The 92054-nt window shown below is 71.5% G+C and carries 87 protein-coding genes and 3 pseudogenes; 49 read left to right on the forward strand and 41 right to left on the reverse strand.

All coding sequences use genetic code 11. The annotated features are described in order from the left end of the window. The 3 genes and pseudogenes from ACZ573_RS31820 to ACZ573_RS31830 form a co-directional block, all read left to right on the forward strand. On the forward strand, positions 1 to 528 hold a 528-nt coding region (locus tag ACZ573_RS31820), incomplete at its 5' end, for an RlpA-like double-psi beta-barrel domain-containing protein (protein WP_471310917.1). A 208-nt stretch (positions 529 to 736) separates the two neighbouring features. Beyond that, positions 737 to 1111 (forward strand): annotated as a pseudogene (locus ACZ573_RS31825) (MFS transporter); the annotation flags it as partial. Positions 1112 to 1259: 148 nt separating this feature from the next. Next, positions 1260 to 1532, forward strand: coding sequence for a hypothetical protein (locus tag ACZ573_RS31830; protein WP_471310920.1), 273 nt, complete (start codon positions 1260 to 1262; stop codon positions 1530 to 1532). Between the two features lie 19 nt (positions 1533 to 1551). On the opposite strand, the gene ACZ573_RS31835 is transcribed toward ACZ573_RS31830, so the two are convergent. Next, positions 1552 to 2157: a hypothetical protein gene (locus tag ACZ573_RS31835; protein WP_471310923.1), complete on the reverse strand. Its 606-nt coding sequence runs from the start codon at positions 2155 to 2157 to the stop codon at positions 1552 to 1554. A 246-nt stretch (positions 2158 to 2403) separates the two neighbouring features. Next, positions 2404 to 3669 carry a DUF6348 family protein gene (locus ACZ573_RS31840; protein WP_471310927.1) on the reverse strand — a complete coding sequence of 422 codons (1266 nt, stop codon included), beginning with the start codon at positions 3667 to 3669 and terminating at the stop codon, positions 2404 to 2406. 238 nt (positions 3670 to 3907) lie between these two features. Here ACZ573_RS31840 and ACZ573_RS31845 point away from each other — a divergent pair, with 238 nt between their 5' ends. The 6 genes and pseudogenes from ACZ573_RS31845 to ACZ573_RS31870 all read left to right on the forward strand — a co-directional run bounded on the left by ACZ573_RS31845 (position 3908) and on the right by ACZ573_RS31870 (position 8565). Next, a complete protein-coding gene (locus ACZ573_RS31845) occupies positions 3908 to 4198 on the forward strand; it encodes a hypothetical protein (RefSeq protein WP_471310930.1) in 291 nt (96 codons plus the stop codon). Next, positions 4191 to 4487, forward strand: coding sequence for a hypothetical protein (locus tag ACZ573_RS31850; protein WP_471310932.1), 297 nt, complete (start codon positions 4191 to 4193; stop codon positions 4485 to 4487). The genes ACZ573_RS31845 and ACZ573_RS31850 overlap by 8 nt, the downstream gene beginning before the upstream one ends. 509 nt (positions 4488 to 4996) lie before the next feature. Continuing rightward, complete coding sequence (locus tag ACZ573_RS31855; protein WP_471310935.1) at positions 4997 to 5290, forward strand: hypothetical protein; 294 nt, start codon at positions 4997 to 4999, stop codon at positions 5288 to 5290. A 145-nt stretch (positions 5291 to 5435) separates the two neighbouring features. Continuing rightward, the gene (locus ACZ573_RS31860) at positions 5436 to 6086 is read left to right on the forward strand and encodes a helix-turn-helix domain-containing protein (RefSeq protein WP_471310938.1); all 651 of its coding nucleotides are present in this window, start codon (positions 5436 to 5438) and stop codon (positions 6084 to 6086) included. Beyond that, positions 6083 to 7443, forward strand: a pseudogene (locus ACZ573_RS31865) (MFS transporter). The gene ACZ573_RS31860 and the pseudogene ACZ573_RS31865 overlap by 4 nt, the downstream one beginning before the upstream one ends. A gap of 159 nt (positions 7444 to 7602) precedes the next feature. Beyond that, the gene (locus ACZ573_RS31870) at positions 7603 to 8565 is read left to right on the forward strand and encodes a nucleoside hydrolase (RefSeq protein ID WP_471310940.1); all 963 of its coding nucleotides are present in this window, start codon (positions 7603 to 7605) and stop codon (positions 8563 to 8565) included. Between the two features lie 64 nt (positions 8566 to 8629). On the opposite strand, the gene ACZ573_RS31875 is transcribed toward ACZ573_RS31870, so the two are convergent. After that, positions 8630 to 10126 carry a hypothetical protein gene (locus tag ACZ573_RS31875; RefSeq protein ID WP_471310942.1) on the reverse strand — a complete coding sequence of 499 codons (1497 nt, stop codon included), beginning with the start codon at positions 10124 to 10126 and terminating at the stop codon, positions 8630 to 8632. Positions 10127 to 10202: 76 nt separating this feature from the next. Between ACZ573_RS31875 and ACZ573_RS31880 the strand changes: the two genes are divergently transcribed. Both ACZ573_RS31880 and ACZ573_RS31885 read left to right on the forward strand, forming a co-directional pair. Continuing rightward, positions 10203 to 10976, forward strand: coding sequence for an SDR family NAD(P)-dependent oxidoreductase (locus ACZ573_RS31880; protein ID WP_471310944.1), 774 nt, complete (start codon positions 10203 to 10205; stop codon positions 10974 to 10976). A gap of 27 nt (positions 10977 to 11003) precedes the next feature. Further along, positions 11004 to 11375 (forward strand): MerR family transcriptional regulator, encoded by a 372-nt coding sequence (locus tag ACZ573_RS31885; protein ID WP_471310947.1) that lies wholly within the window; start codon positions 11004 to 11006, stop codon positions 11373 to 11375. Between the two features lie 72 nt (positions 11376 to 11447). Here ACZ573_RS31885 and ACZ573_RS31890 read toward each other — a convergent pair whose 3' ends face one another. Continuing rightward, entirely contained in the window at positions 11448 to 11819 is a 372-nt protein-coding gene (locus ACZ573_RS31890) for a hypothetical protein (RefSeq protein WP_471310949.1), read from the reverse strand. Between the two features lie 196 nt (positions 11820 to 12015). Here ACZ573_RS31890 and ACZ573_RS31895 point away from each other — a divergent pair, with 196 nt between their 5' ends. The 3 genes from ACZ573_RS31895 (at position 12016) to ACZ573_RS31905 (ending at position 13534) form a co-directional block, all read left to right on the forward strand. Next, positions 12016 to 12288 carry a hypothetical protein gene (locus ACZ573_RS31895; protein ID WP_471310952.1) on the forward strand — a complete coding sequence of 91 codons (273 nt, stop codon included), beginning with the start codon at positions 12016 to 12018 and terminating at the stop codon, positions 12286 to 12288. 143 nt (positions 12289 to 12431) lie between these two features. After that, a complete protein-coding gene (locus ACZ573_RS31900; RefSeq protein ID WP_471310955.1) occupies positions 12432 to 12866 on the forward strand; it encodes a hypothetical protein in 435 nt (144 codons plus the stop codon). Continuing rightward, a complete protein-coding gene (locus ACZ573_RS31905) occupies positions 12785 to 13534 on the forward strand; it encodes a HEAT repeat domain-containing protein (protein ID WP_471310957.1) in 750 nt (249 codons plus the stop codon). Before ACZ573_RS31900 ends, ACZ573_RS31905 begins: the two co-directional genes overlap by 82 nt. Positions 13535 to 13729: 195 nt before the next feature. Here ACZ573_RS31905 and ACZ573_RS31910 read toward each other — a convergent pair whose 3' ends face one another. Both ACZ573_RS31910 and ACZ573_RS31915 read right to left on the reverse strand, forming a co-directional pair. After that, entirely contained in the window at positions 13730 to 14062 is a 333-nt protein-coding gene (locus ACZ573_RS31910) for a hypothetical protein (RefSeq protein WP_471310960.1), read from the reverse strand. A 703-nt stretch (positions 14063 to 14765) separates the two neighbouring features. After that, the gene (locus tag ACZ573_RS31915) at positions 14766 to 15428 is read right to left on the reverse strand and encodes a deoxynucleoside kinase (protein ID WP_471310963.1); all 663 of its coding nucleotides are present in this window, start codon (positions 15426 to 15428) and stop codon (positions 14766 to 14768) included. 402 nt (positions 15429 to 15830) lie between these two features. Between ACZ573_RS31915 and ACZ573_RS31920 the strand changes: the two genes are divergently transcribed. After that, complete coding sequence (locus ACZ573_RS31920; RefSeq protein ID WP_471310966.1) at positions 15831 to 16481, forward strand: GNAT family N-acetyltransferase; 651 nt, start codon at positions 15831 to 15833, stop codon at positions 16479 to 16481. Positions 16482 to 16566: 85 nt separating this feature from the next. Here ACZ573_RS31920 and ACZ573_RS31925 read toward each other — a convergent pair. From ACZ573_RS31925 to ACZ573_RS31945, 5 genes and pseudogenes are all read right to left on the reverse strand, one after another. Further along, positions 16567 to 16673: pseudogene (locus ACZ573_RS31925) on the reverse strand (transposase); the annotation flags it as partial. A 396-nt stretch (positions 16674 to 17069) separates the two neighbouring features. Beyond that, positions 17070 to 17534, reverse strand: coding sequence for an Imm49 family immunity protein (locus tag ACZ573_RS31930; RefSeq protein WP_471310969.1), 465 nt, complete (start codon positions 17532 to 17534; stop codon positions 17070 to 17072). 27 nt (positions 17535 to 17561) lie between these two features. Then, positions 17562 to 19412 (reverse strand): serine/threonine-protein kinase, encoded by a 1851-nt coding sequence (locus ACZ573_RS31935; RefSeq protein ID WP_471310972.1) that lies wholly within the window; start codon positions 19410 to 19412, stop codon positions 17562 to 17564. A 192-nt stretch (positions 19413 to 19604) separates the two neighbouring features. Further along, positions 19605 to 19856, reverse strand: a complete 252-nt coding sequence (locus tag ACZ573_RS31940; protein WP_471310975.1) for an EF-hand domain-containing protein — start codon at positions 19854 to 19856, stop codon at positions 19605 to 19607. A gap of 345 nt (positions 19857 to 20201) precedes the next feature. Next, positions 20202 to 21428 (reverse strand): cytochrome P450, encoded by a 1227-nt coding sequence (locus ACZ573_RS31945; RefSeq protein WP_471310978.1) that lies wholly within the window; start codon positions 21426 to 21428, stop codon positions 20202 to 20204. Between the two features lie 255 nt (positions 21429 to 21683). On the opposite strand from ACZ573_RS31945, the gene ACZ573_RS31950 reads away from it, so the two are divergent. The 8 genes from ACZ573_RS31950 to ACZ573_RS31985 all read left to right on the forward strand — a co-directional run bounded on the left by ACZ573_RS31950 (position 21684) and on the right by ACZ573_RS31985 (position 29964). Beyond that, positions 21684 to 22349 carry a molybdopterin-dependent oxidoreductase gene (locus ACZ573_RS31950; RefSeq protein WP_471311123.1) on the forward strand — a complete coding sequence of 222 codons (666 nt, stop codon included), beginning with the start codon at positions 21684 to 21686 and terminating at the stop codon, positions 22347 to 22349. Then, positions 22291 to 23001: a cytochrome b/b6 domain-containing protein gene (locus ACZ573_RS31955; RefSeq protein ID WP_471310981.1), complete on the forward strand. Its 711-nt coding sequence runs from the start codon at positions 22291 to 22293 to the stop codon at positions 22999 to 23001. The genes ACZ573_RS31950 and ACZ573_RS31955 overlap by 59 nt, the downstream gene beginning before the upstream one ends. Before the next feature lie 61 nt (positions 23002 to 23062). Further along, positions 23063 to 23206: a hypothetical protein gene (locus tag ACZ573_RS31960; protein ID WP_471310984.1), complete on the forward strand. Its 144-nt coding sequence runs from the start codon at positions 23063 to 23065 to the stop codon at positions 23204 to 23206. Positions 23207 to 23283: 77 nt separating this feature from the next. Then, complete coding sequence (locus ACZ573_RS31965; protein WP_471310986.1) at positions 23284 to 24636, forward strand: MFS transporter; 1353 nt, start codon at positions 23284 to 23286, stop codon at positions 24634 to 24636. 5 nt (positions 24637 to 24641) lie between these two features. Then, positions 24642 to 25931, forward strand: coding sequence for an anhydro-N-acetylmuramic acid kinase (locus ACZ573_RS31970; RefSeq protein WP_471311126.1), 1290 nt, complete (start codon positions 24642 to 24644; stop codon positions 25929 to 25931). A gap of 581 nt (positions 25932 to 26512) precedes the next feature. After that, the gene (locus ACZ573_RS31975; protein ID WP_471310989.1) at positions 26513 to 27727 is read left to right on the forward strand and encodes a serine hydrolase domain-containing protein; all 1215 of its coding nucleotides are present in this window, start codon (positions 26513 to 26515) and stop codon (positions 27725 to 27727) included. A 164-nt stretch (positions 27728 to 27891) separates the two neighbouring features. Further along, positions 27892 to 28878, forward strand: a complete 987-nt coding sequence (locus ACZ573_RS31980; RefSeq protein ID WP_471311128.1) for an MsnO8 family LLM class oxidoreductase — start codon at positions 27892 to 27894, stop codon at positions 28876 to 28878. A gap of 252 nt (positions 28879 to 29130) precedes the next feature. Further along, complete coding sequence (locus ACZ573_RS31985; RefSeq protein WP_471310992.1) at positions 29131 to 29964, forward strand: polysaccharide deacetylase family protein; 834 nt, start codon at positions 29131 to 29133, stop codon at positions 29962 to 29964. Positions 29965 to 29993: 29 nt separating this feature from the next. On the opposite strand, the gene ACZ573_RS31990 is transcribed toward ACZ573_RS31985, so the two are convergent. The 3 genes from ACZ573_RS31990 to ACZ573_RS32000 form a co-directional block, all read right to left on the reverse strand. Next, positions 29994 to 31202 (reverse strand): FAD-dependent oxidoreductase, encoded by a 1209-nt coding sequence (locus ACZ573_RS31990; protein ID WP_471310995.1) that lies wholly within the window; start codon positions 31200 to 31202, stop codon positions 29994 to 29996. 95 nt (positions 31203 to 31297) lie between these two features. Further along, a complete protein-coding gene (locus tag ACZ573_RS31995; protein WP_471310997.1) occupies positions 31298 to 31801 on the reverse strand; it encodes a F0F1 ATP synthase subunit B family protein in 504 nt (167 codons plus the stop codon). A 39-nt stretch (positions 31802 to 31840) separates the two neighbouring features. Then, entirely contained in the window at positions 31841 to 32776 is a 936-nt protein-coding gene (locus tag ACZ573_RS32000) for an EamA family transporter (protein WP_471311131.1), read from the reverse strand. A 31-nt stretch (positions 32777 to 32807) separates the two neighbouring features. Between ACZ573_RS32000 and ACZ573_RS32005 the strand changes: the two genes are divergently transcribed. Both ACZ573_RS32005 and ACZ573_RS32010 read left to right on the forward strand, forming a co-directional pair. Next, on the forward strand, positions 32808 to 33338 hold the full coding sequence (locus ACZ573_RS32005) for a MarR family winged helix-turn-helix transcriptional regulator (RefSeq protein WP_471310999.1): 531 nt from the start codon (positions 32808 to 32810) through the stop codon (positions 33336 to 33338). Positions 33339 to 33459: 121 nt separating this feature from the next. Next, on the forward strand, positions 33460 to 34152 hold the full coding sequence (locus ACZ573_RS32010) for a rhomboid-like protein (RefSeq protein ID WP_471311001.1): 693 nt from the start codon (positions 33460 to 33462) through the stop codon (positions 34150 to 34152). Positions 34153 to 34922: 770 nt separating this feature from the next. Here ACZ573_RS32010 and ACZ573_RS32015 read toward each other — a convergent pair. After that, positions 34923 to 35363 (reverse strand): P-loop nucleotide/nucleoside kinase family protein, encoded by a 441-nt coding sequence (locus ACZ573_RS32015; RefSeq protein ID WP_471311004.1) that lies wholly within the window; start codon positions 35361 to 35363, stop codon positions 34923 to 34925. Between the two features lie 158 nt (positions 35364 to 35521). On the opposite strand from ACZ573_RS32015, the gene ACZ573_RS32020 reads away from it, so the two are divergent. Continuing rightward, positions 35522 to 36169, forward strand: coding sequence for a hypothetical protein (locus ACZ573_RS32020; protein WP_471311007.1), 648 nt, complete (start codon positions 35522 to 35524; stop codon positions 36167 to 36169). Between the two features lie 55 nt (positions 36170 to 36224). Continuing rightward, positions 36225 to 36476 (forward strand): hypothetical protein, encoded by a 252-nt coding sequence (locus ACZ573_RS32025; RefSeq protein ID WP_471311010.1) that lies wholly within the window; start codon positions 36225 to 36227, stop codon positions 36474 to 36476. Positions 36477 to 37111: 635 nt separating this feature from the next. Here the strand turns inward: ACZ573_RS32025 and ACZ573_RS32030 are convergent. Continuing rightward, entirely contained in the window at positions 37112 to 37675 is a 564-nt protein-coding gene (locus ACZ573_RS32030; RefSeq protein WP_471311012.1) for a ribosome-inactivating family protein, read from the reverse strand. A gap of 483 nt (positions 37676 to 38158) precedes the next feature. Here ACZ573_RS32030 and ACZ573_RS32035 point away from each other — a divergent pair, with 483 nt between their 5' ends. Next, positions 38159 to 38602, forward strand: a complete 444-nt coding sequence (locus ACZ573_RS32035; RefSeq protein WP_471311014.1) for a hypothetical protein — start codon at positions 38159 to 38161, stop codon at positions 38600 to 38602. Positions 38603 to 38806: 204 nt separating this feature from the next. Here the strand turns inward: ACZ573_RS32035 and ACZ573_RS32040 are convergent, their stop codons facing one another. Both ACZ573_RS32040 and ACZ573_RS32045 read right to left on the reverse strand, forming a co-directional pair. Then, positions 38807 to 38980 (reverse strand): hypothetical protein, encoded by a 174-nt coding sequence (locus ACZ573_RS32040; protein ID WP_471311016.1) that lies wholly within the window; start codon positions 38978 to 38980, stop codon positions 38807 to 38809. A 282-nt stretch (positions 38981 to 39262) separates the two neighbouring features. After that, positions 39263 to 40210: a LysR family transcriptional regulator gene (locus tag ACZ573_RS32045; RefSeq protein ID WP_471311018.1), complete on the reverse strand. Its 948-nt coding sequence runs from the start codon at positions 40208 to 40210 to the stop codon at positions 39263 to 39265. Between the two features lie 109 nt (positions 40211 to 40319). Here ACZ573_RS32045 and ACZ573_RS32050 point away from each other — a divergent pair, with 109 nt between their 5' ends. From ACZ573_RS32050 to ACZ573_RS32070, 5 genes are all read left to right on the forward strand, one after another. Continuing rightward, positions 40320 to 41237, forward strand: a complete 918-nt coding sequence (locus tag ACZ573_RS32050) for an NAD(P)H-binding protein (protein ID WP_471311021.1) — start codon at positions 40320 to 40322, stop codon at positions 41235 to 41237. Between the two features lie 28 nt (positions 41238 to 41265). Further along, positions 41266 to 41592, forward strand: coding sequence for a darcynin family protein (locus tag ACZ573_RS32055; RefSeq protein WP_471311133.1), 327 nt, complete (start codon positions 41266 to 41268; stop codon positions 41590 to 41592). Positions 41593 to 41759: 167 nt separating this feature from the next. Beyond that, on the forward strand, positions 41760 to 41945 hold the full coding sequence (locus tag ACZ573_RS32060; protein ID WP_471311023.1) for a hypothetical protein: 186 nt from the start codon (positions 41760 to 41762) through the stop codon (positions 41943 to 41945). Positions 41946 to 42155: 210 nt separating this feature from the next. Next, positions 42156 to 43022, forward strand: a complete 867-nt coding sequence (locus ACZ573_RS32065) for a C40 family peptidase (RefSeq protein WP_471311025.1) — start codon at positions 42156 to 42158, stop codon at positions 43020 to 43022. A 98-nt stretch (positions 43023 to 43120) separates the two neighbouring features. Further along, positions 43121 to 43504 carry a hypothetical protein gene (locus ACZ573_RS32070; protein WP_471311028.1) on the forward strand — a complete coding sequence of 128 codons (384 nt, stop codon included), beginning with the start codon at positions 43121 to 43123 and terminating at the stop codon, positions 43502 to 43504. 100 nt (positions 43505 to 43604) lie between these two features. On the opposite strand, the gene ACZ573_RS32075 is transcribed toward ACZ573_RS32070, so the two are convergent. After that, a complete protein-coding gene (locus tag ACZ573_RS32075) occupies positions 43605 to 46346 on the reverse strand; it encodes a M4 family metallopeptidase (protein WP_471311030.1) in 2742 nt (913 codons plus the stop codon). 257 nt (positions 46347 to 46603) lie between these two features. Here ACZ573_RS32075 and ACZ573_RS32080 point away from each other — a divergent pair, with 257 nt between their 5' ends. The 3 genes from ACZ573_RS32080 to ACZ573_RS32090 all read left to right on the forward strand — a co-directional run bounded on the left by ACZ573_RS32080 (position 46604) and on the right by ACZ573_RS32090 (position 49407). Next, positions 46604 to 47650, forward strand: a complete 1047-nt coding sequence (locus tag ACZ573_RS32080; protein WP_471311033.1) for a helix-turn-helix transcriptional regulator — start codon at positions 46604 to 46606, stop codon at positions 47648 to 47650. Between the two features lie 95 nt (positions 47651 to 47745). Continuing rightward, positions 47746 to 48426: a DUF6308 family protein gene (locus ACZ573_RS32085; protein ID WP_471311036.1), complete on the forward strand. Its 681-nt coding sequence runs from the start codon at positions 47746 to 47748 to the stop codon at positions 48424 to 48426. A 291-nt stretch (positions 48427 to 48717) separates the two neighbouring features. Continuing rightward, positions 48718 to 49407, forward strand: coding sequence for an N-acetylmuramoyl-L-alanine amidase (locus ACZ573_RS32090; RefSeq protein WP_471311135.1), 690 nt, complete (start codon positions 48718 to 48720; stop codon positions 49405 to 49407). A gap of 16 nt (positions 49408 to 49423) precedes the next feature. On the opposite strand, the gene ACZ573_RS32095 is transcribed toward ACZ573_RS32090, so the two are convergent. From ACZ573_RS32095 to ACZ573_RS32115, 5 genes are all read right to left on the reverse strand, one after another. Next, on the reverse strand, positions 49424 to 50926 hold the full coding sequence (locus ACZ573_RS32095) for a M1 family metallopeptidase (protein ID WP_471311039.1): 1503 nt from the start codon (positions 50924 to 50926) through the stop codon (positions 49424 to 49426). An 89-nt stretch (positions 50927 to 51015) separates the two neighbouring features. Then, a complete protein-coding gene (locus tag ACZ573_RS32100; RefSeq protein ID WP_471311042.1) occupies positions 51016 to 51678 on the reverse strand; it encodes a methionine ABC transporter permease in 663 nt (220 codons plus the stop codon). Continuing rightward, positions 51675 to 52691 (reverse strand): methionine ABC transporter ATP-binding protein, encoded by a 1017-nt coding sequence (locus ACZ573_RS32105; RefSeq protein WP_471311045.1) that lies wholly within the window; start codon positions 52689 to 52691, stop codon positions 51675 to 51677. The genes ACZ573_RS32100 and ACZ573_RS32105 overlap by 4 nt, the downstream gene beginning before the upstream one ends. Then, positions 52688 to 53566 (reverse strand): MetQ/NlpA family ABC transporter substrate-binding protein, encoded by an 879-nt coding sequence (locus ACZ573_RS32110; protein ID WP_471311048.1) that lies wholly within the window; start codon positions 53564 to 53566, stop codon positions 52688 to 52690. The genes ACZ573_RS32105 and ACZ573_RS32110 overlap by 4 nt, the downstream gene beginning before the upstream one ends. Positions 53567 to 53766: 200 nt before the next feature. Further along, entirely contained in the window at positions 53767 to 54840 is a 1074-nt protein-coding gene (locus ACZ573_RS32115; protein ID WP_471311051.1) for an amidase domain-containing protein, read from the reverse strand. Positions 54841 to 55177: 337 nt separating this feature from the next. Here ACZ573_RS32115 and ACZ573_RS32120 point away from each other — a divergent pair, with 337 nt between their 5' ends. Further along, a complete protein-coding gene (locus ACZ573_RS32120; protein WP_471311053.1) occupies positions 55178 to 57304 on the forward strand; it encodes a transglycosylase domain-containing protein in 2127 nt (708 codons plus the stop codon). A gap of 27 nt (positions 57305 to 57331) precedes the next feature. On the opposite strand, the gene ACZ573_RS32125 is transcribed toward ACZ573_RS32120, so the two are convergent. The 3 genes from ACZ573_RS32125 to ACZ573_RS32135 form a co-directional block, all read right to left on the reverse strand. Beyond that, a complete protein-coding gene (locus tag ACZ573_RS32125; protein ID WP_471311137.1) occupies positions 57332 to 58567 on the reverse strand; it encodes a polysaccharide deacetylase family protein in 1236 nt (411 codons plus the stop codon). Positions 58568 to 58810: 243 nt separating this feature from the next. Continuing rightward, entirely contained in the window at positions 58811 to 59209 is a 399-nt protein-coding gene (locus ACZ573_RS32130) for an STAS domain-containing protein (protein ID WP_471311056.1), read from the reverse strand. Between the two features lie 77 nt (positions 59210 to 59286). Further along, positions 59287 to 59952, reverse strand: a complete 666-nt coding sequence (locus tag ACZ573_RS32135; protein WP_471311059.1) for an HSP18 transcriptional regulator — start codon at positions 59950 to 59952, stop codon at positions 59287 to 59289. Positions 59953 to 60078: 126 nt separating this feature from the next. Between ACZ573_RS32135 and ACZ573_RS32140 the strand changes: the two genes are divergently transcribed. Continuing rightward, complete coding sequence (locus ACZ573_RS32140; RefSeq protein WP_471307544.1) at positions 60079 to 60513, forward strand: Hsp20/alpha crystallin family protein; 435 nt, start codon at positions 60079 to 60081, stop codon at positions 60511 to 60513. A 106-nt stretch (positions 60514 to 60619) separates the two neighbouring features. Here ACZ573_RS32140 and ACZ573_RS32145 read toward each other — a convergent pair whose 3' ends face one another. The 3 genes from ACZ573_RS32145 to ACZ573_RS32155 all read right to left on the reverse strand — a co-directional run bounded on the left by ACZ573_RS32145 (position 60620) and on the right by ACZ573_RS32155 (position 64822). Further along, complete coding sequence (locus tag ACZ573_RS32145; protein WP_471311061.1) at positions 60620 to 62332, reverse strand: glycerol-3-phosphate dehydrogenase/oxidase; 1713 nt, start codon at positions 62330 to 62332, stop codon at positions 60620 to 60622. A gap of 39 nt (positions 62333 to 62371) precedes the next feature. Further along, positions 62372 to 63889, reverse strand: a complete 1518-nt coding sequence (gene glpK / locus ACZ573_RS32150; protein ID WP_471311064.1) for a glycerol kinase GlpK — start codon at positions 63887 to 63889, stop codon at positions 62372 to 62374. A gap of 84 nt (positions 63890 to 63973) precedes the next feature. Beyond that, positions 63974 to 64822, reverse strand: a complete 849-nt coding sequence (locus tag ACZ573_RS32155) for an MIP/aquaporin family protein (protein WP_471311066.1) — start codon at positions 64820 to 64822, stop codon at positions 63974 to 63976. A gap of 306 nt (positions 64823 to 65128) precedes the next feature. Here ACZ573_RS32155 and dhaK point away from each other — a divergent pair, with 306 nt between their 5' ends. Both dhaK and ACZ573_RS32165 read left to right on the forward strand, forming a co-directional pair. Further along, positions 65129 to 66136: a dihydroxyacetone kinase subunit DhaK gene (gene dhaK, locus ACZ573_RS32160; protein WP_471311069.1), complete on the forward strand. Its 1008-nt coding sequence runs from the start codon at positions 65129 to 65131 to the stop codon at positions 66134 to 66136. Between the two features lie 272 nt (positions 66137 to 66408). Beyond that, positions 66409 to 67011 carry a DUF6000 family protein gene (locus tag ACZ573_RS32165; RefSeq protein WP_471311072.1) on the forward strand — a complete coding sequence of 201 codons (603 nt, stop codon included), beginning with the start codon at positions 66409 to 66411 and terminating at the stop codon, positions 67009 to 67011. On the opposite strand, the gene ACZ573_RS32170 is transcribed toward ACZ573_RS32165, so the two are convergent. Genes ACZ573_RS32170 through ACZ573_RS32180 form a run of 3 tightly spaced genes read right to left on the reverse strand, consistent with a single transcriptional unit; the run spans position 66954 to position 73291 of the window. After that, positions 66954 to 67670 carry a transposase gene (locus tag ACZ573_RS32170; RefSeq protein ID WP_471311074.1) on the reverse strand — a complete coding sequence of 239 codons (717 nt, stop codon included), beginning with the start codon at positions 67668 to 67670 and terminating at the stop codon, positions 66954 to 66956. The two genes, ACZ573_RS32165 and ACZ573_RS32170, sit on opposite strands and share 58 nt — an antisense overlap. Positions 67671 to 67686: 16 nt before the next feature. Further along, a complete protein-coding gene (locus ACZ573_RS32175; protein WP_471311077.1) occupies positions 67687 to 72939 on the reverse strand; it encodes a wHTH domain-containing protein in 5253 nt (1750 codons plus the stop codon). A gap of 4 nt (positions 72940 to 72943) precedes the next feature. After that, positions 72944 to 73291 carry a Pepco domain-containing protein gene (locus tag ACZ573_RS32180; RefSeq protein WP_471311079.1) on the reverse strand — a complete coding sequence of 116 codons (348 nt, stop codon included), beginning with the start codon at positions 73289 to 73291 and terminating at the stop codon, positions 72944 to 72946. 507 nt (positions 73292 to 73798) lie between these two features. Between ACZ573_RS32180 and ACZ573_RS32185 the strand changes: the two genes are divergently transcribed. From ACZ573_RS32185 to ACZ573_RS32210, 6 genes are all read left to right on the forward strand, one after another. Further along, positions 73799 to 75190, forward strand: coding sequence for an MFS transporter (locus ACZ573_RS32185; RefSeq protein WP_471311082.1), 1392 nt, complete (start codon positions 73799 to 73801; stop codon positions 75188 to 75190). Positions 75191 to 75281: 91 nt separating this feature from the next. Next, positions 75282 to 77249 carry a helix-turn-helix domain-containing protein gene (locus tag ACZ573_RS32190; RefSeq protein WP_471311085.1) on the forward strand — a complete coding sequence of 656 codons (1968 nt, stop codon included), beginning with the start codon at positions 75282 to 75284 and terminating at the stop codon, positions 77247 to 77249. A 37-nt stretch (positions 77250 to 77286) separates the two neighbouring features. Further along, complete coding sequence (locus ACZ573_RS32195) at positions 77287 to 78030, forward strand: SOS response-associated peptidase (RefSeq protein WP_471311088.1); 744 nt, start codon at positions 77287 to 77289, stop codon at positions 78028 to 78030. Positions 78031 to 78198: 168 nt separating this feature from the next. Next, positions 78199 to 78597, forward strand: coding sequence for a hypothetical protein (locus ACZ573_RS32200; protein ID WP_471311091.1), 399 nt, complete (start codon positions 78199 to 78201; stop codon positions 78595 to 78597). Next, positions 78591 to 78824 carry a helix-turn-helix transcriptional regulator gene (locus tag ACZ573_RS32205; protein ID WP_468121262.1) on the forward strand — a complete coding sequence of 78 codons (234 nt, stop codon included), beginning with the start codon at positions 78591 to 78593 and terminating at the stop codon, positions 78822 to 78824. The genes ACZ573_RS32200 and ACZ573_RS32205 overlap by 7 nt, the downstream gene beginning before the upstream one ends. After that, complete coding sequence (locus tag ACZ573_RS32210) at positions 78821 to 79789, forward strand: NAD(P)-dependent alcohol dehydrogenase (protein WP_471311094.1); 969 nt, start codon at positions 78821 to 78823, stop codon at positions 79787 to 79789. Before ACZ573_RS32205 ends, ACZ573_RS32210 begins: the two co-directional genes overlap by 4 nt. Here ACZ573_RS32210 and ACZ573_RS32215 read toward each other — a convergent pair. Then, positions 79784 to 80671: an endonuclease/exonuclease/phosphatase family protein gene (locus ACZ573_RS32215; protein WP_471311139.1), complete on the reverse strand. Its 888-nt coding sequence runs from the start codon at positions 80669 to 80671 to the stop codon at positions 79784 to 79786. The genes ACZ573_RS32210 and ACZ573_RS32215 overlap by 6 nt on opposite strands. 269 nt (positions 80672 to 80940) lie before the next feature. On the opposite strand from ACZ573_RS32215, the gene ACZ573_RS32220 reads away from it, so the two are divergent. Beyond that, positions 80941 to 81825, forward strand: coding sequence for an ATP-grasp domain-containing protein (locus ACZ573_RS32220; RefSeq protein WP_471311097.1), 885 nt, complete (start codon positions 80941 to 80943; stop codon positions 81823 to 81825). A gap of 109 nt (positions 81826 to 81934) precedes the next feature. Here ACZ573_RS32220 and ACZ573_RS32225 read toward each other — a convergent pair whose 3' ends face one another. From ACZ573_RS32225 to ACZ573_RS32255, 7 genes are all read right to left on the reverse strand, one after another. Then, complete coding sequence (locus ACZ573_RS32225; protein WP_471311099.1) at positions 81935 to 82570, reverse strand: hypothetical protein; 636 nt, start codon at positions 82568 to 82570, stop codon at positions 81935 to 81937. 115 nt (positions 82571 to 82685) lie between these two features. After that, a complete protein-coding gene (locus ACZ573_RS32230) occupies positions 82686 to 84752 on the reverse strand; it encodes an RICIN domain-containing protein (RefSeq protein ID WP_471311101.1) in 2067 nt (688 codons plus the stop codon). A gap of 449 nt (positions 84753 to 85201) precedes the next feature. Continuing rightward, the gene (locus ACZ573_RS32235; RefSeq protein ID WP_471311104.1) at positions 85202 to 86407 is read right to left on the reverse strand and encodes an NAD(P)/FAD-dependent oxidoreductase; all 1206 of its coding nucleotides are present in this window, start codon (positions 86405 to 86407) and stop codon (positions 85202 to 85204) included. 105 nt (positions 86408 to 86512) lie between these two features. Then, complete coding sequence (locus ACZ573_RS32240; protein WP_471311106.1) at positions 86513 to 87406, reverse strand: sigma-70 family RNA polymerase sigma factor; 894 nt, start codon at positions 87404 to 87406, stop codon at positions 86513 to 86515. A 122-nt stretch (positions 87407 to 87528) separates the two neighbouring features. Further along, a complete protein-coding gene (locus ACZ573_RS32245) occupies positions 87529 to 88236 on the reverse strand; it encodes a DsbA family protein (protein ID WP_471311109.1) in 708 nt (235 codons plus the stop codon). 85 nt (positions 88237 to 88321) lie between these two features. Further along, a complete protein-coding gene (locus ACZ573_RS32250; protein ID WP_471311112.1) occupies positions 88322 to 89128 on the reverse strand; it encodes a polysaccharide deacetylase family protein in 807 nt (268 codons plus the stop codon). 130 nt (positions 89129 to 89258) lie between these two features. After that, on the reverse strand, positions 89259 to 89801 hold the full coding sequence (locus ACZ573_RS32255; RefSeq protein ID WP_471311115.1) for a heme-binding beta-barrel domain-containing protein: 543 nt from the start codon (positions 89799 to 89801) through the stop codon (positions 89259 to 89261). Between the two features lie 369 nt (positions 89802 to 90170). On the opposite strand from ACZ573_RS32255, the gene ACZ573_RS32260 reads away from it, so the two are divergent. Then, complete coding sequence (locus ACZ573_RS32260; RefSeq protein WP_471311117.1) at positions 90171 to 90899, forward strand: DUF4328 domain-containing protein; 729 nt, start codon at positions 90171 to 90173, stop codon at positions 90897 to 90899. Positions 90900 to 91239: 340 nt separating this feature from the next. Next, on the forward strand, positions 91240 to 92054 hold an 815-nt coding region (locus tag ACZ573_RS32265), incomplete at its 3' end, for a hemerythrin domain-containing protein (RefSeq protein ID WP_471311120.1).

Here is a 92054-nt window from a genome sequence, read left to right on the forward strand (position 1 = left end):
AGTGGGACGTTCCCGGTGGGGACGAAGTTGAAGGTGACGAATCTGGACAACGGTCAGTCGACGACGGTGGCGGTGAACGGTCCGTCGGGTAGTTGTGTGCTGCTGAACAATGCGGCGTTCGAGAAGGTGCGGGAGCCGGGCAAGAACCTGATCCGGCGGGCGCGTATCGAGCGGGTGGGTGGTGGCGGTGACGCGGCGGCTCCTGCGGCCCCCGCGGCTCCTGCGGCTCCTGCGGCGGGTGCGTCCGGTGGGGCGGGTGCGCAGGTGCCGCCGGCGACCGGTGAGGTGGTGTGCCCGGGGTCGACGGTGACGTTGTCGGGTGAGGGTGGTGCGCCGGCGGCGTCGAGTGGGACGTTCCCGGTGGGGACGAAGTTGAAGGTGACGAATCTGGACAACGGTCAGTCGACGACGGTGGCGGTGAACGGTCCGTCGGGTAGTTGTGTCCTGCTGAACAACGCCGCGTTCGAGAAGGTGCGGGAGCCGGGCAAGAACCTGATCCGGCGGGCGCGCATCGAACGCGTGGGCTGAGCGACCGGAGCCCGTCCGGGCCTCCGAGGTCACGGCGGGGCACGGCGCGCGCCGTCCCCGCCGTAGCACGCGTAGCACCGGCGGCCGACTCCACCGATCACGAGCCCGAGGCGGAGTCGGCCGAGTGGACAGGGGCGGACAGCACTGAACCGTGATCGCCCCCGCCGGCCCTGGATAGTGGACACCGTCCGCATCGAGTCTGGGCGCCATGAACCTTGGACGCACGAAGGACGGGCCCGGCGCCCCACCCCGCCAGGGGGCAGCACTCGCGGCCCTGGCCGCAGCGCAGTTCACCGTCATGCTGGCCACCTCGATCGTGAACGTGGCGCTCCCGCAGATCCGCTCCGGAGTGGGCCTGTCGGACGGCGGCACGACCTGGGTGGTCAACGCCTACGGCCTGGCGTTCGGCGCGCTGCTGCTGGCCGGGGGCCGGGCAGGTGACCTCTTCGGCCGTCGCCGGGTGCTGCTCGCCGGCCTCGCGGTGTTCGCGGGGGCCTCCCTGGCGGCGGGGCTGGCCGGCTCTCCGGGCCTGCTGATCGCCGCCCGCGCCGTGCAGGGCGTCGGAGCCGCGGCCGTCGCCCCCGCCGCTCTCGCCCGTCCTGACCACCGCCGCCGCCCTGCGGGCGCAACGAGGTGCCACCCCACCGGAGATCCTGTCCGGCAAGCTGCTCGGCGCCGCATGGATCGCCGCCTTCACCGCCCTGTTCCTCGCCATCACCGGCCTCACATCCGTGCTCGACCAGCCGCAACTCCAGTCCGTCCTCTGGCCCGCCGGCTCCGGCCTGATCGTCGGCCTGCTCTATCTCGCCGAGGGCGCCGTACGACGCAACCTGCTGCACTACGGCCTCGGCATCTGGCTCGCCCTGACCTCCACCGCGGCCCTCTCGCTCACCGCTCCCAGCCTCTACTGGCTCCTCGCTGTCGCGGGCGGCGGGGCCTACGCCCTCGCCGCAGCCCTCGAACACCGCCGCCTCCACTCCCTCCCGGGCCACCCGCGCGCCTGACGTTCGGCTTCTTCGCCCGTCAGGGCCGCAAGCCGGCCCGCCTGAGGGCGATCTCGGAGAGGTCGGCGATGACTTGCCGGTCCCCGCGCCGCCAAGCGTCCGCGAGACCGCCTGGAGGCGTGGGGAGCGCCGCGAGGTCGCCCAGCCGTCCGGTGAGGGCGCGCAGGGCGAGCAGGTCGGCGCCTCCGGGTGCGTCGAGGAGGCGCCGCATGGTGATGCTGCGCCGGATCCAGCGCAGGCGCGCGGGGAGCCACAGCAGCAGTACGACGGCCACCGGGGCAACGATCAGAGCCAGTGTGGTCAGGTTGGCCACCTGGCTGACGGCGTCCTGGAGCGACTGTCCGGCGTCGGCGATCCCGGAACTGGCGTCGGCAGCGGACCGGAGCGGCTTCTTCAGGAGGTCGCCGACGAACGGCACGTTCGAGGCCGCGTCGCCGGCGTTGCCGAGCTCGGTGGCGAGGCTGTCGCCCGAGCTTTCGACCCTCCGGCCGGGCTCAGCCAGCAGCATGATGGCATCGTGGACGGCCAGGGCGAACCACACGGCCGCGGCCATCAGGACCACCGCGATCAGGTCCGCGAGAATCTGGCGGTTCCGACGTGCTGGAGTCTGTGCGTACAGGCGCATCGGCGGGCTCCCGTTCGGGTCGGACGTCGAGGAGGACCGGCCCCGCCGGGCGAGGCTCGGCCGCTCTGTCGACCGTACGCCGGGCTCGGCCGTCCCACCGGTCCCTGTGGACGAACGTCCGCTATGCGACGCCTGGTCGGCGCACGTACTCGCCGAGCGGGACGGGCCGAGCCAGGGCGGCGCCGACGGCCGATGCCCCGCAAGTCCGCCGCACTACGGGGCACCGAGTGCGCAACTGGCGGGTGCTCAGGAGCGGGCCGGCCTGGGGGCGCCGTCGCCGAGTACGAACTCGGCCGGCCAGCTCTCGCGCAGGATCCGGGCCAGCAGCGGGTGCTCGGAGTCGAGAACCTCGCTGGGCCGGATCGAGCCGTCCGCCGCCTCCCGCTGCCCGCCGAGAAGGACGGGTGCCTGGAGCAGCTCCTCGCCCCACGGCTCGATGGCGTTGGCGAACAGGCCCTCGAAGCGGTGCCCCTCCAAGGTGCCGTCGTGCACCCGGCGGGTGTAGTCCTCGATCGCCTCGGCGGCCAGGCGCACCCAGGCCAGGTGGACCACGGTGCGGCCGTCGTCGAGGCGGATCGGCAGCCGGACCTTGAGGAAGTTGCCAATGCCTCGGGCGACCATCACCGCGCCGGTGTCGGCGGTGACCCGCTCCGCCCGCTCGGCCGGGGAGAGTGCGGCGATCAGGTGGGGGAGGGGGTGGGCGAAGCCGGGATGCTCCGGGTCCAACGTGCCGCCGCAGTCGCACCCGCACCGGCCGGCCGCGTTGCCGTGCCCCTCCTCGCCGGAGCCGACGGGCAGCACCAGGGTGAAGGAGCGGGCGACGGTGAAGACGGTCGGCTCGGGCAGGCCGAGCGCGGCCAGCGCGGCGGACGCGGCCTCGTGCCGCTCGCCGTTGACCCGGACCTCGGCCTCCACGGCGCCTGGGGCGCCGCCGTAGAAGACCCGCACACCGTTGAACCAGGGTGACTCCAGGTCGGCCGTGAAGGTGTCGGCGATTTCGCGGAGTACGTCCGCCTCCACCAGTGCCTTCTGGAGGCGGAGGTTCTCCCGGTCGGACAGCCCGTAGGCCAGCACGCCCGAGGTGATGGACCGCCACCCCGGCACGCCGTGCTCGTCATCGGGACCCCGATGCCCGGCGAGCTCCTCACGCCCGTCGAGCAGCTCGAGCAGCTCGAGCAGGCAGACGCCGGCGGAACGGGCCCAGAGGCCGGCCGCTTCGCGCTCCGTGGTGACCACTACGACGCAGTCCACGAAGCAGGGCACGTCGGGCTGGATGCTCACGTCCGGGAAGGCGATCAGGTCGTAGTGCCGGTCGTCCCCGTGCCCCGCCGGTCCGACAGCGACGGCCCAACCCTGCTGGCTGAGCAGCGAGTTGCCCTTGAGCTCGGCGCCCGCCGTACAGCCGGGGGCGACCTCCTCCAAGGCGTCGCGGACCAGGGCGAGGAAGTCGAGATCGGGCAGTCGGCCCGCGCGGGGCTCGGTGCGGCGCAGGCGGCGGCGTATCCAGGACATGCGGAGGATCATACGGAGGTGGTGGTGGCCGTGGACTACATACATTTCCGTGGTCAGCGTGTGATGCCGGCGCCGTGGTGCGCCGACGCCGTGGTGCGCCGACATCGTGGTGCCGGCCCGGCCGGCCGCGCAGAGCCGTCGGTGACCCGGATCTGCCGGAAGGCGCCGATCCGGCCCCGGTGGTCGACCGTGAGGGTGCCGGCAGGGCAGACTCTGAGCAGAAGGAAAGGGGCGGCCGATGACCGCACAGCCGATTCACCGGCACGAGCCGGAGCGAGTCCCGCGCAATGCGAGGGGCATCGCCGACGCGCTGACGCCGGAGGCCGCGAAGGAATTCTACGCCGAACTCCTGGCCGCCCGGCCGGAAGAGGCGAAGGGCGTACTGCTGCGCTGGTGGGGACGCGCGATGCTCGAATCCGATCCGGGCCGGCAGCGCCGGGTCGAGGCCGCACTCGCGGGAACGACACCGACGATCGCGGTGCAGGACATGCTCGACCGGCGACGGGCGGCGGGACTGCCCGTTGAGTGAGACCTTCGACGACGGCTCCGAGGGCCTGCCGTGCGTACTGTCCGAGGACGTCACCTCCTTCATGATCGACCCTGCGCTGCCGCCCTGGGCGATGGGCCCGATCGTGGCCGCGATGGTCGAGATCGGCGAGACCCGAGGACTCGTCGCCGGCAGCACAGCGGCGGAAGACTGGCCGGAGTGCCGGCTTCTGCCGCTCGGTGAGGACGGGGCGCTGGGCGTCGTCGAGTACGTGATCGCCAAGGAAGCGGTCCCGCCACAGGTGATCGTGACCCGCATCCTGCTGTACTGAGGACCCGCGAATGGCCCGGCCGACGATGCGCCGGTACGCACGAACGGCCACGACAGAAGCGGTCCCCTCTGCCGTCGGCTTCCCGTCCAGCTCCCTGCGGAAGCACAGGTCCTTGAGGAGATAGCCGGGAGTGGTCTTCGGCTGCGGCCCGGTGGCCTTCCAGCCCGCGGCCGGAGCCGCGGCCCAATAGTGGTCGATCACGGCTTGCGGACCGCCGTCGTGCGTGTAGTACGTGTCGGCGGTCAGCCACACCTCGGGTCCGCTGTCGTCCAGGCACTCGGCGCCGCTCGCGCCCGGCACCGGGTTCGCCCCTGCCGGCGTCGGCGCCGGCGGAACGGCAACGGCCGATAGCTCAGCCGGGCGTTGCACGCGAGCGTCACCGGACAGGACCGGCGCGCTGTCGGCGATGATCATATCGGCGTGCTCCCTCGGTGCGATCATGTGCTCAGCCGTTCGCCCGACCGAGACTCTCAACCTCCGGCAGCGTCGTCCCCTACAGTTCGGAAGCCATGACGGCACTTTCATCCTTCACCTTCGTGCGCCACATCGACGGGCTCCGCCACCACTTCGAGCGCGACGGCGAGCGCAACGGCCGCCCCGCCTTCCGCCGGACGGACGGGCACGTGTGGTGTGTCTGGTCGCCGTCCGACGGCTGGCATTGCGAGATCGCCGACGGCCTCGTCACCGCCCATCCGCTCAACGGCCGCGGAGACGAACCCGACCCCCCGGCCACCGTCTGGCGCAGCTTCAAGGACGACCGCTCCTACCTCTACGACCTCCGGACCCTCGACCCCGAAGCCTGATCGATCCACCGGACCGCGCCTGATGCGCCGCGCGGCGCGACGTCCCGCGAACGGCCGCCACCTCCCGGGCGGGGTGGCGGCCCTTCCCCAAAGAAATTCTGCAAAAATACTTCTGGAAAGCTTCCGAGGGCTCTAGCCTCCCTGCATGGTCAGCGAAGAACAGAGACGCGTACTCGATCCTGAGCGGGACGCCGCAGCCCTGAAGGCCCTCACGCACCCGTTGCGCATCCGGCTGCTCGGGCTGCTGCGGCAGGACGGCCCGGCCACCGCGAGTGAGCTCGGGGTCAGGACCGGGGAGTCGTCCGCTTCCACCAGCTATCACCTGCGCGTCCTGGCGAAGTACGCGTTCGTCGCCGAGGCAGAGCACCGGGACGGCCGGGAGCGGCGGTGGCAGGCGGTGCACTCCGTGACCGCCTGGAGCAACAAGTCGATGGAATCCTCACCGGGCAGCCGCGCCTTGCTCAGCCTGTCTCGCAGGGCCCAGATCGAGCACCTGGAAGCGTCTCTCGTCCGGCACGAGGCCGATATCGCCGACGGACGGCTGCCGCCGGAGTGGGTGGAGCCCGCCGGGATCAGCGACTTGATGCCCCGTCTGACGCCCGAATCGCTCACCGAACTCCGGGAGGCGTTCGCCCGGAAGCTCGGGGAACTGACCGCTCGTGATGCAGGGGATCCTCGCGCGGCGCAGGTCGTACTCCTCACCGCAGCACTGCCCCTCGCGCCACGCGACTCCGCCGCGGAGCCGGACGTCTCGGGCCCGGCGGCGACGGCGACGGACGCCGAGAACGCGTCATGACCAGGCCGCTGGACATATCCACCGCACGCCGCCGCTACATCACGGTCTGCGCGCTCTTCTGGTTGCCGCTGGGCCTGAGCCTCGCCCCGCTGATCCTGCTGCTCACCGAGCGCGGCATGACGGCGGCGACGATCGCGGGCCTGTTCGCGGCGCACTCGCTGACGGCGGCCGCACTGGAACTGCCCACCGGAGGACTGGCCGACGTCCTGGGACGCCGCGCCGTCCTGTTCACCGCCGGCCTGCTGAACCTGACCGCCCTGGTCCTCCTGGGTCTGTGCTCCGCTCCCTGGCCGCTCGCCCTGGGCATGGTGCTGATGGGTGCGGGCCGTGCCCTGTCCAGCGGGCCGGCCGAAGCCTGGTACGTCGACACCGTCCACGCGGACGCGGGGCCCGGCGCCGATCTGCGCCCCGGCCTGGCCGGCGGCTCCTCCGCGACCTCCGCCGCGCTCGCCGCGGGAACCCTGCTCGGCGGCGCCCTTCCCTGGCTGCTCGGAGTCGGCCCGGACCTTGGCGCCGGGCTGCGCGAAGCCTCCTCCGGGCTGGTACTGCCCTGTCCGTACCGCTGTTGCTGGGCGCCGCGGTCGAGATCGCCTTCCTGCTGTACGTCGTGACCGCTCTGCCCGAGCCGCCCCGGCCGGCGGCCGCCCTGCGCGACGTACTCCGGGGCGTCCCGGCCACCGTCGTGGGCGGACTGCGTCTGGGCGGTCGGGACACGCTGGTCCGCCGGGTGTTCCTCGGCGCGGGTGCGGCCGGCAGTGCGCTGGTCACGATCGAACTGCTCATGCCGGGACGCGCTGCGGCCGTCACCGGCGCGTCGGAGTCGGGGGCGGTCCTCTTCGCCGTACTGGCCTGCGCCGGATTCATCTGCTCCGGCTTCGGCAGCCACCTCGCGCCGCTGACCGCCCGACTGGTCGGCAGCGGCGAGCGCGCGGTCATGGTGGGCCTCGGCGCCGGCGCGAGCGGGCTGCTTCTGCTCGCCGCCACCGCGGCGTCCACCGGAGCGGGCGCCCTGGCGCTCTCGGCCACCGGCTACGGCCTGCTCTACCTCGGACTCGGCACGGCGGGACCCAATCAGAACGACATCCTGCACCGCCGCGTCACCCGTGCGGGCCGGGCCACCGCGCTGTCGGTCCAGTCCCTCGCCCTGCAACTGGCGGGAGCACTCACCGGCCTGGTCGTCGGGGTCCTCCCGCCAGGCCCGGTGCCGTGGCTGCTGGGAGGCACCGCGCTGCTGGCGGGATGCCTCCTGTGGGTTCGTCGGAGCGGTCTCGCACCGTCGGTTCCGGAGGCGACGAAGCGTCAGCCGCCCGCAGTTTCCCTCTCCGTGCCCGAAGAAGCTGCGCCCTTCGAGGTCTGACCCTCTCAGGGCCGGTTCGGGGGTGTGAGGGGTCTCCCGCACTCCTGTCCGGTGGGCAGGCGGTGGACCGACCGCACCGCGGTCCGGGCGAGGCGGTGTGGTCAGGGCACCGGCCCGGCGGCACACTGGAGTTCCACGCCCCGCAGCGCCAGGAGTGACGTGCCCGTCCCGATGATCATCGACTGCGATCCCGGCCATGACGACGCCCTCGCGATCATGCTGGCCGCCGGGGACCCGGCGGTGGACCTGCTGGCCGTCACCACGGTCGCGGGCAATCAGACCCTCGACAAGACCACGCTCAACGCCCGCCGGGTCTGCACGGTCGCCGGGATCACGGACGTCCCCATCGCGGCCGGCTGCGACCGGCCGCTCGTCCAGCCGCTCGGCGTGGCCGCCGACGTGCATGGGGTCACCGGACTGGACGGGCCGATGTTCCCGCCGCCCACGGTGGACGTGGTCCCGGAGCACGCCGTGGACCTCATCCACCGGCTGCTGGCCGAGCATCCCGAGCCCGTCACCCTCGTCCCGACCGCGCCCCTGACCAACATCGCCCTGCTGCTGACGCGGTACCCGCAGGACGCCTCCCGTATCCGCGAGATCGTCCTGATGGGCGGTTCGACGGAGCGCGGCAACCGGACCCCGGCCGCCGAGTTCAACATCCTCACCGACCCGGAGGCCGCCGACATCGTCTTCCGTTCGGGGGTGCCGGTCACCATGTGCGGGCTCAACGTCACGCACCAGGCACTGGCCACCCCCGAAGTGGTGGCCCGCTTCGTGGCCCTGGGTACGCCTCTCGGGCGGACCTGCGCCGACCTGCTGACCTTCTTCGGGTCCACGTACCGCGAGCTGTGGGGGTTCCCCAGCCCACCCCTGCACGACCCCGTGGCGGTGGCCCGGGTCATCGATCCCGGGCTGGTGCGCTGCGTGGACGCCCACGTCGCCGTGGAGCTGTACGGCCGGTACACGCGCGGCGCCACCGTGGTGGACCTGCACCGCTCCATGGGGCGCCCGGACAACGCGCGCGTGGCCGTGACCCTGGAGACCGGCCGGTTCTGGGACCGCGTGGTCGCCGCCGTCGCGGTGCTCGGCGGCGCGCCGGCCCACGGGCCGGCGCCCTCCTGACAGCGGACGAACGGACGAACGGAGGCACGGAGGCACGGACGGACGTCCACCGCCGTCGTGCCCGTCAGCGCGGCAGACGGGCCGAGTCCAGCAGGGCGTGCAACCGTACGGCCGGCAGCCCGGGGTTGGCCGCCGCTCCTTCGGCGGTTGCCGGGTCCTGGAGCAGGGTCTCCACGGTGTCCCGGGAGAAGAGCGGGTTGGCGGCGGCCGCCCGGCGGACGTGCTCGTCCGGATCCGTCAGCAGTTCCACCGGCGCCCGCCCGGTCGGATCGGCGGCCGCGAGCGCCCGTACCTCCGGGTCCTCGTGCCCCAGCAGGTGGGCCAGGCCGGTCCGCGGCAACCGGGACTGCATGAGCAGGTGGGGGCGTTGCTCGGGGCGGGCGACGAAGGCCGCGAGGACGATCGCGGGCGGGGCCAGGGGGTGCCAGGAGGCCAGCCGGTGACGTACGTCCTCGTCCGGGTCCTCCGCCAGCCGGCGCACCAGGTCGGCGGGGAGCGTCGCGCATTTGGCGGCGGCCCGGCGCAGCATCACTTGCTCGGACACCGCGCACTCCCGGTACCACTCCAGGTCCGGCTCGCCGTACGGTTCCAGGATCGGGCAGCTGCAGTCGTCCGCGCCCGCGCTCATCTCGTGGTCGACGGCCTCGCACTGTGCCTTGGTGCGGGGGAGCGGCTGTACCCGGGCACGGGTACGTACCCGCTCGTCGGGGTCCTCGGCGAGCTCCGCCCACAGCGCGGCATCGAGGTCGGCCCGGGCGGCGACGCGTTCGCGGACCCGGGGGTCGACGTCACGGGCGAGCCGGGCGCAGGCGTCGCGGGGCGTGTACGGGTTGCAGGCGAGGGCCCACCGGCACTCCGGATCGGCCAGGGACGCCTCGACGACGGCCTCCGACAGCGCGTAGTTGATGAGGATCGACCACCGGTGATGGCAGGCATGCTCCGGAAGGTCTGCCTCCATGGCCGCGGGGTCCTCCGTCCGCGCGCCACGTTCGGCGGACGCCCGGACGTCCGGATGCGGGTCCGCCAGCAGGACCTTTCGCTGCTCGGGGGTGAGCCAGGACCACGGCCCCGACGCGTAGATCCGCAGTGCGGGCAGTTCGTGCCTGAGCATCCTGCGCATGAAGGAACTGGGTATCTGACACGAGGACACCAGCTCGGACGCGATCTCGTTCGCCGTGAGCAGTCCGGTCTCGCCGGCTTCCTCGGCGGTCAGCAGGAATATGAGGGCGTCGTCGGGCAGCGGCCGGGGTTGCCGTAGGCGCGGGCGGGGTCCACCGGCGACACTCGCGCGGACGAGGCAGTGGGGGTCCTTGACCAGACGGGCGCGCTGGGCCGGCGGGACGTGGGGGTTGCGGGCGAAGGCCCGGCGCACCTTGTGGTCCGAGTGCGCGACCACCACGTCCATGACCTCCTGGGGAAGCGGGCGCTTCTCGCACAGGATCTGCCGGGCCTCCCCGGCGGCCGGGTCCAGCAGTCGCAGCAGGACGCCGGCCGGGGCTCCCGTGTTGGCCGCGACCCCGCGCAACCACAGATCTGTAAGGGCAGAGGGCGAAGTGGGCATCCGGCCATCATGTCAGTTGCCGTGGGGCGTTGGCCGACCGGCAGTTTGACCTTGCCACTGGCGGCAAGGTTGAACGATGACGGGCATGGACAACAACGCCGAACGGCAGCACAACAGGATCGTCGTCGTCACCGGGGCCGGCACCGGGATCGGCCGGGCCACCGCTCGCGCCTTCGCAGCCGAGGGTGCCCACGTGATCGCGGTCGGACGTCGGGCCGAACCGCTCGGCGAGACCGCCGCCGCCGACCGGGCCCGGATCACCCCGCTGGCCGCCGACATCACGGGCGAGGGCGAGCCCGAGCGGATCGTCAGGAGGGTGCTGGAGACGCACGGCCGGCTGGACGTGCTGGTCAATAACGCGGGCATCGTGCGCAGCGGCGCGCTCGGCGCGCTCACGCCCGAAATGATCGCGCCTCAGATCGCCACCAACCTGGTCGCGCCCATCCTGCTGGCGCAAGCCGCACTGCCCGCTCTGGAGACCACCGGGGGCGTGATCGTCAACGTCAGCACCTCGGTGGGCCAGCGGGCCTGGCCGGGCAGTTCGGTCTACGCGGCGACCAAGACCGCTCTGGAACTGCTGACCCGGAGCTGGGCGGTGGAGCTGGCGCCCCGGGGGATACGGGTGGTCGCGGTCGCCCCCGGTGCGGTCGACACCCCGATCGGCGAGCATCAGGGCCTGGCACCGGAGCAGATGGCGGCGGTGCGCACCTGGCAGCTGGCGCACACCCCGATGGGCCGGATCGGCCGACCGGAGGAGGTCTCCTGGGCGATCACCCGGCTTGCCGCGCCCGGGGCGTCGTTCGTCACCGGAGTGGTACTCCCGGTCGACGGCGGGGCTGTGGTGGCGTGATAGGAGTGGCCACCGGAGGTGGCAGAGGTGCGGACAGGCGAGTTGGCGAAGGTGACCGGGACGACGGCCCGTGCGGTGCGGCACTACGAACAGGCGGGGCTGATCTCCTCGGAGCGGGCGGCCAACGGCTACCGGGTCTACGACGAACGGGCGGCGGTGCGCGTGCGCAACATCCGCTACCTGCTGGCCGCCGGGCTCACGCTGGAGGACGTACGGGTGTTCGCCCCGTGTCTGGACGGAAACGTAGCGGCGGCGGAGCCTTCGGTCACAGGTCTGCGCGTCGCGGTGGAACGGCTCGTGGTCCTCGACGAACGCATCGCTGCCCAGACCGAGGCCCGCGACCGACTGGCCGCGGCGCTGCGGCAGGTGTCCGGCGGCCTCGTCCGGCCGGTGTCCTGACGGATCGACGGGAACGGTACGACACGACCAGGGGTCCGACGGCCACGGACGGTCCTGCCAAGGACCGTTCGTTCAGCCGAGGTTGAGGGTGCGGGCCACGAACGCCAGCGACAGCGGAGTCCCACCCGGTTCCGCGGTGGTCGTGGCCTCGGGAGGCGAGCAGCGATCCTCGTCCGCGGGCTGCTCGACCGCGAAGAGGGGATCCGTTCCGGCCAGTTCGTAGAGCCTGACCAGCTTCATGGCCGCCTCGACGGAGGCCTGCTGCTGTCCCTCGTGCCGGTGGCACGGGCCGCCGCCCGTCGCGATCACGCACGGCTTGCCCTTGGCGTTCGGTACCCGGCACCGCACCACGGGATCATGTGTGTGGCACAGTCCCGACGGTCGCGCGTCGACCCGGCACCGTTCGCCCTTCTTCGTCGCCGCACGGCACTGATTCGCGATCATGACCGCCAAGGCTACTCGGCGCGCGCCGGCTCCTCACCAAGCGCCCCGGTCGCCCGGGGGCGGGCGCTGCGGACCTGGGCCGGTGAGGTGAACCTGTACGTCGGATGGCGGCGGGGCGGGTGGCAGCAGTGGCAGCCCGCCGGGGCGGGCCCGAGGCTCGTTCCCGGGGACGACCACGAGGAAGGGACAGCAGTCCATGCAGCATGCCGAAGAAGAGAGCGTCGCCGCGTGCCCGATCGGTACGGTGGGCCGGCATCGGAGCCGAGCCGGACACCTGCGGACCGCCATCAGGCGGACCAACCTGCTCCCGGCGTTCCTGGTGCTCACGGTCATGATGGTGGCCCTGTGGCTGACGGGCATGCCGTTCCTCCAGGCCCTGACGATTTCCACCGCAGTGAAGATCGCGATGGTTCTGCTCGAACTCCGTCGGCTGCCCGGCCCCGGCGGTCCGACCGGGCCGTCCGCCTGAGGGATCGCCTGGCCGCATGCTCGCCCGCACTGGCAGGATTCCCCGGACGGGGGACGGACGTTCGGGAGCGGGCCGCAGAGGGCCCCACGGAGCCGAAGAACGCCGGGGACCCCACGGGGCCGAAGAACGCCGGGGTACGGGCCGTGCTGGACGGTCTCCTGCACGGCGAGGATCCGGTGCTGCGGGTGGCGGCCGTGATCGCCGCCGCACCTCTGGACCCGCGGGTGGCGCTGCGCGCCCACCCCATGCTGCTGGAGATCCTCGCAGATCCCGCGCTCGCCCCGGAGTTCGGGAAGGTCTGGTACACCTTCGACCGCGAAAGCCCGTACGAGCGCAATGACGTCGCGGCCCGGGTCGTGGAACTGCTGGAGCTCGACATGGCGGTGGCGACCTCGTTCGTGACCGCCCTGGCCGGGACCGGGAGCCGGATCGGCGATGCGGAGCTGCGCCGGTGCGCGCTGGACGAGGCGTGGCGCCTGCTGGTGCCCGGCCCTCCGTGGAAGCGGCCGTGCTGCCGCTGGCGGCCGGGCTGCTGGCCGACCCGGACGACGACGTGCGCCACCAGGCCGCGCATCTGATGGCGGTGCTCGGCCCCAGGGCGGCACCGCACGCCGACCGGCTCGCGGCGCTCCTCGACGACCCCGGAGAATCGAAGTTCTTCGACGGCACCGTCGGTGACCACGCGCGGTGGGCCCTGACCCGGATCGGGGACCCTCGCGCACTGCCCGGGCTCGTCGAGCGCCTCGTCGCGCCCTACCGGGAGGTGCAGGGCTACGGCTTCTTCCCGGGCGAACCGCGGCTGCCGGAGGTCGCCGACGTCCTCCGGCCGCTGCGCGCACACGCCGCAGTGCTTCTGCCCGCCGTACGGGAAGCCCTTCGGGACGAGGTCTCCCGCGCGGGGTGGCTGGTCGAGGACCTCCGCAAGGTGCTCCGCGCGTGGGGGGAGAACCCGCTGCTGCCCGGTGAGCCCGCGCCGTACCCGCAGCCGTGGGAACCGCCGTTGCCGGAGCCGGCGCGGGCAGAGGCGATGGTCCTGGCATTCGCCGCCGCCGGGCAGTGGCACTGGACGTTCCCCACCGCCCTCGACGCGCTCACGCACCACGGAACCCTCACCCCACCGGTCCGGGAAGCCCTCACGGCACTGGCGGCCGCGGACCGCCGGTTCTCGGAGTACGGCGACTACCGGGCGGTCCTCCAGGACGAGGAGATCCGCGCACGGATCGACAGGTTGCTCGCGCAGCCGTAGCCGCTTCCCAGGCCGTGTCCGCAAAGCCCCGCCTGCCCCGCGGCGCCTGGCACCGCACCTCGTCCCCCAGACTCCGTCCGGGGGACCCCCAGGTTGTCGGGCGCGCCCGAGTACGTCCAGTACAGGGGCGGCCCTCCGCCTTGCGAGGCAGGGCGCCAGACGCTGCGGGGCCCGCCCTCCGGGCGGCCGGCGCTACTAGGCGGACCTGCGGCGCAGAGCCCGGCGGACCACGTACAGGACGACGAGCAGCAGGATGACGACGACCACGACGATCAAGAGCTTTTTGAACAGCCCGCTCTTCTTCTTGGTCTTCTTGCCCTTCTTGCTCCCGGTGGTGGCCTTGACCTGGGACGACGTCGGTGCGTGGACACCGGTTGCCACGCCGGCGCCGGCGCGCAGGCCACTGTGCGCAAGCGCTGCGGCGGCAGGAGCCTGCCGGGCCGCCGGAGCGGCCGCCGAGGCGGTTGCCGCCGGGCCCAGCAGCAGCCCTGCGAGCACGAAGAGCGGGATGAGTGCCGCTGCGGCCATCGGGCGCTTCTTCGGATTGCTGTTCGTTGTCACTGTTTCCCCTGTTCTCCCCTGCCCCGGCCGGGCCCGGTGGGATCCGGAAGGCCGTGGCTTGGAAGCATCGTCGACGAGTTCGACCGCCCGGGCAAGGACTTGGAGGCAGCGGGCGCCCTCACAGCGTACGTGCGCCCGTCAGCGGACCCCGGGCGAGGGCCGGGACTCCGGCAGTCTGGGCGCGCGGGGACGGGCGACGACCAGGTGCGGGGTGCGGGGTGTGGGGCGGGAGTTGGGGCCGGGGTTCGGGGTGGGGGAGGGGTACGCGTGGTACCGGGGCGGTGTTTTCCGGAGGGTTCCGTTCACCGGCACGCAGGGCGGCCACGGGGTCGTAGAAACCGGTGGGGGCGAAGCGGCCCGCGGCCGGTGTGAACGGTCGGGCAGGGTGCGCGGCGTCGCGGGGCCGGGACCCGGAGAGCACGGCAGCCGCGGAGGCCGCAGAAGCCTGACGGCGAGGACCGGGGGTTTCGCTGGACGGGGTCATGACGGCACTGTCGGCGCCCGGGCGGCACCGGTCGTGTACGAACCGCTCGCCCGGAGGCCGCCGCCGAGGGCCGCCGGCCGGGGCCCGCCGCAGGGCCTGCGCCCGGACGGTGCCCCGCCCGTCCGGCCACAGCCTCGCCTCCGGGCCGCAGCGACCCTGGCCGGCAGGATCAGGAACCGGGGAGGCTCAGACCCGGTGCGCGACCGTCGCCAGGGCGTCCTTGACTTCCTGCACCACGCGGGCCGCGTCCTCGGGGTTGTTCACCACGTCCGTGTGGTTCATGTCGATGACGAGGACCTCGCTGGCCGAGTAGTGCTTGTGCACCCAGTCGTCGTAGCCGGACCACAGCGTCCGGTAGTACTCGACGAGGCTCTCGTCCTGTTCGAAACCGCGGCCCCGCAGTCCGATCCGGTGCAGCACCGTCTCGAAGTCCGCCTTGAGGTAGACCATGAGATCGGGTGCCTTGCGGTACGGCAGGCCGTCGATCTCGCGCATCATCTCGTTCAGCAGCCCCTCGTACACCTGCATCTCGAGGGAGCTGATCCGGCCCAGGTCGTGATTGACCTTGGCGAAGTACCAGTCCTCGTAGATGGACCGGTCGAGGACGTTGTCCCCCTGCTTGTACGCCTCCTTGATCGAGGCGAACCGGGTCTGCAGGAAGTAGAGCTGCAGCAGGAAGGGGTAGCGCTTCGCCTGGATCTCTTCGGGGCTCGCCGTGTAGAAGAGCGGAAGGATCGGGTTGTCTTCCACGCTCTCGTAGAAGACGTCGCTGCCCAGCTCCTTGGCGAGCAGCTCGGCCACACTCGTCTTGCCGATGCCGATCATGCCTCCGACGCAGATCACTGGCATACCTCACTTCTCCCTGGGGGTCTTCTGTTCGTGGGCGGGTGGGCTGGGCGCCCCACACCACTGAGACGCACGCCGGCGCTCACGCGATTCCCCGGGATCTTCATGATCAGCGTCATGTGGTCGCCGTCCGGACCAGGGCCTTGACTCAGGCTGCTCTCCTCGACCGGTCGGCCTGACCGTTCCGCAGCCGCCGCGCAGAGCGACGAGCCGCAGCCCGACGGCCGCCTTGAATCTTAAATGACGATCAGCTCCTCCTCGTCCAGGGCGCCCGGCACCCTCCACGGCCCGGCCCCCTCCGGAGCTCCTTCTGGAGGTGCCTATAGTTAGGGCAGCCTAACTTTGGGCCGTGCGAGCGCCCTCCACCCCCGCCGGTCCTTGCCGACCGAGCAGAACGGAACCTTTATGAGACCCGAGTCCACTCCCCTCGTCTCCCCGCGCGCGGACGTCCTGACCGAGACCGTCGAAGGCTTCGGCACGGTCCGCTTCACCCCGGTCGACCCCGTCGCGGACTCCGCCGTGCTGCACGCCTGGGTCGTCGAGGAGCGGGCGCGGTTCTGGGGCATGAACGGCGTCAGCCGGGAACTGGTCCAGGAGATCTACGAGGACGTGGACCGCCGCGACACGCACCACGCGTTCATGGTCCGGCTGGACGACGAGCCCGTGGCGCTCTTCCAGACGTACGAGCCCACCGAGGACCGGGTCAGCGAGTGCTACGCGGTGCGGGAGGGCGACATCGGCGTCCACCTGATGCTGGCACCGGTGACCGGCCGCCCCCGGCCCGGATTCAGCAGGACCCTGATCGGGTCGCTCATCCGGTTCACCTTCCGCGACCCGGCCGTCCTGCGCGCGGTGGCCGAGCCCGACGCCTCCAACGACAAGGCCCTCGCCCTGCTGAACCGGCTCGGCTTCGTCCGGCAGGGCGAGATCACCCTCCCGGAGATCGACCTGCCCGAGGTGTACCTCCCGCAGAAGCGGGCCGTGCTCGCATTCCTCGACCGCCCCGCCGTCCTCCCGGCCGCCGTGGCCGCCGTGGCCGCCGTCAGCCAAGCCTGACGGCTGATCCGCAGACGATTTGCAGGCCCCCTCGCAGGGTTGGTCGTGGATCCGGCGAGGGCGAGGCTGCGCATCCGGGCGCTGCCCCGTCCGCCTCCCAGCGAGCGACCCGCTCAAGATCGTCTGCCACGGGCCGTACCGCTCCGGGAGATCACGCCACGGCGCCCCGGTCCGCAGCCGCCGCAGCACACCCTCGGCCCGCCACAGCATCAATGGCCAGAAGGCTCGCGGTCCGACTCGCGCGCCGCGTCTGCCACGAACCGGCTCAGCCGGTAGGTGCTCTGTTCCACAGGGCGCCGACACAGCGTGTCGATCCGGACGGGCGATTCGTCGGTCCCCGTCTCCCGAAGACGGCGCAAATGCGCGCGCAGCTCCGCCGGGTCCCTTGTCTCAAGGACCACTTCCCACTGGCCTGCGTCCGGCGCAGTGCGAGCAGCCGGCCGCTGCCTCCCAGCCTCTTGCCGCCGCTTCCGCTTCCCCTGTCCTGGCATCGACCCAGATTCGCCGGCCGGCGCCGGCGCGACAAGTGATTGCGCCAAGCACCCAAGACACACGCGGTGATCGTTTGTCACACACACCCCAGCAGCCCTACCGGCCCGGGGCGCGCAGGAGGCCCGTCGGCAGGTAACCGGAGCGCACGTTCAGCTCCCGGCCGTGTGCCTGTACGGCGAGGGCCGCCAGGGCGACGGCCATGACCGGCAGCAGCGTCCGCGGCGCGGCATCCGGACCGGCGCCGTCGCGGTGTTCCAGGAGACGGCCGGTCAGGGCCTGCTCGAACGCGGGCTGGTCGTCGTCGAGGAGTACGCGCAGCAGCCGCTGGTCGGCGGTCGGCGCGCCCGCCGCATCGAGCCGCGCGGCGGCCGCGGCGCGCTCCTCCGCGTCCGGTTTGCGCAGGGGCGGCACCGCGGACGCGACCCAAGGAGAACTGGGCGTCTCCACCACGTGGAGGTAGGCGCAGAGCGCGTCCATCTCCGCGAGCTCGGCGGGCTCGGAGACCGACCTCAGGGACGAGGCGTTCCCGCTCCACGAAGGCCTCCTCGGGATCGAAGGCACCGAAGGGGAGCGACTCGGATGCCCGTCCTAGTCCTTCGCCGCGGCCTCGGCATTGCGCCAGACCGTCAGGTCGACGGTGATGAACCTGGTCTCTTCCTTCACACCCGACCTGCCGCGGAAGGTCGCCAGCGTGATGTGGCCGGCCTTGCTCAGCACACAGACCTGCGAGCCGTCCGTGAGCTGGTCGAGGCCGATCTTCTCCGTGAAGCGGGTCACGGCGCGGCAGGTCTCCAAGGAGCCCTTCTCGGAGTTGTTCAGCAGGACGAGCTTGCCGTTCGCGGTGCCGAACTTCTCGTCCCCGAACAAAGTGTCCCGGTAGTAGAAGAGGTCTCCGTGGCCGTAGAGCACCCCGGCACCGGTCGGCTCCTCGGCCGGGCGCGGCGGGTTGTCGGCGAACATCAGCTGGTGGTTCTGCGGCACCTCGATGCCCTGGTACGAGACCGGCTGCGGGTCGGGCCGCTTCTGCGCGGCACCCGAAGAGGCACCGCCGCCGGACGCCTTGTCGCCGCCGCCCTTCTCGGAGCCGTCGGGCAGCAGGGACCCGATGACCGCGAGCCCGATGACCGCCGCCGCGACCGCCCCGATGACGATCAGCCCCGTCCGCTTGGGGCGTGGCGGAGCGGGCGGACCGGGAACGAAGCCCTGGGCGTGGAACGGCGGCGGCGTGCTGTGGCCCGGGGCGTACGAGGGCTGGGTGTACGGGGGCTGCTGCTGCGGCGGCTGCTGGTACGAAGGCTGCGGGTACGAGGGCTGCGGGTACGGGGGCGGCGTCCGGTATCCCGGCGGTACGGCCCCGGGAGCCCCCGGCGCCGGAGCCGTCTGCGTCGGCGCCGCGGCGGCCACATCGGTCGGCATGTGCCCGGGCGCGGCGGGTACCGCCGGGGCCGGGGGCTGCGGCGCCGCGACCTCGGTCGGAGTCGGAGCAGGTGCCGGAGCCGGAGCCGGTGCCGGAGCGGGAGTCGGCGCCGGAGCGGGCAGCCGTAGCCGCTCGGTGATGGAACCGGCGACGGCCTGCGGCAGCCAGTCCTCGCCCTGGCGCAGCGGTGCCTCCGAGGCCGCGTTGCACAGCTCGATGACCTCGGTCAGGGTCGGGCGGTCGGCCGGGTCGCGGCTGAGGCAGCGGGTCACCACCGGTCGCAGTTCCTCGGGCAGGGCGCTGAGGTCGGGGTCCTCGTGCACGATCCGGTAGAGCACCGCGTGCGAGGGCCCGTCGCCGAAGACGGACGCCCCGATCGCGGTGAAGGCCGCGATCTGCCCGAGGGCGAAGACGTCGGTGGCCGGGGTGACCGTCCCGGCCGAGGCCTGTTCGGGAGCCATGAACGCCGGCGTGCCGACGCTGACGCCGGTACTCGTCAGGGCGGTGGAGTCGGCGGCCCGGGCGATGCCGAAGTCGATGACGCGCGGGCCGTCGGAGGCGAGCAGCACGTTGGCGGGCTTCAGGTCCCGGTGGACGATGCCCGCGCCGTGGATGACGTGCAGCGCCTCGGCGACCCCGACCGTCAGCAGCAGCACGCTGCGCACCGGCAGCGCGCCGTGCCGGGCCACGGCGTGGGCGAGCGAGGGGCCCGGCACGTAGGCCGTGGCCAGCCAGGGCTGGGCGCCCTCGGTGTCCGAATCGATGACCGGTGCGGTGTAGAGCCCCTGGACCCGCTCCGCGGCCCGCACCTCCTGCTGGAAGCGCCGCCGGAACTCGGGGTCCTCGCTGAACTCGGGCCGGATCACCTTGATGGCGATGGGCCGGCCGCCCGGTGTGTAGGAGAGGTAGACCTTGCCCATGCCGCCCGCGCCCAGCACGGCTGCCAGGCGGTAGCCGCCCACGACGGCCGGGTCGTCCGCCTTGAGCGGCTGGAAAAAATCGGCGGAAGGTGCGCTGCCCATGGGGACCCATCTCTGATTGCGGCGATCCAGCACACCTGCCGGCGCCCCGAAGTCAACCGAGAGCGTACCCAATGACCGGACCGGACCGGACCGGCCCCGCCTCACCCGGTCCCGGACCGCCGCGCCGACCCGGGGAGTTGGCGGCGCAGGCCGCGGTCGTCGAACGGCGGGGCCTGCTCGGCGGGTCCGCCGTTACCAGCCGAAGCGCCGGTCGACCACGGCCGCGAACTCCTCGAACGTCAGCACGCGGTCGCCGTTCTGGTCGGCCGCGTCGAAGAGCGCCGAGGAGTCGTCGCTGTCCCCGACGCCCCAGACGGGGATGGCTCCCTGCGCCGCGAGGGTCGGACCTTTGGAGCGCAGGGCACCGATGACCTCGGCGCGGGTCAGCGTGCCGTCCTGGTCGAGGTCGAGGGCGTCGAACAGGCGCCGGGCCTTCTCACTCATCACGTGGTCCTCTCAGCGGTACACGCGCCGCCCCGTGGGCGGCGCGTCCTGTACGTGAGGACGTCATGGATCCCTGCGGGGTTGCCCTGCCCGTGCCGGTTTCGGCGGGGCCGGGCGTGCTCACGGGTGAATCCCGGCTCCCCGGCGGTTGAAGGGAAGCCTGCCGAGTACGAGCGCCATCACGAGACCGCCACATGCCGGCAACAACCGGCGGCAACCGGCGGCAACCGGCGGCGGGGCGAGCGGGAGACAAGGGCGGGCAGGCCGCGGCCCGGCCGGCGCCACATCCACATCCACATCCACACCCGCACCCCGCGCAGCTCGGACGAGTGAATGGCCGCCGTGTCACCAGGTGACGTACAGGGCCTGCGGTGAGCGGTGGATCAGCGTCGGCCGCATCTGCGGCCGGGGACGGTCGCGGTCCAGTCGCAGCTCCGGCATGCGACGGATGAACAGCTCGAGGGTCAGACGGAGCTGATCGCGGGCCAGCTGCGAACCGGGGCAGCCGTGGGTCCCGTACCCGAAGGCCAGGTGCTGCCGGTTCGCGGGCCGGGTGATGTCGAACTCGCCCGCTCGCTCGTACCGTTGCTCGTCGCGGTTGGCCGAGCCGTACGCCACCAGCACCGTGGCTCCCGCGGGCAGCTTCACCCCGGCGAGCGTCACCGGCCGGGTGGTGGTCCGCCGGAACGCCTGGATGGCGGTGTCGTGGCGGACGGCCTCCTCCACCGCCGCCGGGATCAGGGTGGGATCGGCGCGGAGCATCCGCCACTGCCGCCGGTCGCCGAGCAGGTGCAGCAGCATGGTGCCGATGAGGGCGCTCGTGGTGAGGAATCCGGCGATCAGCAGGTTCTGCAGGCTCGTCACCAGTTCGTGGCGCTGTTCGAGGGTGAGCTCGCTGTCACCGGGGGCCAGGGCGGCCACCATGGTCGAGCACATGTCGTCCCGGGGCCGCTCGCGCCGGTCGCGGACGTACCCGTCCAGCAGGTGCTGGAGCGCGACCACGTCCTCGGCGGCGGCCACCTGCCTCTCCGGCGACAGCGGGCGGAACAGCAGTTCCTCGGCCCGGTAGCCGCCGTGCACGGCCGCGGGCACGTCCGCCGGGTCCAGGCCGATCAGCCGTCCGACCACCATCCCGGGCAGCCGCCGGGCGTACGCCTCCACCAGCTCCGCCGACCCGTCCGCCGCGAAGCCGTCCACCAGCTCGCTCGCGCACGTCCGGGCGTACGGCAGCAGCGCTGCCACCCGGGCGGCGGACAGCCCCCGGTTCAGCGGAGCCCGGTGCCGCCGGTGGGCCGCGCCGTCACTGGACACGACGGTGGGCCGGGGGCCGAACCCTCGCGGCAGGACGCCGAGCGCCGCTTCCGAGAGCGGTATGTCCGGCAGGAGCGCATGGGCCGAGGAGAAGTCCTCCGCGCGCAGCAGCACCTCCCGTACGTCCCGGTCGCGCGCCACCAGCCACGCGTCGAACTCGGGCACGTACGTCAGCCCCTCGGCCCGGCGGGCCCGCTCGTAGAGCGGATAGGGATCGCGGTACAGCTCGTCGCGCCGCGCCTGGTCGTCGTGCCGAGCCACTGGGACCTCCGGATCGCGGGCGGGACCGGGCCGGGGCCACCGCCGCGGGTGACCTCCGGTGCGCCGGGTCATCCTGCCCGAAATGCGCCCGGCCCGGTAGGGCGCCTGCCGGGAGACCGGAAGGATCTGTGACGGAAGTCTGACGTCGCACCGTTCTCCCTGGCCTCCAGCACCCCGGGGTGCTGGAATCGAGGGGTGACGACAGACCACCCCGACTTCGAGGGAACCCCCGTCGGTCGCCGTCTCGTGCTCGGCATGCTCGGGCTCGGCGCCGGGGGCCTCGCTGCCGCTCCGTACGTGCAGCGCGGGATCGAGGCCTTCCTCGGGGCCGCCTCGGACAAGGACCCGACCGGGCTCACCGGGCTGCTTCCCAACGGGGGCGGCTTCCGCTACTACTCCGTCGCCACCTCCGTACCGCGCAAGGACGAGCAGAACTACCGGCTCACCGTGGACGGCCTGGTCGAGCGCCCTGCGACGTACACCCTCGACGCCCTGCGCGCGCTGCCGCAGAACCGTGTGGTGAGGGACGTGCAGTGCGTCACGGGCTGGCGGGTCCCTGAGACCCCCTTCGCCGGCGTCAGGCTGTCCCTGTTGCTGGACGCCGCAGGTGTCCGCCCCGAGGCCAAGGCGATCCGCTTCACCTGCTTCGACGGCACGTACAGCGAGAGCCTCACGCTTGCGCAGGCCCGGCGGGACGACGTGTTGGTCTGTCTGCAGATGCAGGACGAGCCGGTCAGCCACACGCACGGCGGCCCGGTCCGGCTCTACGTCGCGCCGATGTACTTCTACAAGTCGGCGAAATGGCTCTCCGGGATCACCGTCACGTCCGAGGTGCGACCCGGCTACTGGGAGGAGCGGGGCTATGACGTCGACGCCTGGGTCGGCGGGTCCAACGGGCGCAGTGACACCCCGACCGTCTGAACCGGCCCGACGGGTCGCCAGGTTCACCCGTGCCGAGCGCTGGGTCCACCGCACGACCGCCGCGCTGACCCTGCTGTGCGTGGCGACCGCGGCCGCTCTGTACGTACCGCAGCTCGCCGAACTGGTCGGCCGCAGAGATCTCGTGGTGACGGTCCACGAATGGGCCGGGATCCTGCTGCCCGCGCCGTTCCTTGCCGGTCTCGCCTCTGCTGCCTTCCGGGCCGATCTGCGCAGGCTGAACCGCTTCGGACCGCACGACAGGAGGTGGCTGCGCGCCGTGCGGCGACGGGACCGACGGCGCGCGTCGCGGCCCGCGGGGAAGTTCAACGCCGGCCAGAAGATCTACGCGTCGTGGATCGCGGGCGCTGTCCTGGTGATGCTGGCGACCGGTCTGCTGATGTGGTTCACCCACCTGACACCGCTGGTGTGGCGCACCAGTGCCACCTTCGTGCACGACTGGCTGGCCCTGGCCATCGGGGTGGTGCTGGCCGGGCACATCAGGATGGCGCTCGCCGACCCGGAGGCACGCAGAGGGATGCGCACCGGGTCCGTCGAGCGCCCCTGGGCGGAGCGGGAGCACCCGCTGTGGCTGAGGGACGAGCCGAAGGACAAGCACGCCGAACGGCCGGAGGAGGATACGGAGGCCGGCTGAGCGAAGCCCGGCGTACGCCTGCTTCGAGCGGACCCATGACCTGCGCGTCTGCCCGGCGGACATGGACGTCACCGGCTGGTACGCGGAGTTCCACCCGGTCTCGCACTACTGGCCGACGCAGCTCGTCGAGAGCTCGCCGGTCCTGGTCCTGGGCGGTGTCGCCCTGTACGCCGCCTTCCGGCTGGTGGGCACCCGGCGCGCCTGACCCCCCCCGCAGGAGCGGCGTACGGCAGATGGCGGACGGCACTTGTGGAGCCGCCCGCGGGTCAGCACGCTTGATCCATGACCACACCCGTCCCCGGTCCGGTGCGGCCTCCTGCGACGGTCCGGCCGGACGACGCGCGCCGGGCACTGGCGGCGGGATCCGTCGGCAACTTCATCGAGTGGTACGAGTTCGGGATCTACGGCTGCTTCGCCACCGTCATCGCGGCGCAGTTCTTCACCCCGGCGGGCGGCAGCGAGGTGGAGGGCCTCGTCAAGGCGTACGCGTCGTTCGCCCTGGCGTTCTTCTTCCGCCCGGTCGGGGCCGCGGTGTTCGGGCGGTTCGGTGACCGGGCGGGACGGCGGCCCGCGCTCGTCCTGGTCGTCTGCCTGATGACCGGTGCCACGGCCATGATCGGCCTGTTGCCCACGTACGCCTCGATCGGCGCGGCCGCGCCCTGGCTCCTGACCCTGCTGCGGATCCTGCAAGGACTGTCGGCGGGCGGAGAGTTCGGCGGGGCGGTCTCGGTCATGACGGAATGCGCGCCACCGGGCCGCCGGGGCCTGTACGGGGCCTGGCAGTCGTTCACGGTCGCGCTCGGCCTGCTCGCGGGCGCCTGCGTGGCAGTGGCCCTGGCGAGCGTACTGACCACGTCGCAGCTGTACGGGTGGGGCTGGCGGGTGCCGTTCCTGCTGACCCTGCCGCTGGGGCTCGTCGCGCTGCGGCTGCGGTTGCGGCTGCCCCCGGACGCGCCACCCGCCGTCGCGCCGGGCGGTCGCGCGCCGGGCGGTCGCGCACCGGGAGGCGCCGGGACCCGAGGCGGGCCCCGGCCGCGTCCCGGGGAGACGGTCCGGGTCGTGGTGCTGGCGGTCGGCCGGATGATGGGCTGGTCGGCGGCCGGCTACACCTTCCTGGTGGTCATGCCCTCCTACCTGCAGAGCACGCTCGGCACCAGCTTCCAGCGGGCCCTGCTCGGCACCGTCCTGGCGAACCTGGGGTTCGCCGCGTCGATCCTGCCCGCCGGCAGGCTGAGCGACCGGATCGGGCGGCGGACGGTGATGGTGGCGGGGGCCCTGCTGGTCGCCGTGCTCGCGCTCCCGCTGCTGCACCTGGTGCGGGACCCCGGCGGACCGGCGTACGCGAAGGGGGCGGCGCTGTTCGCCGCGGGCGCCGGCGTCGGCCTGATGGCGGGTCCGGGGCCCGCGATGCTGGCCGAGATGTTCCCGGCCAGGGTGCGCTGCACCGGGCTCGGGCTGGCGTACGCACTGTCCACCGCCGTGTTCTCGGGCTGTGCGGGACTGATCATCACCGAGGTGGTCGAGCGGACCGGGAACCTCGACGTCCCCGGGTACTACGCGGCGGCGACCTGCGCGGTGAGCGTCGCCGCGCTCCTGACGCTGCGCGGCGACGACCACGAGAGGGCGCTGCGGTGAGCGCCCTGCGCGTGGTCGGGCTGATGTCCGGCACGTCCTACGACGCGATCGACGCGGCCGCCGCCGACCTCTGCCTCGACGGCGACACGCTGGTGCTCACGCCCCTGGGGATGGTCAGCACGGCCTACGACGACGATCTGCGGGCGGACCTGGCCGGGGCCCTGCCGCCCGCCCGGGCGGACCTCGCCACGGTGTGCCGGCTCGACACCCGCATCGGACGGGCCTTCGCCGCGGCGGCGGTGCGGGCGGACGAGGAGCTGTGCGGCGGCCGGGCCGACCTGGTGGCGTCGCACGGGCAGACGGTCTTCCACTGGGCCGAGGACGGCCGGGTGCACGGCACGCTCCAGATCGGCGAGGCGGCCTGGATCGCCGAGGCGACCGGCCGGCCCGTCGTCTCCGGCTTCCGGACCCGTGACGTGGCGGCCGGGGGACAGGGGGCGCCGCTGGTCAGCATCGTCGACGTGATGTGGCTGCGGGGCCGGCCCGGGGTGCCGGTCGCACTCAACCTGGGCGGGATCGGGAACGTGACGGTCGTACCGGGCGGGGCGCAGGGGACCGGGGGCGAACCGCTGGCCTTCGACACCGGCCCCGGCAACGCGCTGATCGACGCGGCGGTGGGCGCGCTGGCGGGGCGCGACGCCTCGGGCGAGCCGTACACGATGGACTCGGACGGAGCTCTCGCGGCGCGCGGCGCGGTCCACCCGCCGCTGCTGCGAAGGCTGCTGGACGACCCGTACTACGCCCGTCCCGCGCCGAAGACGACGGGCAAGGAACTCTTCCACCTGCCCTATCTGCGCGCGGCGCTGGGCCCGTGCGGGCCGCTGCCCGCCGAGGACGTCGTCGCCACGCTGACCCGGCTCACGGCCCGGACCGTCGCCGACGCGATCCGGCCCTTCGGGGCGACCGAGGTGATCGCATCGGGCGGGGGGACGCGCAACCCGGTGCTGATGGACTGGCTGCGGGAGGAACTGGGCGGGGTCGGCCGGGCCGGCGGAGCCGGCGCGGCGGGCGGGTGCGTGGTGCGCTCCTCGGACGAACTCGGGCTGCCCGCCGGGGCGAAGGAGGCGTACGCCTTCGCCGTACTGGGCTGGCTCACCGCACACGGTCTGCCGGGAACCGTCCCCTCGTGCACGGGCGCCCGGCGCGCGAGCGTCCTCGGCTCGATCACGCCCGGCGGCCTTGGCCTGCGCCTGCCACGGCCGCCGGAGACGGCGCCGGTCCGGCTGATCGTCGGCGGTGGGCGAGGTCGTGCAGAGCCTCGACGGGGGCGTGCGTCATGGGACGAGCACGCATGAGAGCACTGACAGGACGGTCCCTGTCCCTTCCGGAGGCAACCTCCGTGCCGGGGCGGGTCCCGGCCGGGCAGGTGGCTGCGACCTGCTCGAACGCGTTCGGCTCGACGACCGCTCCTGCCTGGCGCACGACCTCGTAGCCGGAGATGCCGGATCCGCCCTTGTCACCGTGCTGTACGGGAACCGAGGGCACCGGGCCGTCCGGGCCGGTCATTCCCTCCGCGTGTGCGCCGGCGACAGCGAGCAGCACGGTGATGGCCGTGGAGGCGAGGACCTTGACCGATCGGCGTGCGTGCATGTTCTCCCCGTCGCTCGGAAGGATGGCATCTCGCTCCCGTGACTACCAGGACCAGGGGCGTGGCCAGGCGAGCAGGCTGTGCGGTACGGACGGCAGAAGCCCGCCCGGCTCTGCGGCGACCTGGATCCGACGGCGGCTGTCCGACGGCGACTTGCGCGGCCAACCGGGGGGTCACGGCGCGCGCCGCGGACCCGGCGGGTCGCCCGGGCTGCTACTGCTGGGCCGGGCCGGGCGCCACCCGCCCCGGTCCTCCCGGCCGTTCCCGAGCACATCAGGAGCCACGTACATGCCGTCCCGTGCCCACGCCCGAGCCCGCGCCCGCCGAAACCGCCTCCGCACCGGGCTGTCCGCCACCGCCTTGACCGCCGCCGCGCTCGGAGGGCTGCTGCAGCCCGCGCAGGCGGCCGGTGACCCGGGCCCGGGCGACGGCCGCCCGCACCACGACAAGCGCCTCCAGCGGCAGCTCGACGGGCTGGTCGCCCTGGAGGACGGCCCTCCCGGGGCCATCGCCATGCTCACCCGGGGCGACCGTACCGAGGTGTACACGGCCGGCGTCGGCGACGTCGCGACCGGTCGCCCACCGCACCCCGACGACCACATGCGCATCGCCAGCATCGCCAAGGCGTTCAGCGGGGCCGTGGCCCTCCGGCTCGTCGACCAGGGCGCGCTCTCCCTCGACGACACCATCGGCGAGCGCCTGCCCGGCCAGCCCGAGGCCTGGCACGCGGTGACGCTGCGCCAGCTCCTCCAGCACACGAGCGGCCTGCCGGACTACTCGGCCGACCCCGGGTTCCTGGAGATCCTCACCGCCGACCCGCGCCACGTGTTCGACCCGCGCACCCTCCTCGACTTCGTGGCCGACGAGCCGCTGCGCTTCGCCCCCGGCTCCCTGTACGAATATTCCAACTCGGACAACATCGCCGTCGCGCTCATGGCCGAGGCCGTCACCGACCGCCGCTACGAGGACCTCCTCAAGGAGCTCGTGTACCGCCCGCTGGGGCTGCGCCGCACCAGCCTGCCCCTGGGCTACCGCCTCCCGCAGCCGTACCTGCACGGCTACGACGTCGAGCCGCCGGCCGAACCGGAGGACATCAGCGAGGCCGTGGGCGCCTCCGGTGTCTGGGCCTCCGGCGGCATCGTCTCCACCCCCAGGGAACTGGGCACCTTCATCCGCGCCTACGGCGGTCCCGAGCTGCTGTCGCCGCAGACCCGCAAGGAGCAGCTGACCTTCCGCCCCGGCGACTCCTCGGAGCCGGCCGGCCCCGGCACCAACGCCGCCGGACTGGCGATCTTCCAGTACACCACCCGCTGCGGAGTGCTCTACGGCCACACCGGGAACTTCCCCGGATACACCCAGCTCGCCGCCACCACACCCGACGGCACCCGGTCGCTGACCTTCTCGATCAACACCCAGACCAGCAAGGGCAACAAGCCCGCGCTGCTGGCCCGACTGCGCACCGTGCAGGAGAACTTCGTCTGCGCCCTGCTCAAGGAGCACTGAGCCGCAACGACGACTCCGGCTGTCGCGAAGCCGGTTGCAGCGGGGAGGCGGGGCAGCGGGGCAGCGGGGCGGGGAGGCGTGGCAGTGGGGCGGCGTGGCGGCGTGGCGCGAAAACGATCACGCTCGTCCGCGCCGCCACCCGCGATCCCTATGCTGACGCCATGCTGCTCGACATACCTCTTTCAGCGCTGGAAGTCGCCATGGTGCAAACGGGCACCCGAGCCGCGGACACCCTGCGGGACACCATGGCCTTCGCCCAAGAACTGGAGAACCTCGGCTACCACCGCATCTGGTATGCGGAGCACCACCACTCTCCCGCCATCGGCGCGTTCCCACCCGTCGTACTGACGGCGCACGCGGCCGCGTCGACCTCGGCCATCCGTCTCGGTTCGGGCGGGGTGCTCGCCCCCAACCACGCCCCGATCACGCTGGCGGAGCAGTTCGGCACGCTGGCCGCCCTGCACGAGGACCGCATCGACCTGGGCATCGGCCGCGGTCCCGGCACGTTCGACGAGGCCACCGCGCGGGCGCTGCGCCGCGGCGCCGGCCCCGCGACGGATGCCGAGTACCGGGACGACGTGGCCGCGATCCTGTCGTTCCTGGTGGACGAGGTGGCACTGGGCCCGCTGCCGGAGCCGTGGCTGCTCGCCTCCAGCCCCGCTGGGGCCGCGCTCGCCGCGGAACTCGGCCTGCCGGTCGCGGTCGCGCACCACATCCGGCCGGACAACACCCTTGCGGTTCTGGAACGTTACCGGTCGGCGTTCACCCCGTCCCGCTGGTGCGAGCGGCCCCGGGTGCTGCTGTGCGTGGAGGCGGTGTGCGCCGAGACGGAGGAGGAAGCCGTCCGGCGTGCGGGGCCGATGAACGTCGTCAAGGCCGGCCTCCTGAAGGGGGAGAGCCAGGCCCCCTTCCCGACCCCGGCGCAGGCGGCCGGCCACCCCTTCACGGAGCAGGAGCGGCAGGCGCTGGCGGGCTTCCGTGCCCAGCAGGCCGTCGGCACGCCCGAGACCGTTGTGCGGCGGCTCGCACAGCTGGCCGCCGAGACCGGGGCGGACGAGCTGATGCTGGCCACCCCCGTCTACGACCTCGGTGACCGCATCGCCTCGTACGCGCTCATCAGGAAGCACTGGGTAGCCGCGACGGCACCGTAGGCCGGCCGACCGGGAGACGCTCCCCGCGGCCCCGCGGCGTCGACGGGTCGTGACACTGCTCACAGGCGTCACGGCACCCCGGTCGCGGCCACAACCGTTGGTGCTCCGAGGTTGTCGGGCTCCGGTCGAGGGGCTGGTGTGCACTGAACCACACAAAACGGGCCATTTGGTGGGGGAAGGGGTCCGAACGGATGACCTAGCCTGGACCGACCAGCGAGATCCGGGGGCTGAGGGCAAAGGAAGAGCACGTCCATGCGCATCACCACCACTTCCGCACGTCGTCGACGGGCGGGCTACGTCGCTGCGGCCGCCCTCCTCGGCCTCCTGGCGGCAGCCGGCACTCCCGCGTACGCCGCCACGGACGGCTCGGTGGACCACGCCCCGGACGCGCCCCCCGGCGGCCACTCCGCACCGGCCGGAACCGAGGGTGCCGCCCAGGGCGCCGCCCACGGGACCGTCCGGAGCGCCTCCGGGGTCCCGCTGGGGATCTCCCGGCTGGCGCAGGGCGCGGGCCGCCAGGTCGCGATCACCATCGACGACGGCCCGGACCCCCGCTGGACGCCCCAGGTCCTGGAAACGCTGAGGAAGAACCACGTCAAGGCCACTTTCTGCATGATCGGCACCAAGGCGCAGAAGTACCCGGAGCTGGCACGTGCGGTCGCCGCCGACGGGCACCGGCTGTGCGACCACTCCGTCGACCACGACGTCACGATGGACCACAAGCCTGTCGCCTACCAGCGGCAGCAGATCCTCGACGGCAAGGCCATGATCGAGAAGGCCGTTCCCGGGGTCCCCGTCGCGTACTACCGCGCGCCGGGCGGAGCCTTCACCCCTGACAGCCGCGCCATCGCCGCCGCGAGCGGCATGCGCCCGCTGGGCTGGAGCGTCGATCCCCAGGACTGGAGCCGCCCGGGTCTGGAAGCCATCCTGGCCACCGTGGAGGGCAAGCTCCCCCAGCAGCCGACGGTCCTCTTCCACGACGGGGGTGGCGACCGCAGCGAGACCGTCGCCGCACTGAAGGAGTACCTGCCCTGGCTCAAGAAGCAGGGCTACGGCTTCTCCTTCCCGGTCAGCACCACTCCCTGAGGGGCACCCGGTCCCGGCCGGCCTGTCCGCTACGCGGCGGGGAGGCGGAAACCGTCGAAGAGGTCGTCCATGCCGCGCAGGGCCAGACGGGCCGGGGTGACACGGACCGCGAGATCACGGACGGCCACCACGACCGGATTGCGTACGACGCCCAGACGCCCGACCCGGCGAGCCCGAAGACGCACGGCGTCGGTGCGGCCGCGGCGGGCGGCGGTGTAGGCGGCGAGGGCGGCCGGAACGGCGGTGTCCTCGCCGTCGGGGCCGCCGCCGACGGCGTCGCGCTCTCCGGTGGGCAGCAGGCGGGCGAGGATCACCGCGTCCTCGATGGCCTGGCAGCCGCCCTGGCCGAGGTTCGGGGCCATGGCGTGGGCCGCGTCGCCCAGCCAGGCGATCCGGCCCTGGTGCAGGTACGGGAGCGGGGCGGCCAGGTCGTAGAGGTCGTTCCGCAGGACATCGGCGGCGTCCAGGCGCCCGACGCGGTCCAGCAGCGCCGGAACGGGGTCGTGCCACGAGCCGAAGCGCTGCCGCAGCTCGGTGCGCGGGTCGGCGAAGCGGGTGTCGCGCGGGACGACCGCGGTGGCGTAGAGGTAGTAGCGGCCGTCCACGAGCGGGGTCACGCCGAACCGCCGCCCCCGCCCCCACGTCTCGCTCATGGCCGGTATTCGCAGGTCCGGCGCGTCCACGATGGTCCGCCAGGCCGTCTCACCGAGGTAGTGCAGTCCGGGGTGCGCGGGGAAGTGTGCGCGGCGCAGCGGACTGTGGATCCCGTCGGCCGCGACGACCAGATCGGCGGGAAGGTCCGGGCCCGCCGCCGTGCGAACGGCCGGACAGCAGCCCTCGGCATCGTCGATGCCGGTCACCTCGGTGCCGTAACGAAGGGCCGAGGGTGGCAGAGCGGCGGCGAGGGTGGCGGTCAGGGCCGGGCGCGGGACGGCGAGGGGCGCCATGCCGTAGCGGGCCGCCATGTCCGCCGTGCCCGCCCGGGTGAGCCACCGGCCGTCGGGGCGGCGCACGCCCATCGCCGCGGGTACGGCGCCGCCGATCGCCCGGGAGACATCGACGCCGACGGCCTCGAGCGCGCGCAGGGCGTTGGGGGCGAGGCCGATTCCGGCGCCGGTGACGGGGGGTTCGGGGGCGCGCTCGCAGACGGTGACGCGCCAGCCCCGGCGGTGCAGGGCGACGGCGGTCGTGAGGCCGCCGATTCCGGCTCCGACCACCACCGCATGACGGTTCGTCATGGCCGACCTCTCCGTCCGGGGCCCGGTGGCACCCCACTCTAGGGCGGTGGGGGACGGAGTACGCACCCGTCCCGGACGCGGCAGCCGCCTTGAGCTCAGCTCGTGGTGTCGGCCTCCGCGTCGGCGAAGAACGCGTCGGCGACGGCGCAGGCGCGGTCCATGTCGGTGAGCGGCTCACCGAGGATGCGTCCGGCCAGCTCGGCCGCCAGCCCGAGGACGTGCTCGCGGAGCTCTGCCTCGGCGATCACTCGGTCGGCCTCCAGTTGCACGGTGGCCGCGGCGATCATGTCCTCGCGTGCCTTTTGCCCCTCCGAGCGAACGGCGGCGACGAGGGCGAGGCCCTCCTCGTGTGCGGCCTGGCGGATCTGAGCGGCCTCGTGACGGGCGGCGCTCAACTCTGCCTGGTACTCGGCCCGCACGCGCTCCGCCTCCGCCTGGACGGCCTCGGCCCGCTCGAACCTGCCCGCAGTGACCTCTTCCCGCTCGGCGAGGGTCTTGTCGATCCGCGGAAGGAGGACCTTGGCCAGAACGGCGAAGACGGCGAAGAAGGTGATGAGCCCGACTATGAGCTCGATGAGATTCGGTTTCAGGGGTCCCATGATCGAATCGTAGCGGCGCGCATTATGTCTCGCTTCGAATTACGATGACCCCATGGCCCGAAATCGCCTGTCTCGTAGCCGGTGTGAGTCGACGTCAGGTGCAGGCTGAGGCGACGCCGGCCCTTTGCCCGGGGGCCGGCCCAGAGCGACTCCTCCCAGCACGAGTGCCAGTCCGCACAGCTGCCGGCCCGTCAGTACCTCCCCGGCGACCGCCGTCCCGAGCAGTACACCGGTGACCGGATTGAGCAGCCCTATCAGGCCGACCGTCCCGGCGGGCAGACGGCGAAGCCCGGCGAACCAGACCGCGAAGGCCAGCGCGGTGGCGACCAGGCCGACGTAGCAGAACGCGAGGAGAGCCGACGGGGACAGCGGTGGCGGGGAGCCCTCCACGGCTACGGCCACCGGCAGCAGGAGCAGGCCTCCGGCGGTGAGCTGCCACGCGGTCGAGGCGAGCACTCCGGTGCCGGCGGTGCCGGCGGTGCGGGTGTTCCACCGCTTGGCCAGGACATGGCCGACGGACGACACCAGCACCGCTGCGGCCGAGGCCAGAACGCCCGGCGTGCTGATCCGGCCCGCGCCCCCGAGCAGCATGAGGCACACCCCGCCCAGCCCGATCACGGCGCCCGCCAGGTGAGCGACGCTGGGCCGCTCGGCGACCAGGGGCCAGGCGGCGAGCATCATGATCAAGGGGGAGACCGCCATGACGGTCGAGGCCACGCTCGTCGGCAGCAGCTGGGAGGCGGTGAAGACCAGGAAGAAGAACACGCTCACGTTGAGCAGCCCGAGCACGGCGGACCGTCCCCACCATGCGCCGCGCGGCCGTTGCCGGCACAGCGCCAGCAGCACCAGGCCGGCCGGCAGCGCTCGCAGGGCGGCCCCGTACAGCGGGCGGTCCGCCGGCAGGAACTCGTGGGTGACGAAGTAGTTGGCCCCCCAGGCCACCGGCGCCACGGCCGTCAGCGCCACCCAGCGCATATTCGCTTCCATGGAAGGTAATATAGCTTCCATGGAAGCAAACGTCTCGTCCGAGGGGCACGGCCCACCCCCGGACCTGGACCGGGTGGCTCGGATCCAGGCCGACTGGCGCCGCGAAAGGCCCGACCTCGATGTCGCCCCACAGGGCGTGATCGGCCGACTGCACCGCCTCGCCGACCGGCTCGGGGCAGAACTCCGCCTCGTCTACGACCGCTACGGCCTCAGCGAGGGGGAGTTCGACGTCCTGTGCGCACTGCGCCGCGCGGGTGAGCCCTTCGAACGGGCGCCGGGCGAGCTCGCCGCGCACACCATGGTCACCACCGGTGCGATGACGAAGCGGATCGACCGCCTGGAACGGTCCGGGCTCGTCACCCGGCGGCGCTCGGCCGACGACCAGCGCGGCCGGATCGTCGCCCTCACCTCGGCCGGGCGTGACCTCGTGGACCGGGCGTTCACCGAGCACATGCGCAACGAACGCCGTCTGCTGGACCTCGTGACGGCGGAGGAGGCCGCGCTGCTCGAAACGCTGCTCGGCACCTGGCTGTCCCGCCTGGAGGACTGACGCGGAGGAGGGCTCCCCTCGTGCTCTCACCCGCCGGTTCCCGTCCTCGGCTCGGCCTGGAGAATGCCACGGTATGAACTCTCAGTCACCGCAGCGCCCTTGGGGCGGGCCACTCCGCATCGTGCGGGGGTACCCGCGCCGTGCGCCGCTGACCCTCGCCTATGTCTGCCTGCTCCTGGCGAGCCATGCATGGGTCATCTACGGGTTGTCCGCCGATCGGGCGGACAGCGTGTTGGGCTACCTCAGCACCAACCTGGACAACCTGCAGGAGCATCCTCTGCCCGCGCTGCTCGGCAGCGCGCTGTTCTTCGACGGTACGCTCACGGATGTCACCTCGACCGACTTCGTCGGAACCTTGATCACCTTGGGTCTCGGCGTCTGCTGCTTCCTGGCCTGGGCGGAGCACCGGTGGGGGAAGCGGCGCGCCGCAGCCGTGTTCCTCGGCGGGCATGTCGCAGCCACCCTGCTCACCGCTGCCGTCATCACCGTCGCGCTGCGGCACGATTGGTATCCGGCCGCCGCGCGGCAGGCCTTGGACTACGGGGTCAGTTACGGAGCCCAGACCGTGCTGGCGATCGGCACGCTCGCCCTGCCGCGCTGGGGCCGCCTCCCCTGGGCCGCATTCGTTCTCGCATGGCCCCTCGGCGGTGCCGACTGGACGACCGGGCCGCTGCCGGACTTCACCACGGTCGGCCATCTCATAGCGGCGGCCCTCGGCTTCGGGCTGTTGGGCGTCCCGGCCTTCCGGCGGCGACGCCGTTCCCGTGCGGACTCGAGCGGTGACCACCAGGTTTCCTGCTCGCCGGGCACCTGATCGTGTCAGGGGACGGTTCGGCCTGCCGAAGGCGGTGGCGCCGCACGGGCCCCCCTCTCCGGGGGTCCGTCAGACAGGCTGCGAGACTTGGGTGATGAGCACAAGGCGCCGCCCTCTCGGGCAAGGACCGGTTCCCCTCCGCGAGGATCAGGAGCAGCGCGTCGTACGCGGCCGCACGGCTGCCGAGCGGGCCATCGAGGACCCGACCCCGGCCGAACCGTCCGGGGCGGAGCCCGTAACGGCCCGGCGAACACTGGGGTTCGGGCTCGGCACCGGTACCTGAGGCGGCACCCTGCGGTGCGGGCCGGACGCAGCCGGGACCCTCAGGCCTTGCCCGTTCGATCACGACCGCCGTCGTCGGCGGCCACGAGGACCGGGCCGCCTGGTCCGTGGGCCACCAGGTGGACCTCACCCGCCCCGACCGGCGGGCCGTCCCGGCCCGTTCCCTGCGACACGAGGGCCCGGCGGGGCATTCCTCCGGGTCGCCCTGACCGACGGCTCCGAGCTCGAACGTGCGCGTCGTCCCCGTCGTCCCCACCGCCCTGACCGTCACCGGCCCCGGACGGCTTCTCCTGGGTACCGGCGACGCCCGCGTACTGGCCTGACACCGGGCTGACGTGTGAGCACGGCCGCGTCGTGGCCCGACGATTCGGAGGTCAGCGCGCTCGGACGAAGGCTCCGATCTCGGCCACGCCAGGACGGTAGCCGTCGGACGTGTCCACGAGCAGGGCAGGCGCGTCGAGGGAGATGTCGACGAACGCCTCGGGACTCTAGGCGCCGGTGGCGATGTCGTCGAGGAGCTGCCGGTCGCGGTGCGCGGCGCGGTGCCTGTCGGACCCGGCACGCTCGGCGATGCGTGCGACGAGAGTCGTGGTCGGGGCGGTGCAGCGGACGACCCTGAGGTCGGCGATCTCGATGAGGGGTTCGAGGCCGGGGCGCCAGAGCCGGTCCTGGTAGGCGGCCTCGGCGACGACGGTGACGCCGGCTCGGAGGAGCACGCCGAGGGTGTCGAAGAAGGCGTGCATGGCCGGGATGTCGAGGGGGTCCGCACGGTCGGCCCGGTGGGCCGCGGCGTTCGTGACCAGGCCCTGTTTGATCTCGTCGCGGATGATCGCGGGGCAGCCGATTTCACGGGCGAGGCTATGGGCGAGGGTGGTCTTGCCGGTGGCGGGCGGTCCGCTGACCACCGCGAGGGTCGGCCGCGCCGGCATTCGCTGAGCTCCCGAGGTGTGTGCGAGTGGGTCGGCCCTGCCTGGTCCGGCGAGTGACCGCGCAGGGCTCGTGCCGAGTGGGAAGACGATGATTCCGGGCTGTCGGCTCAGTGTCTCGTATACGACGAGCCGTGCGGGTGTTTCCTATGCTGACGCCCATGGGTCTGGATCTCACGCTGTTCATGGTCGATTGGGAGCAGCTGAGCAGCATCCCCGTCGAGGAACGGCTCGAAGCGCTGGAGGACATGGCCTGGCCGGGGGAGCACGACGACACGTACGACGCCGGGCACGGACGGTCCTGCGGCCGGCTCCGGCCCCCGGATGCGGACCCGGATCCGGACCCGGATCCGGGGTCGGCCTGGTGTGCCGAGTACCGCTTCTTCACCACCACCGGCGCCTATGGCCCGCATCCGCGCGCGGGTTCCGCATGGGAAGACATCCGGCTGCTCGTCGACGCGTCCGTACGGGAGGCGATGGATGCCTTCCTCGACGGTCTGCTCGGGGACGCGGGTCCGGCCGACGATCCGGCCATGCCCGACGGCGAGGAGTTCTTCCCGCCCGCCGCCGACCAGTGGCATCCGCGCGTCCTGCTCGTATGCCCGCCGGAGGCGGTACGGGGCAAGGCCCATGCCTGGGAGCGGGCGGAGCCGCGCCTGGAGGAGTTGCGCGGGCCGTTCTCCGCGGAGTGCGAGGGCTGGGCAGGCCGCCCGGACTCCTTCGAGGACTTCATCGCGCTCCTGCGCGAATGGGGCGACGTGACGACAGCGGCTGCCCGCCGCGGATGGGGCCTGGTGGGTCTGCCGTAGCCGTCGGCGAGTGCTTCGGAACCGGCGCCTCGGCGAACATGAGTACGCTCGGCCCGTGGAAGACCGCGGTCCCGTCAAGGTGCGGTTGCCCCGGTCCGTGGCCGAGTCGGCGGTCGCTGCCTGGGAGCGAGAGGAGCTGGGCCGGGTCGGCGAGGAGAGCCGTGAGGAGTACGAGCTGCGTCATGACGCTGCTGAACTGGCTTTCATCGGCCTGGCGATCTCCTCGTCCGGTGTGTGGGACGGCGAGGAGGTCGTCGTCGACCTGGATGTCGTCCAGATCGCGTCGGCCTTGCGGGCCGCGTGGTAGGTCGTGCGCCAGTGCTCCACCGAGCAGGAGGACGGTGCGGTCAGGGCCCGGTGGGCTCCGTAGAGCGCGGCGGACAGCAAGGACCCGTAGAAGCGGCCCCTGATGCGCCGGCGCGGGTCGCCGTGGAAGCCGTACCCGGTCTGGTGGCGGCTGTGGGAGGCCGCGTCGTCCACGAGGGTGCGTACGTTCTCGGCGGGGGTGTCGGTCCCGCACCGGCGTAGAGGGCGGGTCCCGGGTCCTGGGACTGGGCGCGGTCTTCAGGCAGAGCGTGTGCTGCTGGTCGCTGGCCAATAGCGCACGAACTTGACCCTGCGCCAACTGGCGCCGCTGTTCGGAGTGTCCAAGTCCCGCATGCACAACCTCACCCTTGCCGGACAGGCGAGCGGGTCCCGCAGGGAACGGCCGCGTCCGCACTCGCTCAGAGAGCACTTACGGGACAGGTCTTGGACGGCAAGGCCACCCCGCCCCAGCACGTGGGAACGTGCTGGGGCATATGGGGATGCCGCACTGCCGGGCCGGAATCGCGGATCTTATGGGGTTTTCTCATGAGCCCTTCAACCGATGCTCGCCCCTATTCGGTGCCCCAACACCTTTGGATGGGCGACGTGCGCGAATTTCAAGCGACCGCTACGGACTTACAGTCGCCCTCCGGTCATCCAGATCCGCGACATCGCATCGGCCAGGGCGGGGTATCGGGCGGCCTCGCAGAGCATTTCCGACAGCACGAGCATTCCGTGAGCGGTGCTCCGCGGATCGCGGTTCTGGTGCAACCGGATGACCGCGTCGCTCAAGGGCCGGCGCCCGAGCAGGATCCCCGAACGCCGGACGGCGGCGGCCCTCTCCAGGTCGGCGCGGCCTCCACCGAACGGCAGGGCTTCCGTCCGGCGGAGGCCCGGTGGCGCGACCGAGTCCCGCACGTGGCGTACGTACGCTTCAGGCGGGGCCTGGCCGTTCTCGAAGATGTTCCGGAAGCCGGCGATCCGGAGGCTCGTATTGCGTGGGCGGAGCTCGATGTAGAGCTCGATGAACAGACCACGCAGCTGGACGTGGAGGGGAAGATAGGGCATCTCGCCCTGCTTGCGCCCGGCTCCGCCGAAGAATCCCTGTGCATCTTGCGCCTTTCGCCGGATGGTCGACGTCAGGGTTCGATACTCGTCGGCAGAGGCGAGCGCCGGGGAAAACAGCATCGGTATCAGCATGGCCGGCCTATCGGGGGAGAGGTCCGGAACTCGGACTTCCCGTGAGCGATCTGACCGCAATCGCTTGGATCCTGCTGCACTCACGCATGCACATCACCACCTTCGCCATAATCCGACGACGGGTTCATCACCCCGTCGGTGCCGGGTTCGGTCCGATGCGGTCCTTTCTAGCCGTCCGGGCAGCGATCAAGAGATTTATTGGCCCCTGTTGCTAAGAAATCAGCGCGTGATCCCGGAGGCCCGGACGAGCGGCTGGACGACGCAACGGAGCCTGGCGAAGCCCGGGTTGAGGGCAAGCGGACCGCCACGAGACGGCCGCCACCACCCGAGGGCCGACGGTTGCGGCCTGTACGCTCAACCACCTGCAGGGTGCTCTGACTTCTGCGGCAGATACGGCTCAGGCGGTCGCATCCTTGCAGATCAGCGGCACCTTTTGGCTTTCCTGGCGTCAGCCGCAGAGTTGGACGAAGAGAAGGTGACACAGTGCTGGTGCCGTTGATGGGCTTGCTGCTGCTCCTCAGTGTGGCTACGGCGGGAGCGGGCATCGTGATCGTCGTTCTCCTGCTGAAGAACCCACCCCTGGCTCTGACCAGAACCTGTGCGGTTCTCCTACTGACCTTCTCCTCTTCGGCAGCAGCGGTGTACTGCTACGGCTGGTTTTCCGTCATCCTGGGCGGTCCGTTCCCGGAGTTGTGCGAGGACCGGAACGCCTCCGGCGCGCCACTGGCCAGCCTGAAACAGGAGTACTGGCCTCTGCGCAACGCCTGCGTCCACTCCGATGGATCGACGGTGGAGTACGTCCCCATGTCGATCAACGTGCTCGTCTGCGTGCTGGCAGGCCTTGCCGTCGTCCTGACGGGTGCCGCCGCCCTCCTGCGCCGGCGGGCCCGGCGATCTCCTGAAAGCACCGCCGTTCACCTCGCCTGACCGTGCCGGGCGGCCCACCGCCTGCCGTCCCGTCGGCCCTCTCGGACCGCGTGGACGACCCGCCGGGCAGGGTCTGGCCGACCCGGGTACCGCGGCCGGGCGGCGGTCACCCGCGCACCCGGCCCGTCTTCCACGGCACCGTCACCCACTGCGATCCGGCTCCTGCTCCGGCTCCGGCTGCGTTCCTGAGTGCCGGGCGGCCCCTCACTCGTCGCGGCGGCTGTGCTGCCCGAGCAGGCCGAGTGCCGTCAGCACAGCGATGGAGAGCGTCATCCAGCCGATGAACGCGCCGCCGCCGTACAGCACCGCACCGGCTGCCGGCGCCCCGGCCTCACGCGAAAGTACCCCCGCCACCACCGCTACCAGCAGCGACGACACGAAGGACAGGAGTGCGAGAAGTACCTGAACGGGAAATGTCAGCCTCAACGGTCGATCCCTTCATGAAGGTGATCGACCAGTCGGCGGGCAGCCTCAGCTCGACCACCGCTTACGGATGGCCTGCTGAGGCTCTGCGACGATCGGAGACTCATCGTGCTCATTGCCTGTCGAGACGGAAGCACTGTCCCCCATCGGACACGTCGCCAGTGCTTGTGGCTCTCGAATGAGCAACACGGAGCCTACCGGCAGGCGTTGAAGATCGCCAGGATTCCAGCCCGGCCGTCAGCGCTCCCGGGAGGGACGGAGGACCCGGCGTACGGCGTCGCGCAACCACTGGTGGGCTCCGTCGGCGCTGTGACGCGGGTGCCAGGCCATGCCGATCGTCAGGGGTGGCAGCGGCAACGGGATGTCCAGCAGGCGCAGTCCCATCGCGTGTGCCGCGTCGCTGAGCGGGGAGGGGGGCTCGCCCGGCAGTGCGGTCGGTACCAGGCAGACCGCATCTCCCGCCGCGGCCAGCGCCATCGCCGCCAGATGCCCGGGCAGAACGGCGCTGACCTGCCGGCTGAGTCCTCGCTCGGCGAGGGCCGAGTCCAGCGGGCCGGCGAAGCGGCCCCGGCGGCTGACCGCCACGTGCTCGGCCGCCGCCAGCCTCGCGGGGGTCAGGGTTCCCCCGGCGAGCGGGTGCCCGGCCCTGACGCCGGCCGACAACCGCAGCGTGACCAGCTCTTCGACCCGGGTTTCCGGGTCGACGTGGTCGATGGCCCCGATCTCCAGGTCGACCCGGCCCTCGCGGAGCGCGGGGCCGTCCTCCCACTCCTCGGCCAGCACCCGCAGCGATACGCCCGGCGCCCGGCGCCGGGCCAGCCCGAGCAGCCCCGGCGCCAGTGCCGCGCCGACCAGGTCCGAGGCCTGGACGGTGAAGGTGCGCCGCAGAGCGGCGGGGTCGACCCCGCCGCTCGGGGTGAGCAGTGCCTCCAACTGCCGCACCACCGTGGCGGCCTCGTCCCGCAGCGCCTCGGCGCGGGGCGTGGGCACCATCGCCTGCCCCGCCCGTACCAGCAGCGGATCCTGGAGCACCCGGCGCAGCCGGGCCAGGGTGCGGCTCATCGCCGCGGGGGAAGTGCGCATCCGCGCGGCGGCACGGGTGACGCTCTGCTCGGTCAGCAAGACGTCGAGGGCGACGGCGAGATTGGCGTCGAGGTTCGGAACTGGGCTGCTGCTCACCGGCATTATTCCGTTTCAGGCAATGATTGGATGCTGAAGTTCCCATTGTGGCAATGCGGCTGGCGTTCGCACGATGAGGGGGTCTCACCGATCCGACACAGACCCCGAGGTTTTCATGATCGTCATCACCGCCCCCACCGGGAACATCGGCCGCCGGCTGCTGTCCCTGCTGGTCGAGGCCGCGCCCGTACACGGAGAGGAGTTGCGCGTCGTGGTCCGTGATCCCGCCCGGATCCCCGATACCGTGCGCGCAGCGGTCGAGGTGGTCACCGGCTCGCACGGCGACGCCGCGACCGTCGAGCGCGCCTTCACCGGGGCCGACGCCGTCTTCTGGCTGGTCCCGCCGGACGCCTCGCTCACGCCCGAGGAGGCGTACAGCGGCTTCACCCGCCCGGCCGCGCGGGCGTTCGCCGCCCGTGGCGTCGGCCGCGTCGTCGGCGTCTCGGCCCTCGGCCGCGGCACCCCCCAGGCCGGCCGGGCCGGGCTGGTCACCGCCTCCCTGGCCATGGACGACCTGATCGCCGATTCCGGGGTCGCCTACCGCGCCCTGGCCAATCCGTCCTTCTTCGAGAACCTGCTGGAGGAGGCCGGCTCGATCCGCGAGAACGGTGTCTTCACCGACACCATCGCCGCGGACCGTCCGGCCCCGCTGGTGGCCGTCGCCGACATCGCCGCGACGGCGGCCGCGCTGCTGCTGGACCGCTCCTGGACCGGCGTCGGCAGTGTGCCGGTGCTCGGCCCTCAGGACCTCTCGCCCAACGACATGGCCCGCATCATGAGCGAAGAACTGGGCCGTCCGGTCCGCTACGAGCGCGAGTCGCTCGACCGGATGCGGTCCACCATGCTCGCCTACGGCCTCAACGAGGCGTTCGTCGAGGGCATGGTCGACATGAAGCGCGCCAAGGACCTGGGCCTCGACTCGGGCGTGGCCCGCTCGCCACACGCGGGCCCGGCCACCGGCTTCGCCCAGTGGTGCGCGCAGACCCTCAAGCCCGCCGTCCTCGCCACCCCGGAGGCAGCCGGTGCCCACTGACCGAACCGAGCCGCCGGTCACCGCGTTCATGCTGGTCAAGACCACGCCCGAGTGGCTGGCGATGACCGTGGCCGAACGCGTCCACGCCTTCACCACCCAGGTCGTTCCGGTGGTCGAGGCCCGTACCCGCGGGGTCCGCTCACGCTTCTACGACACGGAGTTCTACTCGGCGCGCGTGACCGACATCTGGGTCTGGGAGGCGGACGACCATGACGCCTACCGGCTGCTGATCGACGCGCTGCGCGAAACCCCCTTCTGGGACCGCTACTTCGAGGTCGTGGACCTGCTCGTGGGCACCGAGAACGGCTACGCCCGCACCTACGGCCTGGAGCCGGTGGCCACCTTCGCCACCTGACGCCCCGCCCCACCTGACGCCCCGCCCCGGCCGGCGCCACCGCCCTGCGGGGGCGCCGGCCGGGACTCCCCGCAGCCGGTGGCCGTGGTCACTTCAGCGACGTGACCTGCGCCTCCAGTCCGGCTGTATCCCGCAGCATCCGGTCTCCCGGCTCCTCGAACTCGGCCATGCCGACGAGGCGGAGCTCCGGGCTGCTGGCCGCCTGCGACCGGGTCGAGGAGGCGGTGGAGCAGGGCCGGGCTCACCCCGAGGGCGGCGCCGGATACGCGGCGTCGGACATCGCCGCACTCCTGGCCGAAGCCGGACGCACCGAAGAGGCCGTGGCCGCCCTTCATGTGGACAGGCCCAGGTGAGCCGACACCCCCGGCGGCGTGTTGACGGATGCTCAAAGGGCCTGCTGGGAGGGGGTTTCCCCAGGGTTTCCCGTTTCCCGTTGGGGTGGGCGACCCGCGCCTCCTCGACAGGGAGGGGTGGCGGGGCACAGTCTCGGAGTGCCCGGCGGACGGCCGGTCCGTGCTCCGTATGACGAGCACGAGGCGAACACCACCACAGGGGGACCGGACATGGCGATGCGGAGAACGGCGGTGGCGGCGGTGGGGCTGCTCACCCTCCTGGCCACATGGGGAGGGGCCCACGGCGCCACGGCGGACGCGGCCCCGAAGGCCGCAGAGACGGCGAAGACGGCGCAGGCGTGCGGCGTGCTCGCCCCCGGGGCCTCCGCGGCGGCCGAGAAGGCCGTAGGAGCGGCGTGTGAACAGATCGGGGTCTGGTACACCTGGGGCGGCGGTCACGGGCAACAGCCGGGGCCGACGTACGGTCAGGTCGACCCGAGCGACCCGGACAGCGCACACGACCCGGAGCGGCTGGGCTTCGACTGCTCGGGACTGGTCCGGTACGCCTACCACCGTGCGGTCGGGGGCGATCCGCTCCCCGGCAACGCCTACCACCAGTTCCACTCACCGCAGGTGCAACAGCGTTTCACAGCAGCCGAGGGAACCGCGCCGCTGCTCCCGGGGGACCTCCTGGCCTGGGGTTCAGGGGGCTCCATCCACCACATCGCGATCTACCTGGGCGCGGGGAAGATGGTCGAGGCCCGGGAATCGGGCACCCGGATCACCGTCAGCGACGTACGGCTGGGTGGGGACTATGCGGGAGCGGTCCGCGTCGCGCCGTCCACCGCACCCGGCACGTTCAGCACCTGGGGCACGGACGTGTGGACCCACAAGGAACCGTCCACCGGCAGCCCACGGGTACACCGGTTCCCCGGCCCGACCACCGTGCGCATCGAGTGCCAGAAGCACGCCCAACCGGTGACGGCGGAGGGCTACACCAACGACGCCTGGTCCTACCTGCCCGAGTACGGGTCCTGGATCACCAACATCTACATCAAGGGCGCCGCCTGGCTGGACGGCGTACCCACCTGCCCCTGAGCCGCGCCCACACGACCGATCGCGATCCACCGATCACGCACGACCGATCACACACCACCGTCACCCGGCTCCCGAGGGAGCCCTTCCGAGGAGGAAGCATGAACGCAGGCAGGAAGATCGCCCTGGGCTTCGCCACCGTCGCACTGGCGGCAGGCACGGCCACCGTGACCGGCCCCGCCCAGGCGACGCCCGCCACCGGGAAGAGCGCGGCCGCCGAATGCGGCGTGCGCGCCGACGGCAAACTGTGGTGCGGCAACCGGGTCGGCGCCAAGGGCTACGAGCACCGCCGCTACAACTCCGCGGTGCGGGGGCCGCTGAACACGAGCCCCAGCTGGTTCCAGTGCTGGGGCCGCGGTGACCAGCACGCCGGCGGCAACAACGTCTGGTACTGGACCCAGCTGGACAACGGCCAGTGGGGCAACGTCGCGGCCGTGGACGTCCACACCTCCGTCGACCCCGCCCCGGGCCTGCGCGAGTGCTGACACCCTGAGGGCCGTGCCGCCACCTCCCCGCCAGGAGGCGGCGGCACGCGGACGGGGCCGACGGCACAGCCGCCGGCCCCGCCTCACTCATGGGCAGCGATCAGCAGGTCCCGGCCGGCCGCTCCCGGACCACCAGATCGGTGGAGCCGGTGGTCGCGTCCAGCCAGGCGACCTGACGGCCCGCGCCGGCCGCCGGGTAGCTCTGCTCACCGCGGTTGCAGGAGACCCGCTCGCGACGGGAGCCGTCGGTAGTCAGCTGCCACAGCTTGGGCAGCGACTCGTTGCGGTACCGCGTGTCGGGCGTCTGCGCGACCAGCGTCAGCGCGTCCTGCGAGACCGTCAGGTCGGAGGCGATGAACGCGCCCGGCTTGTGCTCGCTGCTGACGATGAACGAGCCGCGGCCGTCCAGGCCGGAGCTGATCACCGACGTCAGACCGCCGTCACTCTTGTCGGTGTCGGCCAGCCAGAACACGTTCTTGCCGTTGATGCCGGTCTGGCCGAGGCTCACCGGCTCGTCGAGCTGCTCGGTCATGACCGCCTTGCCGCTGGCGAGGTCGACGACCTCCACACCCAGCCGGTAGGCACCGTTCTGCGGGTACAGCTTCGCGTAGGCGATCTTGTTGTCGCTGATGGAGGGGAGGGCGGTCAGGGTGTTCCACTTCCGCCCGTCGGTGAAGACCGGAGCCTTGTCGGTGGGCCGCATGTAGCCGACGTGCCGCCCGCCGAGGATGTCGTACTCCTCGAACACGACGGTGTTCTTCTCCACCCGCAGGCCCGCGACGCCGGTCACCGAGCTGTAGAGGGTCTTGATCGGGCCGCCCGCCACGGGACGGGTGAGGACGTCGACCGAGGTCGGGCCGTACGCCGTCCACACCACGGTCTTGCCGTCGGTCGCCGGGGCGGTGTGGTAGCGGCCGTCGTTGGGGCTGATCACCTTCGGGGCACCCTTGCCGTCCAGCCGGCCGGCGTAGACCGAGTACGGCTCGGAGCCGTCATCGTTGGACTTGGAGGCCGTCCACCAGCCGCCGCCCGCACCCACTGCGGAATCGGTGGTGTTCAGCTTCCCGAAGAGGGTGTCGGTGTCGATGCCGAGGGCCAGCTCCCAGTCAGGGACGATGCCGTGGGCGTTGAACGACCGCTTGACCACGTTCTGCTGGGCCGAGGTCACGCCCAGCGCCTTGGCCGCCGCGAGGACCGCGCCCCGGGCCTCGGTGAACCCGTCGATCGGCGTCATGTACTCGGTGACGGCCTTGTACACGATCTTGTCGGCCAGGGCGCCGCCCAGGTCCTCGCGCATGTCCCACAGCGCGCCGGAGAAGATCGTCGAGTTCAGGTGCACGCCGCCGTTGTCGGTGGCGAACGACACGCCCAGGAAGCTCTTCGAGGTGGTGGCCCCGTCGTTGAGGTCGCGCAGGGCGCAGTCCGCGGCCGCCTTCGTGCGGCACAGGTTCTCGCCGATCAGGCCGGCGGCCGGATCGTTCATCGGCGTCCCGCTCGCGGTGACGTCGATCGCGTTGCCGAAGTAGTCCGCCAGGGCCTCGTTCAGGGCGCCGGACTGGCCCGCGTAGACCAGGTTCGCCGTGTGCTCGATGACCCCGTGGGTCATCTCGTGGCCGACGACGTCCGTGTCGGCGGACATCGGCTTGAACTCCGTGTCCCCGTTGCCGTAGACCATCTTGGTGCCGTCCCAGAACGCGTTGGCGTAGGGCATGCCGTAGTACGTCACGCCGACCAGGGAGTTGACGGCGCCGCCGTTCCCGTCGAGGCTGTCGCGCCCGAAGTTCTTCTTGTAGAAGTCGTAGACCTGCCCCGCGTTCCAGTGGGCGTCCACGGCCCCCGAATCCGTCGCCTCAGCGCCGAAAGAGGTGTTCGGGGAGGAGAACACGGTGATGCCGGAGGGCCATGTTCCCGAGGTTTCCGACACCGACTTGCCACGGGCGTCCCACGTGGCCAGCAGGCTCTTGCTGGTGGCGCGCATGCGGCCCGCGTCCGCGAGGAGGTAGCTGCCGGCCGCCGGGTCGTAGGCGATGTCCAGCGAGGCCGCGGCGCCGCCCAGCCGAGCCCCGGACCCGGTCTCGGGGACCAGGTTCGGCGGAGTGGCCGGCGGGCCGCCCGCCGTCGGGGCATCGGCGGCCTCACCGGCCGTCCGGGCCGCGGGGGCCGCCATCGTCTTCAACGCACTGTACTGCAGCGCCGGATAGCCCGAGCGGGCGTCCACGTACACCTCGTCCACGACCGGCGCCCCGGTGCCGGGCGCGGTACCCCGTACGGTGACGCGGTACGCGAGGACACCGCCGCCCTTGGGCAGGACGACGAGCCCCTTGACGTCACCGGTCATACCGGTGGCCGCCGGATCACCGGACTCGGACCGCGGTGCCCGGTTCTTGTCGAGGGCCGCTCCCAGCCGGCGGGCCGTGGCGGCCACCGCACGCCGCACCGCGACGTCCTCGCCGACCTGGGGGGTGACATCGGTGCTCAGGGCGGTGAAGTAGTGCCCCGAGGTGCCGGTGACCACGCGCTTGCCGTCCTGCTTCTGCATGCGCACGACGTACTGGCCGCCCAGGACGTCGACGCCGCGGTGCTTCTGCTGCAGCCGGACCGTCTCGTCCTTGGACCCGGTGGCCGTCGCCGCCAGGGGGACGAGGTCGCTGCCCGCCCGCGGGATCTTGTAGCGGCTCTTGTTCGCGGCGAGGTGCTGCCGTGCCGCGTCGGCCGGGGCGGCCTTGGCGTCGACGGGCTCCCGGATGCCCTCGACGAGCACCGGGGTCGCGGTGTCCTGGCCGGGAACGGCGTTCGAGGGGCCGGGGTCCGCGGCCCATGCCGGCGATGCCTGCAAGGTCATTGCGGCGGCCAGCAGAACCGCTATTCCTCCGGCGGAGCGGAGGTCTTTCCGCCATATCCGTCGTGCGGTGGGGGTGGGCGCCGACGAACCTGCGCTGAACTTGGGCAAGGGGTCTCCTCAACCATGAGTGCCTGATGTGTTGCTGTGAGTCGTCGCCATGCAAGCGCCGCGGGCGGCTCCCGACCAGAGCCGAGCCCCCCTCAGAAGTGGCCATGCACACTTGTGGGGGCCGTGTGAAGGCGGTCAAAATCCCCCGCATGATCGAAACCGACCCGCACGACCGGACTCCGGCCCGCACGCAGGACGACACCAGGGCGGTGATCCATACGGCTGCCGACCCGGCCGCCGTGCTGCACGGACTCATCCAGCGCCGCCAGGCCCTCCTGCACCAGGAGTCGGCCGACCTGAAGTCCCTGCGCTCCTACGCCGAGCGGCTGTCCCACCGGCTTCCCCCGCAGCCCGCGAGAACTCCAGGACCCCCGGCCGGCATCGAGACCATCGCCGGCACCGAAGCGGCCGACGCCCGCCTCGACACCATGCTCGAAGCCGCCGAGACGGAGGTCCTGATCCTCGACCGCGCGACGCGGACAGCCGGGGCACCCGGCAGCACGGGGGAGGCCTGCGGCACGGGGGAGGCCTGCGGCACCGGGGCGCCCGGCGCGGACTCCATCCGCCGTCTGCTGGCGCGCGGTGTCGCCGTACGGACCGTCACGGACCGGCGTGGCACCGACTTCCCCGACCGGGCGCAGGAGCTGATCGCCCTCACCGGACTCGGCCTCCAGGCCCGTATCGGACAGAGCCTGCCGACCGCGCTGGTGCTCGTGGACCGGCATACCTGCCTGCTGCCCCCGCTGCCCGGCAACGACGAAGGAGGCGACGGAGCGGCCCTGGTGTTCGGCGACCGCCTGCTGCACCGGGCCGCCCTGCCGCTGTTCGAGTCCCTGTGGGCGCGCGCCACCCCCCTCGGCAGCCCCGGCGGCCCCCTCACCGCGGATCAACGGGAACTGCTCGGGCTGCTCGCCTCCGGCCTGAAGGACGAAACCATCGCACGCCGGCTCGGTGTGCACGTGCACACCGTCCGCCGGCGGATCACCCGCATGCTGGAGGAGCTCGATGCCGACACCCGCTTCCAGGCCGGCGTCCAGGCCGCCATCCGCGGCTGGCTCCGCCCGCAACCCGACCCGGCCGGCGAGCACTTCACCACATCCGGTGGCCCCGGGGCCACCGCGATGGCGAACGGCCGACCCACGAGGACGCCAACGGGACAGGCCCGGGACCGCTCCGCACATCCAGCCCTTTCCTAGTGCTGTGACCTCCTGCATCATCTGTACGAACAGCCATCCCACTGCCGCGGCCCGCACTCAGCCACCGGACCAGCCCCTGTCAGCACGGAGCACGGATGCCTTCTCCGGCCGTTCTCATGCAGCCCTTCGCCCAACGGCTGCATACCTTTGTCACCGCCCCGCGGGCCCGTGCGGATCTCCAGCACTACTTCGGGATCAGCCGGCCCTCCGGCACGCCTGCGTACACCGGCGGACGGTTCGAGCACCTGGCGGGCGGGGGAGACCGCCCGGACATCGCCGACCGGATCACTGCGGAGGACCTCGTCGCGGTGCAGACCCTGTCGGTGACCGTTCCGGCGCCCGTCGCACTGGACATACTGGAGGGCGGCCTCGGAGCGCGGCTGTCCGATCTGCTGCAGGCTGTTCCCCGCGGCATCGACATGGCCGATGCCGCAGCCACCGTCCTGTCCGACGGCTCGCCGGCGGACCAGGCCTGGCACCTCCTTCGTGAACAGCGCGATGTCGGCCGGGTGATCGCGGGCAAGCTTCTTGCCCGCAAACGCCCACAGCTGCTGCCGGTCTACGACAAGGTGGTGCGCTGCGCTCTGGGGCGCCCGCGCCCCTCGTTCTGGCTCACGCTGCATGCCGCGCTGCGTGCGGACAACCGGGCCCTGCACCGCCAGTTGCTCGGGCTGCGCGAAGCCGCGGGGGTGGCGGAGACGGTGAGTGCGCTGCGGGTGTGTGATGTGGTGGTGTGGATGGGACACCGGGCGGAACGCCACGCCTGCCCTCGCTGACCCGCCAGCAAGGCGCACGGATGGAAGGGCTGACCCGGATCCGCCCCGACGTCTCCTCCGCGGACGAGGAGCTGTTCCGGGCGCTTTTCCCTCCACTCACTGCCGACGTGCTCAGCCACTACCTCCCGTACTCGGGGGTGAGGGTGTGCGCCGAGTGGTGGAGGACCGGCTTGCCGAGGTGCGGGCACTGGTGAAGCATCAGATTACGTGATGTGCCGCCTATGTACCGTGATGCCACGATTCGCGGCGCGTCGTCCTCTGCCTGCCTGCTCGACCTCTTGAGGAGTGGCCATGGAAGACAGCCCGCTCAGCCGTAGGCGGCTGTTGTGGGGTGCTGCAGGCGCGGCGGGTACGGCTCTGGCCGCCGTCGGGCTGCCCCGCCTGATGGAGCCCGAGGAGAAGGCCGCGCTGCCGCGTCCCGCGCGCAAGGCCCCCGTCGCCGCCGCCGGGCCGCCTGCGATCCTGCGAGCGGACCCCTCGGTGGACTACGCCCCCGCCGTCTGGATCGAAGCCTCCGAGTCCAACTACACGGCCTCCGACCGTCCCGAGGCGTATCCCATCGAATACGTCGTCATTCACCTGACAACGGACATCTTGCCGGTCATGTTCACCAAGTTCAAGGACCCCGCCGAGAGGGTGTCCGCGCACTACATGATCAGCGCAACCGGCACGCAGATCGCCCAGTGCGTGCGCGAGCGCGACGTGGCCTGGCATTCCGGCAGCGTTTGGTACAACCACCGGAGCATCGGCATCGAACACGAAGGCTGGACCGATCAGCCTGTTTACACCGGCAAGATGTACGAGGCATCCGCCGTGCTCACGGCCACGATCTGCGCGAAGTACGACGTGCCGGTCGACCGGGACCACATTCTGGGCCACGTCGAGGTCCCGCTGTCCACTCACGACGACCCCGGGACCGCGTGGAACTGGGACAAGTACATGAAGCTCGTCGAGACCGCCCGCCGGCGCATCAGGACCTGACACCGCGTCGACGCCGTCATGCGGGCTTGCCGTCGCCGTAGAGCCACGAGTCCCAGATCGAGTCGAGGTCCCGGCCGGCCCTGGCCTCCACGTACGCGGTGAAGTCTTTCGTGGAGGCGTGCCCGTGGCGGTGGCGCAGCGTCCAGCCCCGCACCAGGGCACGGAAGGCCTCGTCGCCCACGGCCTGGCGGATCTTGTGGATCACCATCGCGCCGCGCACGTACACCGGCTGGCCGGAGATGTCCGAGGCGCTCGGCGGCTCGGCGGGCGGGAAGTCCCACTCGTCGTCGTCCGCGGCCTTGGCGTGGTTGCGGTCGAAGTGATCCTGGGCGCTGGCTCCGCCGTGGTCCTCGGTCCACAGCCACTCCGCATAGGTCGCGAAGCCCTCGTTGAGCCACATGTCCTGCCACGTCCGCGGGGTGACGGAGTTGCCGAACCACTGGTGGGCCAGTTCGTGGACCACGTTGGTGGTGTGGAAGATGGCGGCCGGAATGGTCGGCCTGGTCTGGGTCTCCAGGGCGTAGGGCACATCGGCCGCCTGATCGACGATCACCCCGGCGGCGGAGAAGGGGTAGGGACCGAACCTCCCCTCGGCCCATTCCATGATCTCGGGGAACCGGCCGAGGACCGCTCCGTCCTCGTCCACGCCCGCGGTCGTGTCGATCGCCGACACGACCGGGATGCCCGATCGGGTCCGGGAGGTCCTGATGTCGTAGCTGCCGATGGCCACGGTCGCCACGTGGCTGGCCATGGGTTCGGCCTGATGCCAGTGGAAGGTGGCGCGGTCGCCGCTGGTGTGCTGGGCGCGAAGCGTCCCGTTGGAGATCGCCTGCACTCCCTTGGGGACCGTGACGGTGATGTCGTACGAGGCCTTGTCCGAGGGGTGATGGTTGCCCGGGAACCAGGACATCGAGCCCGTCGGCTCACCGAACGCGACCGCGCCGTTGCCGGTCCTCAGCCAGCCTTCGCGCCACCCGTGGTCATGGGTGATCGACTCCGGCGTGCCCGCGTACCGCACGACGCTGCGGAAGGCGGTGCCCTTCCTGAGATGACCGCTCGGCTGCAGGGTCAGCTCCTGCCCTTCCTGCCGGACCCGCGCCGTGCGGCCGTCGACGGTGGCGCCCAGCACCTCCATGCCGAGGAGGTCGAAATTGACGGCGCTGAGGTCCGCGGTGGCCTTCGCGGTGATATCCGCAGTGCCCTCGAGACGGCCGCTGCCGGGGTCGTAGGCCAGGGTCAGGGCGTAGTGGGTGACGTCATAGCCGCCGTTGCCGAGCTTGGGGAAGTAGGGGTCACCGGCGCCTGCGGCACCCGGGTGTCCGCCCCGGAAGGCCGTGCCAGGGGCCTGCGTCCGAGCGGTGTCCGCGCCTGTACGAGCACCCGCACCCGCGTCTGCGCCGGTACGGGCCCCCGCCCCGCCGCCGCGGCCGTCGGGCCCCGAGCACGCGGGGAGTGCGGCGAGCAGGCCCGCGACCACGAAGGCGGCCAGACGTCCGGAAGTCTTCACGCAGCCGATCATGACCCAGCCCCCGATCACCCCGACCTCGCCACGCCGTGCCCATGGCCCGGCCGGCGGGCACGGCCCCGTGCGCCGCCGGCCGGGTCGCGTCAGCGGCGGAGCACCTTGCGGGACACCACGTTGCCGAGCAGTTGCGCCGACTGCACGAGGGCGATCAGGACGAGCACCGTCACCACCATCACGGACGTGTCGAAGCGCAGGTAGCCGTAGGTCATCGCCAGGTTGCCGACGCCTCCTCCGCCGACCGTACCGGCCACCGCCGAGAAGTCGATCAGCGCGACGAGCATGAAGGTCAGGCCGAGGACGAGGGGGCCGAGCGCCTCCGGGACGAGGACCGTGAGCAGGATCCGCAGCGGACTCGCGCCCATGGAGCGTGCCGCCTCGATCACGCCGGGTTCGACGGAGAGCAGGTTGGACTCCACGATGCGGGCGACCCCGAACGTCGCGACGACCGTCATCGGGAAGATCGCGGCGTTCGTGCCGATCATCGTGCCGACCACCCCGCGCGTGACCGGGGCGAGCGCGACGATCGCGATGATGAACGGAACGGGCCGGATGATGTTGATGAGGACGCCCAGGACCGTGTGGACGATGCGGTTCGGCAGGACGCCGCCCTTGCGCGTGGCGTACAGGGTGAGTCCCACCGCCAGTCCGCTGACGGTCGAGAGCGCCAGGGTGATCAGCACCATGTAGACGGTCTCACCGGTGGCGTCGACGACCTTGGGCCAGAAGGTGCTCCAGTCCGCCTTCACCGGGCACCCGTTTCCGCGCGGTCGGGAACGCCGAGTGCGGCGACGACCGCCTCGATCGCGGCGGCTTGGCCGCGCAGTTCCAGCGTCACGCTGCCCAGGGGGCGTCCGCGTACTTCGGCGACGCCTCCATGGACGAAGGTGAAGTCGACGCCGTGGGCGCGCAGGAGCTCCGAGAGGCCGTCCAGGGCGGGGCTGCCGTCGACGACGGGCAGCGTGACCAGGCGGCCCGGGTGGCGGGCGCGCAGTTGTTCCAGGAGTCCGGTGTCCGGCGCGCTGTGCTGCGCGGAGCGGACGAAGGCGGCGGTGGTCGCGTGGCGGGGCCGCGCGAAGACCTCGTACACCTCGCCGTTCTCGACCACCTTGCCGTCCTCCATGACCGCGACGCGGTCGCACAGGGTCCGTACGACCTCCATCTCGTGGGTGATGAGGAGGATCGTGACGCCCAGCTCGCGGTTGACGCGGCGCAGCAGGGCCAGTACCTCGCCGGTGGTCTGCGGGTCGAGGGCGGAGGTCGCCTCGTCGCACAGGAGGACCTTCGGGCGGGTGGCGAGTGCGCGGGCGATACCGACGCGCTGGCGCTGGCCGCCCGAGAGCTGTTCGGGGTAGCGCTTTCCGTGTCCGGCGAGGCCGACGAAGTCCAGTGTCTCCTCGGCGCGGGCCCGGGCCGCCGCGCGGTCCATCCCGGCGAGCCGCAGCGGGTAGAGCACGTTCCCGAGGACGGTGCGCGAACGGAAGAGGTTGAACTGCTGGAAGATCATGCCGATTTCGCGGCGGATGGGGCGCAGCCGGCGCTCGTCGAGGGACGAGAGGTCGTGGCCGTCGAGCAGGACGCTGCCCGAGGTCGGCTCCTCCAGGCCGTTGACCAGGCGCAACAAGGTGGACTTGCCCGCACCGCTGTGCCCGACGACGCCGAAGACGGTGCCCGCTTCGACGGAGAGGGTGACGCCGTCGACGGCGCGGGCTCCGCCCGGGAACTGCTTCTCGACGTCGCGCAGTTCCACGGCGGCGGTCATCGCTTCAGCTGCTTCTGGATGCGGGCGACCTCGGCCTGCAGGTCGGCGGCGGGCAGCTCGATGTGGTGGGCGGTGCCGTTGCTGGTGCGGCGAACCTCGTCCTGTACGGCCTGGGATGCGTAGAGCTTGACGATCTTCTGATAGTCCGCGTCGTCCTTCCGGTCCGCGCGGGCGGCGATGACGTTGAGGTAGGGCACGGACTGGGGGCCGGCGGGGTCGTCCTTGAAGAGCGCGGTGTCGGCCTTGATGCCGGCGAGCTCGGCGACGCCGTCGTTGATGATGGCGGCGTCCGCGTCCTTGAGGGTCCGGGGGGTCTGCTGGGCGTTGACCGGAGTGAGCTTGACGTGCTTGGGGTTGGCGGTGATGTCGTCCGCGGTGGCGAAGAGTCCGGCGTCCTTCCGCAGCTCGATGATCTTCGCCTGTTCCAGCACGCGGAGCCCGCGTCCCTGGTTGGCGGGGTCGTTGGGCAGGGTGATCTCGGCCCGGTCGGGGAGGTCCGCGAGCTGCTTGTGCTTGCCGGAGTAGAGGCCGAGAGGGACCACGGTGGTTGCGGCGATGGGGGCGATGTCGGTCTTGTTCTCGGTGTTCGACTGCGCCAGGAAGACCAGGTGCTGGAAGGCGTTGAGCTCGATGTCGCCCGCGTTCAGCGCCTTGTTGGGCAGCGAGTAGTCGTCGAACACGACCGTCTCCACGGTGAGGCCCTCCTTCTTGGCCTCCTTGGCGAGGACGTCCCATTCCGGGGAGTCGCCGGAGACGCCGACCCTGATGCGGTGGGCGTCTGCGCCTCCGACGCCGCAGCCGGACACGAGGAGCGCGAGGACGGTGGCGGTGGATGCGGCGAAGAGGGTACGTCGACGCGGCAGTGCAGAAATCATTGTGTGATCCATGTGCAGAGGAAGAGTCAACGAAGGGATATGTGGATCGTAGATCGAATTGATCTAATGACCTTTGAATCCGAGGTTCTCTTCATAAATCTGCAATGAACAAAAGGGCGGAAGATGCGCCCGGTCTCCTGCGTCCAAGCCCGGTTCTCCTGCCGCGGAGGTTACGCGGCAGGAGAACCGGAGGGCACCCGTCAGGTGCGGTACGCGTAGTAGTTCGCGTTCGGGTAGGACGCGATGATGCTCGCGAGCGACTTACGGTACGTGTTGGTGGAGTGATACGTGAGGTACGGCATCCCGGCGCTGCTGCGGTAGGTCACCATCATGGAATGGTCCTTGGACCCGTCCCGGTTGAAGTCCACCTGCAGGATGTCTCCCACGTCCGCCTGGTAGACGTTGGCCAGGTTGGCGGCCCGCTGGTTGGACAGCGTGAACCAGGCCCACTCGTTCACGCCGACCCAGGAGTCGCTCTGGCGGGAGCCGTCGTACCACCAGTTCCGGTAGTCCGACGTGGATCCCGGAACGGCCTTCCAGCCGCCCGCCTTCAACGCCTGGCTGATGAAGTTGGTGCAGTCACCCCCGGCCCCGTTGTACTTCCGGTACGCCGGGTTGTAGTTGCTCCAGTACTTCTCCGCGTACTTCGCCATCGCGGCGTAGTCGTAGGCTCCACCCGTCTTCGCCTTGGGCTTCGGCGTCGCGGGGTACTTCGTGGACGCGGGCGTGCCGTCCGGGTATTGCTTCCCGTCGTCCTTGACGGCGTTCACCTTGGCCGCCACGGGCTCGTTGACCGCGACGGGGCCGTTCTCCTGGGACGTGATCGAGGTCAGCTCCCAGTCGCCCTTTCGCTTGCTGGTGAGCGTCAGCTGGTAGCGCGTCCCGATGTCGGTCGTCGCCGGCTCGTCCCCGCGGAGTTTCTTGTACGTGAGCGTGGTCTGCTCGGTGACCTGGACGACGGCCTTGCCGCCGGTCACCGTGGCCCGGTCCACGACGACGCGGGTGGCGGCGTCCGTGTAGGCCTCACCGAGCTCCGCCAGGCGCGTCTTTCGGGACCGCAGCGACTGGAGAGCGGCGTCCTCGTCCTTCTTCAGCTGGGCCGACATCCGGGTCTTCGAGACGGCCTGCCCGGAGCCGTGACGCCCGGGCTGGTCCTCGACCAAGGCCTGCGTGCGCTCGGAGAGCACGTCGCCGGCCATGCGGGCGAAGGTGTCGGCGGTGGCACGGTCGGCGTCGCGGGGTCCGGGAACCGCGGTCGCGGAATAGGCGAGCATGCTTCCGGACGCCAGGGCCACGGTCAGGGCCGCAATGGCGGCGGGCCTGAACCTCTTAGGTATCACTCTGTTTCCCCTTGTCACCCGGTCCACACGAACCGGGGGACGGAATCTTCGCACAACTACCTGACTGTTTCGTCACGTTCCGCTTCGTCTCCGGACGGCCCGGTGGGAGTAGCCCCTTCCGCCGCGCGGCTTGCCTCCGCTTGATCACCGGGGGTCGTCCCCGGCGTGCACGGAGTGATCCGGCCGACCACCGGTCCGGCGTCACAGCAAGTGCCTTTAGGGTGTGCGGGAAAGCACAGCAGAGGGGGCATTCGGAGTGGGCGGGAAGGATATGGCAGGTAGGGGGCGAACCCCGGAGGGGCGGGCGGCTTCGGAGGACAGCGGCGGAGCCCTCCCGGGCCGCCGGGGGAAGCCGGGTTCGCGCGCCAAGCCACGGGCGCGTTCCGGCCGGCTCGATGCCTTCGTACAGGCCCTCGCCCCAGCCGCCGCCCTGGCGCGCACGCAACTGCGGCGCCTGCGACCCGACTTCCCGCGGCCGGGCCGCACCGGCTGGCGCCGATGGGTGCCTTCGTGGCGCCAGTGGCTCGGTGCCTGCCTGTACGCGTTCCTGGGCATGGTGAGCTTCGTCACGATCGCGTACGCAACCACCGACATACCCGACGACCTCAACTCCTTCGCCACACAACAGGACAACGTCTACTACTGGGCCGACGGCTCCACGATGGCCCGGACGGGCTGGGTCAGCCGCCAGGAGATGCCGCTGGACACGGTGCCCGCCAAGGTCCAGGGGGCCGTGCTCGCGGCCGAGAACTCGAGCTTCTACTCGGATCCCGGAGTCTCGCCGTCCGGAGTCCTGCGCGCCGTGGGCGCCGCGGTGACGGGGGGCGAGACCCAGGGCGGGTCCACCATCACGCAGCAGTACGTGAAGAACGCCTATCTGAACCAGGACCGCACCGTCTCCCGGAAATTCACCGAGCTCCTGCTCGCCGTGAAGCTGGACGACCAGAAGGGCAAGGACCAGATCCTTCAGGACTACCTCAACACCAGCTGGTTCGGGCGCGGAACCTACGGCATCCAGCGCGCCTCCCAGGCCTACTACGGCAAGGACGTCTCGCAGCTCAATCCCAGCGAGGGCGCTTTCCTGGCCTCGCTCCTCAAGGGTGCGGCCCTCTACGACCCCACTCTCGGCAAGGAGAACCACGAGCGGGCCGTCGAACGCTGGAGCTGGATCCTGGACCGCATGGTCGAGACCGGCCGTCTCTCGCGCGCCGAGCGCGCCACCTACACGACGTTCCCCGAGCCCTCGGCCGCCTCGCTCGTCGGAATACCCGGCGCGCAGACCGGCTACCTGGTCGAGATGGCCAAGGCCTACACCATCAAGGCCGGCCACATCGAGGAGTCCGAGTTCGACCTCGGCGGCTACCAGATCTACACGACCTTCGACCGGGCCCGGATGACCGCACTGACCGCCGCCGTCCAGGAGACCCAGAAGGGCTTCGACGCAGAGCGGCGTCCCGATACCGACAAGTACGCCAAGATCGGTGCGGCGAGCGTCGCCCCCGACGGGCGGCTGCTCGCCGTGTACGGAGGCCCCGACTACCTGAAGCAGGGCTTCAACGAGTCGAACGCGACGACGATCCCGGTCGGCACGGCTTTCACACCGATCGTCTACGCCGCCGCGCTCGACGAAGGGGTGCTGCGGGCGCGCGGCAAGGCCCGTACGCCGGTTTCCCCCTCCAACACCTACGACGGCAACGACCAGGTCACCGTGCAGACGCCCGAGGGACCGTACTGGGACCGCAGCGGCAAGGTGGTGAAGGGGCACAACGACGGCGGCCGCAACTGGGGACAGGTGACCCTGCGGCAGGCCGTGGCCCAATCCGTCAACACGCCCATGCTCCAGCTCGGCCTCGATGTCGGCCTCGACCGGGTGCAGGACTTCGCCCAGCGCTCGGGGCTGCTCGAATCGAGCCTCGGTCCACGGATCCCCGCCTTCAGCCTCGGGGAGAATTCGACGCCCAGCGCGATCCGGATGGCCGGCGCCTACCAGACCTTCGCCGCCGAGGGCATGCACACCGACCCGTACTCGGTGCGCTCGGTCACCCGCAACGGCGCCGCAGTGCCGCTCGACGCGCCGAAGCCGACCCGGGCCGTGACGGCCAAGACCGCCCGCGCGGTGACGGATGCCCTGCGGGACGCCGTCACCGAGGGGTCGGCGAAGACGGTGGGCAAAGCCCACGCCGGTACGGCGGGCAAGACCGGTACGACGGCCGCGAACACGGCGGGCTGGTTCGTGGCCAGCACCGAGCAGGAGTCCACGGCGGTCGTGGTCTACCGGATGTCGCTCACCGACCTGGTTCCCCTGCCGCTCACGGGGCTGGGGGGCGACGCCCCGGGCACGCCGGGCAGCGAGCGGGCGGTGCGCCTGTGGGGCGACTACATCAAGGCGGTGAAGTAGGCCGGGCGGCCGGTGCCGCCCGGCCGTCTACTTGACCAGATGGGTCCAGTCCGGTGCCTGCGCGGGGTCGAGCGCGCGCAGTTGGGCCAGAACCTTGGGGTCCTGGGCGTCGAGCCAGTCCGCCAGTTCCCGGAACGACACGCAGCGGACGTCCTGGCGCGGGCAGACGTCCTTCATCACGTCCTCGACGGCCTTCATGTAGATGCCGCCGTTCCAGTCCTCGAAGTGGTTGCCGATGAACATGGGAGCCCGGCTGCCGTTGTAGACCCGGTTGAAGCCGTTCATGTACGAGCCCCGGGTCTGCGCCTGCCAAGCGGCGAACTTCGTGGGGTCGCCCTGGGTGCTGTCGCCCGACTGGTTGAAGAGGAAGTTGAAGTCCATGGAGAGGACCTGCTTTTCCTTGCCCTGCAGGGGCATGAGCTGGAGGGGAAAGTTCCATATGTCGTCCTGCTTGGACGGCCACAGCTGGAAGTCTCCCGAGGAGCTCGCGTCATAGCGCCAGCCGTACGGCTTGATCGCGGTCAGGAGGTTCTTCTGGCCCTCCAGGCAGGGCGCGCGGCCGCCGACCACTTCCCGGTCCGGGTCGAAGGGCAGCGGCGCCTCCTTCGTGAAACCGGTGTTCGTCTTCCAGTTCTTGATGAACGAGTACGTCTGGTCTATCTCGCTCTTCCATTCGGCCGGGCTCCAGTCCCCGCCGCCCTTGGGCCCGCAGAAGTGCCCGTTGAAGTGCGAACCGATCTCGTTGCCGTCGGTCCAGGCGCCGCGCAGCTGCCCCAGCGTGCTTCGCACGTGCGGGACGGTCGGGTACGAGATCGCGGCCGCTCCCTGACTGTGCTGCGGCGGGCGGTAGAGCGCCTTCTTGCCCTCGGGCAGCAGGTAGATGCCCGTGAGGAAGAAGGTCATGTGGGCCTTGTTCTCCTTGGCCACCTGACGGAAGTGCGAGAAGAGGTGGTCGTCGCCTTCCAGTGCGCCGTCCCAGGAGAACACCACGAACTGCGGCGGTTTCTCGCCGGGCTTCAGCCGCTCGGGCTTGAGCTGTCCCGCCTGTGGACCGGTGTAGGAGGTGGAGCCGTCTCCCAGCACCTTGGTCTTGCCGTCCCAGGTCTCCTCCGAGCCCTTCGCGGCGGCGGCCTCCTCGGCCGCACCGCCGGGGGTCGTGAACTTCGCGTCGCGCGAGGCGGTGTCGGAGGAGTCGCCCAGCGTGAAGACGCCCGCGGTCGCAGCGGCCCCGCCCAGAGCGAGCACGGCCACGCCCACGCCCAGGCGTCTGCGGTACTGCGCCTTCCTACGGACCTTGCGGATACTCCGGGACTCCGTGCGGGTGCTCGGAGCGGTGTCGGCGTCGACCAACTCAGTCGTCCCCCCTCATCACCGCAGACGGGTCGCGTGCGGATGGGTCATACGAATATAGAACTTGTCTGCACTCCTCCTGCACTCCGGCTCCCTCATACACGTCGATTCACAGCCACCCCACAGCCGGCGCCGACAGGGACACCACCGGCCTGCCTACCAAGGCAGCCCGTCCGGGAATCCCTTCGAGGAGCGGTCGCCGGGCGGCGGGTCGTGGTCCACGGGGAAGAGGGACAGGGCGCCGGTCATCTCCAGGAGGCTCTGGAGCTGGTGGTTGGGGGCTGCCAGGCGGACGACGGTTCCGGTCTCCTGCGCTGTGAGCCGCGCGGCGAGGAGTGCGTTGAGCGCGGAGGAGTCGCAGAAGGAGACGCGGCTGCAGTCGACCGTCACGGGCTTGGCCGGTGAGGCGTGGGCGAGGGCTTGGGCGAGGGCGAACCGCAGGGCGGGGGCCGTCTCGATGTCGATCTCGCCCGAGGGCCTGATGGCGACCGCGTGATCCAGGACTTCCACGGCGATGGCGTTGCCGCCGGCCTCCGGGGAAGGGCGTTCGGCCATGGTGGGTCACTCCTCGGTTCGTGGCGTGGCCCCCGAAGCCCGTGGTCGGGTCGAGGGTTCGGGGGAGGGGGGACGGGTCAGCTGCTGCGCTGGTCGTGGGTGTCCTGACGGAGCTGGTCGGTGTGTCGGGTCAGGGCGTCGATGCGTTCGGCGAGCTCGGCGTCCTCGGGCCGCAGGTGGTCGCGGGTATTGGCCAGGGGACGGACGAGGCGGGCTGCGTCGTTGTCGGCGAGGGCCAGGTTCAGGTCGTCGACGGCGCCCTCGGCACCGGCGGGGAGACCGGTCAGTGCGGTGACCTGGCCGGCGAGACGGCGCAGGTCTGCCGCGTGGTCACGGGCCCAGGCGGTGACGGTGCGGTCGGCGGCGCGCGTGTCGCGCGTGGCCTGGACGCGCTGCTCGCCGGTGCTCCCGGCCGCTCCCGGGCGCAGGCGCAGGTAGCGGCGTTCGGCGGCCTGCCGGCTGGCGACCCCGAGGGGCCCGGCGAGGTCGGCCCAGCTCGCGCCCTGCACACGGGCGGTCTCGATCAGGCCGCTCTCCCAGCCGGCGAGCTGCTCACGGACCTCGCGCAGCATCACCAGCGCGGCCAGAGCGGTGTCGGCATCCGCTGTGGTCGCCGCCGCTTCGGCCGCCGTCGGGCGCGCGGAGGGCTGCCGCGCGTCCCTCACGGCCCGGTTGATGGCCTCCAGTGCTGCTGCGGCGGCCAGGAAAGGGATCGGCTCGGGCGGTTCGAGGGCCTCGTTCATCACGGTCTCCAGTCCGTCATCTTCCAGATGACTCCTTGCTTGTCATCGTTTCGATGACATGTTACAACGGAAGCACGTTGAAGCGCATGGGCAGTTCCTGCCTGAACCAACTGGAGGTGTTTCGCGATGTTGATGCGCACTGACCCGTTCCGCGAGATGGACCGGATCGTTCAGCAGCTCTCGGGTGCGTCAGGCACGTGGTCGAAGCCGTCCGTGATGCCGATGGACGCCTACCGCCAGGGCGACGTGTACGTGATCGCCTTCGACCTCCCCGGAGTGAGCACCGAGGCGATCGACATCGACGTCGAGCGGAACATGCTGACGGTGAAGGCCGAGCGCAGGCCCGCGGAGAAGTCCGACGGTGTGCAGATGGAGCTCTCCGAACGGCCCCTCGGTGTCTTCTCCCGCCAGGTCATGCTGGCCGACACCCTTGACACCGAGCGCATCGAAGCCGACTACGACGCAGGTGTCCTGACCCTGCGGATCCCGATCGCCGAGCGCGCCAAGCCCCGCAAGATCAGCATCAGCGGCGAGTCGGGCCGCAAGCAGATCTCCGGCTGACCGGCCCGGCACCAGCGGCGGAGGACCCCCGGCCGGCGAGCCTGCCGATCATGCGGATCGCTTCACGCCGGCCGGGGACGTGGCGAAGCTCCCCACGTGCGGCCGTTCAGTTCACCGGGATGATGTCGGGGGCGCCGAGCCGCACCGCGTCGGCGGTCAGGTCGTCTGGCTGCTCCTGGGCCTCGCGCTCGGCGGCGACGCGCTTGAGGTAGTGGTCGATCTCGCGGTCCTGGTGTGCCCGGTCCCATCCCAGGTGGGGCGCCATCAGACGGGCCACGGTCGGTGCCGCGTCCACCCCGCGGTCCCAGGACTCGATGGAGATCCGGGTGCGCCGGGCGAGGACGTCCTCCAGGTGGCGGGCTCCCTCGTGGGTGACCGCGTACACGGCCTCGACCCTGAGGTAGTCGTCCGAGCTCGGCAGGGCTTCGCCGAGCGCGGGGTCGGCCGCCACCAGGGCGAGGAGTTCGGGCGCCAGGGAGCCGTAGCGGTTCAGGAGGTGCTCGATGCGGGCGACATGGAGCCCGGAGTGCTCGGCGAGCCGGCGCCGGGAGTTCCACAGCGCCGGGTAGCCGTCGGCGCCCAGCAGCGGGACGCGGTGTGTGACGCAGTCGGGAACCCTCTCGTCCAGGCCCCGTACGGCCTCGTCGACCGCGTCCTTGGCCATCACCCGGTACGTGGTGTACTTGCCGCCGGCCACCACGACGAGTCCGGGCACTGGATGGGCGACGAGGTGCTCCCGGGACAGCTTGCTGGTTTCCGCCGCCTCGCCGGACAGCAGGGGGCGCAGGCCGGCGTAGACGCCCTCGACGTCTTCGGGAGCCAGGGGGGTGGTCAGGACGCTGTTGACGTGTTCCAGCAGATAGGTGACGTCCTTGGAGCTGAGGGCGGGGTGGGCTTTGTCGAGTGTCCAGTCGGTGTCGGTGGTCCCGATGATCCAGTGCCGGCCCCAGGGGATGACGAACAGCACGCTCTTCTCGGTGCGCAGGATCAGCCCGGTGCGGGAGTTGATCCGGTCACGGGGGACGAGCAGGTGGACGCCCTTGGAGGCGCGGACGTGGAACTGGCCGCGGGTGCCGGCCATGGCCTGGGTGTCGTCCGTCCACACCCCGGTCGCGTTGATGACCTGCCTGGCGCGCACCTCCGTCTCGTCGCCGCTCTCCAGATCGGTGACGACGGCGCCGACGACCCGCTCGCCCTGTCGCAGGAAGCGGCTGACGCGGGCCCGGTTGGCCGCCAGTGCCCCGTACGAGGCGGCCGTACGGGCGAGGAAGAGGGTGTGCCGGGCGTCGTCGACCTGGGCGTCCCAGTACTGGATGGCTCCCACCAGCGCGTCGGAGCGCAGTGCGGGCGCCTCGCGCAGGGCCCGGTGCTTGCCGAGGTGGCGGTGGTGGGGCAGGCCGCCGGAGGTGCCGGAGGCCCTGGCCATCGCGTCGTACAGCAGCACGCCGCTGCCGACGTACGGGCGCTCGGTGATGCGGTGTTGCAGGGGGTAGAGGAACGGCACCGGACGCACCAGGTGGGGGGCGAGGGACCGGAGCAGGAGGCCTCGTTCCTTGAGTGCCTCGGCGACGAGGCGGAAGTCGAGCATCTCCAGGTAGCGCAGGCCGCCGTGGATGAGTTTGCTGGAGCGGCTGGACGTACCCGAGGCCCAGTCGCGGGCTTCGACGAGTCCGACGCTCAGGCCGCGGGTGGCGGCGTCCAGGGCGGACCCGCTGCCGACGACGCCGCCTCCGACGACGAGGACGTCGAGTTCGCCCTGTCCCATGTCGGCGAGGGCCTGCGTGCGGCCTTGGGGTGAGAGGGCCACCGGATCGACCATGGTCTGCTCCTCAATGCTGCGGTCGCGGGCGGCCGGGACCTATTCGACCTTGGCCCAGTCGAGCGTGCGCTCCACCGCCCGCTTCCAGCCCTCGTACCCTTCCGCGCGCCGTTCCTCCGACCACTCGGGGTTCCAGCGCTTGGACTCCTGCCAGTGGGTGCGCAGCTCGTCGGTGTCCCGCCAGAAACCGGTGGCGAGCCCGGCCGCGTAGGCGGCGCCGAGCGCGGTCGTCTCGGCGACGACGGGACGGCTCACCGGTACGCCGAGAATGTCGGACTGCGTCTGCATGCACAGGTCGTTGGCCGTGACTCCCCCATCGACCTTGAGCACGTCGAGGTGTACGCCCGAATCCTGCTCCATGGCTTCCACGACGTCCCGGCTCTGGTAGCAGATGGCTTCGAGGGTGGCGCGCGCCAGGTGGCCGTTGTCGTGGTAGCGGGCGAGGCCGACGATGGCGCCGCGGGCGTCGGAGCGCCAGTACGGGGCGAACAGGCCGGAGAAGGCGGGGACGAAGTAGATGCCGCCGCTGTCCTCCACGGTGCGGGCCAGCCGCTCGCTCTCGGCGGCGTCGCCGATGATCTTCAGCTGGTCGCGCAGCCACTGCACGGCCGAGCCGGTGACCGCGATGGATCCTTCGAGTGCGTAGATCGCGGGGCTGTCGCCGAACTGGTACGCCACGGTGGTCAGGAGGCCGTGTTGCGAGCGGACCAGTTCCGTGCCGGTGTTGAGCACCAGGAAGTTGCCGGTTCCGTACGTGTTCTTGGCCTCGCCGGGCGCGTAGCAGACCTGCCCGACGGTGGCCGCCTGCTGGTCGCCGAGGACACCGGTGATGGGGATGGCCTCGCGCAGCGGCCTGGAGGTGCGGGTATGTCCGTACGCCTCAGGGTGGGAGGACGGGTTGATGGTGGGCAGCATGGAGCGGGGGATGTTGAAGAAGCCCAGCAGTTCGTCGTCCCAGTCGAGGGTCTCCAGGTCCATGAGCATGGTGCGGCTGGCGTTGGTGACGTCGGTGGCGTGGATGCCGCCGTCGGGGCCTCCGGTGAGGTTCCACAGCACCCAGCAGTCGGTGTTGCCGAAGAGGGCGTGGCCCTGCTCGGCGGCCTCCCGCACGCCGTCGACGTTCTCCAGGATCCATTGGATCTTGCCGCCGGAGAAGTAGGTGGCCGGTGGCAGCCCCGCTTTGCGGCGGATGACGTCGCCCTGGCCGCCGCGCTCCAGTGCGGAGGCGATGGTGTCGGTACGGGTGTCCTGCCAGACGATGGCGTTGTAGTACGGGCGCCCGGTGCGGGGGTCCCAGACGACGGTCGTCTCGCGCTGGTTGGTGATGCCGACGGCCGCCAGGTCGGAGGCGTCGAGGTTTCCGTGCCGGAGGGCGTTCTGGATCACCGAGTTGGTGCGTTCCCAGATCTCCACCGGGTCGTGTTCGACCCACCCCGAGCGCGGGAGGATCTGGTTGTGCTCCAGCTGGTGCCGCGCCACCTCGTTGCCGGCGTGGTCGAAGATCATGAAACGGGTGCTCGTGGTCCCCTGGTCCACTGCGCCGACGAAGTCAGCCATGGGGTGCCGCCTTCCTTTGGGATGCCGTGTGTAGGGGCTGCCGTCCGGTACGGGACGGGCGGTGTCCGCCCGCCCCGGATCAGGTCAGCTCTCGTCCGGTGCCGGGACGCGTCCGGGAGGCTCCGGTTCGGCGGTCGGCAGGAACCTGCCGATGAGCAGCTTGTAGATACCCGCTCCCAGCACACCGCCGATGAACGGGCCGATGATCGGCACCCAGAAGTAGAGGTTGCCGTACTGATCCCTCCATGCGGTGCCGTACCCGGTGAAGAAGCTGGCCAGACGTGGGCCGAGGTCACGGGCCGGGTTGATCGCATACCCGGCGTTGGTGCCCCAGGCCATGCCGATCGCCACGACGATCAGGCCGACGATGAACGGGGCGAGGTTGGCGCCGGGAGGTGTGCCCAGCAGGTCCGTGACCGCGAAGATCAGCAGCAGCAGGATCGCGGTGCCGATGATCTGGTCGCGCAGTGCGCCCCACTCGTGCACCGGCAGGTTCGGGTTGCCGTTGGCCGGGAGCGTGGAGAAGACACCCTGCGTCTTGATCGTGTGGCCGGGGTCGGCCTTGGCCAACGCTTCGGTGTAGTTCCAGCGGACGATCAGGGCCGCGACGAAGGCTCCGGCGAGCTGGGCCAGCGCGTAGGGGGCCACCTTGCTCCACGGGAAGCCCTTGAAAGTGGCCAGGGCGACGGTCACCGCGGGATTGAGGTGGGCGCCGCTCAGCCGTGCCGCGACGTAGACGCCCAGGGTCACGCCGAGACCCCAGGCCCAGGCGATGCTGTCGTGGTTTCCGAGGCCGCCTGCCGGGTCCGTCAGGGCTCCGCCGGCCACCACCTGGGCCACGACACCACAGCCGAAGAGGATGAGAATCATGGTGCCTGCGAATTCTGCCGAGAGTTCGCCGACCAGCCCTGATGCTTTGAGGCGCTCCTTCATGGGTGCCCGCTTCCCGCCGGTCCGAAGACCGGCATTCGACTGCCCCGAGCCCCCCGGTTCAGCGTAAGTCGGGTCGCCCGTACCGGAAAGGCGAGGGCGGTCCGTCCTGCGGAGGGGCCGCTGCCCGCTCCGGATTCCCCGATCCTTCTCCGAGGCCGGTCGTCCCAGTTCTCGCGGATGTGCCCGGCATGGCAGCACACTGTTCGTAGGGCGTGCCCTCGCGGACGCGCCTGCCCGGCGCTCGGTGATCGGTGCTCCGTGACGGCGTCGGTCGCTCACCCGTCGGCTCCGACCGGGAGGCACACGATGAAGATGTTGATCAACAGTCCGCAGACCGTGGTCGCGGACGCCCTGCGCGGGCTGGCCGCGGCCCACCCGGAACTGGACGTGGACGCCGACGCCCGGGTCGTCGTACGGCGGGACGCGCGGCAGGGCGGGCGGGTCGGTCTCGTCTCCGGCGGCGGCTCCGGTCACGAGCCCTTGCACGCCGGATTCGTCGGATACGGAATGTTGTCCGCCGCCTGTCCGGGCGAGGTGTTCACTTCCCCCGTGCCCGACCAGATGGTGCGGGCGGCCAAGGCCGTGGACTCCGGTCAGGGGGTGCTGTTCGTCGTCAAGAATTACACCGGGGACGTATTGAACTTCGACATGGCCGCCGAGCTCGTCGAGGAGGACGGCATCCGGGTCGAGCGGGTGCTGGTCAACGACGACGTCGCCGTGATCGACAGCCTCTACACCGCCGGGCGTCGCGGCACCGGGGCCACGCTCTTCGTCGAGAAGATCGCCGGGGCGGCGGCGGAGGAGGGCGCGCCGCTGGAGCAGGTCGCCGCGCTCGCCCGGCGGGTCAACGAGGCCTCGGGCAGTTTCGGCGTGGCGCTGAGTGCCTGCACCACTCCTGCCAAGGGAAGTCCCACCTTCGACCTGCCGGACGGCGAGCTGGAGCTGGGCATCGGGATCCACGGCGAGCCGGGCCGGGAGCGGCGCCCGATGATGCCGGCGGGGGAGATCGCGGAGGTCGCGGTGGGCTCCGTGCTGGACGACATGGCGAACGCGACCCCGGCCGCCGACGGGCCGGTACTGGCCCTGGTGAACGGGATGGGCGCGACGCCGCTGCTGGAGCTGTACGGCTTCCACGCGGAGGTGGCCCGGGTACTGGCGGCCCGGGGCGTTCCGGTGGCCCGGACCCTCGTGGGGAACTACGTCACCTCGCTGGACATGGCGGGGTGCTCGGTGACGCTGTGCCGCGCCGACGAGGAAATGCTGCGGCTGTGGGATGCGCCGGTGCAGACGGCAGCGCTGCGCTGGGGCCGCTGACCCCCTCGTCTGCCATCGGCGTCTGCGACGGGTGAGCCGGTTCATGCGACTCCGAGGGAGCCCGGGTCGGTGCCGTCGAACTGAAGGCACGAGTCGCGCTTCAGGCACCGCGCGACGGCTGGCCGCTGACCGATCTTGGCGGCCTTCGGCCGACCACAATGCTGCTGAGTGCCTCCCGAAGTGGGGTTCTGGCTCATCTTCTGTGGAGCAATAACGCTGCGTGCTGTCGAAACCCTGCCCATCCGACCTGCTCGTCGCGAGAGGATGGGGTGGTGATCCGCTACGACCCCGAGATACAGGCTCTGTACCGCCGCTACTGCCTCCCGGCACGCCGCTACCTGAAGCTTGGCGGAGCAGTACTTCGCATGTGGCGCGAGGAGTACGAGCCGTTCGTTCATGCCCTGGCCGCTGATGCGAAGGCTGTTTCCGACGCCGAGCTCACCATCCTCTTTGAGGGCAGCTGGCGCGAGCGGCGGACCGCGGCATGGCTCGCCGCTGTTTCGCGCCGTGACCACTTCCGCGAGCGTCTGGGAGCGCTGCTGCTGGAGAGCGAGGTCTGCTGCGCGGGTGGGGCATACTGCGTGGCTCTGGCGAGTTTCGGCACCACACGGGACGCCGACCTGCTTGCCGCTTACCTGGATCGCTACCTGCGTCGGCCCGACCTTGCCTACGACCAGCCGACGGCCATGGGCGCCCTGGCATACACCGACTCCGTCCTGCACGGCGACCTGGCCGACCCCCTCCTTGAGGAGGGCGGCCTGTGGCGGCAGTGGTTCCAGGACGCGCCCCACATGCAGGGCGATGACGGCATCTCCACCTATCTGGGCGGCATCCGCCTCGCCTGCGCCGTCATTGACGATTGCGCCAACACCTGACCTGCATTTGTTTTGTTCGCTTTCACAGGCTCTGGCTCGACGTCCGTGCCGCGGCCGCTCTCCGTCGAGCTCCAGGACAGGGTCAATCCGGCGGTGACGGCGTCGAGGTCGCGGTCGATGCCGGCAGCGAGGGTGTGGAGGCTGGGCAGGTCGTCCTGGCGGACGGCGTCGAGCCAGTCCGGGAGGCGCTCGCCCTGTCGATCGATGAGCATGATGGCGAAGGATCGGACGTGGCGGGTGAGGGCGTCGAGTTCGGGGCAGTGCATGCGGACGATCTTGAGGTGGAGTTGTTCGGGCTCGGTGAGGGTTTCCGGGCGTCTGAGGATCCATCCGGCAACCATCCGGGGCGAGGGCGGCTGGGCGGTCACCGGCCGTGGCGAGGTCCGTTTCTTGTGCAGGTAGGCGCGGACGCGCTGGTAGCTGCCTTTGTAGCCGAGCGGCACGATCTCTTCCCACAGCCTCCAGGCGTTGGTGAAGCCCTCGTTCCAGCGATCGTCTAGGTAGGGCGTGTAGTCGTCGAGGACCGATGGGCGGTTCTGCCACTGGCCGGTGAACAGTCCCTCCGGCGCCGCAGCGTCGGCTAGCTGCTTGACAGTCCGCTCGACACGCCACGCACACGACGGCGTGACAGCGCTGCGAGACTGCTCCGTACACAGCACGAGCGTGGCGCCACGTTCAGTCGGATTCCTTCGGAACCCTCGCCCACGCGTCTGCGACCAGTCGGCCGACGTCCGGCACGTTCACACCGAGGGCCGCGAGGCGTTCGGCGACATCGGTCACGGTCATGCTGAGCAGGTGGGCGGTTACCAGCAGATGCTCCAGCGGGACCGGCGTGTACGGATCCAGCCACGGGCTCATGTGGGACGCGTTCAGCCGCAAGAGTCTCAGTTCATTGAGATTGGGCGCACGGTCGGGGTAGTCGTATTCCTGAACGGGAATCCCGGCTGCCAGGAGTCGCTTCTGGGTGGTGAGGAGGCTGCCGTGTTTCACGGAAGCGAGGACGTAGACATGGGCCGCGGGCAGCGCGATGACGGGTTCTTCGGGGAGCAGGGGAAACTTCCCGGTCCTGAAGAAAGACGCTTCATCGGGATGGATCGTCCTGCTCTCCTCTGGGGCGGGTGGAAGTGCCGATGAACCGAGACTGCCGCGCTTCGGCGCGGTGTACGTCTTGGGAGCACGGCCTGTCCCGTGGGGCAGCGCGGGCACGGGCACCCCCAATTCGACCAGGAGGGAGCGTATTTCGGTGATCGGGCGGCTCGCCGCGTCGGCCAGTCGCACCACTCGCTCGGTCTGCCAAGTGACGTCAAGCGGCACGAACGGCGATGCTCCGCCTCCCGCCCCGCTCAGAAGCGCACCGTATTCGAGAACGGAGGACTCCTTCTCGGTGTGCGGCCCCTCCTGAACGGTGAGGCCGCGGAGCGTGAACTCCTTGTGTGTCTCCTCCTGCGTCCATCCGTGCATGGCCATCACGGAGATGAAGTGGCCGGCCGGAACCGGTTCGACAGCATCCCGCGCGTAGGGAATCCACCGGCCGACCAGGGTCTCCTCGTCGGCACCGGTCATTTCTCGCCGGTCTGCCGTACCGTCCAGCGACTCGGTCGTCATCCCCAGGTGCCGAAGGCGACCGGCGCACGTTTCGACGGGAACCGCAAGGACGGCGGCCGCGAGCAGGATGTGGGCGACGGGAACCGGGACGTCAGGGGCCAGCCAGTCGGTCCACTGCGCACCGTCCTGCCGCGCGTACTTGCTGAGCAGCCGGACGTCCTGTGGGGTGAGAGAGTCAGGAATCTGACGGAACGGCACCTGAAGCCCCAGCGCCCCCAGATGGTCGGCCACCTCCTTCATCGGCCGTTCTGTGCGCTCGCTGAGCACATGCAGCGCCGGCAAGGGCACGACTCCGTCAAGTTTGAGGATCTGCGCGGCGGCTGTCAGCACACCGGCAAGCTCGTCAGGGATGCCAGGAAGGGCGGCAGTCAGGTCCTTGGGCACGGTGTAGCCGAGAGCCTGGAGACGGCGAACCGTCGCTTCGGCCGTTCTGCGTTCCTCCAGGGCGATGCAGTGAACGTGAGCGGGGACGAATACGGCGCGAGAGGGGTCGGGGTCGTCACTCACCGCGTACTTTCGATGCACCAGTTCGCAGGTGCCTTCGTCGTCGCTCAGCACACGTTCCGGGTGTGAGACTTGGACGCCGACCTCAAGAAGGACGGCGCGTGCCTGGCTGGGAGACATGTCCATCACCTGTGCGAACTGGAGGATCCGCTCGGCGTTGGCGCGAGGCGCCCAGGGGCCTCTGCCGTTGAAATGCTGGCTGACTGCGACGTGGGCCAGCGCGAACAGACGCGAACCAGGGTCTCGTAGGTACTCGCAGTGCCGGGTCGAGTAACCCAGTCGGTCCATGAGGTCGAGCAGTTGCCCTACGGGACGATTCGTGTTCTCCGCGGCGTTCAGGAGGCTGTGCACGGCCACCGGATCGCCCTGCTCCAGCCAGGGGTCGCGGCCGTCACCGTCCCAGCTGAGCAGGGCGAGGAACTCCGCCAAGGGCAGGTCCGGCTGGAGGTCGGGCCCCTCCCAGACCATGTTCAGGGGTCGAAGGCTCTTGATCGTATCGGTGATTCCGAGACTGGCGCGTTCTGCGTGCCTCGCGATGTCGGCAAGTCGCAGAGCGGAGTGCCACAGGGTTGTACCGGAGTGCCACAGGGTCGTCTCGCCGCGATCCGAGCCGGAGTAGCCCACCGCGTAAGCGTGGGAAGGCAGCGCGTGCCGCAGCGGAGCCGTGAGGAAATCGTCAGGGCGGTGTTCCGCGAGAACATGGGCGACTTCGTCCGGGAAGTGTGCCGAATACCGCCACAGTGCCAGGTGGTCGGGCAGCCACAAGGTGTTGAGGGTCGGGTCGAAAATGAAGCGGTCGGGCCGGGCTTGGCCGGCCCAACTGGCCCGTAGGTCGTGGTCGCCCGGAAAATAGCCCGTGCGCCGGAGCGCATACGATCCGTGGCTGTCCGTGACTGTGGCCGGGGTGGAGGTCAGTGCGGCCACCACGGCATCGGCGATCCGCAGGTCCTGCTCTGCCATGCTCCCGAGCCACTCCTCCGTGAGCAGCCCGGACTCGTGCAGGGTGTCGACAGCCCGCCGCAGTCTCTCGACGACGGGCTCGCTCACGTCGTCGAGGACCGAGTTGCGGTCGACGGACAAGCGTGGGACGGCATGGTTCCCCCGGCCGGGAAATCCGATGCGGCCTCGTAGGTTGACCACCGCTCCCTCGAAGGTCATCTTCCCTGCAAGGGGCACCGTCGCGTCCTGGGGCCACATGGCCTCTGCCACGACGCCGTCGACGAGGAGGGCGCCTCCCCGCTCGCACCAGAAAACGTCCCCGTACCCGCCGGGGACGACCCGTCCACCGGCGTCGATCCTGCTCCCCGCGCGGGGCCGGAACTCGTTGGGTACCCACTCCTCCGACTCGCCCCTCTCCTCGTGGGTCACCAGGGTGGGGAATCGGGCGATCGCCAGAACGTTGCGCAGCGACTGCACACAGGAGACGTCGGCGGCGCGCCGTGGATTGAGACAGAGCCTGACCCGGGTACCGCAGGCGTCGCCGTTGAAGTGATCGTCGTCGACCTGGTGGTCCTTGACCTCGAACAGGTCGTCGGGGCCGAACACCGTGACGCGCAGCGTCTGGCCGTGCGTACGGTTACGCTCGAATTTGCGGGTGACGACCTGAATCTCGTCCGCCAGCATGAAGTAGCTCAGGACGCCGATGCCGAACCTGCTGTTGCGGTGGAAGTCGATCCCTCGGCTCTCCCACTCCGCCTGCTCCTGCTGGAAGGAGGCGAGGTGGGAAAGCCGTGCTCCACCCTGGGCGAAGGCCTCGACCAGTTCGTAGCGGTCCATCCCCGAGCCGCTGTCGACGCACTCGATGTACACGCGGTTGCCGTCGCTCTTCTGGTAGATCTTGATGCTGGGCTCCCACGGCGGCCCTCCCGCTTCCCTGGGCGGATTCGACTGCTCGCGCGCCTGGCGGACCGCGCACGCGTCCATGGCGTTCTGGTAGAGCTCCCGGACGGCGAGGGAGCGGTCCTTGTACAACTGCTCACCGGTCAGGAGGTCACGTACGCGCGCGCCGTCGAGGCCGAAGCGGGTGGCGACGGAGAGGAATTTGAGACCCCGTTCGTCCTTCTCGGGCAGGACGTGGTCGCTGGAGGCCCGAACGGGGAGACGGACGAGTTCCGGCGCGCTTCCGCTGTCGGAGGGGACGCGGTGGCTCGCGTGGTAGAGCAGCCCGTCGACGGAAGCGGCGTGCTCCTGCAAGGCGGCCATCACGGCCTGATGCGGGCATTCGGCCTCGAGCGCCAGGCTGCTGTCCCCGGTCGTCCACACCGCCTTCTCGATGGCCTTCTTGGCCTGCCGGAAGGTCAGTCCGTCGTCGCTGCGGAGGTGGTCCACCAGGACGCGCGGCATATCGGCCAGGTCCAGTGCCATGGCCTGCGCAAGGGTGAGGAGGTAGCCGATCAGCCTGCGGCGGACCGTACCCGCGGCCGGGCTCGCCTCGGTCGGCGGAGAGGCCAGGATGCTGCCGCCGTGCTGCATCGCCTGGAACAGCCACGAAAGCAGCTTCACATCGAACAACTCGGTCAGGAGCGACCAGGGCGATGACTTCGACAGCTGCCGCCAAGCCTCCAGAGTGCCGTCGGACACGCGGTCGCTGGCGACGCTCAGCCGGGACCTGCGCTGCTGCAGGAGCCAGAGACGAACAGTCCGGATGTCCCTCTCCCGGGGCGCCGGCTCGCGCCCGAGGGCGACGCGCTGCAGCAGCGACGAGTAGTCGGCCCACTCATCGTCCTCGTCGTTGAAACGCGGAAGCTCCCTCTCCGTCTGCTGGGCGTTGTGGACACACTGGACGTGGTAGAGCAAAGGTGCCAAGGTGAGGAGGGCGACTTCCGCCTCGCTGAACTGGCTGTCGGTGAAGTACGACTTGACGAGCAGGCTCAGCCAGCGGCTTGCCCTCTCGTCCGCTTCCCAGTCGATCCAGGGATGGTTCGCGAGGGTCCGGCGTTCTTCCTCCAGCTGGTCGCTGACCGTCTTCACCACGGCCTGCACCGTCTGCTTCAGCCGCTTGCCCCGTGCGTCCGTGTGGTCCCACACGGCGTGCTCCGCCAGCAGGCGGAGACGCTCCTGACCAGGGCGCTCCCTGCTCGGGAGGAACGGGAACTGCCTCTCCCCGTGCTCGCCGCTCAGCCTCGGCCGTTGGTCGAGCCGGGCGGGCAGGTGGCCCCGGTACCTCTCCTGCAGATCGGCCATCTCGGCGGTCAGCAACTCATGAAGCCGGCCTGCGGGGAGTTCGTCGTGCCCGTCGCTCAAGACGTTCAGGAGTGCCTTGGTGAAGAGGCTGGCCCTCTCGTCACCGTTTCCGGAGTATGCCGCCACTTCTGCCGGAGCGCAGGCCAGCAGGTAGGTGAGCCTGTCGTGGCCGACCAGCGGCTGTACGGGCGACAAGCGCTCGTGCCGGTCCGTGGGCAGTCGCTCCCGGCACGCGTCGACGACGAAGAGTACGTTCTCCACCGGCGCAGCGTGTTCGACGGTCTCGGCCCAGCGGCCGTCCAGCGGCAGGTTGGAGCTGTCTATGAGATCCTCGCTGACGCCCGAATCCGAACCGACGAACCACAGAGTCCGGTTGTGGTAAAAGCCATGACCACTGAGATACACCACGAGGTGGTCACCACGGCGTCCGCTCCGGAGAAAGCTATGGACCCTTTCGGTCAGCCCCCGGCGCGTCAGTTCCTTGTCGTCACAGCTGCTGTTGTCCGCGATCTCGTACCCGCACTCGGCAAGTGCCGTCCAGACATTGCGGAATTCGCCTTCAAGGTAGCCGAGGTCCTGCCACTCGGCTGACTGGAAGCGGGGAACAAACAGCAGCAGTGCACGATGGCGACTCATGGACTTACCGGTTGCTCTCACCGGCACCGAAGACCATGGTGATTCCGCCCTTCCCCTCGACCTCGCTGGTGCCGATCAACCGGATGCCGCCCTTGGCGGACACCTCGAAGGAAACCTGCACCTCCCGGAGCGGGAACCGGCCGCCGGCGTCGGCGATCCGGCCGAACACCTCACGCAACGCATCGACGGTGCTTTCGAGGTTGGCACGCAGCTGCTCGACCCTGACCGGCACCGCAGCGACTTCACCGTTGGCGGTTCGCCGCAGTCCCTTAGTGCCTCCGCGGGCCTCCGCCACGTCGTCGAATTCCTCGTCGTTCGCGTTGACAAGGATCTGCAGGCCGGCCTCTGTCACGGTCTCCCCCTCACAGGCGCGTGCGCCTCATGGCACGTCTGGCCGCGGCGCAGGTGCGGTGTAACGGCTGCGGCAGCAAGAGCATAGGTGGGCCCACGCCAAGTGCGTTGGCCGTAGCGGAAATTGAGCCCGGATGATTCGCCGGGGACCGCGCCGGCACCTGCCGGTGCCAGTGGCGTCGGCAGGGTTCGGGCACCGGACCAGCACTGGAATGGTTGTCGCATCGCCCCTCACGCGCGGTGGTGGGTCCGGACGTCGCAGCGGAAGAGGGCCCGGGAGGCGGCGTCGATGAGCGAAGCCGTACCAGGCCGTACTGCCCGGCGACGTCCTCCGCGCCTGCTGCGGCCAGCTGGAGGCGCCAGCAGGGTCGGTCGGATGGCGGCATGGGTGCGGTCCACATCCGCGGGGTGGGAAGTGTAGCGACGGGCACCATGTGCCGTTGACATGCGCGTTCCTATGGTGTGGCGACACGGATTCGTCCTCGCCCCCAGCCCGGAAGTGGTACTCATGGCCGCCTCTGCCACACCGTCAGCGAGCCCCGGCAACATCCGGAGAATCGTCGCCGCCAGCCTCATCGGAACCACCATCGAGTGGTACGACTTCTTCCTCTACGGATCGGCCGCCGCACTGGTCTTCAACGAGCTGTTCTTCCCCGGCAGCGAGCCCCTGGTCGGTACCCTCCTCGCCTTCCTGACCTATGCGATCGGCTTCGCCGCCCGCCCGCTGGGTGGGCTGGTCTTCGGCCACTACGGGGACAAGATCGGCCGCAAACAGCTGCTCGTCCTCAGCCTGCTCCTCATGGGCGGGGCCACCTTCGCCATGGGCCTGCTCCCCACCCACGCGAGCATCGGCGTCGGCGCCCCGATCCTCCTGACCCTCCTGCGCCTGATCCAGGGGTTCGCGCTCGGCGGCGAGTGGGGCGGGGCGGTGCTGCTCGTCTCCGAGCACGGGGACGACGAACGCCGCGGCTTCTGGGCCTCCTGGCCGCAGGCCGGCGCGCCCGGAGGCAATCTGCTGGCCACCGGGGTACTCGCCGTCCTGGCCGCCGTACAGTCCGACGCGGCCTTCCTCGCCTGGGGCTGGCGGATCCCTTTCCTGCTCTCCGGGGTGCTGGTGATGATCGGCCTGTGGATCCGGATGTCCGTCTCGGAGTCCCCGGTCTTCCTGGAGGCACAGGCCAGGGCCGCGGAGCGGGCCGCCGCCGGGGCCAAGGCCGAGCCGCCCGTGGCCGAGGTGTTCCGCACGAACTGGCGCGGGGTCCTGACCGCGATCGGCACCCGCCTCGGCGAGAACATCTCGTACTACGTCATCACCGCCTTCCTCCTCGTCTACGTCACCAGCCACCTCGGGCTGCCCAAGAGCGACGGCCTGAACGCCGTACTCATCGGCTCCGCCGTCCACTTCGTGGCCATCCCGGCCTGGGGCGCGCTGTCCGACCGCATCGGGCGCCGCGCCGTCACCCTCTTCGGCTCGGTGGGCATGATCGGCTGGGCGTTCGCGTTCTTCGCGCTGCTGGACTCCAAGTCCTTCCCGGTGATCGCCGCGGCCGTGACCGTCGGACTGCTCCTGCACGGAGCGATGTACGGACCGCAGGCGGCGTTCATCTCCGAGATGTTCGACACCGAGGTCCGCTACTCCGGCGCATCGATGGGGTCCCAGCTGGCCTCCATCATCGGCGGCGCGCTCGCACCGATCATCGCCGTGGCCCTGCTGCGCGACTACGACTCGTCCCTGCCCGTCTCCGTCTATCTCGCCACGGCGGCGGCGGTCACCACACTGACCGTCCTGGTGGCCAAGGAGACCCGCGGGCGTAGCCTGGCCCGGGAACACACCCCGGTACGCGCACCGGTCCCGGCCGCCCGCCAGGGCGGGCACGGCCCGGTGCCCGCCGACAACTGACCTTACGAGCCTTGCGGGCCTGCTGAGCGCGGGCGGCACCGGATCGAGCGGTGCCGCCCCCGTCCGCGTCGAGCACCACGGAGAGCACCCGATGCCCACCACCCAAGACAGCGGGAGCACCGGCTCCGGCACCGGCACCGGTGCGCTGCTGCGGCTGCGCAACCTCCTGGACCTGCTGGACCAGGGCGCACCCGCCGAGGCGTTCCAGGCCGGTGAACTTCCCGACGCGGAAGCCGGTTCGGAGGCGGCCGCGGACGCGGCGGTGATCGCGGACGCGACCCGCGTCGCACTCCGCATCCGCCGCACCCTCGGCCAGCACCGCCGCCGCGAGGCCGAACTCGCCGCCCTCTTCGACACCGCCGGCGACCTCGCCCGGCTCAGGGAACCGGACGCCGTACTGAAGGCGATCGTCCACCGGGCCAAGCTGCTCCTCGGCACGGACGTGACGTACCTGTCCCTCAACGACGAGGAAGCGGGCGACACCTACATGAGGGTGACGGACGGTTCGGTCTCCGCCGCCTTCCAGCGCGTGCGCCTCGGGATGGGGGAGGGGCTGGGCGGACTGGTCGCGAAGACGTCCCGCCCGTACTCCACCGGCGACTACCGCGACGACCAGCGCTTCAGGCACACCGCGACGATCGACAGCGCCGTCGCCGAGGAGGGCCTGCGGGCCATCCTCGGCGTACCGCTGCGCCTGGGCACCCAGGTGATCGGCGTTCTCTACGCGGCCGACCGCACCGCCCGTACCTTCACGCCCGACGAGGTCGCCCTGCTGTCCTCCCTGGCCGACCACGCCGCCATCGCCATCGACGGCGCCCGCCTGCTGGACGAGACGCGCACCGCACTGGTCGACCTCAACGCGGCCTCGCGGACCATCGAGGCGCACAGCGAGGCCATGCGCCGGGCCGAGGACGCCCACGACCGGCTCACCGACCTGGTGCTGCGCGGTGGCGACGTCACCGACGTGGCCGCCGCCATCGGCACCGTCCTGCAGGGCGGCACCCTCGTCCACGACGCCGAGGGGGCCGAGCTCGCCCGGGCGGGCACCGGCCCGCAGCCCCCGTCCGCCGAGGCCGTCGCCGCCTCGCGGGCCGGCGGACGCGCCGTATTCGTCCACGGAACCTGGGTGTGCGCGGTCCTCGCCGGGCAGGAACTGCTCGGCAGCATCGCCCTGACCGGCCGCGCCGACCTCGACGCCGCCGACCGCCGCCTCTTCGAGCGCGCCAGCCTGGTCACCGCCCTGCTGCTGCTCCTGCGCCGTTCGGTCGCCGAGACCGAGGACCGGATACGGGGCGAACTGCTGGGCGACCTGCTCACCCGGGCCGCGGACCCGGCCGGACTGTCGGCGCGGGCCCGCCGGCTCGGTATGAACCTGGGCCACCCGCACGCGGTGTTCGTCCTGCACACCGGGGCCGTGCCCCGGCCCCGCCTGCTGGCGGCCGCCGCCCGCATCGCCCAGGCCCGCAAGGGGCTCGCCGGACTGCACCACGAGGATGTGGTCCTGGTCTGCCCCGCCGGGGATCCCGCCCCCGGACCGGGCCCCGGCCCCGCCGCCGCGAGCCTCGCGAACGAGCTGCGCCAGGTCCTCGCCGGTCCCGTCACCGTCGGAGCCGCCGGTCCGGTCACCGGTCCCGCGGAGTACGCCGACGCCTACGCCGAGGCACGCCGCTGCCGGACCGCGCTGCGCGCCCTGGGCCGCGAAGGCACCGGCGCCGCCCTCCACGACCTGGGCTTCCTCGGCGTACTGCTCGGCGACCGGACGGATCTGGGCGGCTACGTACGGCAGACGCTGGGCCCCGTGCTCGCGTACGACGCGAAGCGCGGCACCGACCTCACCCACACCCTGCGGGCCTACTTCGACACGGGGGCGAGCCAGTCCCGGGCCGCCGAGGCCCTCCACGTGCACGTCAACACCGTCGTGCAGCGCCTGGACCGCATCGGCAGCCTGCTCGGCCGTGACTGGCAGCGCCCGGAGCGGGCGCTGGAGCTCCAACTCGCGCTGCGCATCCATCAGGTGAACCGCCACGACGGCCCCGGCCCGGGCGACTTCGCGGCGTAGCCTGCGCGGACCCGGTTCAGCTGGCAGGGTGGACGGTATGTGCGGCCGTTACGCTTCCACCCGCAGTCCCGAGGACCTGTCCGGCCTCTTCCGGGCCACGCCCCCGGATCCGGGGCACGTGCTGGAGCCGAGCTGGAACGTCGCCCCCACCGATGCCGTGTGGGCGGTGCTGGAGCGCGCCGACCGGGAGAGCGGGGTACTGGAGCGGCAACTGCGCCCCCTGCGGTGGGGGCTGGTGCCCTCGTGGTCGAAGAGCCTGGCCGGCGGCGCGAAGATGATCAATGCGCGGGTGGAGACGGTGCACGAGAAGCCGGCCTACCGGCGCGCCTTCGCCAAGCGCCGGTGCCTGCTGCCCGCCGACGGGTTCTACGAGTGGGAGCCCGTGCCCGCCTCCGGCTCCGTGAAGGCCTACAAGCAGCCGTACTTCATCCGTCCCGAGGACGGCGACGTGATGGCGATGGCCGGGCTGTACGAGTTCTGGCGCGACCCCGCCGTAGCCGACGACGACGATCCGGCGGCGTGGTGGGCGACCTGCACGATCATCACCACCGAGGCCACCGACGCCGCCGGCCGGGTCCACCCCCGGATGCCGCTCGCACTCGCCCCGGCGGACTACGAGGCCTGGCTCGACCCGTCCCACCAGGACCCGGACGCACTGCGCGCCCTGCTCGCCGCCCCCGCGGGCGGCCGGCTCGACGTCCGCGCCGTGTCGACCGCGGTCAACAGCGTGCGCAACAACGGGCCCGAACTCCTCGAAGCGCCCCCCGCCCCGGGGCGCTGAGAAGCAGCTCCTGGACCCGGCTCCAGCCGTCAGCCCACGGCGTGCGGTCCGCTGCCCGACGAAGTAAAGAAATATTGACACCATGTCCTGATTCCTTGACACTGCCGATGTCGGGTTTTCTTTACATGGGGAGCGGCAGTGGCAGTCGAGGAGAAACGCGCGTGGATCATGATCGTAGTGACGGTGGTGTCGTACGGGGCGTATCTGGCCGTCGTTCTCGGGCGGTCCGGGAGCGGACCTCTGACCCAGCAGCCCTACGCCGCCGCGCTGCTGTGGACGGTCGGCGCGGCGATCGCCGCCTCGATCGCGCTCCACATCACCGTGGCGCTGCTCTCGCCCGAGGAGGGCCAGGTCAAGGACCAGCGCGACCGGGAGATCCACCAGTTCGGTGACCACATCGGCCAGTCCTTCGTCGCGATCGGCGCCGTGACCGGCATGATCCTGGCGATGGCCGAGGCGGACCAGTTCTGGATCGCCAATGCGATCTACCTGGGATTCGTCCTGTCGGCGCTGCTCGCGTCGACCGCGAAGATCGTCTCGTACCGGCTGGGCTTCCACCCGTGGTGAGGCCCACCCGGGTCACCAACAGCATCCGGGCCCTGCGCTTCGCCAACGGCGAGATGACCCAGGCCGAGCTCGCCCGCCGGATCGGCGTGACCCGTCAGACCGTCATCGCCATCGAGCAGGGCCGCTACTCGCCTTCCCTGGAGAAGGCGTTCGAGATCGCGCGCGCGTTTGCCGTACCGCTCGACACCGTGTTCCAGTACACCTCCACCGAGGGAGACGACGCATGAAGGCCATCGTCCAGGACGTCTACGGACCGCCCGAGGTCCTGCGCATCGAAGAGACGGACCGGCCGGAGCCGGGCCGGGGCGAGGTCCTCGTACGGGTGCACGCGGCCGGCGTCGACCAGGGCGTCTGGCACCTCATGGCGGGCATGCCCTACGCGGTCCGCGCCGTGTCGGGCCTGCGGACACCCAGGACGCGCGTCCGCGGCATGGACGTCGCGGGGGTGGTCGAAGCCGTCGGCCCCGAGGTCACCCGCTTCCGGCCGGGCGACGAGGTGTACGGCAACTGCTCCGGGTCGTTCGCCGAGTACGCCCGCGCCAAGGAGAACACCCTCGCACCCAAGCCCGCCTCCCTCAGCTTCGAACAGGCCGCGGTCGTGCCCGTCTCCGCGTGCACCGCCCTGGGCGCCGTACGGCACAGCGGCAAGGTCGAGGCCGGCCAGAGCGTCCTCGTCCTCGGCGCCTCGGGCGGCGTGGGCAGTTTCGCCGTACAGGTGGCCAAGGCCTACGGCGCCCACGTCACCGGAGTGTGCAGCACCACCAAGACCGACCTGGTCCGCTCCCTCGGCGCCGACGAGGTCCTCGACTACACGCAGCAGGATCCCGTCGACGGCGGCCGCCGCTACGACGTCATACTGGACATCGCGGGCAACCGGCCCATCGCCCGGCTGCGCAAAGCCCTCACCCCCCGCGGGACCCTCGTCATCGTCGGCGGGGAAGGCGGCGGCAACTGGATCGGCGGCAACCAGCGGCAGCTGGCCGCGATGCTGCTGTCGCCCTTCGTCGGCCACCGGCTGCGCGCCCACAGCACCCTGGTGCGCCACCGCGACCTCGAAGCCCTCACCGAACTCATCGAGGCGGGCTCGGTGACCCCCGCCGTCGACCGGACCTACCCGCTGGCCGAGGTACCCGACGCCATTCGCTACCTGCGGGACGGCCGGGTGCGCGGCAAGATCGCCATCCGGCTATGAGGCGTCCAGTCTGATGCGGGCTGCGACCGGCAGGTGATCGCTGCCGGTGGCGGGCAGCGTCCGGACCTCGGCAGCGGCCGCCCCGCGGGTCAGGATCTGGTCGATCCGGGCGACCGGCAGGGCCGCGGGCCAGCTGAGGGCGAGCCCCCGCCGCGGCGCACTCAACCGGGAGGTCAGCGGGGCGAGCCCGCGGTCGTCCACCGTGCTGTTGAGGTCACCCAGCAGGATCACCCGCTCCAGCTTCTCGGCGGCGACGGCCGCTCCCAGCAGCCGCGCGCTCTCGTCCCGCGGGCCGGAGCCGAAACCGCTCGCCCGGAAACGGACCGAGGGCAGGTGCGCCACGTACACCGCGATCTCGCCCCCGGGCGTGCGCACACCGCAGCGCAGGCCACGGTTCCAGCCCTCCCCGAAGCCCGCGGGTCTGATGTCCACACGGCGGACGTCGGTGAGCGGGTGCCTCGACCAGAGTCCGACCGTGCCCTCGACCGCGTGGTACGGGTACGCGGCCGCCAGCGCCGCCTCGTAGGCCGGCAGCGCGGACGGCGTGAGCTCCTCCAGGGCCATGAGATCCGGCGCGGACCCGATCAGGGCGCGCGCGGTGCCCGTGGGGTCCGGATTCTCGTCACTCACATTGTGCTGGAGGGCCGTGATGTCGTGCGGGCCACCGTCCGCCGGCAGCAGCAGCCCGCCGAAGAGGCCCGCCCACGCGGCCGCGGGCAGCAGCAAGGCCACCAGCGCGGTGAACGAGCGGCGTACCAGCGCCGGGACGAGCAGGACCGGGACCGCGAGCCCCAGCCAGGGCAGGAAGGCCTCCAGCGCACTGCCGAGCCGGCCCACCGCATTGGGGACCGCGGAGTGGAACACCAGCAGCGCGGCGCTCAGTACGGCGAGCGCCGCGGTAACACGCCCGCGCGTCCAGGGCGTCCGGCCCCGGGCATCGGCGCCCCAGCGCCACCGGGCGGTGCGCCGCGCGCCGCTCCCCGCCACGTCCACCGCCACCGGAGCCCCGCCTGTCTGCCTCGGACCGTCTTCCACCTCGGGTACGACGCACGACCGGGCGGCCGGGTTCCCGCCACGGCGTGTGTGGAAGAGTGATCGTCCGGGGTTGCGGCCGCACCGGGCGGTCCGAGGCGTGAGGACGGGAGACGCGCATGGGTACGGCGAGGATCGCGGTCGTGACGAGCCAGGGCGGCGCCGACCAGGACGCGGATCTCCCGCTGATCCTGGCGGCGTTGCGCGCCGCGGGCCTGTCCGCGCAGGCGGTGGCCTGGGACGCGGACGCACCGGGATGGGACGGCTACGACCTCGCGGTCATCCGGTCGACCTGGGACTACGCGGACCGGCTTGCGGAGTTCCTGGCCTGGGCGGACACGACGGCCAAGGTCACCCGGCTGTGGAATCCGGCGCCGCTGGTGCGCTGGAACAGCGACAAGCGCTACCTGCTGGAGCTCGCCGGACGCGGGGTCCCGGTCGTACCGACCACGGTCCTCGAACCGGGCGGAGCCTGCGACGCGGCGGACTTCGACGGGCCGCACGGAGTGGTGGTCAAGCCGGCCGTCTCCTCGGGCGCACGGGACACCGCGCGCTACGAGCCCGGCCGCCGGGCGGACGCCGAGCGCCACGCGCGGATGCTGCTGGAGCAGGGCCGCACCACGATCGTCCAGCCGTACCTGCCGCTGGTGGAGGAGGGGGAGCGCGCGCTGATCTTCTTCGGCGGCACCTTCAGCCACGCGATCCGCAAGGAAGCCCTGCTGACGGAGGCGGGGCTGATCGACAACTTCAGGGTGCCGCACCCCGGTGCCGCCCCCTACCGGCCGTCGGAGGCGGAGCTCCGTACGGCAGGGGCGGCGCTGGCCGCGGTTCCGGCCCCGGGCGACCTGCTGTTCGCCCGGGTGGACCTGGCGTTGAACGGGGACAGGGAACCCGTGGTCATGGAGCTGGAACTGATCGAACCGAACCTGTTCCTGCGCATCAACCCGCAGGGGCTGGAGCGCTTCGCCGAGGCGGTCGCCGCCGCGGTGGCCACGGGCCGGTAGACACGGCGCAGGGGGTGCCCTGCCGTACGGGCCGGGCCCGATCGACAAGACACCCCCTGGCGCTCCGGCCCCCCGTGACCGGGGCTTCGGGGACTCGCCCGGACCTGGGCTAGTTGAGACGGTCGAGCCGCATGCGCCGGCGGTTGCGGAGCAGGAGACCCACGGCCGCGCCCGCCACGGCGGTCACCGCCACACCCGCCGTCGTCCACCAGACGGCGTACCCCTCGGTGTCGGCGGCCGGTTCCGCGGCCTGAGGCGTGGAGGCGGCCGGTGCCGAGGCGGGGGAGGCCGCCGAGGACGCCGGCGCGGCGGACGACGGGGCGGGAGCCGCCGCGGAGGCGACCGGGGCCGGAGCGACCGGAGCCGGGTCCACCACGGGTACGCCCACTTCGAGTTCGCCGTGCCCCAGGGCCGGGAAGCCCACGTCGACGCTGACCTTCCACGAACCCGGCGGCAGCGCCTCGGCCGTGGTCCAGCCCGCCGGCGCCGCGGCGGGATCGCGCACCAGGCGCCAGGGCCCCATGGTGCGGGAGCCGTCGGCGCTGACCGCGTTCACGGTCGCGGCGACGGTCTCGTCCACGGCGTCCCCGTCGTTCTCCCAGGTGACGTCGGCGGTGACGTGACCCTCCCGTTGCCCGGTCACCACCACCTTCACGGTGTCACCGTGGGCGTGGGCCGCGGCGGGGAGCAGGAACATGAGGCCGAGTGCGGCCAGGGCGGCCGAGAAAACGATTCGTATGCGCATCGTCGGGGTGCTCCGGTCAAGATGAGGGGTACCGGCGGACGGCCGCGCGGTGCGGCCGTCCGCCGGGTGGGTTCACGCCGTCAGGGCGTCAGGAAGTGCTGCGCCATGACGGTGATCAGCCGGACTTCTGCAGGGTCCAGGCCTGCGTCGCGCGGCCGTCGGCACGCTGGAGGTCGAGCAGCCAGTACCCGTAGTAGGGGCGGTTGCTGACGGTGAGGGCGAAGCCGCCGCTCGCGTCCGTCACGGTCACCGCGCCACCTCGGGACGCCAGCTTCCAGGCCTGCGCGCCGTTGCCGTTGCCGCACGGCTGCTGTGCGACCCACATGCCCGCGGCGGGGGTCCCGCCCGGCTGGAGGCACTTGCCGGAGGCCGCCGACCGGATGCGCACCTGGCCGTTGCCCGCGTCGTCGAAGTACCACTGCTGCTGGGCGTACCCGTTGGTGCGGCCGCCCACGAGGACGGTGCCGTCGGCGGTGCGGCCGCCCCACAGCTCCGCGGCCATGCCGCTGCTGCCGTTTCCGAGCACGTACTTGGCGCCCGGGGTGGTGGTGCCGCCGCCCGCTCCCGTCGTACGGAAGGACGCGGCCTTGCCGGGTCCGCTGTCACGGCCGGAGCTGTCGCGGACCGAGACGGTGACCTTGTAGGCGGTGTTGGGCTGCAGGTTGTAGATGCGGAGCACCTGGGACTGGACCCACGTCAGGTGCTTGCCGTCGAGCTGCACCGCGTACCAGGAGGCGCCGTCGACCTTGGGCCAGCTCACGACGACCGAGTCGGACTGGATCTGGCCCGCCGTCACGGCCGGTCCGCCCGAGGGCTTCTTGGTCGGCGTCGGCGAGGGCTTCTTGGTGGGCGTGGGGGAGGGGTTCGGACCCGGGTCCGTGCCGCCGCCCTTGGTCTTCATCAGGAACTGGTTGTCCGCGATGTTCCAGTGCGTGGCCAGGTAGCTTCCGGGCTTGGGACTGGTGTGGAAGTAGTCGTCGTGGTTGCAGTCCAGGATGTTCTCGGACGCCTGGTTGGTGCAGACGTTGCGCATCTGCGGGTAGTACGGGGTGTCCGAGTAGCACATTACGTCGTACTCGTCCGTGCAGTGCGCGCCACGGCTGGTGTTCGGGGCGCTGTTGTTGACCGCCCCCAGGTTGTGTCCGAGTTCGTGCGCGGCGGTGTGACCGCCCCAGCAGCCGGAGTCGGTACGCCCGTAGGAGGGGCCGAAGTTGCTCTGGTTGGCCTGGCCGGGCCGCTCGTCGCCCGCGAACGTGCCGATGCCGCAGTAGACCTGGGTGTCGGCGAAGATCATGTACTTGCGGTCACGACGGTCGAGACCCTTGCCGGCGAGCGCGTTGTTGGTCGCGCTGAACTCGGCGAGAGCCGAGGCCGGGAGCTCGATGTTGAGCACGGTGGGGGTGCAGTCGGCGGCCGTCACATAGCGGATGTGACGTACTCCGCCGGTCTCCTGGGCGCTCGCCGAGTAGATGAGGTCGGCGTCGGCCGCCCACTTGCGGAACGAGGCGACGTACTCGGAGTAGCGGTCCTTGCCCGGTGCGTGGACGTAGACGACCTGCACGCGGTTGCCGGTGCTGCCGTCTCCGTCGCACTGGACGGTCTGGCCGGCGGGGCCGGCGGCGACGTTCTGGCCGCCGGCCGCGGCGCCGGCCGCGGGTTCGGGTGCGGAGGCCTTGGTGGCCTTCGACGCGTCGGCCGCGGGCGCGTCCTGAGGACGCCCGCCGCCTTCCTTGCTCGCCGGGTCATCGGCCTCGGGGCGGGCCGGATCGGCCGCCGGAGCCGTCTCCTTGACGGCGGGCTCGATGTCCTTCGTGATGTCGACGCCCTTGGGCGGGGCGTCGGGACCGTGCGTGCACAGCCCGGTGTCGGTGCGGTAGACACCCACGCACCGGTCGCCCTTCGGCGCGGCCTTGAGGCCGTCGTAGATCATGCCGCGCGCGGTCTCGTTGGCGGGCGCGGCCGCGATCGGATCCGGCTCCTGGTCACGGGCCGGTGCGGCGGCCGGTGCTTCGGCGGCGGCCTCCACCACGGGAGCCGCAGCCTGGGCGCCGTCGCCGATTCCGGAGTACGCGATGCCTGCGGCTATCAGCCCCGCCGCTGCCGTGGCGGCGGTGACGAGTATCAACCGCCGGGGTTTGCGGCGGTGGTCGGCGGCGGCAGGCCGTCTGCGACGTCCTGTCATGGGCACCTCAAATCGTTGTCGGAAGACTGGGTGCGCGGAAGCCTGCCAGACGAATGCGGAGGAGAATTCGGACAAACGGGGGCGCGCTCCGAGAAATCATTCCGTTACCTGTCGGCGTGATTTGACGAACACTCAACTCGCAGTGAAATAAGGGGAGTTACGCGCGTCGCGCGCCAATGGTCCAGGCCTTTCCGGGTGGGTTGTTATCAAATCGAGATATGAACCGGAGGCTTATTGACGGGAATTCAGTCAGGAATTCACCTAATTACTACCTGCTGAATTCCCTCGGTCACGACCCGTGAGGTGCGGGGGGCGCAGCGCGCGCCGGAGTGCTGCGGAAGGCGGTTCGGGGCCCGGGAGTTCGTCCGGGTGCGCTCGTCGGTCACCGCGGCCCGGGTGCCGGCGGATCCCGATCGGGCGGCCCGCCGGCTGAGAGCGGACAGGGGCGGTCAGACCGACCGTGCGGCGGCGGCCGCCGTCTCGCCGAGCTCGGCCCGCAGCCGCCGCCCGCGCTGGTCCCCTCCCGAGACGCGGTGCAAGCCGTACGAACCGGGCTTTCCCGCCTCGTCCGCCAGGTGCTTGACGGTGCCCTTGCAGACGAGCTCCTTGACCTTCGCCCCGGTCCGACCGGCGATGTGGAACCACAGCGCCACGTCGTTCTTGTGGGCGAACTGGAAGATGCCGGCGCGTCGGCCCAGGCTGATGCACTGTCCGGCGAACACCTGGTTGAGGGTCGAGGGCTGCTCGCCGTCGATCCGGCTGAGCACCGTGTCGGCGGCCCGCGCGCCCAGCGGGATCGCGGCCTGGCAGCTCATCCGCAGCGGCAGGTCCGACGGGGCCGCCGAGTCGCCCGCCGCGACGACGCGCACGTCGTCCACGCTCGTCAGCGTCTCGTCCGTGAGCAGGCGGCCCAGGGCGTCCGTGCTCAGCCCGCTGCGCGCGGCCAGGTCCGGCACGCCGAAGCCGGCGGTCCAGACGGTCACCTCGCTCGGCACCTCGCGGCCGTCACCGAGCTCCACCGCGTCGCGCGTCACCGCCGTCACCTTCGTCCCGGGGCCGTCGAGCACGGTCACCCCGAGCCTGGCCAGCCGCCCGGCGACCGAGCGGCGGCCCCGGCCGTGCAAGTAGGGGCCGAGCACCCCACCGCAGACCAGGGTCACGCGGCGGCCCTGTTCCGCCAGCTCGGCGGCGGCCTCGATGCCCGTCGGCCCCGCCCCGACCACCGTCACCGCCGCCGTGGGGGCTGCGGCGTCGAGGACCGGCCGCAGCCGCCGCGCCTCCTCCAGGGTGGTGATCGGGTGGGCGAACTCGGCGGCCCCGGGCACGCGCGGGTCGGCGCTGCCGCTGCCCACCGCGTAGACCAGGTAGTCGTAGCCGAGCGCGGCGCCGGTCCCCAGCGCCACGCTCCGCCCCGGGGCGTCGATCCGCGTCACGGTGTCCACGACCAGCCGGACGCCCTCGGCCAGGACCTCGCGGTACTCGACGACCGCGTCATCGGTCCCGGCCGCCAGCTGGTGCAGGCGGATCCGCTCGACGAACGTCGCACGCGGGTTGATCAGGGTCACCGTCACGCCGTCCCGCTGCGTCAGGCGGTTGGCCGCCATGACACCTGCGTATCCGCCGCCGATCACGACCACTTCGGTGTGCTGCGTCATGATGTCTCTCCTTCTTCTCGACCGGTTCGACATCAAGACACCGCGCGGCCCCGGGTTGTGACAGGGTGTGAGGCGGATCACTTCGCGGGTCGGCCCGATGGCGGCTCAGCCGTCGAGGACGCTCAGGTCGATGCGTGCCAGCCGCTCGGTGTCGGTGAGGATGTCGAGCGCGGTGATCCTGCCGTCCCGGATGGTGAAGGCCATGACCGACAGCGCCCGGCCCTCCGCCATCGCGACCACCCCGGGGACCCCGTTGACCAGCGCCGCATGGGCCGCCTCGGCGAACCGCGCGAAAGTGATCGCCTGGGAGGCGACCTCGGCCGCGCCGTGCCGGAGCAGCGTGGGGCGCAGCGCGCCGCCGTCGGAGCGGGCCACCACGTCGGGGTCGAGGACCGCGACGAGCGCCTCGAAGTCCCCGCCGCGCGAGGCGGTGAGGAAGGCGTCGACGATGCCGCGCAGGCGGGCCCGGTCGGGGTCCGGAGCGGGCGCCGCGCCCTGGACACGGCGCCGGGCCCGGCTCGCGAGCTGCCGGGTCGTGGCGGCGGAACGCCCGAGCACGGTGGCGATCTCGTCGAAGGGCACGGCGAACAGGTCGTGCAGGACGAAGGCCAGGCGCTCGGCGGGGGCGAGGGTGTCCAGGACGACCATCAGGGCGATGCCGACCGAGTCGGCCAGCAGGATCTCCTGCTCGGGGTCGAGTCCGTCCGCGCGGCTGACGATCGGGTCGGGAAGGCGGACCTGCCCGTCCTCGTCGTGCAGCGGATCCTCGCGCCGCGTGCCGCGCGAGCGCAGCATGTCCAGACACACCCGGCCGACCACGGTGGTCAGCCAGCCGCCCAGGTTGTCCACCGCGGCCGTGTCGGAGCGGTTCAGCTTGAACCAGGCCTCTTGTACGGCGTCCTCCGCCTCGCTGAGCGAGCCCAGCATCCGGTAGGCCACCGCCCGCAGGTGGGAGCGGTGCTCTTCGAAGCGCTGCGCCAGAACTTCCTTCTCGCTCACCCGTCACATCCCCGTGTTCCGATCCGCCAGTGCCGAGTCGGACCATAACCGACCGGGCAACGGGCGGCGGCCGCACAGGGGTTGGGGAGCCGGGGTGACCTCTTCCGCAGCAGCGGTCTCGCCTACTCCCCGGCCCCGGCCGCCTTCCTGAGGTGCCGGTAGAGGCGGCTGCGGTCGGTGTAGAGCGCGTGGCTGTCCGACGGGACGAAGGCTCCGCCGATCGCCATGGCGGGAGTTCCCACGACGGGTGACGTACGGAGCGCCTCGTCGGCGGCTTCGACGAAGTCCCGGTGCTTCGTCTCCAGCACCGCCGCGTCGAACTCCGGGCCGCGCAGGCCCGGAATCATGATGGCCATGCCCAGCAGCAGGTCCCGCGTGAAGCCCCCGGACTTCCGCACCCTGCTCTGTTCGCGGTACAGCAGGGCGTGGTAGTCGGCGAACCTGTTCTGATCCAGCGCGGCGCGCAGGGCGTTCGCCGCGAGCTTCGATCCCGGGCCGAGGAAGGACCCCAGCGTGAACTGCAGCTGCAGCGCGCCGTTGCGGGCCGCGCGCTTCAGATACGGGGCGGTGCCCTCCGTCTCGAACTCGGCGCAGGCCGGGCAGCTCATGTCCTCGTACAGCCGGACGGCGAGGGGAGCGCCGGGGTCGCCGAGCACGATGGTGGTGCCGTCGGCGGCCAGGGATTCCGGGGCGGCGGGCAGATTCGCGCTCGCCGAGACGTCGAGCGGGTCGGCGCTCCCGTCGTCCCTGCTGCGGCAGGCGCCGACGGACGCCGAGGCGGTGAGGGCCGCCGCCGCGGCCAGGAAGCCGCGTCTGGATCCAACCTGCATGTATGCCCACTCCCCGTGACCGACAGGGAGACAGTACGGGGTCGGCGGCCCCGGCGCGCACCGGTTGCGCCTGCCGGACCGGCCGTCAGCGGGCCCCCGCCGCGGCTTCGAGGAACTGGCTCAGGTCGATGACCTCGTAGCCCTCGGCCAGGGCGGCGTCGACGATCAGGGGAAGGGCTTCGGCGTCGAGGACGACGCCGGAGCCGTTGCTGCCGACGTGCATCTGGATGATCGCCCCGGGAACGAAGGCGTCGACGGCCCGTTCGACGGCCTTGTCCACGGTCATGCCGCCCTGCGGGCCGAGGTAGCCGTTCGTGTCGGCGCTGAACTCGATCGCCGCGTATCCCAGGTCGTTGACGTCGGTGATGGACTCCGGGGTGGTGGAGCTGTAGGGGAAACGGAAGAACGGCAGGGGCTCGGTCCCGGACGCCGCCCGGATGGCCGCGTCGGCCCGGCGTACCTCGTCCGCCCGCTCGGTGGTGCTGAGGTCGTCGAAGTAGGGGTGGCTGTACGAGTGGTTGCCGAGGCCGTGCCCCGCGTCGGCGATGGAGCGCACCGCCGCGGGGTGGGCCTCGGCGAACGCGCCCGTCGGGAAGAAGGTGGCGGGCAGCTTTCGCCGGCGCAGTTCGGCCAGCACCGTGTCGATCCCGTCGACGTCCCAGGCGGCGTTGAAGGTGAGGGCCAGGACCTTGCGGGAGGTGGGCAGCCGGCGGATCTCGTCGCCCAGCAGCGACGCCGGCGGGCGGGGTCCGGAGGCGGCCCGGGCGGTGCGCCGTGGCGCGGGCGCGGCGGCGGCCGGCGAGGCGGGCGCGAACCCGGCGAGCCCCGCGAACCCGGCGAGCCCGCCGAACCCCGCGCACAGCAGGCCCGCCAGGGCCGAGCGTCGTTCCACATCCACCACGGTCGCCCACTCCCAACGGTCACGGCCTTCGGCTCCGGCCTGCCACCGAGTGTGCGACGGCGCGGGCCGCAGCACCCGCAGCCCGTGCCGGGGCACCCGGGTGATCTCGCGCGGACGCCACCTACGACGGGCGCCGCCGCAGGCGCGTCGTGAGGTGGTGCTGCAGGGGCTGCCCGACGGCGGCCATGTCGTGGACGACCGTCATCTCGCCGTTCCCGACCGTGTAGTGCCGCCGTGTGCCGGTGACCTCCTTGGCGAACGGGGTCAGCGCCACTTCCTTGGTCTCGATGTGGAACCCCGTACCGGACACCCGCCCGACGTACGTCTCCACGATGCCCGTCGGGTGGGCGAGCACGACCTCCAGGCCGGCGTCGGGAGTCACCCGCCACCACCCGGCCTCACGGCCCGCCGGCCGCACCGGCGCCCCGGACCCGTCGATCAGCCACGCGCGCGCCTCGTAGCGCAGGAAGGGGCGCCCGTCGTGGCTGAAGGTGATCTCCTGCTCGTAGCGGAAGTCCTTCTCGAGGGTCGGGTACTCGCCCTGTCCCCGGCCGTGCCAGCGTCCCAGCAGGGGCAGTACGGGCCGCAGCAGCGGGTGCGGCTCGGCGCCCTCGCCGAGGACGTGGCTGTCAGGGTAGGGATTTTCCTGCACCGACTCGAACATGTTCACCTTGTCTGTCTGCGGGTACCGCCGAATCCCGCAGCTTAAAGGCTGCGCTCACCCTCCACGAACACCACGAACGTGGTGTTCGTGGAGGGTGCTCAGAGGCAGTTGCAACCTGTGGCATAGAACAACAGGAAGACGGTCGTCCCCGCGGTCAGCGTGAAGCCGGCCGTGGTCAGGGCGGCGAGGCCCCGCGGCCTGCGGACCCCCATGAGTGTGACCGGTTCCCGATGGTCGTTGTGTTCATGGGTCCTGCCTGACCTGGGGAAACCGGTGTGACGCGGGCGGACCCGCTGCCGTAGGTTCCTCCCTGGCCCGCCGTGTCCGGCGCGTCCTTTTCGTGTCCTGTACCCGTGGGGGGTTCTCAGCATGTCCGTAGCTCCGGTCGGTCCGCCGGCCCCGTCCCCGTATGCCACGCTCGACGGGAAGGGCGTACGGCTGCGCGCGCCCGTAGGCCTGGCCGTCGCACTGGCCGCGTTGTTCGCGCTGGTCATCGGGATTGCCTGCTACGCCGTGTACGCCGACTGGAACACCCGCGCGCTCATGGAAGGACTCCTCACGGATCCCGCCGCGGTCAGCGATGCCGAGCTGGACCGCGGCGCGCGACTGACCGGCCTGGTCGGCACGATCCAGGGCAACGCCCTGTTCGTGACGGGCATCGTCTTCATCATCTGGTTCCACCGGGTGCGCACGAACGCCGAGGTGTTCGTGCCGGGCGCGGACAAGCTCGCGGGCGGCTGGGCGATCGGTGCCTGGTTCGTACCGCTCGCCAACCTCTGGCTGCCGTACCGGATCGCGGTGAAGACCTGGGGGTCGAGCACCCCCTGCGGGGCTGACGCGGGCTACCGGAGGTTTCCGTTGACCCTGGTCAACCTGTGGTGGGGCACCTTCGTCCTGTCCCGGCTCCTGGGCTGGTACGGGGGCATGTCCTACAGCCGTGCCCAGAGCCCCGGCGCCGCGCGTGACGCGGCCACCACGATGCTGGTCGGCGATGTCCTCGACATCGTGGCCGCCGTCCTCGCGGTGCTCTTCGTCCGCAGGCTGACGGCCATGCAGCACGCCAGGGTCGCGCAGGGGCCCGCCGCCGCAGCGGTGTAGCCGAAGCCTCTCGTCTGATCAGCTCATCGGAGGTGTCCGATGCCGCGGACATGATGCGCTCGCTCGAACGGCCCCGCGGGTCGGTGCACAAGGTCGGCCCGACGGTGAGGTCCGGCTCCTCCACCGGCAGCCAGACGACCATGACGTCCATGGCGCCCGCAGCTCCACCGGCCCCCGGCTCCTCGTCGATAACCTGGCGGTTATCGAAGCGCGCACAAGTGTTCCTTGATCATATGGGCGAACCGCAAGATCTTTGAGGCATGCAGTCACGCGTGCACAAACCCCCATTCGTTCGGTCGGACGCGACGAGGTGTCCCACCGGAACGCCTTCGAACCGCTCATGAGCGACGCCATCGATCTGACCGTGGTGTACGCGATGCATGACGCCCTGCGCCGCGAACTGGCCCATCTGGACCGGCTCACGACGGCAGCGGACCATGAATTGCGGCAGGTGCTGGCCACCACTGCCGGATGGGCGCTGTTCAAGAAGGCTCTCCATGCCCACCACACGGCCGAGGACGACGCGCTGTGGCCGTCGCTGCGGCGGAATCTGGCCGGCCGGCCGAGGGACCTGGCGCTGCTGGAGGTGATGGAGGCCGAACACGCCGCCATCGCCACGGTGATCCAGGCCATCGACTGCGCGCTGACCGACCCCGGTGCAGACTCGCTGCGGTTGGGCCAGCTCGCCGACGCGCTGACCCGCGGCCTGGCAGGCCACCTCGAGCACGAGGAGGGAACGGTGCTCCCGGTGGCCCGGCGGGTGCTCACGGCCGAGCAGTGGGGCCACTTCAGCCGGGTCCAGGCCCAGTACATCGACCAAGAGGCACCGCTGCTGCTGCCCTGGCTGCTGGACGGCGCCGACGAACCGACGGCGAAGAGGCTCCTCGCCCGCCTGTCCGCACCCGCCTACGCCGCCTGCACCGCCCGGTGGATCCCTGCCTACGCCGATCTCGACCGCTGGAGTCCGGCACTACGGCATGACGCAGCCTCATCACGTACGACCGCCCCGACCACGAAAGCCATCATTTTGTCTGAATTGCCCGAAGCTGTATCTGTCATGCCGCTCCAGAGCGTCTCGGCCGCCGAGGCCGCCGCGTGGCACCAGGTCGTCGCCGCCTCCATGGCCCACGACCTGCCCGGAGTACCGCCACCGGG

The organism is Streptomyces sp. NPDC040545, assembly GCF_055595065.1.

Bases quoted from the DNA above. Each gene is read 5' to 3' on its own strand.
- ACZ573_RS31835 (WP_471310923.1), bottom strand. From the start codon at position 2,157: ATGCGCCTGTACGCACAGACTCCAGCACGTCGGAACCGCCAGATTCTC.
- ACZ573_RS31840 (WP_471310927.1), bottom strand. From the start codon at position 3,669: ATGTCCTGGATACGCCGCCGCCTGCGCCGCACCGAGCCCCGCGCGGGC.
- ACZ573_RS31845 (WP_471310930.1), top strand. From the start codon at position 3,908: ATGACCGCACAGCCGATTCACCGGCACGAGCCGGAGCGAGTCCCGCGC.
- ACZ573_RS31855 (WP_471310935.1), top strand. From the start codon at position 4,997: ATGACGGCACTTTCATCCTTCACCTTCGTGCGCCACATCGACGGGCTC.
- ACZ573_RS31860 (WP_471310938.1), top strand. From the start codon at position 5,436: ATGGTCAGCGAAGAACAGAGACGCGTACTCGATCCTGAGCGGGACGCC.
- ACZ573_RS31875 (WP_471310942.1), bottom strand. From the start codon at position 10,126: ATGCCCACTTCGCCCTCTGCCCTTACAGATCTGTGGTTGCGCGGGGTC.
- ACZ573_RS31880 (WP_471310944.1), top strand. From the start codon at position 10,203: ATGACGGGCATGGACAACAACGCCGAACGGCAGCACAACAGGATCGTC.
- ACZ573_RS31890 (WP_471310949.1), bottom strand. From the start codon at position 11,819: ATGATCGCGAATCAGTGCCGTGCGGCGACGAAGAAGGGCGAACGGTGC.
- ACZ573_RS31895 (WP_471310952.1), top strand. From the start codon at position 12,016: ATGCAGCATGCCGAAGAAGAGAGCGTCGCCGCGTGCCCGATCGGTACG.
- ACZ573_RS31910 (WP_471310960.1), bottom strand. From the start codon at position 14,062: ATGGCCGCAGCGGCACTCATCCCGCTCTTCGTGCTCGCAGGGCTGCTG.
- ACZ573_RS31915 (WP_471310963.1), bottom strand. From the start codon at position 15,428: ATGCCAGTGATCTGCGTCGGAGGCATGATCGGCATCGGCAAGACGAGT.
- ACZ573_RS31920 (WP_471310966.1), top strand. From the start codon at position 15,831: ATGAGACCCGAGTCCACTCCCCTCGTCTCCCCGCGCGCGGACGTCCTG.
- ACZ573_RS31935 (WP_471310972.1), bottom strand. From the start codon at position 19,412: ATGGGCAGCGCACCTTCCGCCGATTTTTTCCAGCCGCTCAAGGCGGAC.
- ACZ573_RS31940 (WP_471310975.1), bottom strand. From the start codon at position 19,856: ATGAGTGAGAAGGCCCGGCGCCTGTTCGACGCCCTCGACCTCGACCAG.
- ACZ573_RS31950 (WP_471311123.1), top strand. From the start codon at position 21,684: ATGCTCGGGCTCGGCGCCGGGGGCCTCGCTGCCGCTCCGTACGTGCAG.
- ACZ573_RS31955 (WP_471310981.1), top strand. From the start codon at position 22,291: ATGACGTCGACGCCTGGGTCGGCGGGTCCAACGGGCGCAGTGACACCC.
- ACZ573_RS31960 (WP_471310984.1), top strand. From the start codon at position 23,063: ATGGACGTCACCGGCTGGTACGCGGAGTTCCACCCGGTCTCGCACTAC.
- ACZ573_RS31965 (WP_471310986.1), top strand. From the start codon at position 23,284: ATGACCACACCCGTCCCCGGTCCGGTGCGGCCTCCTGCGACGGTCCGG.
- ACZ573_RS31975 (WP_471310989.1), top strand. From the start codon at position 26,513: ATGCCGTCCCGTGCCCACGCCCGAGCCCGCGCCCGCCGAAACCGCCTC.
- ACZ573_RS31985 (WP_471310992.1), top strand. From the start codon at position 29,131: ATGCGCATCACCACCACTTCCGCACGTCGTCGACGGGCGGGCTACGTC.
- ACZ573_RS31990 (WP_471310995.1), bottom strand. From the start codon at position 31,202: ATGACGAACCGTCATGCGGTGGTGGTCGGAGCCGGAATCGGCGGCCTC.
- ACZ573_RS31995 (WP_471310997.1), bottom strand. From the start codon at position 31,801: ATGGGACCCCTGAAACCGAATCTCATCGAGCTCATAGTCGGGCTCATC.
- ACZ573_RS32000 (WP_471311131.1), bottom strand. From the start codon at position 32,776: ATGCGCTGGGTGGCGCTGACGGCCGTGGCGCCGGTGGCCTGGGGGGCC.
- ACZ573_RS32005 (WP_471310999.1), top strand. From the start codon at position 32,808: ATGGAAGCAAACGTCTCGTCCGAGGGGCACGGCCCACCCCCGGACCTG.
- ACZ573_RS32015 (WP_471311004.1), bottom strand. From the start codon at position 35,363: ATGCCGGCGCGGCCGACCCTCGCGGTGGTCAGCGGACCGCCCGCCACC.
- ACZ573_RS32020 (WP_471311007.1), top strand. From the start codon at position 35,522: ATGGGTCTGGATCTCACGCTGTTCATGGTCGATTGGGAGCAGCTGAGC.
- ACZ573_RS32030 (WP_471311012.1), bottom strand. From the start codon at position 37,675: ATGCTGATACCGATGCTGTTTTCCCCGGCGCTCGCCTCTGCCGACGAG.
- ACZ573_RS32045 (WP_471311018.1), bottom strand. From the start codon at position 40,210: ATGCCGGTGAGCAGCAGCCCAGTTCCGAACCTCGACGCCAATCTCGCC.
- ACZ573_RS32050 (WP_471311021.1), top strand. From the start codon at position 40,320: ATGATCGTCATCACCGCCCCCACCGGGAACATCGGCCGCCGGCTGCTG.
- ACZ573_RS32055 (WP_471311133.1), top strand. From the start codon at position 41,266: ATGCTGGTCAAGACCACGCCCGAGTGGCTGGCGATGACCGTGGCCGAA.
- ACZ573_RS32060 (WP_471311023.1), top strand. From the start codon at position 41,760: ATGCCGACGAGGCGGAGCTCCGGGCTGCTGGCCGCCTGCGACCGGGTC.
- ACZ573_RS32065 (WP_471311025.1), top strand. From the start codon at position 42,156: ATGGCGATGCGGAGAACGGCGGTGGCGGCGGTGGGGCTGCTCACCCTC.
- ACZ573_RS32070 (WP_471311028.1), top strand. From the start codon at position 43,121: ATGAACGCAGGCAGGAAGATCGCCCTGGGCTTCGCCACCGTCGCACTG.
- ACZ573_RS32075 (WP_471311030.1), bottom strand. From the start codon at position 46,346: ATGACCTTGCAGGCATCGCCGGCATGGGCCGCGGACCCCGGCCCCTCG.
- ACZ573_RS32080 (WP_471311033.1), top strand. From the start codon at position 46,604: ATGATCGAAACCGACCCGCACGACCGGACTCCGGCCCGCACGCAGGAC.
- ACZ573_RS32085 (WP_471311036.1), top strand. From the start codon at position 47,746: ATGCCTTCTCCGGCCGTTCTCATGCAGCCCTTCGCCCAACGGCTGCAT.
- ACZ573_RS32090 (WP_471311135.1), top strand. From the start codon at position 48,718: ATGGAAGACAGCCCGCTCAGCCGTAGGCGGCTGTTGTGGGGTGCTGCA.
- ACZ573_RS32095 (WP_471311039.1), bottom strand. From the start codon at position 50,926: ATGATCGGCTGCGTGAAGACTTCCGGACGTCTGGCCGCCTTCGTGGTC.
- ACZ573_RS32105 (WP_471311045.1), bottom strand. From the start codon at position 52,691: ATGACCGCCGCCGTGGAACTGCGCGACGTCGAGAAGCAGTTCCCGGGC.
- ACZ573_RS32110 (WP_471311048.1), bottom strand. From the start codon at position 53,566: ATGATTTCTGCACTGCCGCGTCGACGTACCCTCTTCGCCGCATCCACC.
- ACZ573_RS32115 (WP_471311051.1), bottom strand. From the start codon at position 54,840: ATGCTCGCCTATTCCGCGACCGCGGTTCCCGGACCCCGCGACGCCGAC.
- ACZ573_RS32120 (WP_471311053.1), top strand. From the start codon at position 55,178: ATGGCAGGTAGGGGGCGAACCCCGGAGGGGCGGGCGGCTTCGGAGGAC.
- ACZ573_RS32130 (WP_471311056.1), bottom strand. From the start codon at position 59,209: ATGGCCGAACGCCCTTCCCCGGAGGCCGGCGGCAACGCCATCGCCGTG.
- ACZ573_RS32135 (WP_471311059.1), bottom strand. From the start codon at position 59,952: ATGAACGAGGCCCTCGAACCGCCCGAGCCGATCCCTTTCCTGGCCGCC.
- ACZ573_RS32140 (WP_471307544.1), top strand. From the start codon at position 60,079: ATGTTGATGCGCACTGACCCGTTCCGCGAGATGGACCGGATCGTTCAG.
- ACZ573_RS32145 (WP_471311061.1), bottom strand. From the start codon at position 62,332: ATGGTCGATCCGGTGGCCCTCTCACCCCAAGGCCGCACGCAGGCCCTC.
- glpK (WP_471311064.1), bottom strand. From the start codon at position 63,889: ATGGCTGACTTCGTCGGCGCAGTGGACCAGGGGACCACGAGCACCCGT.
- ACZ573_RS32155 (WP_471311066.1), bottom strand. From the start codon at position 64,822: ATGAAGGAGCGCCTCAAAGCATCAGGGCTGGTCGGCGAACTCTCGGCA.
- dhaK (WP_471311069.1), top strand. From the start codon at position 65,129: ATGAAGATGTTGATCAACAGTCCGCAGACCGTGGTCGCGGACGCCCTG.
- ACZ573_RS32175 (WP_471311077.1), bottom strand. From the start codon at position 72,939: ATGAGTCGCCATCGTGCACTGCTGCTGTTTGTTCCCCGCTTCCAGTCA.
- ACZ573_RS32185 (WP_471311082.1), top strand. From the start codon at position 73,799: ATGGCCGCCTCTGCCACACCGTCAGCGAGCCCCGGCAACATCCGGAGA.
- ACZ573_RS32190 (WP_471311085.1), top strand. From the start codon at position 75,282: ATGCCCACCACCCAAGACAGCGGGAGCACCGGCTCCGGCACCGGCACC.
- ACZ573_RS32195 (WP_471311088.1), top strand. From the start codon at position 77,287: ATGTGCGGCCGTTACGCTTCCACCCGCAGTCCCGAGGACCTGTCCGGC.
- ACZ573_RS32200 (WP_471311091.1), top strand. From the start codon at position 78,199: ATGATCGTAGTGACGGTGGTGTCGTACGGGGCGTATCTGGCCGTCGTT.
- ACZ573_RS32210 (WP_471311094.1), top strand. From the start codon at position 78,821: ATGAAGGCCATCGTCCAGGACGTCTACGGACCGCCCGAGGTCCTGCGC.
- ACZ573_RS32220 (WP_471311097.1), top strand. From the start codon at position 80,941: ATGGGTACGGCGAGGATCGCGGTCGTGACGAGCCAGGGCGGCGCCGAC.
- ACZ573_RS32225 (WP_471311099.1), bottom strand. From the start codon at position 82,570: ATGCGCATACGAATCGTTTTCTCGGCCGCCCTGGCCGCACTCGGCCTC.
- ACZ573_RS32230 (WP_471311101.1), bottom strand. From the start codon at position 84,752: ATGACAGGACGTCGCAGACGGCCTGCCGCCGCCGACCACCGCCGCAAA.
- ACZ573_RS32235 (WP_471311104.1), bottom strand. From the start codon at position 86,407: ATGACGCAGCACACCGAAGTGGTCGTGATCGGCGGCGGATACGCAGGT.
- ACZ573_RS32245 (WP_471311109.1), bottom strand. From the start codon at position 88,236: ATGCAGGTTGGATCCAGACGCGGCTTCCTGGCCGCGGCGGCGGCCCTC.
- ACZ573_RS32255 (WP_471311115.1), bottom strand. From the start codon at position 89,801: ATGTTCGAGTCGGTGCAGGAAAATCCCTACCCTGACAGCCACGTCCTC.
- ACZ573_RS32260 (WP_471311117.1), top strand. From the start codon at position 90,171: ATGTCCGTAGCTCCGGTCGGTCCGCCGGCCCCGTCCCCGTATGCCACG.